This is a genomic window from Metamycoplasma auris, from assembly GCF_003253435.1.
Classification (GTDB): domain Bacteria; phylum Bacillota_I; class Bacilli_A; order Mycoplasmatales; family Metamycoplasmataceae; genus Metamycoplasma; species Metamycoplasma auris.
On the sequence record NZ_QKUB01000002.1, the window covers coordinates 1 to 113,014 of the forward strand.

General features: G+C 26.6%; 106 protein-coding genes, 6 tRNA genes and 1 other RNA gene. 59 read left to right on the forward strand and 54 right to left on the reverse strand.

Annotation, left to right across the window (positions count from 1 at the left end):
* Positions 1 to 308: IS630 transposase-related protein (locus BCF89_RS00845; RefSeq protein ID WP_170108351.1), on the reverse strand; the 308-nt coding region annotated here is incomplete at its 3' end.
* Between the two features lie 95 nt (positions 309 to 403).
* Positions 404 to 961 carry a thymidine kinase gene (locus BCF89_RS00850; RefSeq protein WP_111518134.1) on the reverse strand — a complete coding sequence of 186 codons (558 nt, stop codon included), beginning with the start codon at positions 959 to 961 and terminating at the stop codon, positions 404 to 406.
* Between the two features lie 131 nt (positions 962 to 1,092).
* On the opposite strand from BCF89_RS00850, the gene ychF reads away from it, so the two are divergent.
* Entirely contained in the window at positions 1,093 to 2,196 is a 1,104-nt protein-coding gene (gene ychF, locus BCF89_RS00855; protein ID WP_111518135.1) for a redox-regulated ATPase YchF, read from the forward strand.
* Between the two features lie 22 nt (positions 2,197 to 2,218).
* On the opposite strand, the gene BCF89_RS07580 is transcribed toward ychF, so the two are convergent.
* From BCF89_RS07580 to BCF89_RS00885, 6 genes are all read right to left on the reverse strand, one after another.
* Positions 2,219 to 3,460: an MAG4270 family putative restriction endonuclease gene (locus BCF89_RS07580; protein ID WP_111518136.1), complete on the reverse strand. Its 1,242-nt coding sequence runs from the start codon at positions 3,458 to 3,460 to the stop codon at positions 2,219 to 2,221.
* A complete protein-coding gene (gene dcm, locus BCF89_RS07585; protein ID WP_338418395.1) occupies positions 3,445 to 4,215 on the reverse strand; it encodes a DNA (cytosine-5-)-methyltransferase in 771 nt (256 codons plus the stop codon). The genes BCF89_RS07580 and dcm overlap by 16 nt, the downstream gene beginning before the upstream one ends.
* 35 nt (positions 4,216 to 4,250) lie before the next feature.
* Entirely contained in the window at positions 4,251 to 4,658 is a 408-nt protein-coding gene (dcm_N, locus tag BCF89_RS07590) for a DNA (cytosine-5-)-methyltransferase N-terminal subunit (protein WP_277870035.1), read from the reverse strand.
* A gap of 125 nt (positions 4,659 to 4,783) precedes the next feature.
* Positions 4,784 to 4,857: transfer RNA gene (locus tag BCF89_RS00875), tRNA-Trp, on the reverse strand.
* A gap of 25 nt (positions 4,858 to 4,882) precedes the next feature.
* Positions 4,883 to 6,022, reverse strand: a complete 1,140-nt coding sequence (metK, locus tag BCF89_RS00880) for a methionine adenosyltransferase (protein ID WP_111518140.1) — start codon at positions 6,020 to 6,022, stop codon at positions 4,883 to 4,885.
* A gap of 227 nt (positions 6,023 to 6,249) precedes the next feature.
* Positions 6,250 to 7,446 carry a phosphoglycerate kinase gene (locus BCF89_RS00885; protein WP_111518142.1) on the reverse strand — a complete coding sequence of 399 codons (1,197 nt, stop codon included), beginning with the start codon at positions 7,444 to 7,446 and terminating at the stop codon, positions 6,250 to 6,252.
* Positions 7,447 to 7,618: 172 nt separating this feature from the next.
* Between BCF89_RS00885 and BCF89_RS00890 the strand changes: the two genes are divergently transcribed.
* Both BCF89_RS00890 and BCF89_RS00895 read left to right on the forward strand, forming a co-directional pair.
* Complete coding sequence (locus BCF89_RS00890; protein ID WP_111518144.1) at positions 7,619 to 8,029, forward strand: hypothetical protein; 411 nt, start codon at positions 7,619 to 7,621, stop codon at positions 8,027 to 8,029.
* Positions 8,030 to 8,053: 24 nt separating this feature from the next.
* Positions 8,054 to 8,626, forward strand: coding sequence for a DNA integrity scanning protein DisA nucleotide-binding domain protein (locus tag BCF89_RS00895; protein ID WP_111518146.1), 573 nt, complete (start codon positions 8,054 to 8,056; stop codon positions 8,624 to 8,626).
* A gap of 184 nt (positions 8,627 to 8,810) precedes the next feature.
* Here BCF89_RS00895 and BCF89_RS00900 read toward each other — a convergent pair whose 3' ends face one another.
* The 6 genes from BCF89_RS00900 to holA all read right to left on the reverse strand — a co-directional run bounded on the left by BCF89_RS00900 (position 8,811) and on the right by holA (position 14,235).
* On the reverse strand, positions 8,811 to 9,854 hold the full coding sequence (locus tag BCF89_RS00900; protein ID WP_111518148.1) for an aminopeptidase P family protein: 1,044 nt from the start codon (positions 9,852 to 9,854) through the stop codon (positions 8,811 to 8,813).
* Positions 9,855 to 9,884: 30 nt separating this feature from the next.
* The gene (rpmG, locus tag BCF89_RS00905) at positions 9,885 to 10,037 is read right to left on the reverse strand and encodes a 50S ribosomal protein L33 (RefSeq protein ID WP_111518150.1); all 153 of its coding nucleotides are present in this window, start codon (positions 10,035 to 10,037) and stop codon (positions 9,885 to 9,887) included.
* A gap of 232 nt (positions 10,038 to 10,269) precedes the next feature.
* The gene (gene pgsA / locus BCF89_RS07595) at positions 10,270 to 11,142 is read right to left on the reverse strand and encodes a CDP-diacylglycerol--glycerol-3-phosphate 3-phosphatidyltransferase (protein WP_111518152.1); all 873 of its coding nucleotides are present in this window, start codon (positions 11,140 to 11,142) and stop codon (positions 10,270 to 10,272) included.
* Positions 11,132 to 11,656, reverse strand: coding sequence for an MHJ_0274 family protein (locus BCF89_RS07600; protein WP_111518154.1), 525 nt, complete (start codon positions 11,654 to 11,656; stop codon positions 11,132 to 11,134). Before BCF89_RS07600 ends, pgsA begins: the two co-directional genes overlap by 11 nt.
* A gap of 65 nt (positions 11,657 to 11,721) precedes the next feature.
* Positions 11,722 to 13,239, reverse strand: a complete 1,518-nt coding sequence (locus BCF89_RS07605) for an alpha-amylase family glycosyl hydrolase (protein ID WP_111518156.1) — start codon at positions 13,237 to 13,239, stop codon at positions 11,722 to 11,724.
* Between the two features lie 24 nt (positions 13,240 to 13,263).
* Positions 13,264 to 14,235: a DNA polymerase III subunit delta gene (gene holA, locus BCF89_RS00925; RefSeq protein WP_111518158.1), complete on the reverse strand. Its 972-nt coding sequence runs from the start codon at positions 14,233 to 14,235 to the stop codon at positions 13,264 to 13,266.
* Positions 14,236 to 14,334: 99 nt separating this feature from the next.
* Here holA and BCF89_RS00930 point away from each other — a divergent pair, with 99 nt between their 5' ends.
* The 3 genes from BCF89_RS00930 (at position 14,335) to BCF89_RS07610 (ending at position 16,988) form a co-directional block, all read left to right on the forward strand.
* A complete protein-coding gene (locus tag BCF89_RS00930; RefSeq protein ID WP_111518160.1) occupies positions 14,335 to 15,069 on the forward strand; it encodes a YebC/PmpR family DNA-binding transcriptional regulator in 735 nt (244 codons plus the stop codon).
* 102 nt (positions 15,070 to 15,171) lie between these two features.
* Positions 15,172 to 15,687, forward strand: coding sequence for an MAG0490 family ComEA-like DNA-binding protein (locus BCF89_RS00935; RefSeq protein WP_111518162.1), 516 nt, complete (start codon positions 15,172 to 15,174; stop codon positions 15,685 to 15,687).
* On the forward strand, positions 15,612 to 16,988 hold the full coding sequence (locus tag BCF89_RS07610; RefSeq protein ID WP_111518164.1) for an MAG0480 family ComEC-like protein: 1,377 nt from the start codon (positions 15,612 to 15,614) through the stop codon (positions 16,986 to 16,988). Before BCF89_RS00935 ends, BCF89_RS07610 begins: the two co-directional genes overlap by 76 nt.
* Here BCF89_RS07610 and ligA read toward each other — a convergent pair.
* The 17 genes from ligA to ruvA form a co-directional block, all read right to left on the reverse strand.
* A complete protein-coding gene (gene ligA / locus BCF89_RS00945; protein ID WP_111518166.1) occupies positions 16,967 to 18,964 on the reverse strand; it encodes an NAD-dependent DNA ligase LigA in 1,998 nt (665 codons plus the stop codon). The two genes, BCF89_RS07610 and ligA, sit on opposite strands and share 22 nt — an antisense overlap.
* A gap of 3 nt (positions 18,965 to 18,967) precedes the next feature.
* On the reverse strand, positions 18,968 to 19,918 hold the full coding sequence (locus BCF89_RS00950; RefSeq protein WP_111518168.1) for an energy-coupling factor transporter transmembrane component T family protein: 951 nt from the start codon (positions 19,916 to 19,918) through the stop codon (positions 18,968 to 18,970).
* 9 nt (positions 19,919 to 19,927) lie between these two features.
* Positions 19,928 to 20,956 carry an ATP-binding cassette domain-containing protein gene (locus BCF89_RS00955; RefSeq protein WP_277870037.1) on the reverse strand — a complete coding sequence of 343 codons (1,029 nt, stop codon included), beginning with the start codon at positions 20,954 to 20,956 and terminating at the stop codon, positions 19,928 to 19,930.
* On the reverse strand, positions 20,935 to 21,744 hold the full coding sequence (locus BCF89_RS00960) for an energy-coupling factor transporter ATPase (protein ID WP_111518170.1): 810 nt from the start codon (positions 21,742 to 21,744) through the stop codon (positions 20,935 to 20,937). The genes BCF89_RS00955 and BCF89_RS00960 overlap by 22 nt, the downstream gene beginning before the upstream one ends.
* A 161-nt stretch (positions 21,745 to 21,905) precedes the next feature.
* On the reverse strand, positions 21,906 to 22,451 hold the full coding sequence (gene hpt, locus BCF89_RS00965; RefSeq protein WP_111518172.1) for a hypoxanthine phosphoribosyltransferase: 546 nt from the start codon (positions 22,449 to 22,451) through the stop codon (positions 21,906 to 21,908).
* Entirely contained in the window at positions 22,421 to 23,092 is a 672-nt protein-coding gene (locus BCF89_RS00970) for a deoxynucleoside kinase (RefSeq protein WP_111518174.1), read from the reverse strand. The genes hpt and BCF89_RS00970 overlap by 31 nt, the downstream gene beginning before the upstream one ends.
* 103 nt (positions 23,093 to 23,195) lie before the next feature.
* Complete coding sequence (locus tag BCF89_RS00975; RefSeq protein ID WP_111518176.1) at positions 23,196 to 24,068, reverse strand: bifunctional 5,10-methylenetetrahydrofolate dehydrogenase/5,10-methenyltetrahydrofolate cyclohydrolase; 873 nt, start codon at positions 24,066 to 24,068, stop codon at positions 23,196 to 23,198.
* Between the two features lie 2 nt (positions 24,069 to 24,070).
* Positions 24,071 to 24,247: a DUF2188 domain-containing protein gene (locus BCF89_RS07615; RefSeq protein ID WP_004424861.1), complete on the reverse strand. Its 177-nt coding sequence runs from the start codon at positions 24,245 to 24,247 to the stop codon at positions 24,071 to 24,073.
* A gap of 153 nt (positions 24,248 to 24,400) precedes the next feature.
* Positions 24,401 to 24,786, reverse strand: a transfer-messenger RNA (tmRNA) gene (gene ssrA / locus BCF89_RS00985).
* Between the two features lie 8 nt (positions 24,787 to 24,794).
* Positions 24,795 to 25,226, reverse strand: coding sequence for an SsrA-binding protein SmpB (gene smpB, locus BCF89_RS00990; protein ID WP_111518178.1), 432 nt, complete (start codon positions 25,224 to 25,226; stop codon positions 24,795 to 24,797).
* A 33-nt stretch (positions 25,227 to 25,259) separates the two neighbouring features.
* The gene (gene rnr / locus BCF89_RS00995; protein ID WP_111518180.1) at positions 25,260 to 27,404 is read right to left on the reverse strand and encodes a ribonuclease R; all 2,145 of its coding nucleotides are present in this window, start codon (positions 27,402 to 27,404) and stop codon (positions 25,260 to 25,262) included.
* Positions 27,405 to 27,420: 16 nt separating this feature from the next.
* On the reverse strand, positions 27,421 to 27,657 hold the full coding sequence (secG, locus tag BCF89_RS01000; protein WP_111518182.1) for a preprotein translocase subunit SecG: 237 nt from the start codon (positions 27,655 to 27,657) through the stop codon (positions 27,421 to 27,423).
* Positions 27,658 to 27,685: 28 nt separating this feature from the next.
* Positions 27,686 to 29,359, reverse strand: a complete 1,674-nt coding sequence (aspS, locus tag BCF89_RS07620; RefSeq protein ID WP_111518184.1) for an aspartate--tRNA ligase — start codon at positions 29,357 to 29,359, stop codon at positions 27,686 to 27,688.
* A complete protein-coding gene (hisS, locus tag BCF89_RS01010) occupies positions 29,360 to 30,619 on the reverse strand; it encodes a histidine--tRNA ligase (RefSeq protein ID WP_111518186.1) in 1,260 nt (419 codons plus the stop codon). It abuts the gene before it with no gap.
* Between the two features lie 19 nt (positions 30,620 to 30,638).
* Positions 30,639 to 33,065: a protein translocase subunit SecDF gene (gene secDF, locus BCF89_RS07625; protein ID WP_111518188.1), complete on the reverse strand. Its 2,427-nt coding sequence runs from the start codon at positions 33,063 to 33,065 to the stop codon at positions 30,639 to 30,641.
* 74 nt (positions 33,066 to 33,139) lie between these two features.
* Positions 33,140 to 34,087, reverse strand: a complete 948-nt coding sequence (gene ruvB, locus BCF89_RS01020) for a Holliday junction branch migration DNA helicase RuvB (RefSeq protein ID WP_111518190.1) — start codon at positions 34,085 to 34,087, stop codon at positions 33,140 to 33,142.
* Positions 34,065 to 34,682, reverse strand: coding sequence for a Holliday junction branch migration protein RuvA (gene ruvA, locus BCF89_RS07630; protein WP_111518192.1), 618 nt, complete (start codon positions 34,680 to 34,682; stop codon positions 34,065 to 34,067). Before ruvA ends, ruvB begins: the two co-directional genes overlap by 23 nt.
* Positions 34,683 to 34,790: 108 nt before the next feature.
* On the opposite strand from ruvA, the gene BCF89_RS07635 reads away from it, so the two are divergent.
* From BCF89_RS07635 to BCF89_RS07640, 3 genes are all read left to right on the forward strand, one after another.
* On the forward strand, positions 34,791 to 35,339 hold the full coding sequence (locus BCF89_RS07635; RefSeq protein ID WP_111518194.1) for an inorganic diphosphatase: 549 nt from the start codon (positions 34,791 to 34,793) through the stop codon (positions 35,337 to 35,339).
* A 143-nt stretch (positions 35,340 to 35,482) separates the two neighbouring features.
* Positions 35,483 to 35,911 (forward strand): hypothetical protein, encoded by a 429-nt coding sequence (locus BCF89_RS01035; protein ID WP_277870038.1) that lies wholly within the window; start codon positions 35,483 to 35,485, stop codon positions 35,909 to 35,911.
* Between the two features lie 129 nt (positions 35,912 to 36,040).
* Positions 36,041 to 37,162 carry an MHO_1580 family protein gene (locus BCF89_RS07640; protein ID WP_111518198.1) on the forward strand — a complete coding sequence of 374 codons (1,122 nt, stop codon included), beginning with the start codon at positions 36,041 to 36,043 and terminating at the stop codon, positions 37,160 to 37,162.
* A 16-nt stretch (positions 37,163 to 37,178) separates the two neighbouring features.
* On the opposite strand, the gene nadE is transcribed toward BCF89_RS07640, so the two are convergent.
* Positions 37,179 to 37,937: an NAD(+) synthase gene (gene nadE / locus BCF89_RS01045; RefSeq protein ID WP_111518200.1), complete on the reverse strand. Its 759-nt coding sequence runs from the start codon at positions 37,935 to 37,937 to the stop codon at positions 37,179 to 37,181.
* A 190-nt stretch (positions 37,938 to 38,127) separates the two neighbouring features.
* Here nadE and efp point away from each other — a divergent pair, with 190 nt between their 5' ends.
* The 3 genes from efp to BCF89_RS07650 are packed head-to-tail and all read left to right on the forward strand — an operon-like array spanning position 38,128 to position 40,832.
* Positions 38,128 to 38,685, forward strand: coding sequence for an elongation factor P (gene efp, locus BCF89_RS07645; RefSeq protein ID WP_111518202.1), 558 nt, complete (start codon positions 38,128 to 38,130; stop codon positions 38,683 to 38,685).
* Position 38,686: 1 nt separating this feature from the next.
* A complete protein-coding gene (locus BCF89_RS01055) occupies positions 38,687 to 38,983 on the forward strand; it encodes an MMB_0454 family protein (protein WP_111518204.1) in 297 nt (98 codons plus the stop codon).
* Between the two features lies 1 nt (position 38,984).
* On the forward strand, positions 38,985 to 40,832 hold the full coding sequence (locus BCF89_RS07650) for a thiamine pyrophosphate-binding protein (protein WP_111518206.1): 1,848 nt from the start codon (positions 38,985 to 38,987) through the stop codon (positions 40,830 to 40,832).
* On the opposite strand, the gene BCF89_RS07655 is transcribed toward BCF89_RS07650, so the two are convergent.
* A complete protein-coding gene (locus BCF89_RS07655) occupies positions 40,829 to 41,545 on the reverse strand; it encodes a pseudouridine synthase (protein ID WP_111518208.1) in 717 nt (238 codons plus the stop codon). The two genes, BCF89_RS07650 and BCF89_RS07655, sit on opposite strands and share 4 nt — an antisense overlap.
* Positions 41,546 to 41,689: 144 nt before the next feature.
* Here BCF89_RS07655 and BCF89_RS01070 point away from each other — a divergent pair, with 144 nt between their 5' ends.
* The 6 genes from BCF89_RS01070 to BCF89_RS07675 all read left to right on the forward strand — a co-directional run bounded on the left by BCF89_RS01070 (position 41,690) and on the right by BCF89_RS07675 (position 45,347).
* On the forward strand, positions 41,690 to 42,001 hold the full coding sequence (locus BCF89_RS01070; RefSeq protein WP_111518210.1) for an MG284/MPN403 family protein: 312 nt from the start codon (positions 41,690 to 41,692) through the stop codon (positions 41,999 to 42,001).
* Positions 41,985 to 43,112 (forward strand): MHO_1580 family protein, encoded by a 1,128-nt coding sequence (locus BCF89_RS07660; RefSeq protein WP_111518212.1) that lies wholly within the window; start codon positions 41,985 to 41,987, stop codon positions 43,110 to 43,112. The genes BCF89_RS01070 and BCF89_RS07660 overlap by 17 nt, the downstream gene beginning before the upstream one ends.
* The gene (locus tag BCF89_RS07665) at positions 43,112 to 43,669 is read left to right on the forward strand and encodes an MHO_1590 family protein (RefSeq protein ID WP_111518214.1); all 558 of its coding nucleotides are present in this window, start codon (positions 43,112 to 43,114) and stop codon (positions 43,667 to 43,669) included. Before BCF89_RS07660 ends, BCF89_RS07665 begins: the two co-directional genes overlap by 1 nt.
* A gap of 10 nt (positions 43,670 to 43,679) precedes the next feature.
* Positions 43,680 to 43,904: a phosphopantetheine-binding protein gene (locus BCF89_RS01085; RefSeq protein ID WP_111518216.1), complete on the forward strand. Its 225-nt coding sequence runs from the start codon at positions 43,680 to 43,682 to the stop codon at positions 43,902 to 43,904.
* Between the two features lie 55 nt (positions 43,905 to 43,959).
* Positions 43,960 to 44,034 (forward strand) — tRNA-Trp (locus tag BCF89_RS07670).
* A 299-nt stretch (positions 44,035 to 44,333) separates the two neighbouring features.
* Positions 44,334 to 45,347 carry a BspA family leucine-rich repeat surface protein gene (locus tag BCF89_RS07675; RefSeq protein ID WP_111518218.1) on the forward strand — a complete coding sequence of 338 codons (1,014 nt, stop codon included), beginning with the start codon at positions 44,334 to 44,336 and terminating at the stop codon, positions 45,345 to 45,347.
* 116 nt (positions 45,348 to 45,463) lie between these two features.
* Here the strand turns inward: BCF89_RS07675 and BCF89_RS01100 are convergent.
* Positions 45,464 to 45,538, reverse strand: a tRNA-Thr gene (locus BCF89_RS01100).
* Positions 45,539 to 45,622: 84 nt separating this feature from the next.
* Here BCF89_RS01100 and prfA point away from each other — a divergent pair.
* The 9 genes from prfA (at position 45,623) to BCF89_RS01145 (ending at position 55,123) form a co-directional block, all read left to right on the forward strand.
* Entirely contained in the window at positions 45,623 to 46,702 is a 1,080-nt protein-coding gene (gene prfA / locus BCF89_RS01105; protein ID WP_111518220.1) for a peptide chain release factor 1, read from the forward strand.
* A 2-nt stretch (positions 46,703 to 46,704) separates the two neighbouring features.
* Positions 46,705 to 47,415 (forward strand): peptide chain release factor N(5)-glutamine methyltransferase, encoded by a 711-nt coding sequence (gene prmC, locus BCF89_RS01110; RefSeq protein WP_111518222.1) that lies wholly within the window; start codon positions 46,705 to 46,707, stop codon positions 47,413 to 47,415.
* A 34-nt stretch (positions 47,416 to 47,449) separates the two neighbouring features.
* Positions 47,450 to 48,556, forward strand: coding sequence for a molecular chaperone DnaJ (dnaJ, locus tag BCF89_RS01115; protein WP_111518224.1), 1,107 nt, complete (start codon positions 47,450 to 47,452; stop codon positions 48,554 to 48,556).
* Positions 48,557 to 48,651: 95 nt separating this feature from the next.
* Entirely contained in the window at positions 48,652 to 50,523 is a 1,872-nt protein-coding gene (topA, locus tag BCF89_RS01120) for a type I DNA topoisomerase (RefSeq protein ID WP_111518226.1), read from the forward strand.
* 123 nt (positions 50,524 to 50,646) lie between these two features.
* Entirely contained in the window at positions 50,647 to 51,774 is a 1,128-nt protein-coding gene (locus tag BCF89_RS07680; RefSeq protein ID WP_111518228.1) for a hypothetical protein, read from the forward strand.
* A gap of 63 nt (positions 51,775 to 51,837) precedes the next feature.
* The gene (gene cmk / locus BCF89_RS01130) at positions 51,838 to 52,506 is read left to right on the forward strand and encodes a (d)CMP kinase (RefSeq protein ID WP_111518230.1); all 669 of its coding nucleotides are present in this window, start codon (positions 51,838 to 51,840) and stop codon (positions 52,504 to 52,506) included.
* A 4-nt stretch (positions 52,507 to 52,510) separates the two neighbouring features.
* Positions 52,511 to 53,824 (forward strand): ribosome biogenesis GTPase Der, encoded by a 1,314-nt coding sequence (der, locus tag BCF89_RS07685; protein WP_111518232.1) that lies wholly within the window; start codon positions 52,511 to 52,513, stop codon positions 53,822 to 53,824.
* Between the two features lie 2 nt (positions 53,825 to 53,826).
* Positions 53,827 to 54,801 carry an NAD(P)H-dependent glycerol-3-phosphate dehydrogenase gene (locus tag BCF89_RS07690; protein WP_277870039.1) on the forward strand — a complete coding sequence of 325 codons (975 nt, stop codon included), beginning with the start codon at positions 53,827 to 53,829 and terminating at the stop codon, positions 54,799 to 54,801.
* Between the two features lie 25 nt (positions 54,802 to 54,826).
* Positions 54,827 to 55,123, forward strand: coding sequence for an HU family DNA-binding protein (locus BCF89_RS01145; RefSeq protein ID WP_111518234.1), 297 nt, complete (start codon positions 54,827 to 54,829; stop codon positions 55,121 to 55,123).
* On the opposite strand, the gene recU is transcribed toward BCF89_RS01145, so the two are convergent.
* Genes recU through BCF89_RS07705 form a run of 3 tightly spaced genes read right to left on the reverse strand, consistent with a single transcriptional unit; the run spans position 55,113 to position 58,629 of the window.
* On the reverse strand, positions 55,113 to 55,616 hold the full coding sequence (gene recU / locus BCF89_RS07695; RefSeq protein ID WP_111518236.1) for a Holliday junction resolvase RecU: 504 nt from the start codon (positions 55,614 to 55,616) through the stop codon (positions 55,113 to 55,115). The genes BCF89_RS01145 and recU overlap by 11 nt on opposite strands.
* Before the next feature lie 57 nt (positions 55,617 to 55,673).
* Complete coding sequence (locus BCF89_RS07700) at positions 55,674 to 57,785, reverse strand: UU173 family protein (protein ID WP_111518238.1); 2,112 nt, start codon at positions 57,783 to 57,785, stop codon at positions 55,674 to 55,676.
* Positions 57,760 to 58,629 carry an MAGa7180 family putative nuclease gene (locus BCF89_RS07705; protein ID WP_211305408.1) on the reverse strand — a complete coding sequence of 290 codons (870 nt, stop codon included), beginning with the start codon at positions 58,627 to 58,629 and terminating at the stop codon, positions 57,760 to 57,762. The genes BCF89_RS07700 and BCF89_RS07705 overlap by 26 nt, the downstream gene beginning before the upstream one ends.
* A 310-nt stretch (positions 58,630 to 58,939) precedes the next feature.
* On the opposite strand from BCF89_RS07705, the gene BCF89_RS07710 reads away from it, so the two are divergent.
* The 4 genes from BCF89_RS07710 to tuf all read left to right on the forward strand — a co-directional run bounded on the left by BCF89_RS07710 (position 58,940) and on the right by tuf (position 63,324).
* Positions 58,940 to 59,644 (forward strand): hypothetical protein, encoded by a 705-nt coding sequence (locus tag BCF89_RS07710; RefSeq protein WP_111518240.1) that lies wholly within the window; start codon positions 58,940 to 58,942, stop codon positions 59,642 to 59,644.
* 67 nt (positions 59,645 to 59,711) lie between these two features.
* Complete coding sequence (locus BCF89_RS01170; RefSeq protein WP_111518242.1) at positions 59,712 to 60,677, forward strand: ABC transporter permease subunit; 966 nt, start codon at positions 59,712 to 59,714, stop codon at positions 60,675 to 60,677.
* On the forward strand, positions 60,670 to 61,839 hold the full coding sequence (locus tag BCF89_RS07715) for a peptide ABC transporter permease (RefSeq protein WP_111518244.1): 1,170 nt from the start codon (positions 60,670 to 60,672) through the stop codon (positions 61,837 to 61,839). The genes BCF89_RS01170 and BCF89_RS07715 overlap by 8 nt, the downstream gene beginning before the upstream one ends.
* 291 nt (positions 61,840 to 62,130) lie before the next feature.
* Entirely contained in the window at positions 62,131 to 63,324 is a 1,194-nt protein-coding gene (gene tuf / locus BCF89_RS01180; RefSeq protein ID WP_111518246.1) for an elongation factor Tu, read from the forward strand.
* A 65-nt stretch (positions 63,325 to 63,389) separates the two neighbouring features.
* On the opposite strand, the gene rmuC is transcribed toward tuf, so the two are convergent.
* On the reverse strand, positions 63,390 to 64,631 hold the full coding sequence (gene rmuC / locus BCF89_RS07720; protein ID WP_111518248.1) for a DNA recombination protein RmuC: 1,242 nt from the start codon (positions 64,629 to 64,631) through the stop codon (positions 63,390 to 63,392).
* Positions 64,632 to 64,857: 226 nt separating this feature from the next.
* On the opposite strand from rmuC, the gene BCF89_RS07725 reads away from it, so the two are divergent.
* From BCF89_RS07725 to rpsD, 9 genes are all read left to right on the forward strand, one after another.
* On the forward strand, positions 64,858 to 65,634 hold the full coding sequence (locus BCF89_RS07725) for a hypothetical protein (protein ID WP_111518250.1): 777 nt from the start codon (positions 64,858 to 64,860) through the stop codon (positions 65,632 to 65,634).
* On the forward strand, positions 65,634 to 66,527 hold the full coding sequence (locus tag BCF89_RS07730) for an HAD-IIB family hydrolase (RefSeq protein ID WP_111518252.1): 894 nt from the start codon (positions 65,634 to 65,636) through the stop codon (positions 66,525 to 66,527). The genes BCF89_RS07725 and BCF89_RS07730 overlap by 1 nt, the downstream gene beginning before the upstream one ends.
* A 1-nt stretch (position 66,528) precedes the next feature.
* A complete protein-coding gene (locus BCF89_RS07735) occupies positions 66,529 to 67,743 on the forward strand; it encodes a hypothetical protein (protein WP_111518254.1) in 1,215 nt (404 codons plus the stop codon).
* A gap of 79 nt (positions 67,744 to 67,822) precedes the next feature.
* On the forward strand, positions 67,823 to 70,651 hold the full coding sequence (uvrA, locus tag BCF89_RS01205) for an excinuclease ABC subunit UvrA (RefSeq protein ID WP_111518256.1): 2,829 nt from the start codon (positions 67,823 to 67,825) through the stop codon (positions 70,649 to 70,651).
* Between the two features lie 101 nt (positions 70,652 to 70,752).
* Entirely contained in the window at positions 70,753 to 71,697 is a 945-nt protein-coding gene (gene lgt, locus BCF89_RS07740) for a prolipoprotein diacylglyceryl transferase (protein ID WP_111518258.1), read from the forward strand.
* Positions 71,698 to 71,735: 38 nt separating this feature from the next.
* On the forward strand, positions 71,736 to 72,650 hold the full coding sequence (locus tag BCF89_RS01215) for an NAD(P)/FAD-dependent oxidoreductase (protein ID WP_111518260.1): 915 nt from the start codon (positions 71,736 to 71,738) through the stop codon (positions 72,648 to 72,650).
* A 5-nt stretch (positions 72,651 to 72,655) separates the two neighbouring features.
* The gene (locus BCF89_RS07745) at positions 72,656 to 74,302 is read left to right on the forward strand and encodes a hypothetical protein (protein WP_111518262.1); all 1,647 of its coding nucleotides are present in this window, start codon (positions 72,656 to 72,658) and stop codon (positions 74,300 to 74,302) included.
* Positions 74,303 to 74,309: 7 nt separating this feature from the next.
* Entirely contained in the window at positions 74,310 to 75,875 is a 1,566-nt protein-coding gene (locus BCF89_RS01225; RefSeq protein WP_111518264.1) for a hypothetical protein, read from the forward strand.
* 245 nt (positions 75,876 to 76,120) lie between these two features.
* Positions 76,121 to 76,723, forward strand: a complete 603-nt coding sequence (gene rpsD / locus BCF89_RS01230) for a 30S ribosomal protein S4 (protein ID WP_111518266.1) — start codon at positions 76,121 to 76,123, stop codon at positions 76,721 to 76,723.
* Between the two features lie 262 nt (positions 76,724 to 76,985).
* On the opposite strand, the gene BCF89_RS07750 is transcribed toward rpsD, so the two are convergent.
* A complete protein-coding gene (locus BCF89_RS07750) occupies positions 76,986 to 79,274 on the reverse strand; it encodes an MSC_0775 family lipoprotein (RefSeq protein WP_277870040.1) in 2,289 nt (762 codons plus the stop codon).
* Between the two features lie 23 nt (positions 79,275 to 79,297).
* Positions 79,298 to 80,212, reverse strand: a complete 915-nt coding sequence (locus BCF89_RS07755) for an MAG4940 family membrane protein (RefSeq protein WP_111518270.1) — start codon at positions 80,210 to 80,212, stop codon at positions 79,298 to 79,300.
* A 400-nt stretch (positions 80,213 to 80,612) separates the two neighbouring features.
* On the opposite strand from BCF89_RS07755, the gene BCF89_RS01245 reads away from it, so the two are divergent.
* From BCF89_RS01245 to pta, 7 genes are read left to right on the forward strand one after another with little or no spacing between them, the layout of a single operon-like run.
* Positions 80,613 to 81,983 carry an FAD-dependent oxidoreductase gene (locus tag BCF89_RS01245; protein ID WP_111518271.1) on the forward strand — a complete coding sequence of 457 codons (1,371 nt, stop codon included), beginning with the start codon at positions 80,613 to 80,615 and terminating at the stop codon, positions 81,981 to 81,983.
* A gap of 2 nt (positions 81,984 to 81,985) precedes the next feature.
* Complete coding sequence (gene lplA / locus BCF89_RS07760) at positions 81,986 to 82,987, forward strand: lipoate--protein ligase (protein WP_111518273.1); 1,002 nt, start codon at positions 81,986 to 81,988, stop codon at positions 82,985 to 82,987.
* 23 nt (positions 82,988 to 83,010) lie between these two features.
* Positions 83,011 to 84,120 (forward strand): pyruvate dehydrogenase (acetyl-transferring) E1 component subunit alpha, encoded by a 1,110-nt coding sequence (pdhA, locus tag BCF89_RS01255; protein WP_111518275.1) that lies wholly within the window; start codon positions 83,011 to 83,013, stop codon positions 84,118 to 84,120.
* The gene (locus BCF89_RS01260; protein ID WP_111518277.1) at positions 84,120 to 85,109 is read left to right on the forward strand and encodes an alpha-ketoacid dehydrogenase subunit beta; all 990 of its coding nucleotides are present in this window, start codon (positions 84,120 to 84,122) and stop codon (positions 85,107 to 85,109) included. The genes pdhA and BCF89_RS01260 overlap by 1 nt, the downstream gene beginning before the upstream one ends.
* 29 nt (positions 85,110 to 85,138) lie before the next feature.
* Positions 85,139 to 86,443 (forward strand): dihydrolipoamide acetyltransferase family protein, encoded by a 1,305-nt coding sequence (locus BCF89_RS07765; protein WP_111518279.1) that lies wholly within the window; start codon positions 85,139 to 85,141, stop codon positions 86,441 to 86,443.
* 25 nt (positions 86,444 to 86,468) lie between these two features.
* Positions 86,469 to 88,271 carry a dihydrolipoyl dehydrogenase gene (gene lpdA / locus BCF89_RS01270; protein WP_111518281.1) on the forward strand — a complete coding sequence of 601 codons (1,803 nt, stop codon included), beginning with the start codon at positions 86,469 to 86,471 and terminating at the stop codon, positions 88,269 to 88,271.
* A gap of 47 nt (positions 88,272 to 88,318) precedes the next feature.
* The gene (gene pta / locus BCF89_RS01275; RefSeq protein ID WP_111518283.1) at positions 88,319 to 89,284 is read left to right on the forward strand and encodes a phosphate acetyltransferase; all 966 of its coding nucleotides are present in this window, start codon (positions 88,319 to 88,321) and stop codon (positions 89,282 to 89,284) included.
* 328 nt (positions 89,285 to 89,612) lie between these two features.
* Here the strand turns inward: pta and BCF89_RS07770 are convergent, their stop codons facing one another.
* Together BCF89_RS07770 and BCF89_RS07775 are read right to left on the reverse strand one after the other, a co-directional pair.
* On the reverse strand, positions 89,613 to 90,653 hold the full coding sequence (locus tag BCF89_RS07770) for an alcohol dehydrogenase catalytic domain-containing protein (RefSeq protein WP_170108352.1): 1,041 nt from the start codon (positions 90,651 to 90,653) through the stop codon (positions 89,613 to 89,615).
* A 254-nt stretch (positions 90,654 to 90,907) separates the two neighbouring features.
* Entirely contained in the window at positions 90,908 to 91,945 is a 1,038-nt protein-coding gene (locus BCF89_RS07775) for an alcohol dehydrogenase catalytic domain-containing protein (protein WP_111518324.1), read from the reverse strand.
* Positions 91,946 to 92,200: 255 nt separating this feature from the next.
* Between BCF89_RS07775 and BCF89_RS01290 the strand changes: the two genes are divergently transcribed.
* From BCF89_RS01290 to tig, 12 genes are all read left to right on the forward strand, one after another.
* Positions 92,201 to 93,115, forward strand: coding sequence for a gamma-glutamylcyclotransferase family protein (locus tag BCF89_RS01290; RefSeq protein WP_111518287.1), 915 nt, complete (start codon positions 92,201 to 92,203; stop codon positions 93,113 to 93,115).
* A gap of 12 nt (positions 93,116 to 93,127) precedes the next feature.
* Positions 93,128 to 94,825, forward strand: coding sequence for a GIY-YIG nuclease family protein (locus tag BCF89_RS01295; protein WP_111518289.1), 1,698 nt, complete (start codon positions 93,128 to 93,130; stop codon positions 94,823 to 94,825).
* A gap of 60 nt (positions 94,826 to 94,885) precedes the next feature.
* A tRNA-Arg gene (locus BCF89_RS01300) sits at positions 94,886 to 94,961 on the forward strand.
* A gap of 62 nt (positions 94,962 to 95,023) precedes the next feature.
* Positions 95,024 to 95,097 (forward strand) — tRNA-Gly (locus BCF89_RS01305).
* Between the two features lie 2 nt (positions 95,098 to 95,099).
* Positions 95,100 to 95,173, forward strand: a tRNA-Gly gene (locus tag BCF89_RS01310).
* Positions 95,174 to 95,453: 280 nt separating this feature from the next.
* Positions 95,454 to 95,837, forward strand: coding sequence for an FMN-dependent NADH-azoreductase (locus BCF89_RS04780; protein ID WP_241856420.1), 384 nt, complete (start codon positions 95,454 to 95,456; stop codon positions 95,835 to 95,837).
* Complete coding sequence (locus tag BCF89_RS07780) at positions 95,767 to 96,054, forward strand: NADPH-dependent FMN reductase family protein (RefSeq protein WP_277870042.1); 288 nt, start codon at positions 95,767 to 95,769, stop codon at positions 96,052 to 96,054. The genes BCF89_RS04780 and BCF89_RS07780 overlap by 71 nt, the downstream gene beginning before the upstream one ends.
* A gap of 266 nt (positions 96,055 to 96,320) precedes the next feature.
* Positions 96,321 to 96,764, forward strand: a complete 444-nt coding sequence (gene rplK, locus BCF89_RS01320) for a 50S ribosomal protein L11 (RefSeq protein WP_111518291.1) — start codon at positions 96,321 to 96,323, stop codon at positions 96,762 to 96,764.
* Entirely contained in the window at positions 96,764 to 97,456 is a 693-nt protein-coding gene (rplA, locus tag BCF89_RS01325) for a 50S ribosomal protein L1 (RefSeq protein WP_111518292.1), read from the forward strand. The genes rplK and rplA overlap by 1 nt, the downstream gene beginning before the upstream one ends.
* A 264-nt stretch (positions 97,457 to 97,720) precedes the next feature.
* Complete coding sequence (gene eno / locus BCF89_RS01330) at positions 97,721 to 99,097, forward strand: phosphopyruvate hydratase (RefSeq protein WP_111518293.1); 1,377 nt, start codon at positions 97,721 to 97,723, stop codon at positions 99,095 to 99,097.
* 265 nt (positions 99,098 to 99,362) lie between these two features.
* Positions 99,363 to 100,070 (forward strand): hypothetical protein, encoded by a 708-nt coding sequence (locus tag BCF89_RS01335; protein WP_111518294.1) that lies wholly within the window; start codon positions 99,363 to 99,365, stop codon positions 100,068 to 100,070.
* A 44-nt stretch (positions 100,071 to 100,114) separates the two neighbouring features.
* A complete protein-coding gene (tig, locus tag BCF89_RS01340; RefSeq protein WP_111518295.1) occupies positions 100,115 to 101,557 on the forward strand; it encodes a trigger factor in 1,443 nt (480 codons plus the stop codon).
* A gap of 80 nt (positions 101,558 to 101,637) precedes the next feature.
* On the opposite strand, the gene BCF89_RS07785 is transcribed toward tig, so the two are convergent.
* The 12 genes from BCF89_RS07785 to BCF89_RS01400 all read right to left on the reverse strand — a co-directional run bounded on the left by BCF89_RS07785 (position 101,638) and on the right by BCF89_RS01400 (position 112,520).
* Positions 101,638 to 103,701 (reverse strand): MSC_0620 family F1-like ATPase-associated subunit, encoded by a 2,064-nt coding sequence (locus tag BCF89_RS07785; RefSeq protein WP_111518296.1) that lies wholly within the window; start codon positions 103,699 to 103,701, stop codon positions 101,638 to 101,640.
* Positions 103,702 to 103,716: 15 nt separating this feature from the next.
* Positions 103,717 to 104,169, reverse strand: coding sequence for an MSC_0621 family F1-like ATPase epsilon subunit (locus tag BCF89_RS01350; protein WP_111518297.1), 453 nt, complete (start codon positions 104,167 to 104,169; stop codon positions 103,717 to 103,719).
* A gap of 3 nt (positions 104,170 to 104,172) precedes the next feature.
* Positions 104,173 to 105,069, reverse strand: a complete 897-nt coding sequence (locus BCF89_RS07790; RefSeq protein WP_111518298.1) for an MSC_0622 family F1-like ATPase gamma subunit — start codon at positions 105,067 to 105,069, stop codon at positions 104,173 to 104,175.
* A 3-nt stretch (positions 105,070 to 105,072) separates the two neighbouring features.
* Positions 105,073 to 105,576, reverse strand: coding sequence for an MSC_0623 family F1-like ATPase-associated protein (locus BCF89_RS01360; protein ID WP_111518300.1), 504 nt, complete (start codon positions 105,574 to 105,576; stop codon positions 105,073 to 105,075).
* A 3-nt stretch (positions 105,577 to 105,579) separates the two neighbouring features.
* Positions 105,580 to 107,040 (reverse strand): MSC_0624 family F1-like ATPase-associated membrane protein, encoded by a 1,461-nt coding sequence (locus BCF89_RS07795; protein ID WP_111518302.1) that lies wholly within the window; start codon positions 107,038 to 107,040, stop codon positions 105,580 to 105,582.
* A gap of 146 nt (positions 107,041 to 107,186) precedes the next feature.
* Positions 107,187 to 108,068, reverse strand: coding sequence for a DegV family protein (locus BCF89_RS01370; protein WP_111518304.1), 882 nt, complete (start codon positions 108,066 to 108,068; stop codon positions 107,187 to 107,189).
* A 95-nt stretch (positions 108,069 to 108,163) separates the two neighbouring features.
* Positions 108,164 to 109,408 (reverse strand): tyrosine--tRNA ligase, encoded by a 1,245-nt coding sequence (tyrS, locus tag BCF89_RS07800; RefSeq protein WP_111518306.1) that lies wholly within the window; start codon positions 109,406 to 109,408, stop codon positions 108,164 to 108,166.
* 172 nt (positions 109,409 to 109,580) lie between these two features.
* Positions 109,581 to 109,934, reverse strand: a complete 354-nt coding sequence (rplS, locus tag BCF89_RS01380) for a 50S ribosomal protein L19 (RefSeq protein WP_111518308.1) — start codon at positions 109,932 to 109,934, stop codon at positions 109,581 to 109,583.
* Positions 109,924 to 110,604, reverse strand: a complete 681-nt coding sequence (gene trmD, locus BCF89_RS01385; RefSeq protein ID WP_111518310.1) for a tRNA (guanosine(37)-N1)-methyltransferase TrmD — start codon at positions 110,602 to 110,604, stop codon at positions 109,924 to 109,926. Before trmD ends, rplS begins: the two co-directional genes overlap by 11 nt.
* A 3-nt stretch (positions 110,605 to 110,607) precedes the next feature.
* Positions 110,608 to 110,868, reverse strand: coding sequence for a 30S ribosomal protein S16 (rpsP, locus tag BCF89_RS01390; protein WP_111518312.1), 261 nt, complete (start codon positions 110,866 to 110,868; stop codon positions 110,608 to 110,610).
* Between the two features lie 315 nt (positions 110,869 to 111,183).
* Positions 111,184 to 111,603, reverse strand: a complete 420-nt coding sequence (locus BCF89_RS03530) for a variable surface lipoprotein (protein ID WP_111518314.1) — start codon at positions 111,601 to 111,603, stop codon at positions 111,184 to 111,186.
* 407 nt (positions 111,604 to 112,010) lie between these two features.
* Positions 112,011 to 112,520: a variable surface lipoprotein gene (locus tag BCF89_RS01400; protein WP_111518316.1), complete on the reverse strand. Its 510-nt coding sequence runs from the start codon at positions 112,518 to 112,520 to the stop codon at positions 112,011 to 112,013.
* Positions 112,521 to 113,014: the final 494 nt, after the last annotated feature.

Sequence of the window (113,014 nt, forward strand, 5' to 3'; positions counted from 1 at the left end):
CCTTTGAATTTATTTTCTCAGGCATATATGATTGATAATTCTTTAAGGCCAAAATGTTTGGCTACTTCTAAATATGTAAGTCCACTTTTTTGTTTATATTCGATAACTTTGAGTTTAAATTGTAAACTATACGAAGAATTATTTTTTCTGGTTTTTAATCCAGTTAATCCAAATCTTTTATATTTAATTATCCAACCATTTACTGTGTTTATATTAATCTTGTATTTCTTGGAAACTTCCGTTAAAGAAGACCCTAATAAGTAATCAAAAATAATTTCTTTCTTTAATTCATATGTATATTTTTGCATGAAAAAATCCTCCACTTTTTTGTCCGGTTTTTGGGGGACTGTGCAGCAAGACAAGCCCCTCAGCAGATGCTGAGGGGTTAGTTTTATATTACTTTTTAGTTTTTTAGATGACATTTACGACATCTAGCTTCATATTCATTTGTATCACCTAGAAGATGTAAATCATCATTTTTTATCTTTTTAAAGGATGTAGTTGCAATATTTTGGCATTGCATACAAATTGCATTTAGTTTTGTAACTTTTTCTGCGATTGCCATTAATTGAGCCATATGATTAAATGGTCTTCTTAAATAATCTAAATCAAGACCAGCGATAATTACTAAATACCCAGAATTAGCCAAGTCATCAGAAACTTCAACAATTTCATCACCAAAAAAATGTGCTTCATCAATAAGAATTGCTTGGTATTTTTCTTGTTTTAAAAGGTTATAAATGTCTTTTATATTTTTTAGTGAGTGTGTTGGTGTTCTTAACCCATTGCGACTAACAATTTGATCTGTGGCAAATCTTGTATCAAAACTTGGTTTAATTACTAATGTATTAAACTTTGCATATGAAAGAATTCTTAATTTCTTTAGAAGTTCTTCAGTCTTACCACTAAACATTGGCCCGACAATTACTTCAATCATACCATCTGAATATTTTGGATACATATAAACTCCTATATTTTAAAATCTAAATAAATATAACCATTTTACTTTTATTTCTTCTTATTAAATTAAAATTATTAAATAATTAATTTAATTACTTTTTTTATTTATTTTATTGATTGAAAGAGGCATTTATGTCATTGAAAGCTGGTATTGTTGGATTGCCAAATGTAGGCAAAAGCACACTTTTTTCAGCCTTAACCCTTAATGAGGCTGAAAGCGCAAATTATGCATTTACTACAATTGAACCAAATATTGCAATTGTTAATTTGGAAGATAAACGTCTTTATCAATTAGCAAACATAGTTAAGGCTAAAAAAATAACACCAGCGACATTTCAATTCGTTGATATTGCTGGTCTTGTGGCTGGTGCTTCAAAGGGAGAAGGATTAGGAAATCAATTTCTTGCAAACATCCGAGAGGTAGATGCAATCGTTCATGTAATTCGTTGCTTTGAAAATGAAGACATTGTGCACGTAAATAACAAAATCAATCCTATTAATGATCTAAAAATAATTAATCTTGAATTAATTTTAGCTGATCTACAATCACTTGATAATATCCTTAATCGTATCGGAAAAAGAGCACAAAACTCAAATAATTCTGAATTAAAAGAAGAATACAAAGTTCTTCTTAAGGCAAAAAACATTTTGCTTGAAGAAAAAATGTTAAAAAATGCATCATTTGATGATGATGAAATAAAAATCCTTAAAACTTATCAATTTCTAACCATCAAACCAACAATTTATGTAGCAAACTTAGATGAAAATTCATATAAAAATTTAAATAATGCTAATCATTATATCAATCTCAAAAATGAATTAGATAATGCAAATGAAATTCTTATTCCAATATGCATTAAATTAGAGTATGAAGTTTCTCAATTTTCAGCTGAAGATAAATTAATGTTTCTAAATGAATATGATATTGAACAATCAGGTCTTGATGAAATAATATCTAAAAGTTTTTATCTTTTAGATCAATCTGTATATTTTACAGCTGGAGAAATTGAAACTAGAGCTTGAGTTTTTAAAAATGGCATGAATGCAGCCCAATGTGCTGGAATTATCCATAGTGACTTTGAGAAGAAGTTTGTTAAGGCTGAAATTATAAAATATGAAGACTATATTTTTTACCAAGGAGAAAAGCAAGCCAAAGAAGCTGGCAAAATGTCTTTAGAGGGGAAAAATTATTTAATGCAAGATGGAGATGTTTGCTATTTCAAAATTGCAAAATAGTAACAAAATCACTTATTTATGATTAAACATCATTATTTCTCTTTAAATTTCTTTGTAGTATGTAATAAATTCTTCTAGGGGATAGCTTAGATTTTTGAATTAAACTACACTTTAATTCTTCTATATCTAAATCAATATCTATCTCTGATTCTAGTTTTACATATTGACCTTTTTTATTATATGTAAAATAATTTTTATCAAATCAGTCATGAATTTGGGTTGGTAAATTCAATATATTTTCAACATCTGAAATTGAATTTAATATTTCTTTATATTTATAATTTTCTTGAATTTCTTCATTTGTAATAGATGATAATTTATTTCTCAATGAGAGTGCAATTTCTTGCAATTTTGATCTTATAAATTTAACATCAAGTATATGAGCTTTTTCATATGAATATTTGTTAATTTGTTCAAATACAATTATGCTTTTGTTTGCTAGTTTAGCTCTCTCTTTAGATATTGCTTTATCAATTGTTTTAATATCAAATTTATTACTTTTTATTTTTTCAAGAATAAAGGAACTTTGACTTTCAAAATTTACTTTTCTATTCTTATATTGAACAATATTTTCCTTTTTATTATTAGTTGTTAATTTAGTAAAATCTAATAGTAATTTGTAACTCTCTAGAATTGTATTATTTTCTAGAAATCCAATAAACTGATCCATATCGTTATATGTATTATTATGATTTAAGTTAAATATTGAATAGTTATTGAAATTTATATTATTTGTCTTATATGTTATTTCATCCAAAAATATTATTAGATTATTTTTGTAAACATAGTTTACTTCATTTAAATTAGTTATATAAATTTCAGCTGAATTTGGATTTTTAAATGAACCCCCTGCATTATTACCTTTTAGAATTGAAATAATATTTTTGAGTGTAGATGTATATTTAGTATTGAATCAATAGTTTAATTTTGAAAGTTCGATCATGTTTAATCTATATAATTCATTATCATTTAAGCATTTTCTTGGTTTTTGTAATAGATTTAGATTATCAAATAATGATTTACGAGCCCTAAAATTAGTTTTATACCTACCATTTTTGACCTCAAATCATGATTTAGTAGTAAGTAAATCTAACTCAACATAGTCAAAATTTATATATCAATATTCGACAAAAGGAAATTTTAAGGTCTTGTCAATAAAGAAATCTATTCATCCCGAGGCCTTAGCACTATTTGATTTTGCATTGTCTAATGATTTGGTTTTAAAGTAAGCTCTATATTTTATATAGTTTAGATAATTTGGCATTCTATAATCTGTTTAAACAATGCTTCTAATACTTCAATAGATATTGAATTGCCACAAAGATAAATTAACTTTGATTCTGAAATAATATTATCCTTATTGGCAATTAAATAGTCTTTTTTATCAAACCCCATATATAAAAATGCTTGACTTGGAGATATAAACTTGATTTCTTCGATATCTCTAAAATAGAACTTTAATCTAGAGTTAGCTCCTGATGCTGTTAGGGTAGGTCCATAACCTTTTGGTAAATATACATAAGCTTCTGAATTAAAATTTGTATATTCAATAAGTTTTGTTTTTCAAATATTATTATTTGTACGTGAAAAAGCACCATTTAAATATTTTAGTAAATGATTAGCACTTCTCATCTCATTTCTACTAGTAAATATTTTTGATAATGATTTCTTTTTGTCTATTGCTTTTGGTCAACTAAATTCGTGTTTATCATTTAAATAAGAAACACAAAATACTCTCTCTCGATTTTGTAATGATCCAAATTCTATAGAATTTATAATTTTTCATTCAGATTTGTATCCAAGTTTATTTAAAATATTTATTCATTCATTGAATTGTTTAATAAATTTTCTACTTGTTAATGCCTTAACATTTTCCAACAATAAAACTTTAGGTAGTCTATCTTTGTTATTTGTTAGTATTCTTTCTATTTCATATAACAAACCTGATCTAGTATTTTTATTCAATCCCCTTTGGTTACCTTGCTGAGAAATATCTTGGCATGGAAAAGAATAAGTCAAAATGTCTATACCTTTTGGTATTATTTTTATTTCTTTTATATTGGTATAGTTATTTCAATCTCTCTCTCTCTCTCTCTCTTACTTATAGTAATTTTTCATTTTCTTTCAAAATAATCTTTATCTAAAAATCCATATAAATATGGAAATATTTTTGATAATTTTTCTTTATTCATTGAATAAAAATATTTTTTACTCACTAATGTCTTTGAATCAGCAGAAAATGAAAATTTAGATAATATATTTGCCATTTCCTCTCTTTTAAATTCAGATTCACTTTCTACATTTCCATAATGTATCTTCATATAGACAATTATTGCATCAATATATCATTCACACACTCCAACTGATTTAAAAATACAGTCTACTTGATCAGATATATTATTGCATGCCTTTAATTGGGAACCAATTCCTGCAAACATTTCATATATTGTTACTTTTTTCATACAAATTATTTTAGCGCATATTTATTAATGTAATTTTTTAATTATTTTAGTAACAAATAAATTAAAAATACTCAGTCATTTTAGTTCTGAGTATTTTTAATTTATTGATAAATAATTTTTTTATATGGCAGGGGATGCAGGAATTGAACCCGCACAGATGGGTTTGGAGTCCATGGTTCTACCATTAAACTAATCCCCTAAATCCATATAAATTATAATAAACTTTAGTGTATTTTAAAATATTCCTTAATATCATTAACTCGATCTAATTTTTCTCAACTTAAATCTAAATCATTTCTTCCAAAATGCCCAAATGTAGCAGTTTGAAGATATATTGGTCTTAATAAGTTTAGTGAGTTAATTATTCCTTCAACACTTAAATCAAAAAGTTTGTATATGCCTTCAATAATTTCATCTTCACTATGTTTTGAACTATTAAATGTTTCAACATAAATTGATTGCGGACGAGGTAAACCAATAGCATAAGAAAGTTGAATTTCTAGTTTTTTAGCAATTCCGGCAGCAACTAAATTTTTTGCAATATATCTTGCCATATATGCAGCTGATCGATCAATCTTTGTTGCATCTTTACCCGAAAATGCTCCGCCTCCATGTCTAGCAAAACCTCCATATGTATCAACAATGATTTTTCTTCCAGTTAATCCTGTATCCCCCTTCGGACCACCAATTACAAATCTTCCAGTTGGATTAATTAATAATTCATAGTCTAGATTAAAATTATGATTCTTTAAGACATAGTCAACAATATTTAATTTGATGAAATTCTTAAATTCATCATAATTAAATGACTCTTCATGTTGAATTGACATTAAAACTTTTTTAATGATAAATTGATTTTTTTCTGAATCATATTCAACTGTAACTTGACTTTTCATATCTGACTTAGCGTATGGAAATTGATGTGCTAGTCTCAATTCTTCTGCTCTTTTGATTAATTCATGAGCAATAACTAAACTTCAAGGCATAAAGTATTCATTTTCATCAGTCGCGTAACCAAATAAGATTCCTTGGTCTCCTGCGCCAAGTTCTTTGTTAGCACTTTTGTTTACACCTTGTGCAATATCGGGACTTTGTTCAGTAATTGCGTTGATAATTTTAAAATCACTTTCAGAGTAACCTAGCTTCTTTAAAATTTTTCATGCTTCCTTAATTGTGTCAATGTAAGCTTTTGTTGTAATTTGACCACCGATATAAATAATGTCATCATTAGCAATCACATCGCAGGCTACTCTTGAATATTTATCTTTTTTGATTAAGGCATCAACAATTGCATCGGAAATTTGGTCGCAGATTTTATCTGGATGTCCCGGAGCAACTGACTCACTTGTTAATAATCTTTTCATCTCTTTAATCCTTATAAAAATTAATTAAAAAACAACTATTAAAGTTGTTTTTTAGATTTACAATGCATTGATAATTAATTACTACATGTTGGACTTTTTGTCCCTGACTATCCACCTTATTTGATTAAAACAGGTTGGCATGTTTCAATGCTGTCAAGCTAAACAACTCTATATGTATTTTTTAACTATTAATAATTCTATCATCAAAATAGATAATCAATCTATTATTAATTTTTATCTTGGATTGCTTCAAATCCTGGCATGCTATTTCCTTGAATAAATTCAATTGAAGCACCACCGCCTGTAGATATAAAACTAAATTTAGATTGGTATCCTAATTTATTAATCGCAGTTACTGAATCACCACCACCAACTACTGAATATGCATCCTTATTATTTGCGATTGCAATTGCAATACCTTTTGTTCCTGCTTCAAAATTCTTGAATTCAGAAACTCCAGCGGGACCATTTCAAAAGATTGTTTTTGCACTAGCTATAATTTCATTAAATAATTCAATTGATTGTGGTCCAATATCAAGGCCCATATATCCATCAGGAATATTAATGTTATCTTTATTTGTAAATAAAGGAGTCTTATCAGCAAATTCATCTACATAGGCATTATCAATTGGTAAAACGATTTTATTAGCAAATTCTTTTAAATATTGCTTTGCCATCTCAATTCGATCTTCTTCATAGATTGAAGTTCCAATTTTGTGTCCCATTGCTTTTTGGAATGTGTAAGCCATACCACCAACAACTAAAACCTTATCAGCAATGTGAAATAATTTTTCTAGAACCTTAATTTTATCACTAACTTTTGCACCACCAATAATCGCAACAAAAGGTCTCTCAAATCCATGTAAAATTTTTTGTAGATGTTCAACTTCATCATTCATTAGAAAACCTAAAGCTGATTCTTTTGTGTATTTAGGAATACCTGCGACTGAAGTGTGAGCTCGATGCGATGCCCCGAATGCATCATTGACAAAGACATCACCTAAACTAGCTCAATATTTAGCTAATTCATCATTGTTTCCTGATTCTGCTTTATTATTTAAATCTTCAAAACGAGTATTTTCTAGCAAAATAATTTCACCAGGTTTTAGATTAGCTGCTGCTCTTTCAACTTCAATTCCTCTAGTAAAAGGAATAAATTTAACTTCCTTATCTAAAATTTTTGATAGTTTTTTTGCAACTAAAGCAAGCGATTTTGTTTTTTTATCCTCTTCAGTTTTTATTCTTCCTAGATGTGAAAGAATAATTAGTGATGCATTTTTTTCTAAAATGTATCTAATTGTTGGAATTGCAGCATCAATACGTTTGGTATCAACAATCATATCGTTGGCAATTGGAACATTGAAATCAACTCTTAGAATAACCTTTTTATTACATAATTCAATATCTTTTAATGTTTTCTTCATACTTTAAACTCCTTTTTACATTTTTATATCTTAAAAATTAAGTTTATTTTAATCCTTAAGTATTTAAGAATATTATAAAAGATATTATATTAAAATTACTCTAATTGAAATAACTATATATAATTAAATTATTAAAATTTAATTTGATAAATTATGAAGGGAAGGAAAGTTTATGGCTAAGGTTTTGAATGCGCAAAAACAAAAAGATACACGAACCTTAAAATACGATCCTGAAAATGATAGTCTGACAAGAACAATTGAACAATTTCAAAAGTATCGAAAGAGTGCCAAGTTTTATAAAGATTATTCTGAAATGGAAATATTTTCGTTCTTTAAAGCAATAACTTTTATGGGAATTATTGATGAAAAAAACAAAGAACAAGTTGAGCAAACAATAAAAAGACAAAATAAAATTAGATTGAAATACAACAAATATATTGAATATGAAAAATGATCTGACTCACCTTTATCAGATAAAACAAAACCTTTTTCATTGACAAAAAGAATTGTGATAATTTCAGTATTTGTTTTAATCATAATTACAATGTTATTAATAATAATTGGTTTGAACAAGTGATGATAGGAATTAAACATATTCAAATCTAATATGAATACTGCAATATATATAATTTTAACCTTAGTAATTCTAATTGCGATTTCAATCATTGCAAACTATGCAATCATTCTAATAAAACACATTATTAAAAAACGTTCAAACAAAATTAATTTGGGTAGCTCAACAAAAGTTAGAATATTTTACCAATTAAAAGAAGCACTTGAAGTTCTATCGAAGACCAAAACAGGAGCAATAATTACAATTGAAAACAACGATAATTTAGACTCATTGCGAACAGATGGAATTGTATTAGATGCAAATATTTCTTCATCAATCTTAATTTCAATCTTTAATAAGTATAGTCCATTACATGATGGTGCTGTTGTTATAAGAAATAACAAAATATATTACGTTGCAACCTTTTATAAGATAACAAAAAAATCAATTGATAATAAATATGGAGCAAGACATAGAGCAGCTTTAGGAATATCTGAAATGTGTGATGCGTCTACTTTAGTTGTAAGTGAAGAAAATGGTGGTATATCGTTAGCTGAAAATGGTTCACTAAAATCAATCCCTCTTGAAAATTTACATGAAACATTAACAAAGATCTTTAAGGATTAAGAATTACAATTTTTAATTTATCAAAATTACTATATAAAAATAAAATCCAATTACACTAAAAATATGTATTTGGATTTTATTTTTGTTTTATTTTTAGCTTTCTTAAATTGTTACTTTTCAAATAAAAAACCTAGTCTAATTTAATTATGACTAGGTTAAAAAATTTTATTGCAAAGTCAATATTTTAGTAATCTTCAGGGCGACTTAATACTTTTGAGGAATCAGCAGTAACAAGAATTGTATCTTCAATTCTTGCACCACCTAAACCTTCGATATAAATTCCAGGTTCAACAGTTATAATCATTCCTTCTTCTAAAATTACATCAGAATTTTTATTTACTCTAGGAAGTTCATGAACATCGATACCTACACCATGACCAGTTGAGTGTGTGAAGAATTTACCATATCCTTTTGATTCAATATAATCTCTACATACCTTATCAATATCAGAAGCCTTAATTCCTGGTTTAACTGCTTCTCTTCCTAATTTTTGAGCTTCAGATACAATGTTTAAAACATTGATTAACTCTTCGGATGAAGGCTTTGGTTTTCCAAAGAAAAATGTTCTTGTAATATCACTAGCTCAACCTTCAAATTGGGCACCGAAATCGATTTTAACAATATCTCCGTCAACCAATTTACGGTTTGTTGGATGATGATGTGGTTCTGCAGCATTTGATCCAAAAGCAACAATTGATTCAAATGATTCCTTTTCTGCACCAAATAAACGCATTAAATAACCAAGTTTATTTGATACTTCTAATTCTGTCATTCCTTCTTCAAGAATTTTTTTAAGTTCTCCAAAAGCTTGTAATGATATTAAACATGCTTCTTGAATTTTTTCAATTTCTTCTGCATCTTTTTTAATTCTAAATTGTTGTGCTAAAACATTTTTAAATGTTGCTTTTGGTAACAATTTCTTAAATTGTTCGAAAGTTTGAACTCTTAAATAATCTTCTTCAACTCCAACCATTTTGTAGTTTTTCTTTTTCAAAAAGGCAGATAATGTATCAGCTTCTAAAAGAATAACTTCAACATTTTTTGCATTTTTTGTTGCATATTCGATGTAACGATTATCAACAAATAAAAATGCTTTTTCTTTTTCAATAATTATATAGCCGTCTGAAGTTTGAACATTAGCATATCATAATCTTGTTTGTGGAGCCTCTGATATGATTGCATCTAATTGCAACTCATCAAATATTTTTGTTAATTCTTCTCTTAGCATTTTAGTTCCCCTTAATATTATTTTAAAATCTTACTTCTTTTCTTTGTGATTTGTATGAGCATTACATTTTGGACAATATTTAATTACTTCCATTTTATCAGGATGTAATTTTTTATTTTTCTTTGTAATGTAGTTTTCCATTTTACATGCTTCGCATCTCAAAGTTAAACCTTCTCTTGGCATTTTTTCCTCCAATTATTCAAATAAACTTATATAAAAAAATACATTCACATTTAGTTAAGTTAAAATAATAAAATAATTATAGTATAAAAACATTTTTATTATTTTTTTTATTACTAACTTAATTAATAAATTAATTAAGTAATATTCAATTATTATTGTTTAATTTAATAAAAAAAGCAAATATGATTGTTTACTCATGGAACAGTCATATTTGCTTTAAATTATTAAGTTCTTATTGTGTTTGATTGACTGAGGATTCATCTTCAGATTCATTTGATGATTTATTTTCTTGCTTATTTTTATCATCTGATTCTGTAGATGAAGTAGTTTTATTTTTATCTTCGTCTTTAGATTCTTCTTTAGCTTTATTTGTTGCTTCTTCTTTTAGAGTCTTAACTTCTAGAGTGTCTTTTGTAATGCCCTTTAGATATTTAGATAAATAAATGATTCCACTTATTCAACTTAATAATAAACCGATTAATAATGGGATATTAATAAAGAATAATTTTAAAGAATCTGTTGAAAATTTGTCATTTACTTTTTGGGTCATTCAAGGAGCAGCGAATGCGACAACTAATAAAGCAAGAGAAACAATTATTGTTTTAATCTTTCCTCATCAATTAGCTGCTACTTTAATATCTTTTTTAACTGCATAAACTCTTGCACCATCAACTAAAATATCACGAACTATAAATAAGACAACAATTGGTAAAAATGAATAATTCATTAAGACCAAGAAAAGAAGCATTAATGATGTTGTAATTTTATCTGCAATTGGATCAAAGATTTTTCCAAAATTTGAGATTGTTTTGGTTTTTCTTGCTATATATCCATCAGCAAAATCAGTAACCATTGCAAATAGAAAAATAATTACATTTATTCAGTATATAGCAGATAGAAGAACTGGATATTTTTGGCCACCAACTAACTTAATTCCGCTATATCAAAATGTGCCATTATGCTTTGAAATAAAATAGAAAGCAATTGTCATTAAAATAATAAATGGAATCATTAAAATCATTCGTGTGATTGTCAATCAATTGGCTAATCCAATCTTTTTTGATTGATTTTTCTTAATATTTTTTTTAGTTTCTTTAGTTTCCATAGAATTGATTATTTATTGAGTTATTTGTTAGTTCAATAAATTGCTCCTTAGTTTCTTTATTTTCCATCGAGTTAAATTCATCTTTGAAAAAAGTAATTACATTAGGTATTTTTTTATCTCATAAATTTGCTTTAATCGTAGTAATTAACTCAGCATTTTGCACAAATGTTTCGTAATCTTTGTTATTGTGAAAATAGAAAGCAAAATCATCTCTTGAAATTAATTTTAAAAGCAACTTTTCAGCGCCCTTAACAATCTGACCCATTTTTTTATCTGTATTATTGTTTTGAAATTTATTTAATTCCTCTTTTGTAAAATCAATAATTTGATTGTAGGTTAAAATAAATTCATAGTATAACTCAAGTGTCTCGGCTTTCTTTTTTTGTTCCAATTTATCCATTTTTCGTTTCATTCTTTTATTTTTAGTTGCTTTTCAAACTATATAAAATACGACGAATACTAAGATTAATGATAGTAAGATATAAACAATAATTTTTCCGGTATCGTTTTGCATATATTTTGCTCCTATATTATTTTTAAAATTATATATTAGTAGTCTAATATACTAAAATATTTAGTTTAATTTTTGCTTTTAAATAAAATTAAACTTTCAAAAGGACTCAGTGCTTTTGGCATCTCTGAATAAAATTTATTTATGTATGAGCTACTTAAAATCAAATAATCACTTGGTGTAATAATTTTCTTGTGCTCATTAGTTAAATTAATTAGAAAAATTATTTGTTCATTCTTCAAATTTTTTTTAAACATAAAAACACCGCTTTTATGTTTAATTAAAAAATGATTAGTTTTAAAAAATAATTCATATTTTGAATCTGAGATAAATTTATTTAAGAAATAAATAAAAGGAAGTCCGCTATCTTTATTATTTAAGCTACTTTTAACGTTATTATCTTTATGATTAATTGCATAAAAAATATTTTTGTTATTTTTAAAATTTAAGCTTAGCTTTGAATCCCATGGCATCTGAGTGTATGAACTTCATTTATTGAAATAACAATGATATTTAAAGAAATTTTCAAGCTTAATATTTTTTGATTGATAGTATCTTTTTTCTTCATTGAAATTTTCATCATTAAAAGAAAAATCATCTTTGAATTTAGCTCTTAAAATTCCTATTTCATCACCATAATAAAATCCAATTGAATTATTACCTGCATATAAAAACAAAAGCATACTTTTTAGTGATTCGTCAAAATATGATTGTTCACTACCTCATTTTGAAATAAAGCGACCTGATTTATTAGAATTTAATGCTAAGATCACATTTGGATATTTAGAAAAAGACTTTATAAATTTATAAATATGACTAAAATTTACTTTTTTAGTTATATTAGATTTTATTTTGTTTTTATTTTGAATTATTGAAAGATATGTTAAGTATAGATAATCAAAACTTTTATTTTTTGAATTAAGAAGTTTTTTGTATAGTGAACTATTATTATTTGAACTTTTAAATATAACTGTCATATTGGGTATTTTACGTTTAATTATCTTATATAAGTCATTAATAAAACCAGTTTTCTTTTCATCTTTTAATTCAGCAGAAGCTAAAAATTCAAAATTATCGAGAATGATTGAACTTACATTGAGTTTGATATAGAAATTCAATATGCTTTCAAAGTACTTAACAAATTCAAAGATGTCATATAAGGAAATTTGATTAAATGGTTTGTTAAGTAAATATGTATCCAATTTTGTTAAATATGACGTTTTTATTTCGTTTTCTGATTCATTGTTTAACTTATAAAGATTCATCATATTATTTCAATTAATAAATGATTGTTTAATATTACTTAAATCAAGAATGGGAGCTACTTCTATATTATTTTTTTTAAATTCAAATACTAGATCAATGAAATCTTTAATAGATCCATACTTATTTTTAACTTCATCAAGGTTAAGATTATTCTGATATTGATTTAAGATATCATCAATAGCAATAATATTGACATTTAGATCTTTAAAATACTGTAATTTTGATTGCAATCCTTTAAAATTTCCAAATCCACTCCGCCCGTGATCAAAGAAATTTTCTAGTTTTAATTCATACAAAATTATTTTTTTATTTGCAAACATAAAATATTCTCCAGTGTTCTTTAGTTATTTGATTAATGCTATTGCTAATAAATCAGATGCAATTTTTTCATCAATATTACCATTTTTAAAAGAAAGATCAATTGCTTCTAATTCGCTAATTAATTGATCTAATTTCTTAATTCCGATTCTATTAAGAAACTCATAATGTAATTTAATTCGATATGGATGAATGTTAATTATCTTTGTAATATCTTCTTGGCTAAGTTTCATTTTAATAAGACTAGAAATACTTTTAGCATTAATTAAAATATTAGAAATCTGAGCTATTATTTGATTTATTGATATTCCATATTGAATTTGTTCATTAATTTTTTTAATTATTACACTATTATTTTGTCATTTTAATATTGCTTCAGATAATGCAAAGTCAATGTTATTCGACATTGCAAAAATATTTTCTTCAATCATTTTAAGAGTTATGTTTTTGTTGATCAGCAAAAGTTTTTTTATTTCTTGTTCAATTAAATTTAGATTATTAGGAATTGATGAAAGAAATAACATTAAAGCAGGATTTGAAATACTTCCACCAAGCTTTAAAATCATTTTATAAACATATGAAAATAAATTTTTCTCTTCAATTTTTTTAACATCAAAAATCTGAGCATTTTTTTCAATAAATAAAAATGCTTTTGAGGGAAGAAAATCCTTATCATATTTATTAATTTCTTGATTAAAGATAAGTGTTGTATTCAATGTTTCAATTGAATTTTTAACTAATTCTATAAATTCAGAAATTGATTTCTCATTTGTATATTTACTTTTTAGATTAAAAATGTAAGGGTTTTTAATGACAAGAATTTTTTTACTAGAAAATAGACTGCTATTATTTATTGCATCCGATAACTCATCAAAACTAAAAAAATCATAGAACTTTATAAGATCTATTTCATCGAATGTTGTATTTGATTCTTTTGTAATTATTTCATTTGTTTTTTCTTGGATGAAATAATCTTCATTACCTTTTATTAAATACATGTATGTTATTTATTATATTATACATATCAATATTTTGATATAATAATCATCATCAATATATATCTATTAATTCAGTATAAAATTGGAGTTTATTCGATCATGTCAGGACATTCAAAATGAGCAACTACTAAGCATCATAAAGCAGCCATGGATTCTAAAAGAGCAAAGATGTTCCAAAAGTTTTCCAAAGAAATAATTGTTGCTGCAACAATTGGTGGGCCAGATCCAGATTCTAATCCTGCACTTAAATTAGCAATCACTAAAGCAAAAGCAAAATCAATGCCAAAAGCTAACATTGAAAAAGCAATTCAAAAAGTTAAAGGTGGATCAAGGGAAGGTAGTGACTTTCAGAGTTATATCTATTCAGGTTCAGCATTTGGAGGCGTTAATTTTGTTGTTAGTTGTTTAACAGATAATTTCAATCGTTTATCTTCAAATATTAAACATTATTTTAATAAGTGTAATGGACAACTCGGCAAGCAAGGTACTGCTTCATATGTTTTTGATCAAAAAGGAATCATTGAATTTGAAACACAATCACTTTCAGAAGATGAAGTGATGTTAGTATCACTTGAAGCTGGAGCTGAGGATTTTAAAGTTGAAGATGGATTATTTATTATTACAACAAAACCATCTGATTTTCAAAAGGTAAAACAAGCAATTGATGAAGCCTTTAATATTGAAAATTACTCAACTGCAGAAGTTACATATGTAACTAACTCAGAAGTTGAAGTAGACGAAGAAAGAGCAGAAAAAATAAATAAATTTGTTGATTTACTTGAAGATGATGAAGATGTGCAAGAAGTTTGACATAATGCAATCTTGCCTCAGTAACTAATTAAATCTAAAATAAATCTAGCTTATAAGAGAGCTAGATTTTCTTTATTTTTTCCTTATTTTGCAACATAAATATGTGATGGGCTTCAAAATTTAGGTATGAGATTAAAATTCAACAAAAAGAAATTTTTCTTAGCAACTGGAATTTTCTTGGTTTCATCATTCATTTTGATTTCAGCAATATTCATAAAAAAAGAAATCCTTAAAAATAATGAATTCAAAAAGACAATAAAGCAAGATGAATATGTAACAGTTAACATTACAGGAGCAATCAAATATCCAGGAAATTATGATGTTAAAAAAGGCACAACTTATCTTGAATTACTAAAAGATGCAACACTTAAAATTAATGCTGATCTTAATAAGATAGATAAAACAAAAAAGATTGAAAAAAATGAAAAGATATTCATTCCTTTTCTAAGAAATAAGAAAATTAAACTAAAAGATATAAAAGATTATCAAACTTTAGTTAACCTAGGTATAAAAACTCATATTGCAAAAAAAGTTTACTCATATATTAAAGAAAAGGAAGTAAAAGATTGAAAAGAATTATTACAAATATCTGGCATTGGTGAAAAAACTTATTCAATACTAGTAGCAAATATCGATATATAAATTCAATTTTCCCTGTTATCCTTGCAACGTTTTTTATATTTATTTTGTTAACTCAAAAAGATAGTGTCATTTCAATAATTTCATTGATAGTTATATTGATTTTTAATCTTCCTAGATTCAAGTTTTGGCTATTATTATTGTTATTTTTTTCAATCTTCTTTTTAAGCTATTCAATCTATCAGTTAATCTTTAATAAATATAACAATTTAGAAATTGAAGGGATTTTTAAACTCAAAGAAAATTATAAAAATTTTCTATTATTTAGAAAAGATAATATTAACTTTCAAATTCATAAACAAAAAATCAAGATTGATTTTTCGTTATTAAACAATGAAATTAATCAAGTACATAATTTTTATATAAAGGGGAAATTAGTTAAACTAAATAACCTTTCACTATTCAATTTTAGTAATCAAATATTCTTCTCTCTTAGAATAACTGACTTAAGATTCATCGATTCCGAAAAGAGTTATTCAATTTCAAATAGTATGAATCCAATAGTAAATCAATATTTAGATCTTATTGTTATTAATAAGCATAGTAGAAATTCATTAATATATCAAAAACTAAATGATTTAAATATTTTGCATCTATTTACCATAAGTGGTTTTCACTTTAATCTTATATATTTATTTTTCAATTCAATGTTTAGTAAAAGAAAGAAACTAGCATTAATTACTGATCTTATTGGAATAGCTCTATTAATAATATATTTAGTCGTTTTAGATTTTAAAATAAGCGCAGCTAGATCAATGCTTTTTATAATGCTTATATTTTTAAATAAGAATATGTTTGATTCTAAATTCGATAATATAACCCTTCTTTCCTTGTGTGCTTTTTTAATCGCAATACTAAATCCTTATCTTATATTTTCATACTCATATATTTTGTCTTTCTCAATTACATTGATTATTCTTACCTGTGTTTTTCTTTTTAGAAATTTCAACTTTTATTGAAAGACAATACTTATATTAGTTATTGCTCACATTTATGCAACACTTATAACTCATACTTTTAATGAAAATTACAATATCTTTTCTTTCTTTATACAAATTTTATTAATTCCGATTATCTCTTTTAATTACATATTTACTTTGGTATTTTTCAAAGTTACATTCTTAATTGAAAAAACAATTCTTCTGTTGGATGCATTTTTAAATTTACTGTTAGAATCCAATTTGTTTATTAAATTTATTATTCCAAGCGATTTGTGTATTCTATTATCAATACCATTATTTATCTTAAGAAAAGTTGAATATGATAATAAATATAAAAAATTCTATGAATTTAATAGTTCATAGAATTCTTCTTCAGTAATTACTTTAATGTTAAATTTTTTAGCTTTAATTAATTTAGAACCTGCTTTTTCTCCTGCTAATAAGTATTTAATATTGCTAGAAATTGATGAAAACACTTGCCCACCATTTTTATAAATAATCTTTTCAAAATAACTTCTTGGTTTTGAAAGTGTACCAGTAATAACGAATGATAAATTAGATAGAATATCTGTTTTTTGTTCTTCTAAATATGATGGATTTACACCTAAATTAATTAACCTCTTGATTAATAAGATATTTTTTTCATCTTTAAATCACTCAATCAAATTTGAAGTTATTTTACTTCCAAAATCATGATATTCTTCAAAAATACTAAAATCAAAATCTAAAACATTTTCCAATTTTAAAACTTTTGAAGCAATAAATTTTGCTGATTTTATGCCAATTAATGGAATTGATAAACCAAAAATTAATTTTTCTAATGATTTATTTTTTGCTTCCTCTATACTTTGAATTATCTTTTTAATTGAAATTTCACCAAATCCACTTAAATTAATAAGTTCATCTTGGTAGTCTTTTAATTTAAAAATATCAGTAATGTCATTTATGTAGTTTAATTTGTGAAATAAAGTAATATTTTTTTCACCTAACGAATTAATATCAAGTGCTTCTTTAGAAGTAAAATGAATTAATTTTCTTATTTTTATTTCAGGACAATCTTGGTTTAAACAAAATTGTTCTAGACCTGTTTCATTAAAATAAATTTGATTTTTACAATAAGGACATGTGTCAATTGGTTTAAATATTTCATAGTTATTTTTATTTGCAATCCCAATTAAACAAGGAATTATTTCGCCCGATTTTTTAATGTAAACTGAATCATTAATATTAATACCTAAATTTCTTATAAATTCATAATTATTCAAAGTTGCATAACTTACTTTTGTGCCTGAAAGTTCAACTTCGTCTAGTTTTGCATTGTAAGTAACAACACCAGTTCTTCCGATTGTTATAAAAATATCTTTTAAAATTGTTGAAGTTATATCAGGTTCATATTTAAATGCAATAGCCCAATGAGGAAATTTTGAGGTTTGACCTAACTGTTCATAAAATTTAATTTCGTTTAATTTAATGACAATGCCATCAGTCTCATAGTTTAGTTTTTTTCTTATTTCTTTAAAATCACCAATATATTTAGTTATTTCTTCGATCGAGTTTACCTTTTTTGCTTCCTTTGTAACTTCAAATCCTAATTTTTTAAGGAATCTAAATGAGTCTTCTATATTAAAGATATTATGTTTTTGGGGATTGATGATGTAATACAAAAAAGCGGATAGGTTTCTTTGCTTTACTATTTCTGGATTTAGTTGTCTAAGTGTTCCTGCAGCTGCATTTCTAGGATTTGCCATTATTGGTTTATTTTCTTCTTTAAGAGACATATTCAATTTTTCAAATTGATCAATTGCTAAAAAGACTTCTCCTCTTACTTCTAGATCTTCTTGATAGTCAATTTCTTTTGGAATATTATTTATTTGCAGAATATTGCTAGTCACATCCTCACCGATTTGCCCATTGCCTCGCGTAACTGCTCTAAACAATTTCCCTTTTTTATATTTAATTGAAATTGAAAGTCCATCAATCTTTGGTTCAATGAAAAAGCTAAATTTAGAAGCTATTTTTTTTATATTATCAATGAACTTTTGTATTTCTTCAATTGAATATGTTTTATCTAGAGAAAGCATCGGAAAATCATGTTCTACTTTTGTAAATATTCTTGATAGATGAGCATTTATTTTATTTGTTGGTGAACTTTGTAATTCAGAATCACTAAATAAGTATGAATATTGCTCTTCATACTTTTTTAATTTATTATACTCAGTATCATAGATTTCATCACTCACAATGGGATCATCAAAATCATAGTAATGTTTATCTCATTCACTGATTTTATTTTGTAATTCAATAATTTTATTTTTTATTTTAATTTCATTCTCATTCATAATTTATACTTTTTGGAATGTGACAACCCATCAATTTGGAAGTTGTACTTTATTAATTAAAGATACAGCAATTAAAGTAGTAAAACCAATTATAATGAATGTAGCCAGTATATCTCTTCAATTTGGAACTAATTTACGATATGTAGTTCGCTTAGAGTATGGCTCGTATCCTCTTGATGTCATTGCATCAGCTAAATCATTGGCCTTATTGAATGATGATACAAACAAAGGTATCAGAAGGACAATAAATGCTTTTATTTTATCTTTAAAATTACCATGTTTAAAGTCAACACCTCTACTAGATTGTGCTTTCATAATTCTACTTGATTCTTCTAGAAGGGTAGGAATAAATCTTAAAGCAATTGAAATAATCATTGTAATAATTTCAATTGGAATCTTTATTAGTTTAAGTGGATATAGGAGATCATTTATTGCTCGAGTTAAAAGAATTGGCTTTGTAGAAACAGTTAAAACTGTTGTAATCAAAATAACACCATAAATTCTTAAAAAGATTGAAAATGTTCGGTGCAGTGAAAATAAATTTAATTGAAATGTTGAATCAATATTATTGTTCGGAGCAAAATAAATTACATTTATAAATAATCTTCCACGATTGATCACATATGCATCAGGACGTGTATCTGAAGGAAGCGGAATATAATCATTAACATGATTGTATAAGACTGCTCCTTTGACTGTAAACATATTGATGAGCAATAAAAAAATTGCAATATATAAAGGTAGTCGTAATTTTTTAAAAATTGATTTAACCGATTTGACAGTAACACCGTAAATTACCATACTAAATATAATAAGGATACTTAATGTTATATAGTGTGCTGAGATAAAAAATAAAACAATAAACAAAATATTGGCAAGAAATTTTAATCTCGGATCTAACCTATGCAGCGGTGTATCGATATTTATATATCTACCTACAATTGTTCTTCCCATTTTAATTTATTATCCTTTTTTAGTTTTTCTTATTTGTTTATTAATCTCAGTTGCAAGTTCTTCAATGCTTGTGACTTTACTTATATTAAATCCACAATTTCTTAATTTTTCAGTATATGAAAGTAATCTTGTTGGAATTAAGTCATTATCAATTAGAAGTTTATTATCGCTTAAAATTTCATAAGTGTTACCATCTTTTATAATCTTTCCATCTTTTACAAATAATGTTCGATTTGTTCATCTCAAAGCATTATCTAAATCATGAGTAACAATAATAATTGTCGTTCCATTCTTATAAAGATTATAGAAAATTTCTAGCATCTCCTCTACACCTTGTGGATCCAATCCTGCCGTAGGTTCATCCAAAACTAAAAATTTGGGTTCCATTGCCAAAATTCCAGCTAATGCTACTCTTCTTTTTTGACCACCCGAGAGATTAAAAGGACTTCGCTCTAAATAATCTTTTGGAAGTCCGACGATTTCAATATATTTAGCTGCCAATTCTTTAGCTTTTTCTTTTTTAGTTCCCATTGAAATAGCACCAAAAATAATATCTTTTTCAATGGTGGACTCAAATAGTTGATACTCAGCAAATTGAAAAACAACTCCAACTTGTTTTCTAAGTGCTTTGATATTTTTTATTCTTCTTTTAGTTTTTGTTATATCAATATCAGTGTAGACTACTTCAATTCGATCTTTTTTATTTATAGATTTGTATTTTTTTAATTCTTCTAAATATTTATTATATTGAATATTAAAATCTTCTTTGTTTTCAATCTTTTTTCTATTAGGTTTCTTTGGTTTACTTAGTTTTTTTTCAATTGGAATATTTGAAAATTTCAAGGAACCACTTTCAGGAGTTAATAGTGCATTGAAATGTTCAATTAATGTCGTTTTTCCTGATCCTGTGGGGCCAATTATTGAGATTGCTTCACCTTCATTTATTTGTACAGAAACATCGTTTAAAACCTTTATATATGTAGGAAGCCCTTTGTTATATTCCTTCGTAATATTATTTACTTCAATTTTAATTGACATAATATCTCCAAAAGTTTGCTTCCATCATATGTAGGTTCAATTCCTTCAATCATTTCACTTAGTTTATAAATGAATGGTGAATCAATTTTAGCAATCTCAATAATTTCTTTATTATTTAATATTTCAATCGGTTTACCTTGCGCAATAACATTTCCTTTTGAAAAAACAATTAATTTATCTGCTAACAAGGCTTCATCCATATCATGTGTGATTGAAATTATCGTTTTATTTGTCGACTTATGTAATTCATGAATAATTTTATATATTTCACTACGACCTCTTGGGTCTAACATTGATGTGATTTCATCAAGAATAATAATTTTTGGATTAAGAGCTAAAATCGAGGCAATTGCAACTCTTTGCTTTTGGCCTCCCGAGAGATTTTGTGGTTCATGATCTAAAAAATTACGCATGCCAACTTGTGATGCATATTTTTCAATAATATCTCGCATTTGCTCTCTTGGAACTCTCTTATTTTCAAGTCCAAATGCAATGTCATCCTCAACAGTGGAACCAATAAACTGATTATCTGGATTTTGGTAAACAATTCCAATTCTTTTTCTAATTTCACTTAGATTTTCTGAATTAATTTCCAATCCATCAATTAATATTTTTCCTGAAGTAGCTTTATATATTGCAGCAATTAGTTTTGAAAATGTGCTTTTTCCTGAACCATTGTGTCCTAAGATAGCAATATATTGACCATCTTCAATGCTTAAATTGATATTCTCTAAAGCAAATTTTTTACTGCCTGGATAGCGATAATTTAGATTCTTAATTTCAATCATAAAAATAATTATATATTTTTAGATACATATTTTTAAAAAAGAAATATCAATTTAAAATCATTGAATTATGCATTTTTTTATTATATTTTTATTCTAGAAATTAGTTAACTTTATGCTTTCTATTTTTCTTAGAATAAACAATTTTTGAATAAAAAAATTAGTTACTCTTTTATGGTTCCTATATATGGAAGTTGACGTAGTTTTTCTTCATCATCAAAACCAAAACCAACAACAAAGTCATCCTTTTCAACTAGAAAACCATAATTATCTGGTTCAAATGAAACAATACGATTTGAAGGTTTATTTAATAATGTGAGAACTTTTAATGTCTTAGGATTTCTTGATTTTAGAATTGATACTGTTTTGGAAATAGTACGTCCTGTATCTACTATATCTTCAACAATTAAAACATCTTTTCCTTCAATATTTGTAACTAAGTCTAAAATAATTTTGACGTTTCCTGATGATTTATTTCCGCCATCATATGAACTAGCAATCATAAAATCAGTAATTAAATCAACATTAACATTTTTTATTAACTGTGCATAAAAAGGAAGGCAACCCTTTAATAAACCTACTACAACTAGATTAGAGGAATCTTTGTAAGTTTGATTGACTCATTCACTTAGTTCCTTAATTCTTTTTTCTAATTGCTCTTGACTAAAAAGAATTTTTTCTATCCTTGGATCAACTGTCTCATTTCGCATAAATTTTCCTCTTCATCAATGATTTTAATTGCTTCTTTTAGTACTTCTTCTTTACTTAGTTTATTTGTATCAATTACTCTAAAATTAAGTTGAAATCTTTCAGCAAGTTTTTTAAAAATTTTATAATAATTTGCATGCAATTTCTTGAAATATTCCAAATTTAAATCTCAATTATCAACTTCTTCTTTTCTTCCTCGTTCAAAGATTCGCTTTTGAAACGTTTCAAAGTCAATATCAAGAAATATAACTAAATCAGGTAATTCTTCTTTTGTAATTAATTTTTCAAACATTGCATCGTATGCTTCAAGATATTTAGGATTTTTATCTTCAAGAATCAATTTAGCAAAAATATAATGCTCAACTGAAAAACGATCTAAAAATAAATGACGATTTTTTGGAGGCATCAATTGTAGTTCATTAAAAATCTTTGAAAACTTATCGGTATGATTTTCAATAATATATGTTTGAAATGCAATAGTTAGATTTTCTTTTTTTTCATAAAGCCATTTTAAAAATGTATTGAATACTTCATCGTTATCATCAAACTCATGTAATATCAGAGAATTTTTATAGTGTTCATTCAATCGATTTGCTAAAACACTTTTTCCAGCTGATATCATTCCGCTTATTCCAATTATCATAAAATTTACCTGCCTTTACATTTACTTAATTCATATAATTAAAATTTAATAAAAAATTCTCACATTTATATTTCTTCTAAAGTGAGAATTTAATTATATATTATTAGGATTCAAATATTCTTTTATATATATTAGTTTTTGATTGAATATCATACGATTTAAGCAAATTTAGAATTAAACCAATAATTGTCATTGGGCCAACTCCGCCAGGCACTGGCGTTAAATATGAAATATTTTCTTTAATATCCGCAATAATAACATCACCAGATATTTTTCCATTCTCTAAACGATGAATTCCAACATCAATTATAATTACATCTTCTTTTAACTTAATGTTACTAATACATCCTCTATTTCCAGTTGCAACAATAAGAATATCATTTAAATGCATGTCATCTTTTTTTGTATTTATATCATATCTTCTTACTTTTATTCCTAATTGTTCAAAGAAATTAGATATTGGTTTACCTATAATTTTACTTTGTCCAACCACACCAATAGTCTTGTTTTTATAATCAATATTATATTCATCTAACAAACAAATAATGCCTGTGGCAGTTGCAGGCAAAAATGAATCATTTTCTAAAATATAGTTAGCTTCCTGATTATGATGATTAAGTCCATCAATATCTTTAATTTTGTTTATCTGGTCTAAAAGATAATCTACATTAGCAACATTTTTTGTTTGAATCGGAAGCTGCATAATGAACCCAGTTGTTTTGTCATTTAAAACTTTTATTGATGAAAGAATTTCACTTTCAGTTGCATCTTCTTGAAGCTTAATGTAACAAGTTTTTATTCCTAACTTTGTTGCAACATTTAATTTATGACGAATATAAATATTCGATTCTTCAAAATTACCAACTTGAAGAATCCCTAAGATTGGAAGTTGATTGTCTGGAATATCTTTTAAAATTACTTCGATCTTAGATTGAAGTTTTTCTTTGAGTTTCCTGCCATCTAATAATATTGCCATTATTATACTTTTCTAAAAGTCCCTACTTTGCTTTGTACATTTATTGATGTTGTATCCTTTAAAGATTTTGCATATTGCATGGCCTCTTTTTGGGTTTTAAAGGTTCTAATAGCTTTCTTTCCTTTTGGATTTTTTACAGCTCAACCATCAGGATGATTTACTACTAATCTAACTGCCATAAATTTATTATTTTCTCCTTAATACTCATTTATTTTATATAGATAAAATTGCTACTAATATACATTATAATAACATATCCATTTTTTTGCATAGAATAAACAATACATAATTATTTAAAAAAATATCAATCTTATTTTTGGTGAATTAACATATGGTGGAGATGCGGGGATTTGAACCCCGGTCCAGCTATCTTTATATTTTTAAATCTACAGTTTATTTAGTTTTTTTTAGTAACTTATTCATCTAAAACTAACAAAAAAGATCAATAAGTTTCAGTTTTTAGTCTCACTTAGTTAGCAACTGAACTTCACTAAGATATAGCCCTAATTGCAAATTTTCTATAATGGGCCATTATAGAAATTCGACCAGTTTTTAATTAAGCAAAAGCTGGGTTTAATTGATTCATCATAACGTTTGTCATGAAGAATTCTTTTTCTTTTTTTTCTAAGTTTGCATTTAAAAGCCTAGAAAGTATTATGGTTTACAAGACCACTGCCTTAAAAATATTCCAATAACTGTCGATACCAATTACATCCCCAATTGAGTTTAGTATAAATTTTTGATATTTCTTTTTAATTCTTCTTGTTTAATTTTTTGCCGCTTGTCATATTTTCTTAATTTTTTAGCTAAGGCTATTTCTATCTTTATATAGTTATTGCTCCAATAAATTGAAAGTGGAATAATAATTAAAGATAGACGATCGCAAGTGTTTTTTATTCTTAAAATTTCTCTACTATGCATTAGTAGTTTTCTTGAACGATCTAAGTCACCTTTTACTAACATATATTGTGAAATATGTAAATTGTTTAGCCAAAGTTCATTTTTATTACTAATTGAGCAAAAAGCATTTTCCATCTTCACATTCTGTGCTCGCAAGCTCTTAACTTCTCATCCCAATAGAGAAATACCGGCTTCATATGTGCTATGAATCTCATAATCTGATTTGGCAAATTTGTTTCTTGCAATTACCTTTGGCATAAGTTAAATTATAAAGCAATAAATAAAAAAGCATTAACACAACTTAGCATTAATGTTGCCTTTATTGCGGTCAATGCTTTTTATTTGAATCTTTTGATTCATTCCAACTTTAAAATAATATTTATTGCCCTTTGCTTCAAAGTTAGATATCTTAATTACTTCGTCATTCAAATCATCAAAATGGATTAAAACGCTAGTTTGATAGTTTTCAATATTTAGAAATATACCAAATTTTTCAATCGAAACAATTGTAGCATCAAAAACCTTATCAACTAGTGTATCAAAAAACTCAGCTTTTCTAATATCTACTATATCACGTTCTACAGTCATCGCGGTTCTTTCACTCTCTGAATTTTGTTGTGCAATTTGTTCAATCTTAGCTTCTTCATTTTGATACTCTAATGAGTTAATATGTTTCTTATTAATAAGGTATTTTTTAATTAAACGATGTAACAGTAAATCAGGGTATCTTCTTATTGGAGATGTAAAGTGTGAGTAATATTTTGATGCTAAACCAAAATGACCAATATTTTTTGCTGAATATATTGCTTTTTGCATTGTTCTTAGAAGTGCACTCTTTATAAATTCATCAAAATTTTTACTCTTTATTTTTTCTACCATTCTTGCAAAACTTAATGGTTCACCATCAAAAGGAACCTTTATATTTTTAAAATTTGAAAAATTAATTAATTCTTGCAATTCAAGAAGTTTTTCAGTTGATGGTTGATCATGAATACGATAAATAGATGGTATATGATTAAACGACATTAGATAAGCAATCGTTTCATTTGCTCTCACCATGAAATCTTCAATCATATTTTCACTTCGGCCTTCTGTTTTAATTTTGATATCAACAACCTTGTTATCTTTCATAATGATTTTTGGTTCTTTAATTTCAAAATTTACATATCCCTCAGCATTTTTTTTACTTCTAATAAGTTGCGATACATAATTTGAATCATCAAGTGTTTTTTTAATTTTTTCTGGTAAATTAATCTTGTTATCAAAATAATCGTTTACTTCATTATATGTTAATCGATAGTCAGAATTGATTATACTTTCGTATATTTTATAATCAACATTATTTCCATCTTTATCAATTTCTAGCTCAAGAGTAATTGTACAACGATCAACCTTAGGATTCAATGAACATATACCATTAGATAATTCAAATGGAAGCATTGGAATCACTTTATCTGGTAAATAAATTGATGTACCTCTTCTTAATGCTTCTTTATCAATCTCATCATCTTCTTTAACATAATGTGATACATCTGCAATATGAATAAATAACTTTGTGTTTGAATTTGGTAACTTATAACATGATATAGCATCATCAAAATCTTTTGTGTCTAATCCATCAATCGTCACCGTTATTAAATCTCTTAAGTCAACACGGTTATTTAGCTCATAAGCACTGACTTCTTTTGGTAATCTCTTAGCCGCGTCAATTGTTTCTTGTGAAAAATCTAAAGTGACTTCATTTTCTGAAAAGATTTTATTAAACGGATAATCAAAACTATCCAATTGGTCAATAATACTATTGAATAGGATTGCAACATTTTTTTCATTTGGCTTTAGTATTTTAGCTTCTATTACATCATTACTAGTTATATTTTTTGGAATTGAATGATAGTTAATAATTTCAAAATTTGCTTTATCTCTGTCATTAATTGCTTCAAAAATATATTTGCCAAAATTATTTTTAGTAATTAGTCCAATAATAATTTTTTGTTTATGACTAATAAGTTTCGTTATTTTAGCTTTATATAAAAGTTCATTATTAATTCCATAATAGGAAAAAATCTTTGCTTCAACTAAATCACCATTAAGAATATTTTTAATTTGATAAGGAAATAAAATTGCTGCCTTATTTTTATTATTTGTGTCTACTTCAGTTGTAAAATCAATAAATCCTAATCTTTTGGATGAAATAGATATTTCACTTTCTACAGTCTTAAGGTAAAATATCGGAACATATTTTTGTTCGCGATTTATTTCGATTTTATCTTCAAGAATCAATTGTTTTAATAATGTAGAAATTTTTTGGTTGTGATCAGGATTAATTTTTAATTTCTTTACGAGTTCTAAAAAACTTAGACCCGAAGTATTATTTTGAATAACTTTCAAAATTTCTTCTGAGTCTAAATTTTTATTATATTCATGTTTAAATTTCATAATTTTATTGTCTTAATTATTGTAAAACTACACGTAATACAATAGCTAGAATAAATATTAGAACACCCAAAGAAATCATTGACCACTTAAGAACTTTTTTAATTCCTCGTTCTTTGGATATTTTAAATAAATCCAAATCACTACTTCCAACTAATGCACCACTAAAACTATTTGAATCAGGAGCCATCATAAATGAAATACCAATTATTCCTAGCGACATTATGAATAACATAATTACTAAAAATCAAATCATATTTATTCTCCCTTTCTTTTTTTATTATTTATTTCTTTATTTCTAAATTATATTCTAGTAGTTGTTCAGTTGTTATCTCTGATGGAGCAGATGTTAATAAATCAGTTCCTTTTGCGTTTTTTGGAAATGCAATTACATCTCTGATTGATGATGAATTTGTTAGAATCATCAAAACTCTTTCAAGTCCGAATGCAATACCGCAATGTGGAGGTAGTCCATATTCAAAGGCCTTAAGGAAAAAACCAAATCTTGATTGTTGTTCTTCTTTTGAAATTTTTAGAATATCAAACATTAGTCTTTGTGTTTTTAAATCGTATATTCTAATTGAACCAGATCCAAGCTCAAATCCATTTAAGACTAAATCATATGATTTTGCTCTTACTTTTTCATATTCATTTGCTTCTAAATATTGAAGTGTTTCTTCTTCGAATTGCGTAAAAGGATGATGTGCAGGTACGTATTTCTTTTCATCCTTATCAAATTCAAACATTGGTCAATTGACAATTCATAAAAAGTTCAATTTTTTAGGATCAGCTAAGTGGTATAAATCGTTTAGAAGTGTTCTTATTGCTCCTAAGGCTTTAAGAGTATTTTCTTCATCGTTTCCGGCGGCGATTAAAGCGTACATTTTTCTTTCTTGACTTGTATTATATTCATTTGCAAGCGTAGTTCCAACATGACAAGTTGCACAGCTTAAATCTAATACTTCAAAAAATTCTCCACTATTTTTATAAAAAATTTCTTCAATTTTTTTAAGATGTTCTGTTACATCTCGATCAAAAATAATTGCCTTGACATAATTCATTCCGAATTTATCTTTGAATTGATCCGAATAATCATTAATTAAAAAGTCAAATCTTGTATCAGGCTTATCTGTCCCATAGTACTTCATAGCATAATCAAAATCCATTCTTGGAAAGTGACTTTCAATTTGATAACCCAATTTTCCTAGTACTTCAACTCACATGTTCTCACAAATCGAAAAGATTTCTTCTTGATTACTAAATGAAAGTTCAATATCTAATTGTGTAAATTCAGGTTGACGATCTTTTCTTAAATCTTCATCTCTGAATACCCTTGCAATTTGAAAGTATCTTTCAACTCCACCGGCCATTAGTAATTGTTTAAATAATTGCGGTGATTGAGGTAGGGCAAAGAATTTTCCTTTTTTTCTTGTTGGAACTAGATAGTCTCTTGCGCCCTCTGGAGTTGATTTTGCTAAAATAGGTGTTTCAACTTCAATAAAATTATGTTTATCGAAATAGTTTCTAATATATAAAGATAATTTATGTCTTAATTTAAGATTCGTTAGAATTCTTTCATTTCTAATATCTAAAAAACGATATTCTAATCTTAAGTCTTCATTTGCAGAGTTTTCTTTTTTATCATTAATATCAAATGGTATTTGTTTCGAAGTATTTAGAATCTTATAGTCGCTAACAAAAACTTCAATTTCACCTGATTCAAGTTCACTATTAGCCTCAATTCTTTTTAAAACTCTCCCTTTAACTTGTAAGCAAGTTTCCTTGGTTAACAGTGGATCAGAGACATTATTAAAAACTAATTGTACAATTCCACTTGAATCACGTAAATCAATAAATGTTTGATTTTTAAACTTTCTTTTGTTAGCAATTCAACCAAATAATTCGACTTCTTTATCTAAATCGTTAATATTTAATTTAGCACAATAATTTACCTTCATCTAAAAAAACTCCTTTATTTTTTTCTTAAAGTCATTTAAATCTTTATATACAAAACTAATTTCATTATTTCCTATTTTTACTTTAATTTCATCTTCAGATGAATTTAATTCTTTAAAGATTAACATTGCTGGTTTTAATTGATAATTCTTTTTAAATAGTTGCTTAATATTCATTTTTTGATTAATTAATTCAACATCAAATTCTTTTCGCAAATCATAAGCAATTTTTAGAATTGAATCGATTTCATTTTCATTTAAATATCCAATAAGGATACTCAATTGTGGCTCCAAGTCTGTATATTTTTCAAAATTAAAATTTATTATTTCAGCTAGTCGGTCAACTCCGAAAGCAAATCCAATTGAACCAATTTTAGGGCCTCCAAATTGTTCGACCATTCCATCATATCTACCTCCACCAAGAATAGTCGACTTAGATCCTAAAGCCTGAGATGTTGAAACAAATTCGAATACTACATCATTGTAATAATCTAGTCCTCTAACTAAATATGGATTTATTACATATTTGATTTCAAACTTATTTAACAATTTAAGTAACGAATCAAAATCATCCTTTTCTTCCTTTGATAGAAAGTCAATTAATTTTGGTGCATTTTTAACAAAATCCTTGTCTATTTCAGCCTTATCATCAAGAATTCTTAAAACATTTTTTTCTAGTCTTAATTGCGAAATTTCACTTAAATTGCTTTTATATTTTGAAAAGTATTCTTTTAAATGATTTATGTAATTATTTCTACTACTAAATGATCCTAAATTATTGATTTCTAGAATAAAATCATCTATTCTGAGTTCTTTAAGAAAATCATTTGCTAACTTGATAATTTCAAAATTTGAAAGTACTGATTTATTTTCGATTAATTCAATTCCACCTTGAAGGAATTGTCTATATCTACCTTTTTGAGGTCTTTCATATCTGAACATTTGTCCAAAATAAAAGAATTTTGATGATTCTAAATTATTAATCTTATTCTCAATATATGAACGAATGGCAGATGCTGTACCTTCAGGTCTTAAACATACAATACGATTTCCATTATCTCTAAACACATACATTTCTTTGGTTACAATATCACTAGTTTCACCAACTGATCTAATAAAGAGATTATAATCTTCAATTATTGGAGTTTCAATAAATTTAAAATTGTATCTTTTTGCAACATTTTCAAATGTGTTACGAATAAAATTGATTACTATGGCCTCACGACCATAAATATCTTTTGTTCCTTTTAATCTATTGAACATATAACTCCTTATTTAATTGCTACATTGAAAAATCATTGATTCCAATAAATGTCTGTTCTTCAATCTTTTGTGTTTTTCAAAATTCTTTTTGAATTCTAATTTGTTTATTACTATATTTCTTTATTAAAAGTGCTTCTCAAATTCTTGGAATTATAAATAAATTTAGGTATCACATTATTACAATTGAAAAACCAAGTGAGAATATAACACTAAATGATATGTTAACCAATAAAAATGGTGCAGTTATTAGAATTGCAATTCCTAGTAATAGATTGACATTTTGAACTAAAAATATATCAGTTATTCAAATACTAAAAATATCTTTAATTTGATCTCTAGTATAAATGTAATTTTTTGTATTAATATCTTTTTTAATTTCAGAATTAATTCTTGATGAATTTATTACACCATCACAAACATTAATAAATGTAACCAAAATTAAACCGTCATATATAAAATTATCAATCTTGCTTCTAATTATTACTAAGAACGAAATTACTAATAAACTAGAAATTAAATTCTTTATTAAATATATAAATCCGTCTTGAACTGAGTATCTAAATGTTATGTATAACATTGCAACTACATTTATAAGCACAATTAAAAGTGTTGTTCAACCAATCATATATCCAATATTAGTATCTCTAAATGAGAACATTATATTTTTTCCAAAGAATTCTTTAGTATTAAATCCTGCAAATAGTGATTTATCCTTAATTGCGAATGATGTAAACACAACAAATGCAGTAACAAAAATTAATATAATCGGAACAATAAAGAATTTTGCTTTTAAAAATATATCTATCTTGCTACTTAAATTAGTCTTAATTTTTGCTTTATGTAACAATAATTTCTTTTTCTTTTCAAAGATATCACTTTGGATTAGTGATCTTATAACCAATGTATATAGACCAGTTATAATAGCCAAAATTAATAATGATGCAATTCCAATTATTGCTCCAATTGTAGATGAATGATTAACATTTAAATAAAATGCAATAATTGAACTAATCCCTAGCGTTGCAAGTAAATCTAAACTAGATAAAACTGATTTTTTGTTTGCTTTATTCATTGCTTTACTTGTGCTAGAACCATCAAAGATTTCTTTTTCAAAAATTTGTAATTTTTTAGTTACTAAAATAAATACTACAAATAGCATTGAAATAATTGTTATTGCAATTAATGAATTTATTACAACTCCAAAGGCTACAATTATTGAAAGTAGTACAAATAACAAGAAAGCCATAACTACAACTGAAATTGCACCTAATAATCGATACTTAATTCCTAAGAAAATCGACATTAAAGCAAAAATAATAACAATCACTAAAATATAAGAATCATATTGATATGTAGGTTTATTTACTTTATTTACGAATAAACTATCATTTTCTGTTTTAGTACTGATATCAACTTTTTCTAATAAAAATGGAGTATATGAGAAATTTATTAGAGATGCTAATTGTCTATTTGAATAGCCATTTGGACTGTTATTTATTAGATAAAAAATTGAATCTCTTTTTTTAGTTGAAATTAATGATATTGGAGATACTGCCGATATTAAATATTTCTGCGCATTAATAGAATTTTTTAAAAATGGGGAACCTTTCTTAATTATTCTTCCATTTTCATCTCTTTTTTCATTTCCTCTTGGATCGTTTCCAACATATGCATAATTTACAGGATTACCGTTAGCAGCTTCTCATCCTTTTTTATCATTTTTCATCGAATTTTTAATAAATTCATCTAAATTTAACCAAAAATAAACTTTATTTTCTGGGTCATCAAAGTTTAAATTTTGAGTTTGATTAGAACGTAAAAAATAAAAGAAGGCAAGTCTTGTAAATTGATCTCACGCATAATCGTTTAATTTAATTTTAATTCGATCAGAATATCCTTCGTCAATTTTATCACTGGCGGGATTAGCATCCAGATCCATATTAAAATCACGAGAACCTTCCTTTATTAGTTCATCTAATCCATGAAAATTTTCAAAATTATCTTGAAATCTCCCTTTATAAAAGAGTGGTTTTCCAGTATGGTCAGTAACTGTAAGGTAAGGTTTGTTAGTCAATAAATTAATTAGTTCATCTCGTTTATCATCAGTTGTTGCAAGTAAACTTTTAACTTGAATTTTATCTGCAGATAGTAAGTTAACATCAAAATTTGAAGTTAATTGGTCTTCTTTTACTTGTAAATAATTTTTTATTATTTCAGCAACCTTATTTGGTGCTAGATCTCTTTTTGAACTTGTTTGAAAATTATCTTCTTTTATTCTTAGTTGAATATTTGAATGAATATTATTATTCACTACAGGGTTAGTAGCCTTTAATTTAGGAGTTAAAAAGAATATTGAACCAAATACAACTGATAGAATCATTCCAATAAGAATAAAAATTCCAAATAATCACTTCACTGCAGGACTTAACTTACTTTTCTTATTCATGGATACAATTATATAATAATTGTTATTTTTTTGTAGTATATTAAAAACTTTGCTTGATTAATATAAATCAATATTTATTTTTTTATTTGCTCTATATATTCAATACCTTCTTTTGTGATTCTTCTTCCTCTCACTGTTTTTTCAATGAATTTTTTTAACAATAGCAATGGTTCTAAGTCGTTAACTATAGTTATCTTATCATCTTTTAAGATTGAGCTTAAAGTATCTAATGAAGCACTTTTATTTTTGAAAACATTCTTTAATACCAATAAATACTCAATATGAAAAACACTTAATCCTCCAGGATATACATCCAAATAATTGAATGCATCTCTAACGATATTGTAATCAACTACTTTTTTATTATTATAGATTGCAAAATCATTCACACGTTTTAAAAGATTATTAGCAATTCTTGGCGTTGACCTTGAATTAAGTGCTATTTCATCAACGGCATCTTCTTGGATTTCGATTTCATTTCTTTTTGCAGAATTACGAATTATTTTCTTAATTTCTTTAATTGAATAAGGCAATAATTTACCAATATATCCAAACCTATCCTTCAAAGGATTTGATATTAAATTAAATCTTGTTGTTGCTCCGATTAAAGAAAATTTCTTTAAATTTAGACGCATAATTTTCATATCACCTTCAACACCAATCGGAAGGTCAATTACATAGTCTTCAATTGCTGAATAAAGTAATTCTTCTATGCTTTTATTAATTCCATGAATTTCATCAATAAAAATAATGTCATTTTCATTAAGTGATGAAAATAGAGTTAATATATCACTCTTTTTTTGAATAAGAGGTCCTTGAATATAAACAATGTTAGCATTAGTTTCATTCGCTATGATTTGTGCCAAGGTTGTCTTTCCTAAACCCGGTGGACCATAGAACAATAAATGATCAATTGGTCTTGCTTGCTTTTTAGCTGCATTAATCATAACCTTTAATGTTGAAATAATTTTATCTTGACCAACAAAATCATCAAAACTATTAACTCTGAATTCTTGTTTCATTTTGTTTTTTACTTATTATTTGAATTGCGTTTTCTACAGATTCCTCAATATTGTTTGTTAATTCCATATTATCAAGCGCAAGTTTGATTTGAGATGGTTTAAATCCCAACATTCTCATTGTATCTTCAAATTCTTTCAAAATTTGATTTGTTTTTACTGTCTTATTAAATTTTTCTAAATCTTCATTATTGATTTTTGAGATGAATTTAGCATACTTATCTTTAAAATTAAATAAAATTGCATTAGCAATTTTTGATGATACATAAGGAATCTTAGTTAATTCTTCCTTATTCGATGTCGCAATGTAAGAAATTATGTTCTCTCATCCTGCATTAAGAATTGAAATTGCTGTTTTTGGACCAATTCCCTGAAGTGTAATTAGATCTTCAAAAACAACCATCTCCTTAAAATTATCAAACCCATATGTAACTTTATTGTATTCATTTATGATTTGCGAAATAAATACTTTTCTAACATCACCTACTTTGAATCTTTCAATTTGAGCCACATATATAAGTTGACCTTCACCATTATGGTCAAAAATTATATAATTGGAACTTTGGTGAACTACTTTTCCATATAAATAAATTGTCATTTTCCCTCCACAACTCAAAATATAGAACAAATAAGAATAAAAATTTAGCAACAGAGAAAAACTAGCGAAAATAGCAAGAAAACCTAAAAGTTGGTAAAATTTTTTATTATGAAAAACATCCTAGTAAACATTGAAATTCCTAAAAATTCAAACATTAAATATGAATATGATAGAAAGTCAGGAAAAATAAAAATTGATCGTATTTTAAGAGAAGGATTTAGATATCCAGCTAACTATGGTTATATCTCAGAAGCATTAGATTGAGATGGCGATGAATTAGATGTTCTAGTTTACTCACCTGAAGAATTTATGCCAGGAAGTGTTGTAGAAGTTAGAATAATTGGAGCAATGAAAATGATTGATTCTGGCGAAACTGATACAAAATTAATTGGTGTTCATGCTGATGATTACAGATTAGATCATATTAAATCATTGGAAGATGTTGATAAAATGTGACTTCACTCAGTAAAAATATTCTTCCAAAACTATAAACATTTTAAAGGGGCTAACGTTACGAGTGTTACTGGATTTGAAAATATTGAATGAGCACAATCTGAATATAATGAATGTGTTCAATTAATGAATCAATATGGAACCCTAGATAAAGACGAATTCATTACCAAAATGAAAGAATTACACCCTGAAAAATACATCTAATTTAAAAATGTAGCTTACAAAAGTTACATTTTTTTAATACTTAAAATGTTTTTTTATATTTTATATAAAAGCTACCTTTATAGTCTCAGCCTTACTTAGATTTTTTATAAAAAAAATTAAAATAAAAATTGGAGGAACCTGATTTGGCAAAGGAAAAATTTAAGAATTTACTAATTCTAAAACCAGTAATTAAAAGATTAATTAAAGAAGAAATAAAAGAATTGAAACTAAAGTTAAATAAAACAAAAGATAATAATTTAAATGAAAGTATTTTAAATGAAAAACATAAAGAAAATAAAGTAAACGAAGAACTTGAAAAGGAATTCAAAAGAAAATTAACAAACTTTTCGAAAATAAAAGAAAACAAAATAAATTCAGCTTCAAGTTTTAAGAAGTTTATTGTTTCAACAATCAATAATCTATCAGAATTAGATCGATCCATATTCCTAACAATATTGTTTCGAAAGAATCTAAATAATGTAACATGAAAGACTTTTAATATATCAAAGTCAACGTTTTATCGAAGACTTAATTTCATAGAAAAAATTATTAATTGATGTTTATTTGAATAAAGAATTATAAAACTTAGATGCAATTCTTTATATATATAAAAGAAATATTCCAGTTTCAGAAAGTTTAATTTAATAACAAATTTTGATGTACTTTTTTATGCCTGATATTAGGGCAAATGAAAGGTATCTATGTTATTAAATACAAATGAAATTGTTCATATTCAAAAAAAAGTTTATGAATATAAAGAAAAAATTAGCGCAAGACTAAAAAAATACATTCAATACGGTCGTTGAAATTCAAAAAAGGAATGAGATTTCGGATTAAAAGAAAATGAAAAAGTTGAGCTTAACATCATTCGAGATATAAAAAATAATTCTTGAGTTATTGAGATGACTATGCCTAGTTTTAATTTTGACCATCCATCTCCACTTACTAGAACAATCGAATTAAATAAAAGGAAGTTAAAAATTGATGAAATAGAACAACTTCCAAACAAAATCAAAAAAATTAGACTAAGTAAATATCAGGATGACAATAGTCTAATTAAACTTGAAGATCTAAAAGAATTTGGAGTTCATTTTGTAAAAGTTTGATCTCGAGAAACACATAATATGTTATCGTTTCAGATAGATTTTGAGATTGAAAAAAATAAGTTAGATTTTGAGGAGTTAAATGTAAGAGAAAATAATTTGAAATTTGATTTTATTGAATCAATAAATTTTGTTATCACAAAAGATACAAGTACTGAACACAATCCTTTTGAAAATAATACAGGCTTTGTAAATAACTTAGTCTATGATATTGATTTTTATGATATTAAACAAAATGACTTTTTTTATAAAGTTATGCAACAAAGAGTAGAACTTAAGAGTCAAAATCAATATTATTCTCCTGATAGAGAATTCGCATTTGATTTGTTTAGAAAAATTTATATTGATGAAGGAAATCAATCACTTAACTTAAATTTAAAAAAAGAAACTACAAGTATTAATAATTTTAAATATAAGATTGATTATTATATTGATAGAAACAATCAATGAGATAAAGAAAAAAAGAGTTTCTTTGAAACAAAAGATGGAGAATTTTTAGGTTACCATTTGCCAATACGTTTCAAAGGAGATTTTAAAATAAAATATCAATCATTATACGATGTGATTGATTCATCCAAAACAATAAACTATATTGACAATTTTGCAAATAAGATTTTTGATGAAAAAGAAGGATTAATTAAGTTGTATACTGAAGTTATAAAAATGTCTGAAGAAAACTTAAACAAAGATTTTGATAATTGAACAACAATTAAATTATAGATAAATTGATTAATGACTAGAATTTAGGGCCTTTAGGAATTAATTTTCTTTTATGTTCGGTCTTAGTATTAAATTCCTTAATTTTATTTAGTATTTGCTTATCAATATTTGAATTTCCTTTAATATATTCTTCAAATTGAGCGTAACTGAATCCTAATTCATCCTCATCATACTGATTATCGAGTAAATTTGCACTTGGTTTTTTATTTAATATACACTCAGGAACATTTAAAATTTTTGCCATTTTATAGATATCACTTTTTAGCAAATTTGCAAACGGTAGTAAATCTACTCCGCCATCGCCTCATTTTGTAAAATATCCTAAATAATATTCATTAAAATTATCTGTACCTAAAACTAAAGAATTTGTTTGCTGTGCCTTTGTATAAAGCGCAGTCATAAAAAATCTTGATTTTGAATTCGCTTTTACTCAGTCATTTTTTAAATCAAATTTCTTTGAAAATAAAGCAAATTCCTTTGTTAGATCAATCTTTTCAATTGAATAATTTAAAATTTTATTCAATTGTTTTATATCATTTTCATTTTCCTTATCTTCCTTAGTTTTCAAATAATAAAAATGAGCATTGTCTTTAAATAAATCAAAGCAAATAGCAGCTAATGTTGAACTGTCTATGCCTCCGGATATTCCAAGTGTTATTCCTATAGCATTTGATTTTTTTACATATTTAAGAATTCAGTTTTGAATACGCTTAATTAATTTTTTATATTCTTTTATTTCAAAGTTGTTCAAATTTAAATTAGGTCAGTTTAGCATAATTAATAATTTTAAACTTAATATCTTGATAAAAGGAATTTTTATTTTGTTTTAATTTAGGATTTAATTAATTTATAATTCTTTTATATTAAAAAATACAATCAATTAAATTAGAGAACTTAATTGATAAATATAAAGTAAATTACTTAATGTCACTAAAGAAAATATTTCAATAAAATAGGAGATAATGATGATTAATGTTAATGATTTAAAACCAGGAGTTACTTTTAAATTAGATAATGATATTTTTGTTGTTTTGGAAGCTCAACACTCAAAACAAGGTAGAGGCCAAGCAAACGTAAAAGTTAAAGCTAAAGACTTACGTTCGGGTTCAACAACAATAAAATCATTTACAGGTGGAGAAAAAGTTGAAAAAGCTCTTATAGATAAAGTATCAATGGATTATTTATATAATGCAGGAGATACTATTGTTCTAATGGATCAAGAAACCTTTGAGCAAATTGAAATTCCTGTCACAGATGTAAAGTGAGAATTAAACTTCCTAAAAGAAGGGATGAGAGTTATTGTTAGAAAATATGAATCTGAAGTTTTAGATATTGAACTACCTGCCAATGTTGAACTAGAAGTTATTGAGGCTCCAGAAGCAGTTAAGGGCAATACAGCTCAAGCGGCTTTAAAGAAGGTTACACTTGAAACTAATCTTGTAATTGAAACTCCTTTATTTATTAAAGAAGGTGAAAAAGTTTTAGTTTCAACAGAAACTGGAAAATATGTAGGAAGAGCATAATATGAATGATTTTATTTCAGTAAATACTAAACTTAATTTTGATTTTAAAGTCGATGTTGACACGATTAAACAAACAATAGATGACTTTTTTAGCAAACAACCTTCAATTATTTTGACTAAAGAACCTGAATTAATCGTCAATAAAGGTAATCTAGATTTAATTATTTATTGTACTTTAAAAGAAAATGCAAGCATTTCTTTTGAAACTAACAAAATGATTTTTCTATTAGAACAAAGAATATACTCATTAATTAATACCAAACCAAACAATATTAAAATAATTTTCGAAAGCATTTAAAATGTTTAAAAACCGTCAAATTAATAATCTTGCAATTGACAATATAAAGATTAATTCATTGGCTCAAATAGCTAATACAAGAACAGCAAATATTGCAATTAACATAAGCGCAGCAAAAATATTTCATTCCCTTTTTGCATTTCATTATAAATTTGATTTACAAAATCCAAACTGAATATCAAGAGATAGATTTATTTTAAGTGATGCTGATGCAATCCCTACATATTACTCAACGCTATATATTTTGGGATTATTAAAAAAGACTGACATTGAAAATATAGGAAAATCTAATTCACAGTTTCAAAATTACATTGAAAAAAATAATAATTTAGGAATTGAAGTATCTTCAACTAAAGCAGGTTATGGAATCGCAAAAGCAGTCGGTATTGCTCTATCGGAGGCTCATTTATCTAAGGAATTCAAAGAAATTTCTCATTATACATATGTTTTTGTATCAAATAAAGACCTTGATACAGGCATTGCCCACGAAGCGCTTAGATATGCAGGTTCAATCAATCTAAATAAACTAATTATTCTTTATGATTCAAATTCGTTTCTAGGTAATGGAACAAACAAAAAGAACTTAGTTAATAGTAAAAAAATGTATCAATCTTATGGTTTCAAATACCTAAAAATTAATGATGCATCATATAAATCAATAACAAAAGCAATCTTAAAAGCAAAAAGATCATCAAAACCTACAATAATCGAAATAAAAACTTCATTGCAAGAAATGGGAATTAATAATTTTCAAAGTTTTCAATCTCAAAACTATAGTTTAACATTTGAACAAATTGATGATATTAGAGATAATACACATTTCAAAAAAAGCGATCCTTTTGATACATATATTGACGTCATTAACGAATATAAGAAAGTTTATGAAAAAAATAATCTTATTTTTAAAAAATGAACACAAACAAATAAATTAATTAATTATTTAACCGAAGAAATTAAGGAAAATGTCAATGACAATTATTTGAAGGATCGTAATGACCTATCATCTAAATTAATTACAGTAATTGATAATATTCTTGATAAGTATAAGAATACAATTGTTCTATCTTCATCATTAGATTTATTGAAGAAAATGAAAAACTCAAACGGTGTATTTGATTACAATAATACAATTGGACGAAGTTTATTTCTTGATACAAAAAAGATGTCAATGGGACTGATTGCAAATGGTATTAGTTTACATTCGAACCTAATTCCAATTACATTTGATAATCTATCAGATGCAGATTTATTTATTCCAAGCATACGTCAAGCAATTACATACAATAAAAAAATTCTATATATCTTTAATAATAATCTAAACTCAATTCAAAACTCTAATATCAAATATCAAGAAGAAGAACAAATGGCACTTTTAAATCAAATTGAAGGCCTAAAAATTCTATATCCTGCTGATATTACTGAACTAAAGGGCGCACTTGAGTATTTCTTTAACAAAAATAAAGGACCGGTTGTTATTGTTTCCAAATTAGATAGTAATTGAAGTTGTGAAGAAACATCGAAATATAATTTCATTGGTGGTGCATATTTCCTTTTAAATAATCATTCAGAATTCACTCTATTAGCAAAAGGTAATGATTTATATTTAGCACATAAGATTGCTACAAAGCATAATTTCAATCTGATTTCAATATCTAATGAAGATAACATTGATAAATTAGAATATGATAGAAACAAAGCAATTACCTTTACTAAAGATACGAAGCATTATTATCGTAAATATGCAAAATATAATCTAAATATCAATAATTCCAATGACAAATTAAGATCAGATTTTAATTATATTGAAAAAGCAATTAAAGCAATATTTAAAAAATCAAGTCAAAATTAGAGACTTGATTTTTTTATATCTTCTTTAAATCTTTTAATTTCATCTTCTTTTAAATGACGAAATTCGCCTATCTTTAAATTAGAATCATCCAAAAAACCATAACGTTTTCGATGTAATTGAGTTACAAAATTATTAACTAACAAAAATAAATTTTTAATATGATGATTTCTACCTTCATTTAATGTTATTGAGTAAGTTTTATCTTTTATTTTCTTAACAACTTGTCTTGAGAATTTACCATTTAACCTTACAAAGTTTGAATTAAGATATTTCAGTTCTTTTTCGCTTAGTTCTTTTTCTAGGGTTGCAATATATTCTCTTTCCATTTGAAATGAAGGGTGCGCTAAATTATTAGCAAATTCACCATCATTTGTAACAATAATAACACCTGTTGTATTGAAATCAAGTCTCCCAATTGAATAACAAAATGAATCAATTTTCATTCATTCGTATATTGTTTGGCGTTTTTGTGGATCTTTGATTGTACAAATAGTATTTCTTGGCTTATTTAGAAGAATATATAGTTTTTTTGGTGTCTTATTAATTACTTTATTATCAATTTTTATTTCATCATTTTCATTTACTCTTTGACCAATAATTGCAATCTGTCCATTTACTTTAACCCTTTTATTTATAATCAATTCTTCAGCTTCTCTTCTTGAACAGTATCCCAAACTTGAAATCTTTTTTTGTAATTTTGGATTATCTAACATGTTTTTCCTTACTTATTATTAATTAATATGCCTTCTTGTTTTAGCACTAAGAAAAATAATATTTATATTATAAATAGTTTTATTCAAAGTTTCATTTTATTAATTTAGAGTCATTTTTCTTTTAAAGTTAAGGTGGAGTTAAAAATGTTAGAAAGCAAAATTGAAAGTATAAAAAATATGAGTCTACAAAGAAAAAGAGCATTCATTGCAGACTTTTGTTTAAACCAAAAATTAAAGAAATATAGAAATGATATAAATTCACATCTTAAGAACATCTCACTACTTGATTTCTTCATCAATTCCTTAAGTGAAGACTATAAGAAAATATTCATTGAAAATTTTATTAAAAAAGAAAGTAATCCTTATTGATACCTAGATAATTGATCTAAAAATGCCTACTATAGAAAATTAAATTATCTAGTTAACTTATTTATTGAATATGTTTATTGCGCATAATCAAGCATATAGAAATATTGAAGAATCAAATAATGTCTGAACTGAGGAATTTATAATTAATGCAGAAGAGAGCAACTATTTAGATAATTGATCAAGTTTTAATGAATTAACAAAACTAAGAATTCGTCGGATTATTCAAAATGACAAATTTATTTTAGCATTTGAACACCATAATAACCTTGAAAAAATTAAGGATATAAAGATTGAAGCTACAGTAAATAATTCAAGAATCGAAATGATTCCGTCATATATTAATTCCAAAAGACAAATAGTTCTCAAATATAACAGTGACTTAGATACAAAAAATAAACTTGAATTTAAAGATATTGCAAACCTTAATTTCGAGATCTATTACAACGATGGTTGAAGATGATATCAGACTAAAAGATATACATATTGAATTAAAAGAAATGAAAAATCTAAGAATATTCTAATTAATAAAAAAACAGATATTCAAATTCTTTCAGAAATAGAAGTAGTCTCGAGTCCAGATCGCCTAAGTAAAGAAAAAATTAATCATAAATTTAAAACAAAATATTTAAATCTTAATTTAAAACCTACTTTATTAAGAGTTGGGTATTTTAATACAAAGTTATATGACCTAAACATCTCAAAAATAGGTAAAGAAGATAAATCACTGTATACCTTGGATGAATCAGATACATATAATCTAACTTTTGGTTCAGCTCAGATATTTAATCCTTATAAAGAAAAATATGAAACAAAACTTAAATACAAATCATTTAATAATCTTGAAATAGACATTGATTCATATAGTTATTATGATAGATCAATTGAAAGTGTCATTGTAGGTCAACAACACCCACTTGCAAAAAATGGATTACTTATTCCGCTAAAACATACAGGAATCTTTGGTTATCAGATTCCTTTAAATATAGGAAAAAATCTAAAGGATTTTAAACTCACTTATTCGCAAAATTTTCCTAAAGCTTTTTTTAATCTTAATGATGGACTTATAAAGATGTCTTTGCAAATAATAAAAGGATGACTAACTGATGAAAAATGACACAAAATCAAATATCAGGATTTTAACAAAATAATCAAGCACGCGGATTCTTTAGAATTTATTGAAAATATAGGGAAGGATTAATGAAAGAAAGAACAAAGAAAATATTGCTATGAAGCAGCATAATTTTAATTATAGGTGCAGCAGCGGCAGCAACAGCTACGATGGTCACATTACAACAAAAAAGAAAAAAAGAAAGAAATGAACTAAATAAAAATAACTATCGATTAGAAAATAAAAACCAAAAAGATAAAAAAGTAGACTTTGATATTCTAAATAAGAAAAAGAATGAAGAAGAGTCTAAACCCATCATTGAACATATTGATGATGAAGATCCAAAAGAAATCAATGAACTAGAAACAAAGGAAAAGAAAATCATATCCTGAGAAGAAGTTTTTCCAAGAATAAAGAAAGAAGACTATTATGAAAAACTTAATTTTTCAAATGGACAGGCTATTATTGATGAAGATATGATTTTATATATCATTAAGGATATCTTAAATAGAATGCTAATAACAGATGGCATCGTTGAATATGCATATAAAAAACTCGATGATCAAAACTTCATTATTTCTTTTAAATGAAATAATGAAAAACAAAAAAGTGTAGTAAGTTATAAAATAAGCACAAACAAGTTATAATTTATACACTATGGATTTTAAAGAATTGGTGTTTAAAAAAATTAGAAAGCTTACAAAAAAAGATTTTGATATTGATACCCCAATAAGAGGTTTAAACATTGATAGTTTAGATCTAGTTATCCTAATATCAGAATTAGAAACTAATTTCAACATTGAAATAACTGATGATGAATTAATGAAAATTAAAACAATCGGTGATGTTTTAAATATTATTGAACAAAAAAAATCAAAGTAATAAAATAAAATGTAAATGAAATAATGTAAAATGTTATTAAAACATTTTTATTATTACGGGTATAGTTCAATGGTAGAACAACGGGCTTCAACCCCGTGTGTTGTGAGTTCGAGTCTTGCTACCCGTGCCATATCATTAATAAATGAAATTAAAAGCAGTTTTGAAACTGCTTTTTTTAATTATTTGTATTGAATAATACCAATCTTTCTCAATCTTTAATTTCAATCATTAATTAATTTAGTTAAATACTCAAAGAGATTAGTTTTAGGTATTGATTTTCAATTAAATATTTCGATAAAAGATTGAATAAGTATTTAATAACCATTGAATATGTATTCGAAACAGACTTTTTGAATAATTATTTTGAGATTGACTAATGTTATTGTTATAATAGAAATGTTATTTATAAATTTTAAGGAGTAAATATTAATGAACAAAAAGCTTATGTTTTTGAGTGCTCCAGCACTCATGCTAGGTTTTCCGCTAATCGCTGCATCATGCAATTTAACTAACAAAACAGAGCAAGAAGCAAAATACAACGAAGACAAAACTGAATTACTTCAAATTGGATTCAAAGACGGAAAAATTGAAGCAATTGCAACTACCGTTAAAAAAGTACCAACAAAACTACCAAAAGAAATTACTAGTTTAGAAAATGCATTTAAAGACAATATAAATGACACTATTGAAGGTCTTGACCAATGAGATACAAGCAATATTGAAAATATGGATGGTGTATTCTTTGGTGCTAAGAAATTCAATCAAGATCTTTCTAAATGAACTACTTCAAAAGTAAAAAGTATGAAAAGTATGTTTGATACTGCAAATGAATTCAATCAAGATATTTCAGGTTGAGATGTATCAAAAGTAGAAAACATGGACTTCTTATTCATTCGTGCCTCAAAATTCAACCAAAATATCTCAGGTTGAAAAACAGATAGTCTAACCTCTATGCGTGGAATATTCAAAGAGGCTTCTGAATTCAATCAAGAATTAAAGGATTGAAAAGTTGATAACGTTACTGATATGGCTTCAGCATTCAATGGTGCTAAGAAATTTGATAAAGAAATCGGCAGTTGAAATGTTGAAAAAGTCACAGACATGAGTAACATGTTCCAAAACACAGATGTATTCAATTCAGATATTAAGAATTGAAAAGTTTCTTCAGTAACAAAAATGAACAATATGTTTGAAAAAGCCTTGAAATTCAATCAAGACATTAAAGATTGGAATACTTCAAACGTAACTACAATGAAATCAATGTTTGCCGGTGCTAAAGATTTTAATCAAGATTTAACAAAATGAAACGTTGATAAAGTAACTGACCATAAGTATTTCAATAAAGACGGTAAGTCTGATTGAAGTAATATACCTACTAAATTTAAGACAACATTAGGAACTGGACCATCTACTCCAGCCCCAGCTGCCCCTAAGGCTAAATAAATTAATATACGCTATCTAATAACTCCCTTATAAAATCTAATAATTTAATAAAAAAAGCAGACTTCTAAATCTAAATGGTCTGCTTTTTAATTTACATTAATTCGGACAAGAATATATGGTGCCGTCAACTGGAATTGAACCAGCGACCCCTTCCTTACCATGGAAGTGCTCTGCCCCTGAGCTATGACGGCATTAGCAAAAATTCAATGATTATTATATAAGAAAAACTCATTATTTTATTAAATTTATATTATTTAAAATATACTTATTATATTATGGAAAAGACAATGTATGAATCTTTAACTTCAATTAAGAATCAATATTTGGAACTTGAAAAAAAACTTAATACTCCTGAAGTTTATAATGACATTAAGAAGTACACAAAATTATCAAAAGAAAAAGCAGACTTAGAAGATATCTATCTTAATTTTAAAAAATATCAAAGTACAGAGGAGTTGTTTCTATTATCAAAAGATATTATCGAACATGAAAAAGATGCGGAGTTAATTGAATTAGCTAGACAAGATATTGATAATCAACAAAATGAACTAAATATTCTTGAAGAAAAATTAAAAGAATTATTACTACCAGTTGATGAAAATGATAAAAGAGATGTTATTGTTGAAATAAGAGGTGCAGCTGGTGGAGATGAAGCAAACATTTTTTCTGGCGATTTATTCAAAATGTATCAAAAATATGCGGAAGAAGTTGACTTTAAAATTAAGATTATTGATTATACATATGGAGCTGCTGGAGGATTTAGTCAAATAGTTTTCAGTATTAAAGGTAATAAAGTTTTTTCTAAAATGAAATTCGAACGAGGAGTACACCGTGTTCAAAGAGTTCCAGCAACTGAAACACAAGGAAGAGTTCATACATCTACAGCTACTGTAACTGTTTTACCTGAAATTGATGATGATGTTAACATAGTAATTAAACCTGAAGACATTGAAGTTGATGTTTTTAGATCTTCAGGAGCCGGAGGTCAATCTGTTAATACTACTGACTCAGCAGTAAGAATTACTCATAAGCCATCTGGTATTGTTGTTACCTCTCAAGATGAAAGAAGTCAAATTCAAAATAGAGAAACTGCGCTAAAAGTTTTAAGAAGTAGACTATTTGAATTAGAAATGCAAAAACGTGAAGAAGAAGAAAGTGGCCTTAGAAAATTGGCAGGCACTGGTGATCGAAGTGAAAAAATTAGAACATATAATTATCCTCAAGATCGTGTCACAGACCACCGTATTGGATTTTCAACTTCACTAAAAACAGTCATGGAAGGTGCTTTAGATAAAATTATTAACGCATTGATTGCTGATGAAAAGGCAAAGAAAATCAAAGAAGTAGGTTTATAAAAATGATAAAAGAAGAGGTTTTGCTACAAGAAAAAAGAAGGTATGAGCAACCTCTTTTTATTTCTAAAAAAGAAAAAAAACTTCTAAAGAAAGATTATCCTGTTCAAAAAATTATTGGATATCAGGAAATGCAAAATGTTCATATTGATATTCGCTACAATGTATTAATTCCAAGATATGAAACTGAAGAAGTTATTCTTAAAAGTTATCAATATCTGAATAAAAATTCAAAAGTTTTAGATCTATGCTGTGGGTCAGGTTTTATTGGCTTAGCAATTGCAAAAAATATAGCTTGCAATGTAACATTATCTGACATTTCAAACGCTGCAATCAAACAAACGAAACTTAATATGAAATTAAATAATTTAAGTAATTGCAAAGTAATTAAAAGTAATTTATTTCATAATATCAATGACAAATATGATCTTATTATTTCCAATCCTCCATATTTAAATAAAAAACATGAATTTGCAAATTCCCTACACTGAGAACCAAAAAAAGCTTTGTTTGCAAAAGATGATGGTTTATTTTTTTATAAAAAAATATTAAGAAAAGCTCATTACTACCTAAATAATTCAGGATATTTAATCTTTGAAATCGATGAATATGCAAAAAAATGGATTGAAAAACATTATCCAAATACAATTTTTGAAAAAGATATCAATAAAAAATTTAGAATTGCAATCTTAAAATATGAAGACTTAAAAAAATAGCACTCTAAATAAAAATGTGCTAAAATTTCTTATCATGAAAAACAAAAGAGATTATTATGAAGTACTAGGCATTAACAAAAATGCAACAGAAAAAGAAATTAAAACTGCATATCGTAAACTAGCAATGCAATATCACCCAGATAGGAATAAAGCGCCTGATGCTGAAGAGAAATTTAAAGAGATTTCTGAGGCTTATGAAATTCTTTCTGACTCACAAAAAAGAGCTAAATATGATAAATTCGGACATGGTGCTTTTGATCCTAACTCATATTCTTTTGGTGATTCCGAAGATATTTTTAGTAGTTTTTTCCAAAGTTTTAATTCCAGTTTTTCCGGGGGTAGTTTTTTTGATGACATTTTTGGTTCTTTTGGTGGCTTTGAAACTGAAACAAATAAAAGAGGTCAAGACTTACAATTAGTTTTAAATATAAGTTTTGAAGATGCCATTTTTGGAAGAGAAGTAGAAATTGATTTGGATAAATATGACCGCTGCGATTTTTGTAATGGTAGTGGAGCCGAAAGTCCAAATGATATTGTAACTTGTTCAGAATGTCATGGAAGTGGTCAAATCAAGCAAAGAATTGCAATCTTTTCAACAATAAAACCTTGCCCAAAATGTAATGGAACAGGTAAAAAAATAAATCACGTATGCCACAAATGCAAAGGTAAAAAGATTTTAAAAAATACAATAAGACAAAAAATAAAAATTACACCTGGGATTGATAATGGTGATTCCATTAGACTTAAGGGAATGGGTAAACCTTCGGCTGATGGAAGCAATAACGGAGATTTATATATAGTATTTTCTGTTGCAACAAGCAAAATGTATAAGAAACAAAATAATGATCTTTATTTGATTATGCCTCTATCAATTAAAAGCATCTTATGTGAAGAAACAATTAGCATTCCAACACCATATGGAAAAAAAGAAATTAAATTGGATAATAAAATTAATCTAAATGAACCAATAAGAATAAAAAACTATGGATATCCATATAAAAATTCAAACTCAAGAGGCGATTTATATATTAGACTAGATTTATATATACCTAATCTAAATACAGATGAAATTAAACAAATTAAAAAATTATTTGAAAATAAAAATGATACAAAACGTGAAGAATGGTTAAAAAAGTTCTAACCATTTTTTTATTTCTAAATTTCAAAATTAATTTATGTTATTATTGTGCTACTATTATTCATTGTAACTTCTAACAATAAAGAAAAGAGGATTTTATGCCCGAAAAAATTATGATTGTTGAATCGCCAAATAAAGTTAATACTATACAAAAAATTGTTGGAGATAAAATATCAGTTATAGCTAGCGTTGGTCACATACTTAAATTAGCAACCGGTGGAATTAATAATTTAGGAATTGATTTTGATAATTGAGAACCAAAAATGATCCCTGATCCACTTAAAAAATCAATTATCTCAAATCTAAAAAAAGCAACAAAAAATGCAGAGGAAGTTCTAATTGCTACAGACCCTGATCGTGAAGGTGAAGCTATTGCTAATAATCTAATTACAACACTTAAATTAGAAAATAAATATAAGAGAATTAAATACAATGAAATAACTGATGAAGCAATTAATTTTGCAATTAATAATCCACTAGAGATTGATAAAGATTTAGTTAATGCCCAAAAAGTAAGAAGAATGCTAGATCGAATCATCGGTTTCCGTCTTTCTGAACTAATGAAGAAGAAAGTAAGAAATGCTCCTACTAATCCTTCGGCTGGAAGAGTACAATCTATTGCACTTAAGCTAGTTTGTGATAAAGAAAAAGAAATTGAAAACTTTATTCCAATTGAATATTCAAAAATCAATGCAAAAATCCAAAATGAATTAGAAGCAATCCTATATTTAGAAAATAAAGAATATGAAGACAACACTTGAATTTCAGCTGAAAATGCAAATAAAATCTATTCTCAGTTACTAAATAGCAATTATCAATTGATTGTGAGTGATATCAATAAATCTAAAAGAACCGAAGCAGCATATATTCCTTTTAAACAATCTGTTTTATACAAGGAAGCTAAATATAGTTCCAAAGTTGTCCAATCATCCGCGCAAAAATTGTTTGAAACCGGACTTATTTCATATCCAAGAACAGATTCAACAAGACTTAGTGTTGGTTTTTTAGAAAAAGCTCGAAACTACATTAAAAAGCAATTTGGTGATGAGTATATTGCTAAAGAAATAAAAGGTTTCTCTGGTGAACAAGATGCCCACGAAGCAATTAGACCAACAAAGATTGAATTGACTCCTGAACTTGCAATCCAACAATATGAATTGAATGAAATTGATTCATATATATACAAATTAATATATGATAAAACAATCATTGCTCTAATGACACCACCTAAGAAAGAAATTTTTAGATTCAATCTAAAAAGCAATGAATATAACTTTAGAATATCATTTAGCAAAGTAATTTTTGATGGATACTATGCTTATTTAGGAAAAGAAAAATCAGTTGAAATTCCTTCTTTAAAAGTTGGAGATATCCTTAGTGTTAAAGAATTTATTAAAGAGGATAAAAAAACCACACCTCCAAGTCGTTATAATGAAGGATCATTGATTAAGAAACTAGATGACATTAAAGTTGGTAGACCTTCTACTTTTGCTTCAACAATTTCAGTAATTAAGCAAAGGTTATTTGTTGAGTTAGTGGATGGTCATTTAGTTCCAACAGAATTTGGAAAAATTGTTTTAGAAAAACTTCTAACTAGCTTTCCTAAAACAATCAATGAAACATACACAGCAAAAGTTGAAGTAGAATTAGATATGATTTCTGAAGGAAAAAAAGATTACAAGGCATTAATGCAAGATTTCTGAGAAAAATTCAATGCTAGATATGATGATATCAAAGAAAAGATTGATATTACAACACTAGAAATGAATAAATTAGATGAAAAATGCCCAATATGTAACTCTGATTTAGTCTATCGATACACAAAAATAAGAAAACAAAAGTTTATTGGTTGTTCAGCATTTCCAAAGTGCAATTATATTCGCAATATTGACGATAATAAAAAAAGATTTTATTTTAGAAAAAAAGAAAAAATAAATAATAAAAAGTTCAAGTTTAATAAACAAAATTAGGCTTGAACTTTTATTAATTTTTCTCTTTAATTGAAAGATATTTTTTATTCCTTAAAATACAATGTATTTTATCTTTTGTCTAATTTTCAATTTTATTAATTCTGCTATAGTAAAATAAATAGCATGAAATTTCAAAAATCTAAGCTTAGAAAATTCTTTGAAGTAATGACCTGAATTACAATTCCAACCGTAACTGCAGCATCAATCGGTGGAGCAATTTATTATGTCATAAAAAATACTCGAAGTATCCAAAAGGAATATTTCACAGTAGCACAATTCAACGAAGAAGCTAAAAAAATTAGATTATATCCTGAAATATTAGGATCCTTAGAAGCTTCTAGCTTATATGATGATTTTAAAAAAGGACAATCCAAAGCTAATCAAAGAATTGAAGAGTACAAAAAAGAGCACCAAGAAATTGATTGAACTAAAGTTAAAATTAATAATTACAAATATGCAAGATTAGTATCAGCAGAAAAAAAAGAAAAAAATAATAGAATAATTAAAAACCTACCAAAACCTTTTGATGCTCATGAATATTTAAAATCAAAAATTAAAGTTAACCTAGATTTTGAAAAGACAAAATATTTAGATTTCAAATTTACTGATTTAGAAAAAATTAATAATGAAGATACTAAGCTTAGAATACATTATGTTGTTTTTTTGAATTATCAATATGCGACTGGGAATTTTGAACCTAAAAGCAAAAGATATACAAAAAACTCAAAATATTATTATGAAAATTCAGATGTCGTTACTTTTTATTCCAATGATCTAAAAATCTTTAGTGGTTCAAAATTTGCTGCTGAATGACAAAAAAATAAAGCTAATGTTGAAAAAATTATTAGAGAACTAAATGAAAAAAATAAAGAAATAGATAAAAAAATTGAACACCTCGAAGCAAAGTTAAAAGAATCTAATTCTAATAATGAAGAGATATCTAAACAAATTGAGCAATTAAAAGAAGACAAGAAAAAAGTATTTATAAATCCTAAGTTTTATGATGATGTTTTTGAATGATTCAAAAAGACAATCGAAATAACCGATGCTTTTTCTGATAATTATAGAAAAGAAGATGGTTTTGTAATTGAGGCTTATAACAAGAATAATGAGCCATATATTATATGAAATCCAACAAAAGGACTAAACGAATTAACAATTAAATTTATTTTCATTAAAAAAGATAACATGGAAGAAAAAACAATTCGAAGTTATCCAAAAGCAATTATTTTTACTTTGGATAATGTCTAATATGATCTCATTAATTTAATTCATTGCTTATAAAAATTAAAAATCAATAAAGGATAAATATATATGAAAAATAACAAAATCAACATTGCAATTGATGGCCCATCAGGTGTGGGTAAAACAATTATGGCTAAAATGCTTGCTAAGGAATTAGGTTATAGATTTATAAGCAGTGGTAACTTATATCGTGCAGTTGCATATAATGCAATCCAAAAAAATATTGATTTAACAAATGAAAACAAAATTAATGATGCTTGAAATTTCGAACATCTATATATAAGCAAGGATGAAAAAGTTTACTTAGATAAAAAAGATATATCTCTTGAAATAAGAAAAGATGAAATATCACAAGCAGCCTCAGCAATAGCTAAATTTAACTCAATTAGATTAAAAATCAATGACTACATTCAAAATATCGGAAACAAAGACAAAGGTATCATTGTTGAAGGAAGGGATGCAACATATCGAATATTACCTGATGCCGAAGTTAAATTCTTTTTGTGAGCCGAACCCGAAATAAGAGCAAAACGAAGACATAGACAAAATATTATTTTAGGAATTGAAAGCAATTTGGATGAAATTTTAGAATCAATTAAAGTTAGAGATTACAATGATATGAATCGTAAAGTCGATCCATTAAAATACACTGAAGGTAGTATAAGAATTGATTCAACATATATGAGCATTGAAGAAAACTTCAGAGTTATGCTAGCAGAAGTTTTAAAGAGGTTATAACAAAATGAAAAATATTGTTGCATTAATTGGTAAACCAAATGTTGGAAAATCAACCTTATTTAATAAGATTATTGATAAAAGAAAGTCAATTGTCTATGATACTCCTGGCGTAACTAGAGACCGTATATATGATGATGCAAAGTGATCAGGACATGAATTTAGCATCATTGATACTGGTGGCATTACAAATGAAAGTGATAATTTTAAAGAACAAATAAAAAAACAAGCTGAAATTGCTATTAATGAAGCTGAAATAATTATTTTTATTGTTGATGGAAAGAATGGAATTACATCTGAAGATTTCTTCATTGCTAGTTTACTAAGAAAAGCAAATAAGAAGACTTTATTAGCAATCAATAAATTAGAATCTAATTTACATTTTTTTGATTCTGAAGTTTACAAACTTGGGTTTAGTGAAATTTTTCCAATTAGTGCAATTCATGGTGAGGGTGTTGGTAATTTACTTGATGCAGTTATTAATAACTTTACAAAAAAGCAAAATCAAGAAACGCAATATTTCAAACTAACAATACTTGGCCCAACTAATGCTGGTAAATCAACCTTATTGAATACACTAACAAACGAAGATCGTTCAATCGTATCTAATGTTGCGGGTACTACACGAGATTCAGTTTCATCCATCATAAAAATTAATGATGAACTTTTTGAAATCATTGATACAGCTGGAATTAAAAGAAAAAGTAAACTAACTGATAGCATTGAACACTATGCTCTAATTAGAGCCAAGAATTCAATTGAAGAAGCAGATCTTTGTTTGTTAATGTTAGATGCACAAGAAGAAGTTAGTCATTTCAGTCAAAACATTATAGGCATTGCATACGAGTTAAAAAAACCATTGATTGTAATCATTAATAAATGAGATCTAATTGAAAAAGATACAAATACAATGTCAATCTACAAAAAAAATCTTGAAAAGAAACTAAAATTCGTAGATTGGGCTCCGGTTGTTTTTATTTCAGCTAAAAACAAACAAAGAATTAACAAACTAAAAGATGAAATTATTAGAGTAAAAAATAACATCAACCGTAAAATCAATACAAATCAACTAAACTCAATAATTATGTCTGCACAAATTATTAAGCCGGCATCTCCAATTAAAGGAAAAAGACTTTCAATTACTTTTTCAAAGCAAATTGAAGCAAAAATTCCAACTTTTCTTCTTTTTGTAAATGATCCAAAATGTGCCCACTTTACTTACTTAAGATATATTGAAAATCAAATTAGACAAAACTATGATTTTTCTGGAACCCCAATTACTTTAATTCTAAAAAATAAAAATAAGGATGACATTAAGTAGATATGATGAATAAAATTGCAATTTTAGGTAGTGGTGCAATGGGGACTGCTTGCGCAAGTGTACTTGTTCAAAATAATCAAAATGTTACTATTTATGGGATTGACCAAAGTGAATTAAATGACCTAAGAGATGGTTATAATCGGAAATATTTTGGGGATAAATTCATCTATAAATTTAAGACTTCTTCAAATTTAGAAAACACACTGAAGGATGCTAATTTTGTTATTATTGCTATCCCAACAAGGTTCATTGAAGATATATTCAAAGATATTGTGTCTTTAATTAATAAAAAAGCAATAATCATTAACCTTTCGAAAGGTTTTTGACCAAATTCAAATGAATTTGTACATGAAAGAATGGAAAAGCTTTCGTCTGCAAATAAAAAAATTATGGGAATTGTTTCGATGATTGGTCCTTCATTTGCGATTGATATAGTAAATAAGAACATCACTATCATTAATGCAGTATCAAGAGATATAAAACTTGCTAAAAAAATAAAAAATATTTTTTCTAATGATTGATTTGGAATTTCAATCAATGATGATGTAATTGGAGCTGAAATTGGTTCAACCTTTAAAAATATTTTAGCAATTGGCTCAGGGTTAGTTGCAGGAATGGGATATTCAATCAATACACAAGCTTCACTGCTTACTTATGGATTAAAAGAAATAAAAAAATATGCATTATATCGTCATGCAAAAAATGAAACAATTTATGATTTATGTAGTTTAGGTGACTTAATTCTTACAGGTCTATCTGAAAAGTCACGTAATTATCAATATGGTAAACACTTCTTCAATGATAGATTGGATGATAATAAAATAACTATTGAAGGATTATATGCCTTGAAATATATTTATAAAGAATTAAAGAATATCAAAAATTTAAAACTTCCTTTGATTGAATCAATCTACGAAATAATATATAATAAAAAAAATCCAGATACAATTATTAAACAACTAATTAAGAAAGTATAACCTATATAAGCTTAGAGAGGCTAAAATGACAAAAAAAGAATTGATTAAAGTAACTGCAGAAAAAACTGGTTTTCAAAATGCAATGGTTGAATCAATCATTGATCAAATGATTAGCACTCTAGTTGAAAAAATGTCTAAGGGTGAACAAGTAACAATTTCAGGGTTCGGAGTTTTTTCTTCAAGAGTTATTCCTCCTAGAATAAAAAGAAATAATATAACTAAAGAAAACATTCAAATGCCTGAAAAACTAGATCCTAAATTTAAGTTTTCAAATTCCTTAAAAGAAGATATTAATGAAATATTCAAAAAAACTAAAAAGTAAGACTTTCAGCAATATTTAAAATCCCAGGAAAAGATAAAGTTAATCTTTTACCAATATTTAAAGCCTCTTCATAATGAAGGCTTTTTTTATTTTTTATTCCATCTATAAAATCCTTATGAAAAATAAGAAAGAAAGTATTTTGAACCTTGAAATAAATAATTCAAAAAGCAATTCCTTTATGCTTTTCAACCATATTTAAATATTCAATTTGATGGTTTCTTATATTGCTTAAGGGAAGAGTATTTTCTTCAGTACTTTTTGCTTCAAAGGCAATAAATCTTCCATTAAGAACACCATAATAATCAACTGAACTTTTTCCTTTAATGATTGCTCTATCAAGATTTAAGTTTTCATTTTCATATTTAACTGATTTAAACTTAACATCTAAATTTTTTTTATGAATCATACAAATATTGTTTCTTATATAGAATTCATTTGTTTGATTGATTATTGTCTCAAGTAGCATTCCTCTATTTTTAAAAAGATAACTCATATTTATATTTAAACATATAAAGGATAAATAACTTTCTTATATTTTTCGCCATTTTTTCTAGCAATTAAACTTATCTCAATTTTTGAAATATTCATCCTTATTTTTCATTAGATACTTAATCAAATCCGCAGTCATTAACATTGCCATAACATCATTATGACAATATTTTTTTAATTCTATTATTTTTTTATTTCATTCATTATCCCTAATTACATTTAGAGCTCTAGTTGTAGCGATTAACAATGCAGTTGCTCCATTTTTTACATCCAATTTTGAATAGGAAATGATATTGTGTTCTAAATATTTTCCTAATTCATTATTTGTGACAAATAACTCAATTTTTTTAATTGAGGAAGCTCCATTAAGTTGCCCTAAATTAATAAATCGGTCATGAATAAATAACTTTGTTCCATAACCCTTAAAAAGATTACATAAATCTACTAATTTTTCAACTATAAAATCAATCTTGGACACATAAGAACAATATTCTTCATATGACAGATCATTATTTTGAAAATAGTTAAATAAACTGTCCTTGATTTCATTTAATCTTGATCGTTCATAGGAAATATTGTAAATAATATAATATGAAATATTCTCATCATACAGATCATCAATAATTTTCTTATAAGTATTCAAATCAAAACTTAAAGGATCATAAACATAATCATTACTTTCATATATTTTATTTCCCTTTGTTTTGATAATAGATGTTTGTGAAATAATTTGACTCCAATTGCCAACACCATCAATAATTGGATATGGTAAGGTTACTCCTTCAAAATCAAACCATGCAATTTGAGACTCATTATCATTTATTACTTTGTACTCAAAAACATCCTCAATTTGAGGATTTATTCCAATTAGGTTATTATCATAAAATTCTTTGATTAATTTTTCTTTGATAACTCCTAGATTTAAATCTATTCCCGCAATAGCCTTAAGAATTTTCTTTGAACCAAATTCATACTTTGGGAATGCTTTGTTAAATATTCTTAAGAAAAATCTATTCGCACCAAAGTTGTCTATAAAATCATTCTTTGTTATTCTTCAATCAGTCTCAATTTGTTCTTTATTTTCTATAAGAAATAAAAACTCCTTAAACGAACAAGTATAAATACTATTTTTACTTTCAGTATTTTCTATTTTTTTATCGATGAAATTATAATCAGCATAGACTAAATCACTTTTTGCATGTTCTAAAAGCGTTATATTATTAGTCTTGATTCTTGATGATGAATATTCAAAATTAGGATCTGAAATATATAAAGCATTAATTTCAGCTTCAGAAAGTGTCGCTCTCTTTTCGGGTGTTAGAGAGTAACCACTTTTAGATAACGAACTATATTTACTCAAAATAAATTCTAATTTACCTTTTTTTTGTCTTTGTTTTTTTAGATATTTTGGTTTTAAAATAAAGATTTCATTTATTGTAAAGTAATTTTTTAAAATTGAATAATCATAGTATGCTTTTAAAATATTTCTTTTTTTTGTTTTATTTGAATAATTTAGGTTACCCAAATAATTATTTTTTGCATCATAAAAAAGGAATTTTGTATAGCATCCTTTATATTCAAAAACAGGATTAATTAGTAACTTAAATCCATTTTCAATTGCTTGTTTAGTTTCAGAAATTTTATTATTCAATGTTTGTTTATTTGAAATAAACTTTATTTGTGTATCATCAAAATCTTCATTTTTCTTATAAAAATCAATTAAAAAACTTATTGCTTGTTTTTCAAGTTCATCTAAACCATTCGAAAACATTTCAAGCGTTTGAAACAATTCGAATAAATATTTAATATTTTTCTTTGTATCATCAGTTGCAATGATTTCTTTTAAACTTGAATTAATTTCTAATTCCTCTTTTAAATATTCAATTTTTTCATACGCGGAAAGTTTATCTATTTTTTCTTTTGTTTGTTCATTTAGATTTTGAATTATAAAATTATTGAATATCTCTTCAATTTGTTCAATCTTAAAATCTAATAAATCAAAATCTTCTTCCAAGAGGTTTTCGGCATCAAAATTACCTTCTAATTTGGAATTAAAAAGTTCAGACTTTTCATCAAGCGCAATGTCATCAGCATCATTGAAAATGAATCAAGGTCTTGTTGTATTTGCAATTAAGAAATCATTAAAACTATATAAGTCTTTCTTTATCTTCATATTCAGCTACTGCCTTTCCAATTTCCACTCATTTTAAATAAAGTTCTTCTCATTCTTGATAATTCGAACATGCTAAATACTCAATTAAATCTGAATCAATACTTTCATTCCAAATTGGACTAACCCCAGCTTTTGTGTACTTGTAATATCATTCTTTGCATTTATTAATGTCATCAAGAACTTGTTCTTCATTAACTTCAAAAAATCAATTCTTAACAAATCTTTGATTAAGGTCAACATTTTCAGGATTAACATAGTCTTCATCTTCTAAAAAAGCGGCAACAATGGTAAATTTTTTAACGTTCATTAAATAAGAATAAAGTTGCGCTTGTTTAATATAAGATAAATTAATATTATTGTTATTTCAAGCACTTAGTTTCTTTATTCCTGTTGTTTTAATTTCAATAATTAATTTTTGATCTTCTAGATATCCATCTGGTAATCCGCCAAACAAATCATGATTAGAAAAATAATCATAATTATACTTTTTAGCATCGAATCTTTCAATCTTGAAATTATATTTGCTTTCAATCTTTTCAATGATCTTTGGTTCTAAAGCAATCCCTGCATCAACATATTTACGATCTAAAATAGGCATAGGAAATCCTGCGATTCTTGCAAATGCTGCAAATTCACTATTTAATGAACTCAATTTTAAAATATCCCCAAGAGCACTACCCGTTATTTTTCTAAATCCTCCAAATGAGCCTGGCTTATTTGAAAGTAGTTTATGGTGATAATCAGCATTTAAAATAACAACTTTATTATCATAATCTACTTTGTATTCTTGGCCGTTATACTTTGAGCGTTGAGGAATTTTAATTTTTTTAGTTATATTATCCATATATTTATCCCTATTTAAATCAATTTAATTTTATTTTAATCTTAATTTCTATCTAAAAATTGAAACTTATAAGAAATTAATATATTTAGTTAATATATTATAAATATTTTAAGTTTCAAAAATTTATTTATTTACTCTTATTTTTATGTGGTTTATAGAAACTATAAATTGTTAATTTTTAAATTATAAATTTAATAATTATGACTGCAAAGCAAGTAATGCAAAGTAAAAATTGGCAAAAATAATAAAATTATAATATGCTTTTTTTTGCTATAATTAATCTATCTAAATAATTAAAGGAGTCATTTTTATGAATAGAAATTTAAGATCAATTTTATATATGATACCTTCTTTAAGTTTGTTAGGTTTGCCTTTAGTTGCTGCATCTTGTAATAAAGATCAATCAAAAGACAATAATTTATCATTTTTAGAAAAAATTAAGTCCTTAAGAGTCAATATCGAAGAGATTATAAAATATGAAAAAGATGCATTTGAAAAGGAAAATGCAACAAACCTATTAGATCAAATTAAAAGTCTAGAAAAAGAAGATGCCAAAAAAATTAATGATCAAAAATTAGATGAACTTCTAACTAAAATTAAGTCTGCTATCTCTGAATTTAATAATAGAAATTTTTTGGGAAATAACATATTAAAAATCAATCGTATTGTTAAAAACAAAACAAACATTGAATCAGATAAGGTAGTTGAAGAATTAAAAAAAGCAAAAGATTGAAATGAATTAAAGAAAGTATTTGATAAATATTCAATTGAGTTTAAATTGCTTGAGGAAGATAGCATTCATGATATTAAGGTTGCCTCTGAAAGTCATGCTCATCCACATGAAGGTATAATTCATTTAACGATTGAATTTGGAAACAATAAAGGAAAAAAACAATACGAACTAGTTGGTTTTAAAATTGAATTAGACAAAGAAGATAGAAATGATCATAAAAAAGAAGATGAACACAATGAAACTAAACCAAATTCACACATGACTTCTTTGAAAGATAACTAATTAAAAAAGATCAATTAGAAACACTAAATAATATAATTAATTAAAAAAAATAAAATATGGAGGACCAGTGCTAAACAATAGAAAATTAAACATTCTTAAAAATGTAGCATTCTATATTTTTATTTTTTTTATAACTATAACAATTGTATTTTTTGCAATCAATCTCTTAATTGAACCTCGCATTAAAAAGAACCTTGCCATTTATCAACAAATTCCATCAAATCTACTGATTCGTTTTAAGATATTTTTAAAAAATTTGTTCACTTTCAATCCTGGAAAAATATATTCATATGAATTAGCCAGTGTTGAAAGTAATATTCTAATACTTTATTTAAAACAACTAAAATGAAGTATATTAGTGAGTTTTATAATTTTTAGTATTAGTTTTATTCTAGGAAATATTTTAGGAATAACTTCAGCGTATAAATTAAATAAAACTTTTGATATTATTATCACAATCGCTGTTTCTTTATTTGCTGCAATTCCACTTTTAATTATTGCAATTCTAGCTTTAATTAATTCCTCGTTTTTCGGTTATCCATCGCAATTTATTTATGATAGAAAGTTTAGTTTCATTTCTTTGCTTATTCCAATTATTATTTCATCATTTCCAACAATTGCAATCTTCTTTTCAAAATCACGTAAAAAAACCCTAGAAATTTTAAAATCAGAATACTACTTATTTGCAAAAACATATGGTCTAAATAAAAGACAATTATTAAATAAAGTAATACTAAAAAATTTATTGATAAGTCAATTGAATCTTTTCTTTGTAATATATGTTTTACTCTTTACAATCACTATTCTTATTGAGTCAATCTTTTCAATCCCGGGACAAAGTTTATTCATTTCATTTGCCTTTAAAAAGGGAGAAATTGATATCATAATGTTTTATTTTATGTTTAATTTCATTCTTCTATCAATACTAATTTTCCTTAACAACATCTTAATTAAGAAAATGAATCCAATCCTTGCTTCAAATTCATATTTAAATATTAAATTTAAAAAAATGCAAGGAGGTAAGCATGAATAACCTCTTTTCATTTCACAAAAATAAAGAAAAAAAACAGTCTGCTTATGTTATTCACCAAAGTTCAACAAAACAATACTGAAGACGTTTTTTTGGCAATAAATTAAATCTAACTTGATTTATTTTATTCACAATATTAATTTTGTCATTAATTATTGCCTTATTTTTTATAAGAAATTCACCAACAAAGTCGATTGATGAAAACACTGCTTTAGTAAATAACCTACCTTCAAGTTTAAATAAAATAATAATTAAAGATTTTAATCGTGGTCCTGAACTTGACTTTATTCGTCAAATTGCATCAAGTGAAGCAAAGATGGCAATTGCAAAAAATCGTGAACCTCTGTTTTTGATTTATTTCGATTCAGCCAAACATATTGGTGGAGACCAAACGATTCATACTGATATTGTAACTTTAATATATAACCCTTATGATTTAATTAAAGCAGTCAATAACATAAATTCTGAAGGCCTAAAAATCTCAATTCCAAGCATTCTCTACTTAGGAACCAATAATCAAGGGATTGATATTTATTCAAGATCAATTGTTACACTTTGAATTACAATTATTACAATATTTTTTGCAATCTTTATAAATATATTCATTGGATTCAATCTTGCAGTAATTGTTAATATTTCGAAAAAAAATCATTTTATTAACTTCATTGATAAATTAATCAATTCAATGTCTGTAATTCCAGAAATAATTTGAGTGTTTTTACTTTCAGTATTCATTGGAACAAAATGATATGCAATTTTAATTTCTTTATCTCTTATCTGTTGAATTTCATACTATAAATTGGCTAAAGAAAAAATTTGAAATTTATTACACACAGAATTTATTTTGGCATCAAAAGCAATTGGTTCTTCATATTGACAAATAGCTTATAAACATATGTTTAGATATCTTTTTGCTGACTTTCTAATTATATTAATTGAGCGTTTTTCAATGAATATTCTTATTGTTTCATCTCTTGCTTTCTTAGACTTCATCACTGAGACAAATAACCTAAATATGGGTTCTATACTCAAAGAAGCAATCATTTTATTTTTTGAAAATCCAGGTTACTTATTGCTTAACTCAATATATTTAATTTTATTTTCTTTAACTCTTAAACTTTTATCTTTAAGTTTTGCCAATACTTTAAATGTAAAAAATAAGTAACTTATTTTTAACTAAAATTTGCTATCTTAAATTCTTAAAATTAAGATTAAAATAACTAGCAAAATTAGACATTTAAACATTTATTTTTTTTAATTAATATTTTGTTAAAATATATGCATATAAAAATTGTTTTTTGTTAAAATTAGTTTTATTAAATTTAGTATTGGAATAAACTTTTTTAGTTTGGACAGGACATAGCTGAAAGACTATGCTTAGGTGGTTAAACGCGTTTAATCAATATTAGATTTTATTAAAATTACTATATTTAAAAAATAGGAAAGGAAACAAAAAATGGCAAAATTAGATTTTGATCGTTCAAAAGCCCATGTTAACATTGGTACAATCGGTCACGTTGACCACGGTAAGACCACTTTAACAGCTGCTATTGCAACAGTGCTATCTAAGAAAGGTTTATCAGAAGCTAGAGACTATGCTTCTATCGATAATGCGCCTGAAGAAAAAGCACGTGGAATTACAATTAATACATCACACATTGAATATCAAACAGAAAAACGTCACTATGCACACGTTGACTGTCCAGGTCACGCCGACTATGTTAAGAACATGATTACAGGTGCTGCACAAATGGATGCTGCTATTCTAGTAGTTGCTGCAACAGATGGTCCAATGCCTCAAACTCGTGAACACATTCTTCTAGCAAAACAAGTTGGTGTTCCTAAGATCGTTGTTTTCTTAAACAAAATCGATATGTTTAAGGATGACGAAAGAGAAGAAATGATTGGTCTAGTAGAAATGGATATCCGTGACCTACTAAATCAATACAAATTCGATGGTGACAATACTCCAGTTATTGCAGGTTCAGCCCTAAAAGCTCTACAAGGTGACCCAGCATACGAAGCTCAAATTTTAGAACTTATGGATGCTGTTGACTCATATGTTGAAGAACCAGCTCGTGAAACTGACAAACCATTCCTAATGGCTGTTGAAGACGTTTTCACAATTACTGGTCGTGGAACTGTTGCAACAGGTAGAGTAGAACGTGGTGTGCTAACACTTAACGAAGAAGTTGAAATCGTTGGTTTAAAACCAACCAAGAAAACAGTTGTTACTGGAATTGAAATGTTTAGAAAAAATCTAAAAGAAGCAAGAGCTGGTGACAATGCTGGTCTATTACTACGTGGTATTGACAGATCAGAAATCGAACGTGGACAAGTTTTAGCAAAACCAAAAACAATCGTTCCTCACACTGAATTTGAAGCTACAGTTTACGTTCTTAAAAAAGAAGAAGGTGGACGTCACACTCCATTCTTCCAAAACTACAAACCTCAATTCTACTTCCGTACAACAGACGTAACAGGTGGAATTAAATTCATCGGTCAACGTGAAATGGTTATGCCAGGTGATACAGTTGAATTAAAAGTTGAATTAATTGCTCCTATTGCCGTTGAAGAAGGAACAAGATTCTCAATCCGTGAAGGTGGTAGAACCGTAGGTGCTGGAACTGTTACAAAAATCGTTAAATAGTTTCATTACTAATCAACTAAATTTTAAAAAATACGTTGCCATATTTTAAGGGACAACGTATTTTTTTATTCTTCTATTAAGGTATTATCATTAGAAGATTTTTTATATTCCAATTTATCGATATTTAATTTTTTTGCCTGGTTATTAAGCTTATCCATCACTAGATTTGCATTCTTAGTTGCTTTGCTAATTGATTCGCTAGCCTTATTAACATTTTTTTCAGATTCAGATAAACTATTACTTAAATTTTTATAATTTTTTTGAATATAAATGAATAAATCCTTTATTTCTTCTAAATGTTTAGAGAACATAAAACCTTGATTTTTGATTAAAATATTATAAATGAAAGCCATAATTGTAGATGGGCCTTGAATAAGAACTTGTAAGTCCTTAAATATTTCTGAAACAAAATTAAAATCTTCAATAACTTTTAAATAAATTGATTCAGCCGGAAGATATAAAATTCCAAATGGCATTGTCTTTTTGTTTTCTTTAATATATTTTCCTTTTATACTTTTAGCCATCGTTTTAATTTCATTTTCAATCTCTTTATATTGAATTTTGTTATCAATATATTCCGATCATTTTTTAGATGGAAACTTGCAATCAATTGGAATAAAAATTTCCTTTTCAAAACCATCTTCAAGGTAGACTGATTTGATTGCAAAATCAACTCGTTCAGAAGAATTTTCACCAATTGAATATTGTTTAAATCAATACTTATTTTCCAATGTTGGGAATTGATTTCTCAAAATGCTTTCTAAAGTGAATTCACCAAAATTTCCTATTGTTTTTGGATTTGAAAAAGTTTTACTTAGATTCATAACAGATTCCTGAATTGTGCTAAATTCAATCATTCCTGTACTCATTTTATCCATTGAATCTTGAATAGCTTTAAATTGGTTTGCGACTTGTTTTTCTAATTTATCATTGAAATAAGAATCAATCTTGTCTTTAATATTTCCAATTTCTTTAGTATTTCTTTCACTTATTTGATTAAGTTTATTATCAATCGTTTCTCTAATTTCTTTTTCTAATTTAAAAAATGAATTTCCTAATTCAATTTGACTTTTATTAAGAATGTTATATAGTGAATTATCATTGCTTCCTGTGATTGCTGAAAGTAATATTGAATTAAGTTCACTTTTTAATTCTTTAGTAGTTTCTTCATTGATATTTTTAAATTCTTTCTTTAATTCATTATTAAGTTGATTCTTACTTAATTTGCTTTTAAATCCAATGTAAATTAAACTAACAATCAATGTTAATAAAATAACAATATTTATTATTAAAATTCCAATGATCATAACTTTATTTTCTTTTTAATCTCCTTATATTTAAACACTATAATGAATATAAAAACTTATTGATATCTAATTTAAATTTATTGCTTCTATTCAAAAATAAAGATCAATTTTATGCTTATTTTAAGTAATATTTTTCTTTTATTCTTTTAGATAAAAATATCTTATTTTGTATTTCTTAATATTTCTTAATTATATAAGAACTAATAATATAAAATTTAATATAACTATGAAAAGACATCTAAAAAAAATCTTGTTTTCTTCACTAATTCCAACAATGGCACTAATCCCTGCTTCAGTCTCAGTTATTTCTTGCACAAATAAAAATTTAGTAAAATTTGAAAGCACAAATACTAAAGAAAAAAAAGAATTTGAAGCAATCAAAACAGAATTTAATAATTTAAAATGAGATGATTTCTATTTAGCAAAAAATCGCAATTCAGAAAAGATTAATTACAAAAATTTTACTTACGAAGAATTCTTTGAATATCAAGGTGATAATCCAGAAAGAAAATCATATAGTTTAAAAAGAATTGAAATTACCAAGGATACAAGTAAATTAGGAATTTCAAAATCACTAGATATAGATAAAAATCAAACACTTAAAAATTATGTTTCAAATACAAAGATAAATGAGTTAATTAATGATTTCAATAAAGACAAAAATGATAGGGAAAAATTAATTGTGATTTTTCGGTCAGTAAAATTAGCACCTCCAGAAAACGCAATCCTAGTTTTCATATGATTAACACAAAAAAAATATTTAGAAGAAAATAAGGATGTTAAAGATATTAAATATCTTGCCAAAAATCAAATCAATCTATATGGTCATTGATTTAGAAATGAAGAATCCGAACTAAATAAAAGACAAAAACATATTTGAAAAATTGTTAGTTATGTTGTTCCTGCAATTGCAATTGGTTCACTATTACTATATATAATGATTGCCTTAATAATTCGTAAGAAAAAAATTGCGTTTAAAAATAAGAAAGGAGATAGAAAATAATGCTTTCAGTTACTAATGATAAAAAACCTGTTATATTCTCTGATGTTGATGGAACAATATATCAAGATTTCAATCTTCAAAAAGAAACTGAAACTGATATTAAATTTGCAATTCAAAATGGAGCAGACTTTAATATTTGCACCGGCAATCCCGTTCAAGAACGCATGATATATTTAGCTAATAAATTAAATGCTAAATATCTAATTTGTTCTTCTGGCGCTGAGATTTATGATGTTAAAAATGAAAAAATGATTCAAACATCACATATTGATTACTCAATTCTTTTAAAACTAATAAAAATTGCTAAAGAACTTAATATTCAAATGTTTTTTTGAGATGAAAAAGACTATTACTATCTAAAAGATGAATTTCCAATTAAAAATGAAATTTTAAGATATCACTTTATTTCAGAACAAAAGCGAAAATCAGTTCCTAAGAAATGAAACAATGAAACAATAAACCCAATAAAGATTGAAATATACTCAAATTTCAATTCAGAATTTCCTAACTTGCCAGTTGATGTATATCCTTATGTTAAGGACATTGAAAATGTCGAAATGGTATTAACCCATTTTAATATTGAAGTAAGTCCTAAAAATATTAATAAAGGTAGTGCAATAAAATGAATTGTTACCAATCTTTATAAAGATGAAAATGTATCAATTGATGATGTGATGACAATTGGAGATAGCAACAATGACGCGTCAATGTTAGAAATTGGAAACTATTCATATGCAATGGCAAACTCTGTAGATAAGCCATTAAAAATAGCAAAATTTTTTACTAGTGATGTGATACAAAATGGATTAGGTGAAGCAATCCTAGATTATCTATATCGACTAAAGAACATTATAAGAAAGCATATGCTTCATGAATTTTTGGAGGATAAATAAAATGAAACTTACAAGAATCGGTATAAATTACGTAATCGAAATTAAAAACATTGATTTCTTATCTCCTTCACTTCAAAAAAAAGGATATGAAAATACCAAATTTATTGAAGATAACGGAAAAAAGTTAGAGTTAGTTATTAGTGATAATCTATCGTTTGAAGAATTAAGCGGTGCTATAGTTGGAATGCATGGATTGGTAGGATTCAAATACTACTCAATGTTTGAATCGCAAGAACATATTGAGCACAATAAAAATAGTTCATATGATGATTTTGTATTTTATGACATTAACGATTTTCTTTATAAAGATATTGGAAGACTTGCAAAAACTAAAGAAAAAGTGTATCTAACAGTCATTCTTTCTGATTACTCACTTTTAAGTTTTGAATTAATTTTTAAACAAACAGTTATTCAACCTAAAAAAGGCGAATATAACATTGAATTTTGAAAAATTAGAAATAAATTTCAAGCATTCACAATTAATAATATAAATCTAAAAAAATTAGCACTAAATCAAAAACAAACAGTTATTTGTGCCTCTGATTTAATACCTATGTTATTTGCTAAAGGTCAATTTCATTTTAGATTACCAGTCGAAGAAGTTGAATTTGATCTTAAAGATTCAATTATGTCATATAACTCACTTGCCACAAGACAAGAACTTCAGACTGCTTCAAGAACTCTTGGGGCAATCTATGAATGAAGAGAATCATTCAACGACCCAATGTGAATCCAATTTATGAAACACGATTTCAATGATACTGATTTAGATGAAGAATTTGCTAGTGACCAAGATTTTGATGAATATGAAAAATACCTTAATGATAAGCAAAGTACAAATGACCTAAAATACAATCAAGGTACACAAAAAAATAAAAAAAGTGAAGTTGAAATTGAAGGTTTAAAATTACCAAATGAAAACTTAAATTTTGATGATTTACTAAAAATTAAATCTGATTTTTTAAATCAGTTAATAAAAATGATTAATGATTTACACTTAGATGATGACGAAGTAAGACATATGCTTGAAGAATTCATTTCTGATCTTGGTCAGCATCAATTTGATGGTATGAAACCTTTTAATGTTACAAAAGAAGAAAAAGAAAGTTTTATTAATGAAGTATTCGCAAAATATAAAGAGTTAAAGAATGGTTCACAACAAGAAAAGAAAAATTCAAATACTTCCAATGATTCTAATCTTGACGATATCAACTAGATTTCAAAATCCAAGTACATAATACTTGGGTTTTTAAATATCTATCTATTTTTTTGAATTTAACTATAATTTTTAAAATATGAATAATAAAATCATAATTAAAAATGCAAGAGAAAATAATCTTAAGAATATAAGTCTTGAAATTCCTCGCAATCAATTCGTTGTCTTTACAGGAGTATCTGGTTCAGGTAAAAGTTCACTCGCTTTCAACACCATTTATGAAGAAGGAAGAAGAAGGTACGTAGATAGTCTTTCAAATTATGCAAGACAGTTTCTTGGTGGAACAAAAAAACCTGATGTTGATAGTATCGAAGGATTGAGCCCTGCAATCTCGATTGAACAAAAAACAGTTCACAATAATCCACGTAGTATTGTTGGAACCGTGACTGAAATTTATGATTACTTAAGATTACTTTTTGCAAGAATTGGCAAACCATATTGTCCAAACCATAAAAAAGAAATCACAGCACAAAAGAGCCGTGATATTCTTAACCATGTTCTATCCCAAAAAGAAGGATCCAAAATCTTTATTATGTCTCCAATAATAATCAATCAAAAAGGATCTTTCACTTCTACACTACTAAAATTAAAAAAAGAAGGGTTTTTGCGTATTAAAGCAAATGATGAAATTTTTGAATTAGAAAATGAAATCAAACTAGATAAGAATAAGAAGTGAAACATTGATCTTATTATTGATCGAATTACACTTTCAGATGACTCAGAAATTAAATCTCGAATTGCTGAAGCAATTGAGATTGCCTTACAGTATTCAAATGGGTTGGTTACAATTGAAGTCATTGGTGGACAAAAGAATACTTATTCAATCTTTCATAGTTGTGAACATGGCGACTTCGATATGCCAAAAATTGAACCTAGACTTTTTTCATTTAATTCCCCTAATGGAATGTGTTTAAAATGTAAGGGACTTGGTATTCTTCAAAAAGCCTCTTGGGATTTAATATGTCCAGACAAGAATTTATCAATTAATCAGGGTGCTATTTTATTTTATAAAAACTTTATGAATACACCTAATTTAGAATGACAAGAATTTGATAAATTGCTATCATATTATGATATTGATAAGAACACACCAATTGGAGATCTTTCAAAAGATGAAATTGATATTTTAAAATATGGTTCAATTGATGATATTACTTATACTTTGATTGCAGAAAGTGGAAATCGTTATGAACGTTCTAAACACATCGAAGGAGTATGCGAAAAAATAGAACGTAAATATTTTGATACATCATCCAATGATGCAAGAATTTATTATTCAAAATATCTATCTGACATTACATGCGATGAATGTAAAGGAAAAAGACTTAATAAATATGCCTTAGCAACTCATATTAATGATTTAGATATTTTTGAAATTTGCAATAAATCAATTGATGAATTAAAAATTTTTATCAATGAAATTAAATTATCTGACATTGAAAAAGAAATTACCAATCTAATTCTAATCGAATTAAATCATCGCATTGATTTCTTAATTAATGTTGGTCTTGAATATTTAACCTTAAATCGAAAGGCAGAAACTCTTTCAGGTGGTGAGGCTCAAAGAATTAGATTAGCTACACAAATCGGAGCTAATTTAACTGGAGTTTTATATGTTTTAGATGAACCATCAATTGGTTTACATCAAAAAGATAATGAAAAGCTACTTAGCTCATTAAGAAAAATGGTAGACATAGGTAATTCATTAATTGTTGTTGAGCATGATGAGGAAACCATTAGACAAGCAGACTTTATTGTTGATATCGGACCGAAAGCAGGAGAACACGGAGGAGAGGTAATTTTTGCTGGGAATATAGACCAAATCATCAATGAAAAAGGTAGTATTACAGGAAAATATTTATCGAAAGAATTAGAAATAAAAATTCCAAAAAGCCGTCGTTCAGGAAACGGAAAAGTTTTAAGTATCAAAAACGCAATAGCAAATAATCTAAAAAACTTGACAGTTAAATTCCCTCTTGGTAAGTTTATTGCTATAACAGGAGTCTCAGGATCTGGAAAATCATCTTTAATAAATCATGAACTAGTTAATGAATTAGAAAAATTCTTTAAAAATCCATCTTACGATCAAAACAAAAAAACAAAATTATCAGGACACTTAGATGTTGATAAACTAATTAGAATTGATCAAAGTGCAATTGGAAGAACTCCAAGATCAAATCCCGCCACATATACTGGTGTATTTGATGACATTCGAGAAATTTTTGCAAATGTTGAGGAAGCAAAAATTAGAGGTTATACAAGATCCAGATTTTCATTTAATGTCCCAGGAGGACGTTGTGATAAATGCGAAGGAGATGGCGTAATTAAGATTGAAATGCATTTCTTGCCTGATGTATATGTAACTTGTGATCATTGCGACGGTCAAAGATATAATTCCGAAACAATTGAAATTAAATATCATGGAAAATCAATTAGTGATGTATTAAACATGACTGTTGAGCAAGCATACATTTTCTTTTCACAAAGAACCAAAATTCAAGATCAACTTAAAACTCTTCTAGATGTTGGACTTGGTTATATTAAATTAGGTCAAAATGCAACTACTTTATCTGGTGGTGAAGCACAGCGTGTTAAACTTGCAACCTATCTTCAAAAAAAACCAACAGGAAAATCTTTATATATTTTGGATGAACCAACTACTGGACTACATCCTTATGATATCCAAAATCTTTTAAACGTTTTAAATCGTATCATTGATCATGGAGATACTGTAATTGTAATCGAACATAATTTAGATGTCATAAAATGTGCTGACTATATAATTGACTTAGGTCCAGGTGGAGGAAGATTGGGTGGTCAAATTGTAGCTACAGGTACTCCTGAACAAGTATCCCAAATAAATGAATCATATACTGGACAATACCTAAAAAAAATACTAAGCAATTAAACTTTTATGCTTAGTTTTATAAATTTGTAAGATATTTAATTATTAATAATTAAAATATTATTAAACGTAAATTAATTTTTAAAAAAGGAGGGTAAAAGATAATGAAAGATTATAATGGGATTAGCTTACATATCGGTCCGTTTTATGTTTATTCTTTAACAATGATGTTAGGGATGCTAACTGCTATACTTACAGTCTTATATTTCTGAAAAAGAGAGAAATGACCACTTGATAAACTAGCTATTTTAATTTTCATCGCATTACCAACAGCAATTGCTGGAGCAAGAACTTTCTTTGTTATTCAGCAATTAATTGAACATAAAGGTTGAGTTAATGGGCCATGATACGAAATGTTCTTCATTTGAAAAGGTGGATTATCAATTCATGGAGGTGTCATTGTCTCAAGCATTTGTTGCATTATGTATATTATTTTTAGCAAAGATGCAAAAAGTATTGATCTAAAAAAAGCATTTTCAATTATATTGCCTGCAGTTTTAATTGGTCAAGCAATTGGACGTTGAGGAAATTTTGCAAACCACGAAGTTTATGGCGGAATAATGACTGAGTCTTCCTTAGCATTTAGAATTCTTCCTAAATTAATTAGAGAACATATGTTTATTAATGGTCATTATCGTTTACCTTTATTTTTATATGAATCTATTGCAAACCTAATTGGATATATCATTTTAGTTTGAATCTTAAATTATTGAAATTGACTAAAACCAGGAACAACCGGAGCATTATATATTCTATATTATGGAATCGTACGTTTTGGAATGGAGCCACTTCGTGAAGATAGTTATAACATTTATAAAGTAATATCAGCTCTATATATCATTGTTGGACTAGTATTATTAGTGTTATTTGAATTTGTTATTAAGCTAAATTACAACGTTTACAAGGTATATAGATTTAATAAAGAATGAACTCATAAATTCTTTTATTTCATAGTGTATGAACCAAAAGAACCTCGCGGAAAACTATTAAAAAGAGAATTTGAAAAATATAAGTTAGACGCAAAAACAAAAGCATTTGAAACTACCTAATAAAATGAAATAAAATTAAAAAAAGGAATGATAGAGGAATGGATAATAAATTTGATGTTCTTATCGTTGGCGGCGGCCCTGCTGGTTTAACTGCAGCAATATACTTAGCAAGAAATGAATATGATGTTGCATTTATAGAAAATGGGGCGCCTGGGGGCAAAATGACTCAACAGTCCAAGATTGAAAACTATCCTGGTTTTGATTTAATTAGTGGGTTTGATTTATCTATTAATATGCTAAATCAAGCAAGAAACAATAATGCTAAACAGATTTTTGGAAATGTAATTGATATCATTAGTGACTCAGAAGATGAAAAAAGAGTTATTCTTGAGGATGGTAAAACTCTGTATGCCAAAGCAGTTATTATTGCTTCAGGAATGGTTAACTTAGTGCCTACTAAAGTTGAAAATATTCAAAAATTTACAGGCAATGGCGTTTCTTACTGTGCAATTTGCGATGGTGCACTTTTCAAAAATCAACCATGTGCAATCATTGGTGGGGGTAATTCAGCATTTGAAGAGTCGGCATATTTAGCATCCACCGCATCTGAAGTTCATATTTTTGTAAGAAATGGCATCATTGCAGAAGCAAGATTAGTCAATGATGCAAAGAAACATAAGAATATTTTTATCCATGAAAATTCAGTTATTCTAAAACTTAATGGTGAGACAAAACTTGAAAGTATAACTTGCAATATCGATGGGGAAATCAAAGAAATGAATATTAAAGGAGTATTTCCTTATATCGGTTTTAAAGCTGCTACTTCATTTATAAAAAATAAAGATATACTAAACGAAAGAGGTTTTGTTATTGTTGATGAAAATATGGAAACCAAAGAAAGAAACATCTTTGCCATCGGCGATGTTATTGCAAAAAGTATTCGCCAAATCACAACAGCAACAAATGATGGTACAATCGTTGCAAAGACAATTTCATCAAGGATAATTAAGTAAATAAAATGAACAAGACAAAATTTTTAACTTTACTCACAAGTGCAACTATTCTTTCAGCTCCTCTAATTTCGGTTGTATCATGTGAATTACATGAAAAAAATAATGTTTTTTTATTTGTTCCTTTTAAAGAACAAGGTGAAAAACAATCATATAATACAGTTAAAGAAATTATAGATAAATTTAATGCTAACCTTGAAAGTAATGAAAAATACAAAAAAAATAAACTTGTTTTACGTAATGATCTTAGCAAAAAAGAAGTAAACTCAAAAATTAATCTTGAATTAAAAACTAAGGATTACCGCACTCCTTCAATTGTTTTTTCATTCCCTTCAATTGTTCCAAGAATTCAAGAAAATAATCGTCTAATTGACCTAACAGAAATTGCAAAAAAAAGTGGAATTCAAAAATATTCAAAGAATCTTTTGGATTACAACAAACGCCTAGGTTTTGAAAATGAATCTCATATTTATAATCTCCCTATAGGTATTGCTTCTGAATCTTTAATTGTAAATGATGTACTCTTATCTTATTATCTAAATGCATTATTTGAATATAATAAGTCAAAAAGTATTAATAATCAAAACATTTCAAACGCAGAAAAAAATCAAGGTTTAAATTCACTTATAAAGGATAGTAACAAATTTAACGATCTAACAAAAGAAATTAGCATCGAATTCAATGATAATGAATTAAAAAAATGAGATTTAGACTTAAGTAAAGATATCTTTGCTTACTCTGATGATTTTAATAAGTTTTGTAATCTGATTAGAAAAAGTGTAAAGAAATTCAATATTAAACAAGGAAAAGTTAATAATAAAATAGACATCCTTTATGTAAGACATATTGAAAATTATATTTATGGAGAATTATTTAAAAAAGCTAATTCTGATTTTAAAAATTATGCAATTGGATACACAGAGAAAAATAAATTTAATTTCGAAATTTTTAAAGAAAACTCTAAACAATACAATGACTTTTATTCAACAATAAAAAACTTCTATTCAAATTTAAAGAATGATGTTATTAAAACTGAAAGATTAAAAAACTTTGTTCCTGCTAGTTTTACAAATCAATTATTTACAATCGCTACAACAAGATTGTTATATGCAAAAGAGGCTGTCGACTTCTTTAATGAAAATAAAGGTAGATTTTCGATAAAGAATGTTCCATTTAAAGCTAACGAAAAACAAACAAATGGTTCATATTTTATTCAAGGATTATTTTTATCTGCAATCAAATCTGACATCGAAAATAAAAATGAAGTAGTAAATCAATTTTTAGATTGATTTTATGATCCAAAAAATCTAATTGAATGAAATTATTTGAATTACAAAGTTAAGTTAAGTCCTGTTGAATATTTAGCTTTAAATCTAGTTTACTTATATCCTTCAGAGAACTTTAAAAATACTTATAAATCAATCAAAGAGATTCAAAATGATTCAAATGATTTAGTAATAAAGAATATTGAAAACAAAGATTTAATTCCTTTTACTGATTTAGTTGATTCTGAAAGTAAAAACGAATTAATAAGAATTTATATCAAAACATACGTAAATAGTCTACTTTTAAAGAATTTAAAAAACAAAGACGACAAAGACACAGAAGCTATAGTTAAGAAATTCATCAACCAAATTGAAGAAAAAATTAAATAGGATAATTATGGATTTAAATGCAAATTCCATTGAAGAAATTAAGGAAAACAACAATATAAAAAAGATTTTTTCTATCAAAGACAATCATATCATCGCAGAAATAAATGATAAATTCAATGCATTTAATGAAACAACAATTAAGCGCCTTGCCCAATCAATAATCAATGTATTGAATAAAGAAAAAAAAATCGACCTAAAAATTTTTATAGCTAATGATGGAAGCAATAAAAATTTAATATCTTTTGAAAAAAGTATTGGTGATGTGATGGCTTTTCAAAATGGGCAAGTCTATAATTTTGAAGGACATACTCCTATTTCTTTAGCATTCCTGAAGTTTGTTAATTTTTCGACTGATTCTTTTTTAATTAGCATTTATTTACACAAATATAATCTTAAAAATAAGTATGCAATTTCAATCTATAATAAAGATAATGAAGCTGTCAGCCCTAAATTTCTTGAATTAGTATTAAATGAATATCAATCAATTCAAAACAAAGAAATTAATACTGTTCAAAATGAGCGTAAACTTCTTGATTTTGATAAATTACTAAAAGAATATTCTCAAATAATCCTATCAAGAAATTACACTAAAAATGCCAATCATCTTTTAAAAATAGGAATAATAAATTCTAGTTTACAAAATACCTTTGTTAAAAGAATCCTTGGTAAAAATGACATAGCATATCAAGTCTTAAAACCAAAATTAAAGGAAGATAAACCTAAAACAATCAAATTTTTAGCATTTAGCTATCATAAACTAAAAAACATTGAATACATTATTAAATTTTCATTTGATTATCAAAAACTTTTTCTATACAAAAGAAATTATGATAAGTCTCTTTATTTACAATATGACTTAATTGATATAAGTGATCTTATCTCTTTATATCTAATGTTTATAAATAATCATAATATTATTCCTAATGATAGTTTTGTGCCCATTCAAGATATCTACTGTTCACATTTAATTAAAGAAGAAAACATAACTAATTTATGCTCACAATTAAGTTTAAGATTAAAAGCTAATTGAATAACACCAATTGAACAAATTACATCCAATAATGCTTTATATTTCGATGAGGAACATAATGTATATTTGTATAGCAAAGAAAAATTAGGGTTAGATGGATTTAGCTTCCTAAGTATCATTGTTGACATGCTAAATTACTATAAGACTCAAGCAATGAAATACAATGATATCTATGATCAAATTAAAAACTTATCTAAACCACTAATTGTTTCTGAGTTTCAATTTGATTGTGATCCAAAAAATATAAGTGACTTTGAAACAAAATTATTCGTTCAAGATAAGATTGGTCAAATAAAAGTTTCATCAATTGAAAATATCAGTTCATATCAAAAAAATAAAAATCAAAAATATATTGCAAAATTTAATTTCTTACAAAATGAGTGAGTTAGCATTAAATATGATTTTATCAATGAAAGACTAATTTTTAATGTTCAAGAAAATAAAAAAACTAAAGGTAATCTATCTAAAAAAATAAGAAACTATATGTCAAAATTTGTTTCAAAATATAACAAACCTCTTATTAGTTTTAAACTATTTGAATAAAAATCCCATAGTTTAAAATTTCATATTTCTAATAATTTCGTATATCATAAATAAGTATTTAAAAGTACTTATTTTTTTATAAAATAGAGTATAATTTTGTTCGCATTGACACAGCATAATAATATTAATTAAATGTTTTTTCTTTGTTTTAAATTTGAAAGTAAGTAAGCTGTAATCCCGAAATCATTAGAGAAAAAAATATAGTTAAGAATTATTAATTTGTCTTTGCATATTGAAAGGAAAATATGTCAAGATTTTTAGGATCAATTTTTAAAAAATCAAGAAGATATGGTACATCTCTTTTAGAAAACAATAAAGAATTTACTAAAGGCAAAAAGAGAACAACCGCTCCAGGACAACATGGTGCAAAAAGAACTAAACCATCTGACTATCAACTACACATGTATGAAAAACAAAAAGTTAGATTCATGTATGGTTTAAATGAAAGACAATTCAAAAACTTATTCAACGTTGCTGCAAGAAAAAGTGGTGTTACAGGTACAAACCTTCTACAACTTGTTGAATCAAGATTAGACAACTTAATTTTCAGAGGTGGATTTGCTCGCACAAGAGCACAAGCTAGACAATTTGTAAATCATAATCACGTAACTGTTGATGGTCATAAAGCAAATATTCCATCAATGATTATTAAAACTGGTTCTGTAATTGAAATTAAACCTTCATTACAAAATAACGACGAATTAAAGGCAGCATTGGAAGTAATGCAAACTTCACCTTGATTGACACGTGAAAACTTTAAAGTAACATACACAAGATTGCCTGAAAGAAATGAATTCGCAAAAGAAATTGATGAATCATTAATTGTTGAATACTACAATAGACGTTAAAATAAAAGCAATGATATCAATAATCAAGATACCATTGCTTTTTTAGACTTTTTTATTTCACATTAAATAATCAATAATAAAAAATAAAACCACAAGACACTGCACTTCTCGACATGGCTGCTATAATTTCTATCCTGACCAGATTACAAGGTTGCTGTTCTTATGGCAATATTATTATATAATAAATTTCAATCATTTTATTCATTAGACAAATAAAAAAATATGCAAATTAGATTGCATATTTATTTGTTTTTATTGAAATTTATTTTTGTTTATTTAAATCATAGAATTCTTCAATACCAAATGAAACAGTTTTATCATTTCTTAGATCATAAATAATATTAGGATTTAAGTATCCATTTTTAATTTCATAATCAGTGATGCTTAATTTATCTTTATATAATCCAATTTCATTAAGTTTCATTGATTTCTTATCGCTACCTTTTATCTCTTCACCTGTTTTTGGATCCACTTTATTTACAATAGCATTACTTGTTCCGCTCGAATGAACACCAATATTACCTATTTGAGTATAAACCTTTTTACTTTCATCATAATATCTATTAACTCTATTTTCATCAAGAGCTTGTCTTTGAGAAGTTAAGAAGTAATTTGGTGATAGATATTTGGATCTATTTGAATACAAATTAACATGTGCATGCGACATTCATCCACCATTGGTTGCTTCAGTTCCTAAATATCCAATAATTTGTCCTTTTTTAACTGACTTTGGATTTTTAGGAGTAACTCCTTCGGCAACAGTTATTACTCTTTTGCCACTAGTATTGTCTTGTTTAGATGTAATACCTATTATTTCATTATTCAATGTCTTTTGGGCATCTAAATGTAAGAATGACATATAAATGTATTTATCATTATTAGTTAAATATAATTCTTTTTCTTTAGGACTTCAATCAATTAGATTATTAACCGAAATTCTTACTACTACAACAGTTCCGACTCCAGTTCATGCTGTTGCAACTTTTAAATCATAAGCAGCAACAATATCACCATCATAGGGCATTAAAACAGCTTGATGATCTGGTGCTAAATAATCCTCCCCAAAGTGTAAGAATAATGGTGTTTTAATACTATCATTACCATAGAAACCTCTAGAAATACCATATCCACCTGAAAAAATATGTGATTTATATGCAGTAAAGAAGTCTTTTTTAATACTTGCTAGATTAGTTGTTGTAATTCTATCTGTAGCAAAGTTAGGAGCTACTATATTTTGCTTTGTGAATTCTGATTCATATAGTAATGCATCTTTTTTAGATCCTAATGTTTTTTCAATTGTAATTGGATCTTTTTTACCTTTTAAATAAACATTTAGTTTAACTTTTGATTTTCTAAATCCATTTGCTTTTAAATCAACAATCTCAATCTTTTCAATATCCTTATTTTGTGATTTAACAATTAAATTACTCTTATCAAATGATTCGTGATTTGTATTTATTTCACTATAAAAAATAGTATTAACTTTAACTGATTCAGTCAATCTTAATTTACTTAAGAATTCATTATTAAACTTAAATTTAAGATTAAACGTTACTCCAGCCTCTGGAGTTTTTAGTGTTTTACCGTCCTTTTTATCATCACTAATAACTCCAACTCTAACTTTCAAAATGCCTTTATCTGATGCTAAGCTTTTATCCTTTAAATCAACATCAAATGCAGTCATTTTTAATTGAACTTTTTTATCTTTAACCTTATCTTTCAATTTGTCAAATGCTTCACTCTTAACTTCAAAAATTTTGCTTAATTGTTCAGTATTTAATTGACCAATTCCTCATTTATTAATAATACCTTGGATTTCTTGTTTATTAATTTCATCCTTTAGTGTAACTTTAAAATCAGTTTCTTTTAACTTCTTGATTTCTGAATAAGTTTCAAATACTTCTTTGTTTTTATCGGCATTCTTATCTTTAACATTAGGAATTCTAAATTTAATAGATTGACTAATAAACATTCCCTTTATATATTCAGCTTTATCATGATTTGTTAAATATAATTTAACAACAACTGGAACTAGTACATCAAAATAATTTCCTGGATCATAAAAGACATTATTATAGTCAATATGAAAATTCAATCTACTTAAAAATTCATCACTTAAATTGAATTCTTTTTGAATGATTGACTTAAATTTGTCTTTATCAAATTCCATGTATTTAACCATGAAATTATTTTTCATCATATTATCAAAGGTTACATTTTTAGCTTCAGCACCATCTTTGAAAATAACCAAATCATCATGATTAGTATTATTGAAATACTCATTGATTTCATTTAACATGTGAATTTGATTGTATTTTTCATATCTTGATAATTCATTTTTATTCGCAGCAAAATCAACATTCAAAAAGACTTCTGAAGACTTTTTATTTTCCTTAGTCTTGTCAGTATTATTGCTATTTGAATCAGCAGTTGGTTTTGTTGTCTTGCATGCGATAACCAATGAAATAGGCGAAACCGCTAGTAAACTAGCTGATGTAAGCAACAAAGTTTTTTTTAAGTTTATATGTTTCTTATACATTTTATCCTTCATATTTATCTACAAAATTTATGTAATTATGAAACTGAGATAATTCCCCCTGTTTTGATTTTAATTGCAACTGTCGCAAGTGCAATATCAATTGGTATTAGCACACTAAAAACAATAACAACAAGAAGCTTAGCTCATTGCATCATATAACTTTTAATTTGATTTATTCTTTGATTTTTTTCTAGTTTAAAATATGCAATACTTTTTATAATAAGTTCAATCATTGGAAAAGCTAAATGAAATGAGAAAAAATCAAAAAATGAAGAGATTAAAATAACCATTCCAACAACTACTAATTGAACTAAATGAATTTGAAAATGATTGCTTGAATAAGTTGCTGTATTAATCATTCCAGCAAATGGAAATAAAACCATTAGCAGTGTAATAAAGAAACCTTCTTTAAGAATGAATTTACCAAAACCTAAATTAGAATTATTTTCAAATATTGATAAAAAGTTTAATTTTTGAAGTTCATTTTTGTTTGTATTTTTATTATTTACAATTTTATACATCCAAAAGAACATATAGAAAAATATCAAACCTAATAATCCTCCCAATAATTGGCCACCAATTAAATAAGGTATTCCCTTATATACTGGACTTCCAATTCATCCTTTCTTAAGCGGTGTTTGACCTGATGCTCCATAACCTAACAAAAAGGAATTGAATAATACAATCATTGGATTACCCATAATATGAACTGGATTACGAGAACCAATTGTACTAAGTCCAATTGGTACAAAGATTGAAAGAAAAGTAGCTAGCACAAAACCTACAGTCAAAAAGATTTTACTTTCATTTTTCTTTAAAATTATTGCAATTAGTCTTCAACTTAAAACAAAAAAGACTAATAGAAATACTGAAATTATTTCAAAAGAAAATACTGTTGCATTAAATTGTAAATCTAGTACCTTCTTTGGAGTATTAACTAATGCTTGCATTATTATTCTGCTTTCAATTATTTTCTCTATTATTTTGGTTTCAATTTTACTATTGAGAAATAAAGTGAATAAATTTAATAATTACTAAAAACAAATTCATAATTAGCAATCATTTAAGGTTTATTCTTTTATATTTTACTCTTATATAAAAATCCATATACATTTATTAAACATCATAGAGAATTTAAGGTTCTTATTTTAGCTTTTATACGCTTAATATAATTGAAATAAAGTTTCAACTCAAATGATTTATTTAACGCAACAACACTAAAATTTTTATAAATATAACTATTAACGATAATAAAAAATAATATTAAAATTATATATAGAATGTTTTTAAATAAAAGACCTTTATTTAAAGTTAAATTTCAAAAAAATAATAAGTATAAAAGAGGTTAATATGAAAGTTATTGTATTAGGTACAAACCATGCTGGTACAACAACTGTTAGAACACTTAAACGACTAGATCCTAGCTGTGAAGTCACAACATATGATAAGAATGATGCAATTTCATTTTTAGGTTGTGGGATTGCTTTGTGAGTTAAGGGTGAAGTAAAAGACTCTAACATGTTATTCTATGCATCACCTGAGATTCTTAGATCTGAAGGCATAAATGTCTTTATGAATCATGAAGTTCTTTCAATTGATGAAAAAGAAAAAACTGTTTTGGTTAAAGACCTAAAAACTGGGAATATTAAAAAGGATAACTATGACAAATTGGTTATGGCAACAGGTACTTGACCAATTATCCCACCAATTCCCGGGATTGATTTAGAAGGCGTACAAATCGTAAAAAACTATCACCATGCAAAAACTATTTTGGAACATAATTTAAATAAAAATTATAAAAAAATAGCAATTGTTGGAGCTGGATACATCGGTGTTGAATTAGTTGAAGCATTTAATGAATATGGTAAAGATGTGACCTTAATTGATGTTGCTAACCGTATCATGCCACTTTATTATGACAAAGAATTTACTGATTTAATGGAAGAAAAAATGATTAAAGCTGGCATTAAGTTAGAACTAAATTCTAGGGTCATAGAATTTAGAGGACAAAATGGTAAGGTTACACAAGTAATTACTGATAAAGGTGCCATTGATGTTGACTATGTAATCTTTTCAGTTGGTGTTAGACCACAATCAAAGATTGTTGAAAATATTTGTGAATTAGATGCAACTAAGGCAATTGTTACAAACGATTATATGCAAACTACAAATCCAAATATTTATGCTGTCGGAGATTGTGCACAAGTATATAACAAGGCAACTGGTCGACGTGCTCCAATCCAATTAGCTACAACCGCAGTTAGAACAGGAATTACTGCAGCAACTAATATCATCAAAGGCAATATTCTTAAATCACCAGGTTACACAGGTGCTAACGGAATTTCTGTATTTGGTTTAAATATGGCTAGCGTTGGAATTAGCGTTGAAGCAGCTGCAAGATTCGGAATTGATGTTGAATCAATTAATTTTAAAGATTTAGATCGTCCAGAATTTATGTCAACAGCAAATGAAGTTTCATTTAAAGTTGTATGAGATAAAAAAACAAGAAAAATTCTTGGAGCACAAGTTGCTAGCGAAAAAAATCACACTGAAACAATGTACATGATGGCATTAGCAATTCAAAGGGATTTAACGATTGATGAATTGCCTTTAGTAGATATTTTCTTCCTTCCTCACTTTAATAAACCATTTAACTTTATTTGTTTAGCTGGACTTGAAGTTTTAGGATTAAATTACTTCAAAAAAGAGGATAAAAAATAATCATGATTAATTTATTAATTTCAAAGCATAACAATCCTGCTATGAATTTAGCAATTGAAGAATATTTAACATATCACTACAAAACAAAAGATCCTATTGTTTTCTTTTGACAAAATGCTAATACAATCGTTGTTGGAAGAAATCAAAATGCCTTTGCTGAAATCAATCTTGCTGAAGCACAAAAAGATAACGTTAGAGTAATTAAAAGAAATACTGGTGGAGGAACTGTTTATCAAGATTTAGGTAATGTTTGTTATTCACTAATCGTTGATAATTCAGTTGATGAAGTTGATTATCAAAAAGCTCTTCAACCAATTATTACTTATTTAAATGAAAATGGAATTAATGCAGCGTTTTCTGGAAGAAATGATATGTCAATTGATGGCTATAAAGTTTCAGGAAATGCACAACTAAAGACTAATGAAAAAACATTAATTCATGGAACACTATTATTTGATGTTGACTTATCTAAAATAATTAAATATTTAGTTGTTGATCCTGAAAAATTAAAACATCAACAAATTAAATCAAAACCAGCTAAGGTAAGGAATATTAAAGAATTTTTTAAAGATATTAATAAGGAAATTGATTTAAAAACCTTTATTAATGACGTTGTCAATTCATATATCAAAAACGAAAAAATCAATTGAATTGAATTTAATGATAAAGAAATACAATCAATTGAAAATCAAAAGATAAATAAATATGACCAATGAGATTGAACATTTGGGAAGAATACAAAATTTTCAATGGTTAAAAAAGAATATCTTGAAGGCAAGGGTTTTATTAATATCAATCTAGATGTTGTTGAAGGTAAAATTACTGCAATTAAAATTTATGGGGATTTCTTGGGAACACAGGGAACTGAGAAATTAGAAGAAAAATTAATCAATTCTAAATTTGAAAAAGAAGAAATAACAAAAATACTAAATCAATTTGATTTGGAAGCAATATTTGCTAAAAACTTTAATGTAGATGACTTTTTAAATCTATTATTTAAGTAAGTAAAATAAGAAAGGAGTTTAAATTGAAATATTTAGGAAAATTTAATCCAGTAAAAGATGAAAAAGTTAGCATATTGGATAAAGATGGTAAAGTTATCAATCCTAAACTAATGCCAAACTTATCTGACGAAGAGATTATTGAAGCATACAAAATGATGAATCTTTCACGTAGACAAGATATTTATCAAAATACAATGCAACGTCAAGGAAGACTTCTATCATTTCTTTCCTCAACAGGTCAAGAAGCTTGTGAGGTTGCATATATCAATGCTTTAAATAAAAAAACTGATCATTTTGCTAGTGGATATCGAAATAGTGCTGCATGACTAGCAATGGGACAACCACCAAGAAATATCATGCTTTATTGAGTTGGAAATGAAATGGGAGCTAAAGCACCAGACGGTATTAATTGCTTACCTCCTAACATTGTAATTGGTTCACAATATTCTCAAGCTACAGGAATAGCTTTTGCTGAAAAACATAAAAAAACAGGTGGTGTTGCACTAACTACAACTGGTGATGGTGGAACAAGTGAAGGTGAAACATACGAAGCTATGAATTTTGCAAAAGTTCATGAACTTCCTTGCATCTTTGTTGTTGAAAATAACAAATGAGCAATTTCTACTTCATTAAATGAACAAACAAAATCATTGAATTTTGCAATCAAGGCACTTGCTACTGGAATGCCTTCAATTAAGGTTGATGGTAACGATTATTTAGCATGTATTGCTGTTTTTAAAGAAGTGGTTGAATATGCTAGAAGCGGTAACGGACCAGTTTTAGTTGAATGTGACACATATAGATTAGGAGCCCATTCATCTTCAGATAATCCTGACGCATATAGACCAAAGGGTGAATTTGAAGAAATGAAATTATATGATCCTCTTATAAGACTTAAGAATTTCTTAATTGATAAAAAAATCTGATCTGAAGAATTACAAACTAAACTAGATGCAGAACAAGATGAATTTATAGCTTCTGAATTTGCTTGAGTTGAAAAGAACAAGGATTATGGACTAGAAGATATTTTTAAATATCAATATGATAAACTGGATTTATTCTTAGAAGAACAATACAAAGAAGCTAAAGAGTTTTTTGATAAAAATCCAGATGCTAAAGGAGGACACCATTAATGGCTATTATTAATAATATTAAAGCAGTCACTGATGCATTAGATTTGGCAATGAGTCGTGACAATAATGTTATTGTCTTTGGAGAAGATGTTGGAACTGAAGGTGGTGTATTTAGAGCAACACAAGGTCTGCAAGCAAAATATGGCAATGAACGTTGCTTTAATGCTCCAATTAGTGAAGCAATGTTTGCAGGTGTTGGACTTGGAATGGCAATGAATGGTCTAAAACCTGTTGTTGAATTACAATTTGAAGGATTAGGATTAGCTTCACTTCAAAATATTATTACTAATGTTTCAAGAATAAGAAACCGTTCCCGTGGTAAATATAGTGCACCAATGGTAATTAGAACACCAATGGGCGGTGGAATTAGAGCATTAGAACACCACAGTGAAGCACTTGAATCAATCTTTGCTCATATTCCAGGAATTCAAGTTGTTTGCCCTTCAACACCATATGATACAAAAGGTTTATTATTGGCAGCGATTGAATCTCCAGATCCAGTTATTGTCTTAGAACCTACAAAACTATATCGGGCATTCAAACAAGAAGTTCCTGATGACTTCTATACAATTCCAATTGGTGAAGCATATAAGATTCAAGAAGGTAATGATTTAACTGTTGTTACATATGGAGCACAAACTGTTGATTGTCAAAAAGCAATTACAATGCTTAAAGAAAGTCATCCAAATGCAACAATTGAATTAATCGATTTACGTTCAATCAAACCATGAGATAAGAAAATGGTAATTGAATCTGTTAAGAAAACAGGAAGACTTCTAGTTGTTCATGAAGCTGTTAAATCATTTTCTGTTTCTGCTGAAATTATTGCAACTGTTAACGAAGAATGTTTTGAATACCTAAGAGCCCCATTATCAAGATGCACTGGATATGATGTCATAATTCCTTATGACAGAGGTGAAGGATATTTCCAAATTAGTCCAAAAAAAGTATTAACTAAAATGCAAGAAGTTTTAGATTTTAAATTCTAATATCAATAATATAAGGAGATATATAAATTATGTTTCAAGTAAAATTTGCTGATATTGGTGAAGGGTTAACTGAAGGGATTGTTGCTGAAGTCTTAGTTAAGGTGGGAGACACTGTTAAAGAAGGTCAACCTTTATACTTTGTCGAAACTGATAAAGTAAATAGCGAAATCCCTTCACCAACTTCTGGAAAAATCGCATTAATTAATATAAAACCTGGACAAGAAATTAAAGTTGGAGATATTGTTATCGAAATAGATAATGGAACTTCTAATGCTGCTAGCACAGCACAAGAGTCACCAAAAAAAGAAGAAGTACAAATGAAACCAATTGAAGAAAATGCAAGTGTTGTTGGTGCAACACCTGTCTCAAATGAAGTTATTGAAAGAACAATTACAAAAACAGTGCAATCAAATACTCAAATCAAAGCAACACCATTAGCAAGAAAAGTTGCAGCTGACCTAAAAATTGATTTACTTTCATTAGTCGGAAGTGGACCAAATGGAAGAATTTTAGTAGCAGATGTTAAAAATGCAAATGCTACTCAATTACCTCAAGCAAAAGAAGAAGTTACATCCTCACAACCACAAACACCTGCAACAGCCACACCAATGCCAAAAGTAGTTGAACCATCAGCTCCTCTTTCATGAGAAGTTGTAAATATGAATGGTATTAGAAAAGCAACTGTAAAAGCGATGACAAAATCACACACTGAAATTGCTTCATTTACAGGAATGAAAAACATTGATATTACAGAAACTCATAAATTAAGATCCGAATTAAAAGATCACGCTGCTGCAATGGGAATTAAATTAACATACTTGGCATTCATTATTAAAGCAGCTGCTAAAAGTTTACGCGATTTCCCAAATATCAATGTTAGAGGAGATTTCGAAAATAATAAAATTCTTTTTGTTAATAACATTAATATTGGAATTGCAGTTGACACACCAAATGGACTTATGGTTCCTGTTATCAAAGGTGCTGACCAATTGAGTATTTTTGAAATCGCAAATAAGATTACTGACCTTGCCAAAAAAGCTAGAGATGGCAAACTTAGCAGAAATGAGATGACAGAAGCAACATTCACAGTATCAAACTTTGGATCTGTTGGATTAGATTATGCAACACCAATCATTAATTCTCCAGAATCTGCAATTCTAGGTGTTGGTACAATGACACAAACTCCAATGTATATAAATGATGAAATTCAAAAAAGATTCATTATGCCATTTTCAATGACTTGTGATCATAGAATCATTGATGGTGCAGATGCTGGTAGATTCCTTATGAAAATCCAAGAATATCTATCCAAACCAATATTGTTATTTTTATAAAAAATAAGAAAGAAGGAAACAAATTATGTTTAAAGTAAAATTCGCAGATATTGGTGAAGGATTGACCGAAGGAGTTGTCGCTGAAGTTTTAGTTAAAGTTGGTGATGTTGTTAAAGAGGGTCAGCCATTATATTTTGTTGAAACTGACAAAGTAAATAGCGAAATTCCATCACCTACAGCTGGAAAAATTGTAGTCATTAACATAAAAACAGGTCAAGAAATTAAAGTTGGTGATGTTGTAATTGAAATTGATGATGGAAAAGACTCACCAGCAGCAACTACTATGTCAGCACCAAAAGAAGAAACCAAAGCTGAAGAAAATGCAAGCGTTGTAGGTTCTACTCCTGTTTCAAATGATGTACTTCCAAGTAGAGCTCCAATTAGTAAACCAAATACACCTCAAGTTGATTTAAAAATTGAAGGTAGTTTTGATGTTGCAGTAATTGGAGCTGGAATTGGTGGATATGTTTCAGCAATCAAATCAGCACAACTTGGTCTAAAAACATTAATCATTGAAAAAGAATATTATGGTGGTGTTTGCTTAAATGTTGGATGTATCCCTACTAAATCACTTCTAAAAACAAGTCATGTTTACCATGATATTATGCACAAAGCAAAAGAACTTGGAATCTCTATAAAAAATACCGAGGAAATTGTAATTGATTGAGACCAAGCATTAAAAAGAAAAAATGGCATTGTTAAGAAATTAACGGGTGGTGTTAAATATCTATTAGATAAAAATAAAATAACTCAAATTAATGGGGTTGCACATGCAATAGATAAAAATACAATATCTGTCAATGATAAAAATTACCATGTCGATAATTTAATTATTGCAACAGGTTCAATTCCAAATCAATTACCACTTCCTGGTTTTGATGAAGGAAGAAAGAATGGAATTGTTCTTGATTCAACAGGAATTCTATCAATTCCTAAGGTTCCTGAAAGTCTTGTTGTAATCGGTGGAGGTGTAATTGGGGTAGAATTTGGATGCTTATTTGCAAGTTTAGGAACACAAGTTACAATCCTTCAAGCCTCATCATCAATTCTAGAAATGCTTGATCAAGAAGTTATTGATTTAGTAACCAAGGAACTAAAAAGTACTTACAAAATTAACATTATTACAAATGCCTCTGTTAAATCACTAAAAGGTAATGAAATTACTTACGAATTAGATGGTTCTACTCAAACTATCAAAGGTGAATTTATTTTAGAATCAATCGGACGTAAAACTACATTTGCAGGATTTGAAAATTTAGGCTTAGAAGTTACTCCAAGAAATGCTATTGTTGTTAATAAATATCACGAAACTAATCTAGATTCAGTCTATGCAATTGGTGATGTTACTGGTAAAGCAATGTTAGCTCATTCTGCAGTGAAAGCTGGTGTTGTTGCTGCAAATAGAATTGCTAAAAAAACTAATAAGGAACATGCTGAAGATATTACTATGGATTTCGATAGAGTTCCTTCATGTATCTATATTGACCCTGAAATTGCAATGATTGGAAAAACTGAGCAACAATTAAAGAAAGATAATATTGAATATAAAGCATTTAAATTCCCATTTTCAGCCATTGGTAAAGCTTTAGCTGATGATTCACCAACAGGTTTTGTTAAAGTTATTGTTGAACCTAAATATAAATCAATTTTAGGTGCACACATTGTCGGAAATCGAGCAACTGATTTAATTGCAGAAATTGCTGCCGTGATTGAATCTGAAGGTACTATTACAGAAATTGCAAATACAATTCATCCACACCCAACTATGAGTGAAGCTATTGGAGAAGTTGCTGAAGCATTAGAAACTGGAAAACCAATTCACTTCTAATTGAATTAATTTCATAAAAAATCAAACAAACTAGAAAAGAGTTACAAATGTTTACAATTGAAGAAATAAAAGAAAAATTAGTTACAAATTCAATTAAAAAACGCATTGTTCTACCTGAAGGTGAAGCAGAAATCATTCAAGAAGTAGCAAAGACTTTGATTGATCAAAAATTAGGACTTCCAGTTTTAATCTTTAAAAATAGCGCTGATATTCCAAATCATTTAAGAACCTATAAAGATATTGAATTAATTGCTTTAGATCAATTTGATACAACTGAATTTGAATCTAAATTTGTTGAAATAAGAAAAGGCAAAGCCACAGCTGAACAAGCTGCAACATTGCTTAAACTTCCTAATTATTTAGGTTGTATGATTGTGAAAACTAAGCAAGCTGACTGTATGCTTTCTGGTCTAAATAACACAACTGCTGATACAATTCGTCCAGCACTACAAATTATTGGTACAAAACCTCAATATAGTATTGCAAGTTCTGCATTTATTATGGCTAAAGGAAATGAAAGATATATTTTTACAGACTGTGCTTTGAATATCAAACCTACTTCTGAACAATTAGCTGATATTACTAATATGGCAGCTGAGTTTGCGCAAATTATGAATTTCAAGGATATTGAAGCTACATTGTTAAGTTATTCAACAAATGGATCTGGAAAAGGTGAAGATGTTGATCGAGTTAAAAAAGCAGTTGAAATTCTAAAAGAAAAAAATACTTCTTATAAGTTTGAAGGCGAAATCCAGTTTGACGCGGCATTTGATAAGTTAGTTAGAGATAAAAAGTTTAAAAATAACTCTCTAACAAAGCAAACCCCTGATATCTTTGTATTCCCAGAAATTCACTCAGGTAATATTGGTTATAAAATTGCCCAACGTATGGGTGGATATGAGGCAATCGGGCCATTTGTTTTAGGTTTGAATCAACCAGTTAATGATTTAAGCCGTGGTGCTACATTTATTGATGTCTTAAACACTGCAATCATTACTTTATTTCTATCATAGGAAAAATTCATTTAAAATTTCTCCTAAAAATTTATACAAATATAATAGATTTATTTATTAAATTAATTTTGTATAAATCACTAAAAAAATAGAAATCTTTTGCAATGGATTTCTATTTTTTAAAATGTCAAAAAAACAACAAGATTATTTATTAGTCAATTAAATTCAATACAATTAAAAAAATTTAACTAAAAACAATAATACCAAATATATATCTTAAACAAGTATTGGAATTTTAGATTTTTTATATTTGTTTTAAGCTCTTAATTTACAAAAAAATTCGAAAGTAAGTAAAAAAACTATATCCTTAACATTCAAAAATTTCTAGTTATTTATTTGCTCTAAAGTCAATTACTGCCCTACCTAATAATTCACCTTTTTCTAATTTTTCAAATACTTCGCTAACTTCTTCTAATTTAACTGTCTGACTAACTTTAGAAACTATTCCTTTAACGCCTAAAGCTAAAGCTTCTTTTGTATCTTGTCTAGTGCCAACAACGGATCCTAATATATGATGTTCACCAGATATAGTTCCTAAAATCGGTAATGGAAACTCAATATTACCTTTTTCATCTTTTGGTGGTACTCCAACTAAAACTTGTTTTCCTGCCCTACGTAAAATATACATTCCTAAATATGCTGAAGAAGTAGACACTGAAGTATTTATAACTGCGTGCACACCACCATTGGTAAGTTCTTTTATTTTTTCAACAATTAATGGATCATTAGCATTAAAGACACCGTCTGCTCCTTCACTTTTTGCTGATTCTAATTTCTTAGAATCAATATCAATTGCAATAATATTTAACCCCATTAATTTAGCATACGATATTGCAAAATGACCTAGTCCACCAATTCCAATAATTGCAACATAGTCATTTATCTTTAATTTTGCTTGTTTAAGTGCCTTATAACTAGTTACACCTCCACATAATATTGGTGCACCCGCTAATACATCTAAATTGTTAGGAATAGGTAAAACATAATCCTCATGTCCAATTGTATATTCAGCAAAAGTCCCTGGCTTAACAAGTGAAGTAACAATTTTTGAAGGGCATAAAATTTCTTTACCACTAACACAATATTCACAGTGACCACATGCACTATACATATATCCAATTCCAACTCGATCACCAACTTTGATTTTAGTACACATAGGGCCAACTTTTGTTACAATGCCAATACCTTCATGACCTGGAATCATTGGATATATTGGTTGTCTTGGTCAATCAAAGTTTGCAATGTGCAAATCAGTGTGGCACACTCCACTAGTTTCTAACTTAACTAAGACTTCATTATTAACTGGCTCAGGAATATCGATATACTCAATACCATATTTTTTAGGTGCTCTAACAACAAAAGCTTTCATCTTACTCATAATCAAATAACCTCAATAATATTTATTAATCTACTAATAAAAATATTAATAGTTTCTTTCATTACTTTTACAAAGATTAAAAAATTTCATTCTTCATATAGTTTTCTTTTTTATTTTTGTTTACTATAGTAGATTTTTTGCATTCATAAAAGATTAAATGTTGATGAGACCTATTCAATTTTTAAAAGAAAAAACTGCAGCTTTGGCTACAGTTTTAAATTTTTGTTTACATAAAAGTTATTTTTTTATTTTCTAAAGTCAATAACTGCTCTACCAATGAAGTCACCACTTTGAAGTTTTTCAAAAATTTCAGCAACTTCTTCTAACTTAACAACTTTGGTTACTTCTGATTTTACAAGTCCTCTAGCTGCATAATCTAAAGCTTCTTGTAAATCCTTACGTGTTCCAACAATTGATCCTGCTAATTCACGTTCTAATAAGACTGTTCAGAATACAGAAACGCCGAATTCATCCTTACCTAATTTGTCTTTAGCTGGAAGTCCAACTAATACTTGACGACCACCACGACGCAACATTTCCATACCTTGTTGTGCAGCAGCTGTTGCAACTGATGTATTAACTACACCTTGTACTCCTCCACCAGTAACTTTAATTACTTCTTCAACAACATTTACTTTTTTACTATTAAATGCAAATTCAGCACCTGATTTAAGTGCCAATTCTACTTTTTCATCACTTAAATCAATTCCAATTGGTCTATATCCCATAGCTTTTGCATATTGAATTGCCATTTGTCCAAGTCCGCCAACACCAATTACAGCAACAAATTCACCTGGTTTTAGTTTGGCTTGTTTAACTGCTTTGTAGGTTGTAACTCCAGCACATACAACAGGTGCTCCAGTCACAATATCTAGTCCTTTAGGAACAATTCCAACAAAATCTTCATGTCCAATTGCATATTCTGCATATGATCCATCTTTAGTATATGCTGACATATTTTGATTTGGACACAATGTTTCTCTTCCAGTTAGACAATATTCACAGTGACCACATGCATCATGCAATCATGCTAAACAAACTCGATCACCAACTTTTAGATGTGTACATCCTGGTCCTAATTTTTCAACAATCCCAATTCCTTCATGCCCTGGAATTAATGGGTATTTAGGTTCTACTAATCAATCATAGTTTGCAGCATGTAAGTCAGTGTGACAAATACCACTAGTTTCCATTTTGATTAGGACTTCTTTTTCCTTAGGCTCAGGAATATCCACCAATTCAACACTTCATTTACGTGGTTCACGAACCACGAAAGCCTTCATCTTAGCCATTTTTTTTCCTTCTTTTTATAATTTATTTAAATTATTTACTAATTGCAATTTTCGTATACTAATACTCTTTAATTATAATCATATTTAGTGCATAAACATCTTTTTTTAGAACTACTAATTTTAAAGATTAATCTAACTCATTTAATCATTCAAATTTATTAAAATGTTTTGCAAAAAAAACAATAAACTAAGGATAATAAATATAATTATAGTAATATTGCTAAAGGCACTAAATATGGAGATATTATGAACAAAAAAAATACAATTTACTTATTCTCATATGGAACTATTCAAGATGAATTATTTTATAAAAACTTATTATCTGAAAATGTAGTTAGACGTCCTGCAATCCTAAATGGATATGCAAAATGTATCGATGATTCGGAATACTTTTTATTAAAAAAAGACATTGCGCACCAAGTTGAAGGAACTCTTTTTGAAATTACTGAAGAGGAATTATTTATGATTGATCGTTGAGAGATGTTTCCTCAATACCAAAGATTTCAAGCTAACATTATTGCAACTGATACAAATGAAATTATCGAAGATGTTTATGTATACACAAGACTTGAATATGGTAAATACTATTTAGCTCCTAAAGAAATGCAATTTTCAAAATCACCAAATGAAAATGAACAAAATTTAAGAGCATTTATTGCACTAGAAAAAGAAAGTGCGGATTTTCCTTTACTTGATAATGCAATTTTATTTGAAGTTTCAGATGAAGAACTTGAAAAATTAAATGTTTTAACACATCCATATTTAGCATTAATTTTAGATGATCAAATTAATAAAAATTATTTAGTTGAGCCATATTCAATCTTTGCATTAAAAATCAAAAATAAAAACTATGCACTACTAATTTCATTTGGAAGAAAAAATAATTTGAATAGTATTTTTTACTTTCAAGCATTTGAAGGTAAAATCAATGGTGTTGAAGTACAAAGAACACTTAAACCGCTTTATGAGTTCAATCTTGATTTTTTAGCAGATAGAAAGCCACTTAAATATATCAGTCTAAGAAGAGATCTAAATGAAAATCAACCTAAATTTGGTGAATATGAAAATAAGGCATATGAGATTGTACTAAAAGATTTTGATATCGATCCATTTAAGAGACTTGATTTAATTATTAGAACTCTAGAAGAAAATATTGAATAATTTAACTAGCTTATGATTAAGAAGGAATTAATAAAAAATATCTCCCAAAAGCCTGGCGTGTATTTTTGAAAAGATTGCAATAATAAGATTATTTATATTGGCAAGGCCAAAAACTTAAAGTCAAGAATGACACAATATTTTGATTTGAACATGCAAAACTCGTTCAAAACTGAAAAAATGCGTCAAGAAATTTCTGATTTTGAAACTTATGTTTTTGAAACAGAAGTTGAAGCTTTAATTTTTGAAAGAAGTTCAATTCTTAAATATAAGCCTAAATTTAATGTTGCCATCCCCACACAGGCAACTTTTCCTTATATTTATATTAAAAAACAAAAAACCAATCTTAAAATTGATTTAACAAATAAATATGAAAGAAAAAATGATACTTTATTCTATGGACCTTTAGTTAAAGGTAATCAATATCTACCTCTTATTAAATACCTTAAACATTTATTAGTATCAAAAGATGGCCAACTTCAAAATAAAATGAATTCTGAAGAAATTGAACTAGCATTTAATAAGGCAAAAAAAATATTGAAATTTGGTAAAGAATTCAAATCCAAACTAATTGAAGAGCGAAATATTGCTTCAGAAAATGAAGATTACTATCTAGCTAAACAATATCAAAATATCTATGATCTCATTTATGCCAAAGATAGTCAACAAAACTTAGTACTTAAAACAAAAAGGGACATTGATGTTTTTGGTTTTTTTGAAACCAATAATATGGTTTCAATTTCAATATTACATTTTCGTTCTTCGATATTGCTAAATAAGACTGATTTAATTCTAAATATTAATACAACTCTTAAAGACTTTATAAGTAATTTTCTTGAAGAATACTATGCTAAAAATCAGATTCCTGATTACATATTATTATCTAACTTTTATTATGATTTGTTTATTGATGAAGGTTTAAAAACACATTTTCTTTTAAGTTCCAATTTCTTTTATAAGAAACTTCTTTTAATTGCCTATGAAAATGCAAAAAATGACATTGAAAATAAAATAAAAAGATTTGAAAAAGAAAATAAAAATGATTCAGTCATTTCTTACCTAAGCAATCTTTTAAATACCAAAATGAATTATTTTGCAGTTTTTGATAATTCATTTGTATCAAATACCAAAGAAGTAGTTGGTGCCTCTTTTGTTTATTCTAATGGAAATATTGACTCCTCTAAAAAAAGGGCATATATTCTTAATAAGCAAATAAATGGGCGCTCAGACTTTGATTATATGTATCAAAATGTTGATTTATTTTTAAATAGTAATAAATCTAAGATTGATCTTATATTCGTTGATGGTGGGATTATTCAAATTAAGGCAGCAAAAAAAGCAATGGATAAAAATAATATTGACATTCCAATATTTGGTTTAAGAAAAAATGAGACTCATACTTTCGAATCATTAATTAATGAAGAAGACCAAGAAATTAAAATTGATAATCAAGATGCAATCAACTACTTAATAAAGATTGATAATGAAATTGATGCACATGCCAAAAAATGATACAACAAAAGACACAAGAAAAATATGTTAGAAAGTCCCCTTCAAAAAATTAAAGGGATTGGTAAAAAAACTGAATATCTTTTGTTAGAAAGATTTAAAACATATGACGCTATATATAATGCAAAAATCGAAGAACTAGAAGAAATTATTCCTAAAAATGTTGCAATCAATATTAAGGAAGCATCTAAAACTCTAAAGTAAAATATTTTTTAAAAAAATTGCATCAAAAAATAATTAATATTATAAAATAATATGTGTGACGGTCGTGTAGCTCAGGGGATAGAGTACGTGCCTTCTAAGCATGTGGTCGCAGGTTCGAATCCTGCTACGATCGCCATTTTTTTTATTCTTTTTTTTAAAAAACAAATTTAAAATTGGTTTATAATTTTAACGTTATTAGCGAGTGTAGTTTAATGGTAGAACTTTAGCCTTCCAAGCTAACTACGTGGGTTCGATTCCCATCACTTGCACCATTGCGGATGTAGTTCAATGGTAGAACATCAGGTTGCCAATCTGAATACGAGGGTCCGATTCCCTTCATCCGCACCATATGAAGAAAACTTGGTAAATCCAGGTTTTTTTATTTCTTAAATAAAGACATAAAAAAATGATCTTAATTTACTGCTTAAAAATCTAAGATAACCTTTAATAATTATTTTATTTTCTTTTTAGTTTTTATAAATACTACAACTCTTATAATTACTGCAGCAAGTGATTACAGCGAAACAAATAATGAACTTATAGTCTACAAAATAATAAACTCAACTATAATTTAGAATGAGTTATATTTATAAATAAATATTAATGCATTTTTGAAAGGAAGAATGACATGGCAAAAGTTTTAGTATTATATTCTTCACCTCTTAATAATATGAAATCAATCTCAACCTTAGCAGCAAAGAAATTCATTGAAGAATATAAAAATATCAATCAAAATGATGAAATTATTGAATTTGATTTAAATAATCTTGAAATGGCTCAGTCTGGAATGAATTCAAATAACTTTGGTAATTTCTTTAATGAAGATTTATCAAATAAATACATTGAACTTCTAAAAGAAGTAAATAAGGTAGTTATCTCATCTCCAATGATTAATTTCAATGTTCCAACTGTCCTAAAAACATTCATTGACAGGATTGCAGTTGCAAATAAAACATTTTCATACAAATACTCAAAAAAAAGGTGCTTCAATCGGACTATTATCAAACCTTAAGGTTCAAATTATTGCAACTCAAGGTGCCCCATATGGATGATATTTATGAGCAAATCATATTTCATATTTAGAAGGAATTTGAGATTTCTTAGGAGCAGAAGTAGCTAAAAGCATTAGAATTGATGGCACAAAAGTTGAACCATATGTAAGTATGGATCCAAATGATGTAATCAAAGACAAAGAAAATGAAATTAAAGAAGCAGCTATTAATTTCTAATTAGATTTACTAAGAATCTAAACATAGGTTTATCCTATGTTTTTTATTTGATTTTGTTTTACTTTTTTGAATAAAAAATAAATAACAATAGTTTAACAAAATTCATTTTCAGAAACTTTTTTTATTTTCGAATTAATGAATAAACGTTTTTTATATAATAAAAAACCATATTTTGTTATAATTGCATTTGCAATATAAAAATTGCCAAAAAGTGGAAGAATTTTTAATTCGTTACATACCACAATTATCGAAAGGATTTTAATATAATGGCAAAAGAAATCGTAAAAAAGGCCAAACTACAATTTATCGCCGGTCAAGCTAAACCAGGTCCTGCTCTTGCTGGTGTTGGAATTAATATGCCTGAATTTACAAAGGCATTTAATGACAAAACAAGAGAAAGAGGTCAAGAACCAGTTCCTGTATTAATTACAGTTTACAAAGATAAATCATTTGATTTTAAACTATTTACCTCCCCTACATCATACAAATTAATTGAAGCATCAAAGGCTAAAAAAGGAAGTGGAGTTCCAAACAAAGAAAAAGTTGGATCAATTACTCTTGATCAATTAAAAGAGATTGCAACCTATAAAATGCCAGATATGAATGCAAATACACTTGAAGCTGCAATGCATCAAGTAGCTGGAACAGCTAGAAATATGGGTATTACTATTGAAGGTTATGATGAATGATTGAAAGGTGGTGCTAACTAATGGCTAAAAGAGTTACAAAAAATGCTAAGGTTCTAAAAACATTAGTTAATAAAAAAGATGTTTACTCATTAGTTGATGCAATTAACTTAGCTAAAAAAGCATCATTTGCAAAATTTGATGAATCAATGGATATTGCAATCAAATTGAATCTAGATACAAGAAAATCTGACCAACAATTAAGAGGTGCAGTTGTTCTACCAAATGGAACTGGAAAAACTGTTAAGGTTTTAGTTGCAACAGATGAAGTTAGTGCACAAAAAGCAGCGCTAGAAGCAGGAGCTGATTTAATTTATTCAGCAGCAGAATTACCAGAAGTTCTAAATCAAGATAAATATGACTTTGATGTAATTGTTGCCGACCCTAAAATGATGTTAGTTTTAGGTAAATATGGAAAGAAACTTGGACCAAAAGGTTTAATGCCTAACCCAAAAACTGGAACAGTTACAACAAACCCTGCTAAGGCAGTTGAAGAACTTAAAAAAGGTAAGGCTAATTACCGTGCAGATAAGGGTGGAATTATTCATGCTTCAATTGGTAAGAAATCAATGAGTACTGAAGCATTAGCTCAAAACGCGGAAACATTAATTCACACCATTAAAAGATTAAAACCACAAACAGTTAAGGGTACATATGTACTAAACATTGTTGTCTCAACATCAATGGGAGCTGCAGTTAAAGTTAAAATTGATTAATTAAAATAAAAAATGGGCTCATTTATTGATTCCATTTTTTATTTTTTTTAAAAACTAAGTTTATATTATTGAGATATTTTTTTGCCTATTTTTATATAAAAAGATTCATCTAAAAAATAAATACTTAAGATAAAAAAATACTAAAAATGTAATTAAAAATTAACTATTTTTTAATCATTAAACAATAGGATATAATTTATAAATAGTTATAAAGCATGCAATTACTTTTTATTTAAACGATTAACTTAAGGAGTTAGATTAAAAATGTCTAAAATTAAAAAAATATATGCATATGAAGTTCTAGATAGTAGAGGAAATCCTACAATAAAAGTTGAACTACATACAAAAAAAGCTTTTGCTGAAGCATTAGTTCCTTCTGGCGCATCAACAGGGTCTAAGGAAGCGCTTGAATTAAGAGATAAAAACACTCAATATGAAAATAATTGATTTGGTGGCAAAGGTGTTCAAACAGCTTGTGATAATGTAAATAATAAGATTCAAAAATTACTAGTTGGTATGGAAGTTAGTCAACAAGAAATTATTGATTCTAAAATGATTGAATTAGATGGAACTGAAACTAAATCAAATCTTGGTGCAAATGCGATTTTAGCAGTCTCATTAGCTTGTGCAAAAGCAGCTGCAATTGAAGCAAAAAAACCTCTATATGAATATTTAGCAAAACTTGGAAAAAATAGTAACAATATGTTTTCATTGCCAGTTCCAATGTTAAATGTCATTAATGGTGGAGAACACGCATCTAATACAATTGATTTTCAGGAATTTATGATTATGCCATTAGGTGCTAAAACCTTTAAAGAAGCAATGCAAATGGCAAACAAGGTATTCCACACATTAGCTAAATTACTAAAAAAAGCAGGTCATGGTACGCAAGTTGGTGATGAAGGTGGATTTGCTCCTAATCTACATACTCATGAGGAAGCACTTGACTTTTTAGTAAAAGCAATTAAGGAAGCTAAATTTAATCCAGCAACAAGTGGAGAAAATGCAATTGCAATATGTTTAGATGCAGCAAGTTCAGAACTATATAATTCAGACACTAAGACATATATCTTTAAAAAATTCAAACAAGCTATTCTTGAAAAAAGAGAAGGTTTTGGCAAATATGCTAAAAATAAATATGAATTTAATTCGAATGAATTAGTTAAATACTATGGAAAATTAATTAAGAAATATCCAATCATTTCAATTGAAGACTCACATCATGAAGATGATTGAGATGGGTTCATTAAAATGAAAGAACAATATGGCAATATTGTGCAATTAGTTGGTGATGATTTAATTGTTACAAATCCAAAATACATCCAAATGGCAATCGATAAAAATGCAATCAATGCATCCCTAATAAAAATTAATCAAATTGGATCATTGACAGAAACAATCAAAGCAATAAAGATGTCACAGAAAGCTGGTTATATTCCTGTTATTTCACACCGTTCAGGTGAAACAGAAGATACATTTATAGCTGATCTAGCAGTGGCTTTTAGTACTAATGAAATTAAGACTGGTTCTATGTCTAGAACAGATAGAATTGCTAAATATAATAGACTTTTAAAAATTGAGGATGAACTAAAGAATAAGGGTAGCTATCTAGGCGAAAAGATATTTTCAAATCTAAAATAATCTTCTTAAATTAAATATAGCAAATCATTTAGATTTATAAGACTAATTTTATAATCTTAAATAAGTGTTTAATCATTAGAATTCTTATAATGTTAGACACTTATTTTTATAATTTTGTTTTTCTTATTTTATATGCTTTTTAATTTGCTTTTCATTTTCTTTATTTTGTTTAAATTTTCATTAAATTAATGCTTAAAATTCATTGCAAAAATATTGTAGTGATTTGGTATTTATCCTTTAAATATCTTGTAAAATTGTAATAATTATGAACAATATATTAGAAGAAGAATTTAATACTTTTATTGATGAAATTTCTCAAATAAGAAAAGAAGACCCTCTAAAAGCAATTTATTTATTAGATGAAGCAAAAAAACAATTTCCTATTTCTGCAATGCAAAATGAAATTGAATCTTTTAGAAATATAATCCTAAGTCAGATTAAGAGAACTAATCTTAAAACTAACACTTCATTGGAGACTATTAAGTTAATTAATTCATTGAAAAATAAAAAAATGGACTATGTTTTTATGCTTAATTACAATGAGTTAAAGAATCGTGATATTAGTAATTACTTATCTGAATTTCAATACTTCTTTGAAGGTGATGGTTTTGATAACAGTGGTTTTCAGACACTAATTTATGACTTATTACAATCCAAGAATGTTAACTATGATTATCAGATTAAGAATGATATCATTAATCCTTCAAAGGATGGTTCCTTTTTAAAGAATGAAGCAATTGCTAAATTAGAAAAAGAGATTATTGAACTCTTTAAATCAGATATATCTAAGACCAAAATTGCAAGACAGGTTTTTGGTGCATATTTATTTCAAAATTGAGTCAATATTTTAAAGAATCGAACCCAAAATGATTACGAGATTATTAGCAATGTAACTAAGGTTTTATTCAATGAAAAAGATGCTTCTGAACTTAATGAATCAGAGCAAACCTTATACAAATTATTAGCTAAATAAATGCTATAATATTTACATATTTTTTATTCAAGGAGAAGAAAAAAATGTCTAAGAAATTCAACAGTGATAAGACTGAATTAATAATTGACTATACATTAGAAGGGACTGAGTGAGAAGCAGCCCTAGATAAGACAAAAAAGAAACTTGCAAATGAAGTTACAGTTCCTGGTTTTAGAAAAGGTAAAGCACCATTATTTGAAGCTCTAAAACACATTAGTTTAATGAAGATCTTTGATAAAACTATTTCTGATAACATTGACAAAATTTATAAAGATCACATTATCACTCAAATTGATGAAAAAGATATTTTGGCTGATAATTTTAGACCTAAATTCGATGTAACCGATTTAAATTTAGAAAAGGCTGTATTTGAATTTGTTTTTCCTTTATTTCCAACAATTAAACTAGGCGATTACAAACATCTTAAAACTAAGTTAGATAGTTTAGAACTAAGTGATCAAGAAATAGAAGAACAAAAAAGAAAAACACTTGAAAACTATGTTGTGATGTTAGACTCAGAAGAACCAATCAAACTAAATGATAGTGTTAACTTTGATTTTGTAGGATTTGTTGATGGCGAAAAATTTGATGGTGGTGAGGCAGAAAAATTTGATTTAGTTATTGGTTCAAATCAATTCATTCCTGGTTTTGAAGAACAAATGATAGGTCTTAAAAAAGGTGAAACAAAAGACCTAAATCTAAAATTCCCAGAAAATTACCATGCTAAAAATCTAGCTGGCAAAGATGTAATTTTTAAAGTAACAATTCACACAATTAAGAGTCCAAACTACCCAGAAGTTAATGAACAATTTTTAAAAGAAGTAAAAGTTAATCCTCTAGTTAATGATCTTGAAAGTTTTAATGAGTATATTAAGAATAATGCTCTAAAGGAAAAACTTAACGCGAATAGTCAAAAATTTATCAATGATGCAATTAACGAAGTTATTGAACAATCAGAAGTAAAAATGTCAGACATAATCATCAACGAAACAGCTCAATCGTACTACCAAGGTTTTATTGCACAAATTAAAAAACAAGGTATAACTGAAAAAGACTACATTGAATTTGCAAAAACATCAAAAGATGAAATTTTAGACTTATACAAAGACGAAGCTAAAAAGAATCTAATCAAGTCATATGTATACGGAAAAATTGTCGATGAAGAAAAATTACATGCATCAAGTGATGAATACGAAGCAAGAATAACAAATCTATCAGAACTTTATGGTTTAAAACCAGAACAAATTAAATCATTTGTTACATTTGAGGCTTTTGAGCAAGAACAATTAGCAGCTAAAATCTTTGCTAAATTAGCTGAAATTAATGACCCTGAAGCTTTAGTTAAATATGATGAAGCAAAACAATTAACTTCTGACTATGATAATAAGATCCAAAGTGCTTTAGTTGCACAAGTAAAATCAATGTCACAAGAAAAATCTAAAGAAGAAGAAAACAAAGAACAACCCTTAGAAGAAGTTAAAGAATAAAATAAAACTAATTAAAAACTTGAATAAAAAAAATAGACTTTCTAGTTGCTTATAAGAAAGTCTATTTTTTTTTTTTTTTTTTATAAAACAATCATAAGAATTGCAATAATTAGGATTCCTAGGATTAGGCAAGCTGATACAACTGAGATCTTCGTGGCACTAAGAAGTTTAATTTTATTTTTCTTAACTAATAGAAAAATACTTAAGGATAATAATAAAATTCCTGAAAGACCTAATAATGCATATCCAAATTTCTTTAAACTAAGTTTACTATCATTGTTACTTAACTTAATTTTTTCAGTCATATTCGCATAAGCATCATTAAAGTTATTTTTTATTTCATCTGTGCTTAGGGGTTTATTATCAACTAAAGTTGCTAAAATCTTCAATTGATTCATAATATCTTTAATTCCATTTAGATATGTATCATATCATACTGAAAGATTTATTATTCTTTGTGTACTCATTGCAATCAATTGCGAAACTTTTTTATTTAAAAGTTCATAGTATTGATTCAAATAACCTAAATTAAATTTGTGATCATTAAAGTTTTTAGAAATAATTTCCTTATTTAATCTAATAATTTCTTTAAATCTTAGAAGTGCATCCTTTAATGAATATGGAATTGCACTAAAATATCATTCATTATTAATTTGTGATGAATATAAGGATGATAGCATTAGATATTTTGCATTGTTTAGATCTTTAATAATTGAATTTAGATTATTTGATTCTAAATAAGCATTCGAAGCTGAGATTAATATTTTATTTGTTTCTTTTAGATAATCAGTTTTATTGGTAATTTGAACACCAGCTCCAACCATTCTAAATAACGAATCTCGTAAATTATTATTTCTTATCTCTAAATAATTAATTTTGTCATCAATTCCTAAGGCACTATAAATTTGACTAAACACCTTTTTATTTGATTCAATAATTTCTCTATAGGCAGAATTAATTGCTTTTTGTTCATTGGATGTGTTTATTTTAATTCTTCTTATATAACTTCGAGCGCCCTTATTATCAACACGATCGGTGATATTAATTGTTGCTCTTAGATGTTCAGATCCTTCTGATTCAAGAGAACTAACTGTGTATTCATATCTTGTATTGATCGGATTATCAAAGAAGAATATTTTGCTTTTATTTTCTCCTGCAGATTCAAATGAACTCTTTAATGAAGATGCATCATTTGATACATATTCAGGTGCTACTCATGGAGATAATAATGGAAGTGTTCTAATTTGTTCATCAAGACTAATTGTTTCAGATGGTTTGTCCCCAGGAACTAAATCTGGTTTAGCTATTGGATCATTATTATTGTTTTCTTTTTCATTTTCATCAGTCTCAAAATTTTCGTTTTGTTTTAAATCAAATTTGATAAATTTAGGATTTAGTTTTGCAATAATATACTCATCTCATGAATTAAATCCATTTGGATTACTAAATTCAAATTGATTTTTATTCTTAAATTCCAGTTTAAAATCTTTTCCAATTTGAGGAATATTTTTATCATCATATAGCATTGATTTTAATTCATTATTCAATGCTCCTAAATAATTATCAATTGCCTTTTCAAGACGATCTTTTTTAATCCCATTTACTTCATCTTTATTTTTACTTACTTCAGCCTTATCATTGAATTGCTTTTTATAATCAGTATCATCTTCTTTACCAATCTTAATTGCATTAAATTCTTCGTTATCAAATTTAACTTTTGATACTTCATAATTTTTATTCTTTGATAACACATATGGAAATACAATATTAAAGCCTTTATTATTTGAATGATTATTTTTGATATCATCCTTATTGTTTCCCAGGTATTGCAATATAGATTGAATATAAATTAGTTTATTAATCTCAGAAACATTTTTTACAAAATCATCATTAATAAGTTTTTCTAATTTCTTTTTTTCATTATCAAAGTGACTGATTGTTTGATCAATGACTTTTTCAATTCCTTCTTCAATTTTTTTCTTACTTAATTCAGCAAATGTATCAAAATCACTAGCATTAGTTGGAGTTTCTTTTTCCTTATCCTCTCTTATTGTGTTTCTAGTTTCAATATGTTTGTAAGACACAAGAGGAAGCGGTGCTAATGTAATCAATGTAAGTGATAATAATGTATTTTTTAGTTTCATAAATTTCTTCTTTTTTTATTTAACTAATCTAAATTTTTGTTCTAAATTAAGTAATGCTAATTTCTGTTTCAAGATTTTAAGTTCCATAAATTGATCTAAGTTTAAACCTAGAATTTGAAGGGATTGATAGTATTCAATTTTTTTCAAAACTTCTTTGATTTCGTCTTTTTTGTCAATTTTTTCTTTGGTTTGTTTGTAAATTACTTTTTTACTAAATGTATTAATTGTAATTCGATTATCTTTAATAACAATGTTTGGATTTAACAAGAATAAATAAAAGGTTTTATCTTCATCAAGATCATTAATTTTAATCATAACATATTCATAGGCCATGATTGAATTTGAATCAATTAATATTCAATCATCATCTTCATCAACATTGATATATAACTTAGCTTTTTTAATTTCTAAAACCTTGCTATCAATAAAATTAATTTTTATATTAAATGAACCTGACTTATTCTCCATATTTTATTCATCCTTAAAAACCTTCTCATTTGTTCTTGTTAAAAGTACGATTTCTTCGATTTCTTTTTCTCTTTTTTGTCTTATTATTTTCTTCTTTATCGATGCAATTTCATCTTCAATTTGATTAATAATTTTATTTGTTGTTACTAAATCATTTTTTGCATTGTAGAATGAAGATTCAATCATTAATGAATAAATTGCATTTTCTAAAAAGATATCAATTTCTTTATCGATAAAATCTTCAATATTTGGAAAAATCTTGAAGTTTTCAAAATTTTCAATAGTTTTATTTTTATTCTCTTCACTTACTAATTTGTTAACATCAAATTTTTCAATTGGAAGAATTGTAAAGTATCCATCATAATTGCGATTTGTATTAAGCACAAAATTAACTTCATCGTAATTATTTTCTGCATGCAATACTTTAATTGTTTGTGAAATAATTCAAGGTAATCTTTTTGATTGTTTATCATTTTCCGAAAAGGCTTTGATGATATTGAAATCATTTTGCATGCAAAATGACTTTGCTCTTTCGCCAATAACAATAAAGTCATCTCTTTTTTTGTTTATTAATTTTGTAATTGTTCTTTCATATCTTGAATATGAATCAGTTGAATATTTTTGATTTTCAGTCACATATATTCAAAGAATTGATTTTTGATTGAAGAATTTTTTTAATCTAATGGTAATTTTTGAACTATTAATTAATTTATTTTTGATTGCATAATGATTCTTTACTTCATTAATTAAATCAATGTTTAAAAGCGCATTTGAAACATTGAATTTCAATCTTTTTGTAAGCTTCATTATGTCAATTAGAAGTATATTCTTTGAATTATTAACTTTCGTTAGAATATTTTCTAAATTGATTAGTTTTTCATTTAATTTTTTTAAGTGCATTTTTTATCACCCTAAAATACTTTTTTTATCATAGAATAGTTCAATGTCTTCATTTTTTTTAATTACTAGATCTTCAATTACTTCGACATAGAAATCATTATCTAACAAATAATTTATTTCTCTATTTAAATTCATAATCAAATTAGAATTAAAAAGAGTTGAATTGGAAGTTAAATTTAAAGATTCAAAATTCGTTGCCTCAGAATTTGCTATATATGGACATATATACAAATTATTAAATTTATTTACAAGATTGAATGAAATAACAAAACGATCAAATACTAAATCATATTTTTTTGCAATTGCTTCTTTAATCTTATTTAAAAAGAATAAGACATCTTTATCGTTAGTTTTGAGATTGCTTTTTAGTAAGACTGTAAAAAATAATTTTTGAAATGAAATGAAATTAGTTTGATTTTGAATTTCGTTTCATACTAAACTAAGAGTCTTAATTTCTTTGTTTGCTTCCATTAATAATTTTTTTTCTAACTTATTTTTTTTATTCATACACTAATTTCTTTCAAGATATTGACTATTTTCCTTTTTAGTGATTTTTGATAAACTAACAATTAAATTAATGGTTGTTGCAATATTAAATAAAAAGGCAAATGCGATTGTCGTTATAATAAAAATTTGCTCTAATGATAAAGATGAATTAATTAAATAGAAACTTTGATTGCTATTAGCAAGCAAAATTGAATTAAGTCCACTAATTAGTAAGCTTAAGGTTATCAATACGATGATTGCTTCTAATAAAATTGAAACATAATATGCTTCATTAGCAATCTTTAATCGATAGATGACTAAAATAACTAAACTTGAGAATGTTGCGATTAAGATTGTGATATTAAGATTAAATTTAATTTCGGTTAAAAAACTGATCGCAGCTACAATAATTCAAATTAAAAAGATACTAAAACCAAAAACAATATTATTAAATAGAAGTCCTTTTACCTTAAGTTTTTTTATAAAACTAACTAATAGATATCCAATTAATACTAATAAAATTAATCCGATTCCAATCAAATATAAATAGTCACTTAAGTTCTTAGATACCTTAAATAACTCAATTTCACTCTTATAAAATAAAGTTCTTATAAATCAAATTAAAGTAATGAAACTCAATGATATAAATAACAATATTTTTTCTTTAATTACGTTGATTTTTCCTTGCTTTGAAATAACTAAAATAATATTTTCAATGTTAATAAGGAATATCAAAACAACAATGATAACAATAAATAAAATCATTAAAAATAAATTTTTAATACTTCTTTGAGAAAAAAGTTCAACAAAGAAATTATGAATCTTATTATTGTTTAAAAAATCATTTCTTTCAAGGGCATTCTTTGAAAAGATTCAAGCACTTAGAATAGCAATAAAACTTATAACTAAAATTGTTCTTGAAATGATTGAAATTATCATTGAAATCTTATTCTTATAATTGACTGGATCAGTTTTCTTTTTAAGATTAAATTTATAGATTAAATATGCAATATCAACTGCAAGAAGTGGAACTGAAATCAATGATAAATAGTAATAATCAACAATATTTTTCTTAAAAAATGTAAATAATAAAACTAAAGATGTTAGTGAAAAAAGCAAATAAATAACAAATCAAACAATATATTTTCTAGTTGCTTCTCTTTGATTAATTAGATTAGAAAAATTGGCAATAAATGTATATAAGAAAATACCAAGCAACAAGAATATCCGAAATAAAGCTATGTAATTTATCCTCTCAAATGCAGGATTTGAAAAATCAAGAAATCAATTAATGCTTTTACTATCAACTAGTTTATTTGAAAAAAGTGTTAATGGTGCAAAGAATAAAATCAATCCTGAAAAAACTACTAGAAAACTAATTAATGTAATTTTTAAAACTAAAAGAAGGTTATTTCTTTTTTTATTATTAAGCATCGATTCGAAATCATCATAGACTTTTTTATTATTAATACTATTAGCTTGCATAATATAGTTTTCTCCTTTCATTGTTAGACTATTTTAATTATTTAATACATAATACATATTTATAAGTTTTCTATATATACAAACTATCATTAGTAATAATTAAAAATTCTATATTTCTATAGATTCAAATAACAAATCAATAAGTATTATCATTTCTTTGCAAATAAAGTTATTTTATCTTTAATCCCTTTATCTACATTTGCAATAGTTACACAAACTGCTCCAATGCCAGTATGAATTGAAATATCAACTGGTAATTTAATTGAATATATTGGTAGTTTATTTTCTGTAATCACTTTAAATTTTGAGATTAAACTTTCAATTAAATCTGAATCAGCATGAACTACAAAAAGAATCTTATCTTCAAGATTTTCTTTGTTTTCTTCATACATTTCAGAAACAGTTTTTTCAAGTGATTTTGTGAATACTCTTCCAATACCTTCTTTCTCTAAAATCCCAAAATCATATTTGATTAGTGGAACAATTCTTAGAAGTTTAGCAATTACTGCAGCAGATTTGGAAAGTCTTCCACCTTTAACTAAAGCATCGTTGAATTGAGGAATTAGAATTAATCTTTCATTGTTAACTTCAAAATGTTTGATTGCTTCATCGAAAGGGATTCCGTTATTAATTTTATTTTCAAAAATTAATAAATCTCTTACTATCAAATAAGAAACTCTTTTAGAATCAACGACATAAACTTTTTTATTATCTTTAAATTGATTCATTAAAAAGGAAGTTTGTGATGATAGGTGTTTTGAAATTGGATAGATCAATACCAAATCATATTCATTTATATACTTAGATACTTCTAACTCTGATAAAGCTGGCGATGAGGCAGAAGTAGTAGCATCAACTTTTTTATTGTCTTCCCATATTTTTTTATAATCTTCGATAAAGAATTCTCTTCCAATTTGAAATCTTTTTCCATCAATTTCACATTGTAATGGAATAAAGCCTCATCCTAGTTCATTAGCTTGACTTTCACTAAGTCCAGATGATGAGTCTACAATTATTTTTATCTTCATAATTTCTCCTTGAATAAAAAAATACAAAAGAATTATACATTTATTTAAATTTTCGTGCGTTTTATATTAATTTAAGCTAAATTTAATGTTAAAAGTTAAATTAAATCTTTATTAATTAAAATATAAAAATCTTTTTTTCCTTTTTTTAATAAAGCATATTTGAAGTTATATTTTTGAAATTCTATAACATAGTTTTCATCTTCAATTATTTTATTATCAATCGAAAATGATTTCTTGGTAATAAATTCTCGAGACTCACGATTTGATGAAGTAATATTATTCTCCTTCAAAAGATCAATGAATTTCTTTTGTTTGGTTACTTCTATTGTCGTAATTGATTCTTTTAGCATCTCAATATCACTTAAAGTTAATTCCTTATTACTTTTTAAAAAAAGAATTTCAGTAATCTTTTTAGCTTGATTAAGTGATCGTTGTCCATGAATATCTTTTGTTATTTGTTCTGCTAGAGTTTTTTGGGCAAGTCTTTTATTCTTAGCTAAATTATGTTCTTCCATAATTTTGGCAATTTTACTTAGTGGTAAAAATGTAAAAGCTTTTAAGTAATCTTCCACTTTGGCATCTGATTGATTAAGTAAAAATTGATATAGTGCATATGGACTAGTCATATCTTTACTTAATCAAAGCGATCCTCCTCCAGTTGATTTTCCAAACTTTTTACCATTTTCATCTGTAATTAGGTTTATCGTAAGGGCAACTGCTTTAACTTCATCTCCATAGGCTTTTCGAATAAATTCAAGACCTGTAGTGATATTGCCTCATTGATCTGATCCACCTGCTTGAATTTGCACACCATATTTTTCAAACATGCATTTAAAGTCTCACCCTTGAATTAGTTGGTAACAAAGTTCTGTTACACTTAATCCATTTTGCAATCTAGTGGCAATGCTTTCTTTTTCAAGCAAATAATTAACATTGATTAATTTTCCAATTTGTGAAAAGAAATCGATCAATTTAATATCTTTATAAAATTCAAGATTATCAATCACTGTTAAACCAAATTTTTCTAATTGTTTTCTAATTTTTTGCTTATTTTGTCTTAGAGTTTTGATGTCTAAAAATTGTCTTTCAGAGCTTCTGAAACTAGGATCGCCAATCATTCCTGTAATCCCACCTAAAATTGCATAAACTTTATAACCAGCAGCCTTGAAACGCAATAAAGTTGCAATTTGTAAATAGTTACCTAAATGAAGACTTTTTGCCGTTGGATCGAAACCAATATAAACTCCTGTTTCATTCTTTAAAGATAAAAATTTTTCAATATTTGATAGATTATTTAAAATATTTCTCTCTTTTAGTTCGTTAAGAAACTTTTGTGACATAAATAACTCCTTTAGAATAACAAAATAGATTTATTAAATTATATAAATAATTTAAGTATTTCAATTTAAATTGAAATATTGATAAATTTATATTTTTTAATATTGAATATTAGACCTTTTTTTAAGATAGATATAAAATAAAAAAGTTCGCTTTACGAACTTTAAAAAGAAATTATTTTCTTTTAATTTCTTTCAATCTAGCACTCTTACCTTTTAATTCCCTCATATAGTAAAGTTTAGCTCTTCTAACTTTATTTCTTCTAATAACTTCAATACCTGAAATCAAAGGAGAATTAATCTTGAAAATACGTTCAACACCTAGACCATATGAATCTTTTCTTACAGTAATTGATTTGTTAATACCTTCACCATAAGAAGCAATAACTAAACCTTCAAAAACTTGAATTCTTTCCTTATCGCCTTCTTTAATTCTAACGTGAACTCTTACGTTATAACCTTCTCTAATTTCAGGAATGTCAGTTCTAATTTGTTCTCTTTCAACAAGTTCCAATAATTTACTTCTCATTTTTCTTAATCCTTTCGATTATGTCTTTACGGTTCTTTAAAGTTTTCAAATAAGCATTTTTCTCACGTCATTCTTTGATTAATTTATGATTTCCAGATAATAGCACTTCTGGAACAGCTAATCCTTTGTATACAGAAGGTTTAGTATACTGAGGAAAATCAAATAATCCTTCATTTTCAAAACTTTCATTTTGATGACTTCCTTTACGTAGTACTCCGGGAACTAATCTTGCAACTGCTTCAGTTATTAGCATTGCTGGAATTTCTCCTCCTGTAAGAATGAAGTCACCAACCGATAGTTCTTCATCAACAAAAGATAACACTCTTTCATCAAAACCTTCATAATGCCCACAAACTAATGTTATTTCTTTCATTTTAGATAGTTCATGCGCTTTTTTTTGATTAAAGACACTCCCTTGTGGACTAACTAAAATTTTGTAACTGTTAGGAACACTTTCAAGTGCCAAATCAATTGGTTCAACCTGAAGCAGCATTCCATCACCACCACCATAAATTGTGTCATCAACCTTCTTATGTTTTTCTCTAGAAAAAAGTCGAAAATCAATGATATTTATTTCAAGGTGTCCGAGTTTGATTGCTTTTGCAATCATACTTGTATTTTTGAAAGTTTCAAAATACTGTGGAAATAATGTGAGTATGTTTATTTTCATAACTTATTTATTCTTGTTAGCAATATATTTTGCATAGAAGTCGTTTTTCTTTAAAAGAGTTCTAACTGTTTCTGTTGGTTTGGCACCATTGTCTAGATATGAAGTAGCTAATTCTTCATTTAAAACTAATTGTTTTGTATGAGGATCATAGTGACCTAAAACATCAATAAATCTACCATCTCTAGGTGCTCTTGCATCTGATGCAACAATTTTATATGTTGCATGGAATTTTTTTCCTGTTCTTTTTAATCTTAATTTAACCATATTAATCCTTTTTTAAATACTGTATAAAATTTACTTAATTATTAAATTTAGAAATAATTTTAACACAAAAATTCTGTCAAGCAAAAATACTTTACATTTTTTTTAAATTATAAGAATTTTAATCTACTTATTTAAGTATTCTTGATAGCAAATCTAACCTTAATTAATACATTTTAAAAAACGAATAAAAGAAAAAATTGACTAGCGAACTAGTCAATTGTTACAATGAAATTTTAACGATTATATTAATAGGTAATTAGAGTTATTAAATAGATAGATACTTAAATATTTAGATAGAAATTATAATAAGGGTTTTTAGATAATCGGGTCAATTGATTCGCTATTTACAAGCTCTTCAATTCCATTTGTTTCATGACCTGTCGCTGGTTTTGGTTGAGGTTGAGGTTGAACCGTTGGAGGAGTTGTTGGAGATGGTGAAGGTGAAGAAGGAGTAGCTGGTTTCTCTTCCTTTCCTTCTTTTTCCTTCTTTTCTTTTTCTTCTTTTTCCTTCTTTTCTTTTTCAGCCTTAGCTTCTTCCTCTTTCTTCTTTTCTTCATCAGTCTTTCCTGGTGTTGAAGCGTTTGCGTCATCTCCTTGAGGTTTTTCGGCTGGTTTTGAAGCTTCTGGTTTCTTAGATTCTTCCTTAGTTCCACCACAATTTGCAGCAACTAAAGGTAATGATGCAACTGAAGCAACCGAACCTAAAACTAATAGTATTTTGTTTATCTTTTTCATAATGTTAGATAAATTATCCTTTCATCAATGTTAATTTAATTACCATATTTTCTTATGGTAAAAATTAATTCTACTTTTTTTTTTTTTTTTTTAGCAAAGTATTTAAAAAACTTGAATCATCGATTGAAAAAAGATTGGAAAATATTGCTTCTTATTGAAAACAATAAGAATTTTTTGCTTAATTTATATTTAGAAAATACTTGCCTTTTTCAATGAATTATTATTGATTAACTACTAATAAACTAAATTAAATAAAATAGAAAAATATTGGCCCACAGCCAATATTTTGCCATGAACTAAATCTATATGATTTAGTCATTAATTATTATTAGAAATTCAATATTTGATATTTAAGTTGTAGATATTAGATTTGAAAACAATAAGTTTATACTTTGATAATAAGAAAATTATCTTTCTTCTTCTGAATCTGATGATTGACTATTTGCATATTCGCTATTAGCTAAAATTGAATCTTGAGTACTTTCTAAATGTTTTCTTACTTCCTCAGTAACATTTTCAAAATTAGCTTTATTTCTTGCTGCTTCTGAGTTTTTTAAAACTTCTTCAGATGTTGGAGCAACAGCTTTTTTAGCTAACTCAACACTATAGTTGAAATTATCTCTATCAGTTGAAATTGCATTAACTAAGTCCTCTAATTCCCCTGATGCTAAACCAATACTATATTCAACTCTAGGTTCTGCTTTTTCTGAACTAGATCCTAAAGTTTGAGGAGCATCTGCTTGTGGTCTTTCTGTTGTTGCTGGAGAAGTTGTAGTTGTAGATGCATTTTCGTTTTGTTTCTTTTCGTCTTTCTTTTCTTCTTTTTTTGTATTATCACAAGCAGCTGCAACTAAAGGAAGTGCACCTAAAGAAGAAACTGAACCAAACACTAATAAAAACCTATTTAGTTTTTTCATATATGATTAAAATAATTTACCTTTCTTAAAATTAATAAAAATAAGCATACTTAATTGTGATTTTGCATGCTATGGGAAAAAGTTTACTTTTTTTTTTTTTTTTTGCCAAAATAGTAAAAATTTCTTTAAAAAATATACAAATTTCAATCTTTTTTAACAATTAAATGTAAATCTTTTGAAATATTAATTAATTTTTAAGATTAATGCCACACAGAAAATTGGTATTTTAGTTTTTTAAAATACCTTTGTGATTCTAGAATATTAAATTAGAATCTCTGAGAAAGCACTAATATCTTCAGCGATATTTAGTGCTTTTTCTTTATTTAAAATGTTATCTTCAGACTTAATTTAATTTTATAGTTATGAGATGCTAAAGGTTTTATCCCAAATTATCCTTATTGCTAATTATTAATTTAATTAATAATTTGCGTAAAGCGGCATACATACGGTTGATACTGCCGCTTTTCGCAAAGTTCATTATTAGAATTCAAAAA